98 protein-coding genes and 1 pseudogene (1 of these 99 only partly in view) are annotated in these 112,787 nt (G+C 70.7%); 53 read left to right on the top strand and 46 right to left on the bottom strand.

Translation table 11 applies throughout. The features are described 5' to 3' along the window. The first annotated feature begins 112 nt into the window (after nucleotides 1-112). The 5 genes from ASF49_RS07470 to ASF49_RS07450 all read left to right on the top strand — a co-directional run bounded on the left by ASF49_RS07470 (nucleotide 113) and on the right by ASF49_RS07450 (nucleotide 8,205). Nucleotides 113-1,441 (top strand): MFS family transporter, encoded by a 1,329-nt coding sequence (locus tag ASF49_RS07470; protein WP_056470038.1) that lies wholly within the window; start codon nucleotides 113-115, stop codon nucleotides 1,439-1,441. Nucleotides 1,442-1,651: 210 nt separating this feature from the next. Continuing rightward, a complete protein-coding gene (locus tag ASF49_RS07465; protein WP_056470035.1) occupies nucleotides 1,652-3,310 on the top strand; it encodes an acetolactate synthase large subunit in 1,659 nt (552 codons plus the stop codon). Between the two features lie 60 nt (nucleotides 3,311-3,370). Continuing rightward, nucleotides 3,371-4,843, top strand: a complete 1,473-nt coding sequence (locus ASF49_RS07460) for an NAD-dependent succinate-semialdehyde dehydrogenase (RefSeq protein ID WP_056470033.1) — start codon at nucleotides 3,371-3,373, stop codon at nucleotides 4,841-4,843. Nucleotides 4,844-5,005: 162 nt separating this feature from the next. Continuing rightward, nucleotides 5,006-6,856, top strand: coding sequence for an ATP-binding protein (locus ASF49_RS07455; protein WP_056470030.1), 1,851 nt, complete (start codon nucleotides 5,006-5,008; stop codon nucleotides 6,854-6,856). Continuing rightward, nucleotides 6,853-8,205: a sigma-54-dependent transcriptional regulator gene (locus ASF49_RS07450; RefSeq protein WP_335338454.1), complete on the top strand. Its 1,353-nt coding sequence runs from the start codon at nucleotides 6,853-6,855 to the stop codon at nucleotides 8,203-8,205. Before ASF49_RS07455 ends, ASF49_RS07450 begins: the two co-directional genes overlap by 4 nt. A 176-nt stretch (nucleotides 8,206-8,381) precedes the next feature. On the opposite strand, the gene ssb is transcribed toward ASF49_RS07450, so the two are convergent. Continuing rightward, a complete protein-coding gene (gene ssb, locus ASF49_RS07445; protein ID WP_056470026.1) occupies nucleotides 8,382-8,960 on the bottom strand; it encodes a single-stranded DNA-binding protein in 579 nt (192 codons plus the stop codon). A 206-nt stretch (nucleotides 8,961-9,166) separates the two neighbouring features. Next, a complete protein-coding gene (locus tag ASF49_RS07440) occupies nucleotides 9,167-10,183 on the bottom strand; it encodes an NADP-dependent oxidoreductase (RefSeq protein ID WP_056470025.1) in 1,017 nt (338 codons plus the stop codon). Between the two features lie 168 nt (nucleotides 10,184-10,351). Between ASF49_RS07440 and ASF49_RS07435 the strand changes: the two genes are divergently transcribed. After that, nucleotides 10,352-10,750 carry a DUF4174 domain-containing protein gene (locus tag ASF49_RS07435; protein ID WP_056470020.1) on the top strand — a complete coding sequence of 133 codons (399 nt, stop codon included), beginning with the start codon at nucleotides 10,352-10,354 and terminating at the stop codon, nucleotides 10,748-10,750. Nucleotides 10,751-10,882: 132 nt separating this feature from the next. On the opposite strand, the gene ASF49_RS07430 is transcribed toward ASF49_RS07435, so the two are convergent. Further along, nucleotides 10,883-11,383, bottom strand: coding sequence for a hypothetical protein (locus ASF49_RS07430; protein WP_056470018.1), 501 nt, complete (start codon nucleotides 11,381-11,383; stop codon nucleotides 10,883-10,885). 224 nt (nucleotides 11,384-11,607) lie between these two features. Here ASF49_RS07430 and ASF49_RS07425 point away from each other — a divergent pair, with 224 nt between their 5' ends. Beyond that, nucleotides 11,608-12,402 carry a phosphodiester glycosidase family protein gene (locus ASF49_RS07425; RefSeq protein ID WP_082510973.1) on the top strand — a complete coding sequence of 265 codons (795 nt, stop codon included), beginning with the start codon at nucleotides 11,608-11,610 and terminating at the stop codon, nucleotides 12,400-12,402. A 12-nt stretch (nucleotides 12,403-12,414) separates the two neighbouring features. Here the strand turns inward: ASF49_RS07425 and ASF49_RS07420 are convergent, their stop codons facing one another. From ASF49_RS07420 to ASF49_RS07400, 6 genes are all read right to left on the bottom strand, one after another. Continuing rightward, nucleotides 12,415-12,711, bottom strand: a complete 297-nt coding sequence (locus ASF49_RS07420) for a hypothetical protein (protein ID WP_056470015.1) — start codon at nucleotides 12,709-12,711, stop codon at nucleotides 12,415-12,417. A 29-nt stretch (nucleotides 12,712-12,740) separates the two neighbouring features. Next, on the bottom strand, nucleotides 12,741-12,908 hold the full coding sequence (locus tag ASF49_RS24155; protein WP_200930020.1) for a hypothetical protein: 168 nt from the start codon (nucleotides 12,906-12,908) through the stop codon (nucleotides 12,741-12,743). 60 nt (nucleotides 12,909-12,968) lie between these two features. Further along, complete coding sequence (locus ASF49_RS07415) at nucleotides 12,969-13,328, bottom strand: hypothetical protein (RefSeq protein WP_056470012.1); 360 nt, start codon at nucleotides 13,326-13,328, stop codon at nucleotides 12,969-12,971. 82 nt (nucleotides 13,329-13,410) lie between these two features. Continuing rightward, complete coding sequence (locus tag ASF49_RS07410; RefSeq protein ID WP_056470008.1) at nucleotides 13,411-14,529, bottom strand: NADH:flavin oxidoreductase/NADH oxidase; 1,119 nt, start codon at nucleotides 14,527-14,529, stop codon at nucleotides 13,411-13,413. A 68-nt stretch (nucleotides 14,530-14,597) separates the two neighbouring features. Next, nucleotides 14,598-16,538, bottom strand: coding sequence for a propionyl-CoA synthetase (locus ASF49_RS07405; protein ID WP_056470005.1), 1,941 nt, complete (start codon nucleotides 16,536-16,538; stop codon nucleotides 14,598-14,600). A gap of 262 nt (nucleotides 16,539-16,800) precedes the next feature. After that, complete coding sequence (locus ASF49_RS07400; protein WP_056470003.1) at nucleotides 16,801-16,983, bottom strand: YdcH family protein; 183 nt, start codon at nucleotides 16,981-16,983, stop codon at nucleotides 16,801-16,803. Nucleotides 16,984-17,177: 194 nt separating this feature from the next. Between ASF49_RS07400 and ASF49_RS07395 the strand changes: the two genes are divergently transcribed. The 4 genes from ASF49_RS07395 to ASF49_RS07380 all read left to right on the top strand — a co-directional run bounded on the left by ASF49_RS07395 (nucleotide 17,178) and on the right by ASF49_RS07380 (nucleotide 20,281). Further along, nucleotides 17,178-17,396 carry a YdcH family protein gene (locus ASF49_RS07395; protein ID WP_055949968.1) on the top strand — a complete coding sequence of 73 codons (219 nt, stop codon included), beginning with the start codon at nucleotides 17,178-17,180 and terminating at the stop codon, nucleotides 17,394-17,396. A 125-nt stretch (nucleotides 17,397-17,521) separates the two neighbouring features. After that, on the top strand, nucleotides 17,522-18,019 hold the full coding sequence (gene purE / locus ASF49_RS07390; protein ID WP_056470000.1) for a 5-(carboxyamino)imidazole ribonucleotide mutase: 498 nt from the start codon (nucleotides 17,522-17,524) through the stop codon (nucleotides 18,017-18,019). Between the two features lie 13 nt (nucleotides 18,020-18,032). Further along, nucleotides 18,033-19,142: a 5-(carboxyamino)imidazole ribonucleotide synthase gene (locus ASF49_RS07385; RefSeq protein WP_056469997.1), complete on the top strand. Its 1,110-nt coding sequence runs from the start codon at nucleotides 18,033-18,035 to the stop codon at nucleotides 19,140-19,142. 263 nt (nucleotides 19,143-19,405) lie between these two features. Continuing rightward, nucleotides 19,406-20,281, top strand: a complete 876-nt coding sequence (locus ASF49_RS07380) for a tetratricopeptide repeat protein (protein WP_056469993.1) — start codon at nucleotides 19,406-19,408, stop codon at nucleotides 20,279-20,281. A 121-nt stretch (nucleotides 20,282-20,402) separates the two neighbouring features. Here ASF49_RS07380 and ASF49_RS07375 read toward each other — a convergent pair whose 3' ends face one another. The 4 genes from ASF49_RS07375 to ASF49_RS07360 form a co-directional block, all read right to left on the bottom strand. After that, nucleotides 20,403-21,452, bottom strand: a complete 1,050-nt coding sequence (locus tag ASF49_RS07375) for a DUF2778 domain-containing protein (protein WP_082510964.1) — start codon at nucleotides 21,450-21,452, stop codon at nucleotides 20,403-20,405. Between the two features lie 327 nt (nucleotides 21,453-21,779). Then, complete coding sequence (gene glpX / locus ASF49_RS07370) at nucleotides 21,780-22,766, bottom strand: class II fructose-bisphosphatase (RefSeq protein WP_056469990.1); 987 nt, start codon at nucleotides 22,764-22,766, stop codon at nucleotides 21,780-21,782. Nucleotides 22,767-22,900: 134 nt separating this feature from the next. Next, entirely contained in the window at nucleotides 22,901-24,223 is a 1,323-nt protein-coding gene (locus tag ASF49_RS07365; RefSeq protein ID WP_056469987.1) for a homoserine dehydrogenase, read from the bottom strand. A gap of 167 nt (nucleotides 24,224-24,390) precedes the next feature. Next, nucleotides 24,391-25,095 (bottom strand): ceramidase domain-containing protein, encoded by a 705-nt coding sequence (locus ASF49_RS07360; RefSeq protein ID WP_056469985.1) that lies wholly within the window; start codon nucleotides 25,093-25,095, stop codon nucleotides 24,391-24,393. A gap of 106 nt (nucleotides 25,096-25,201) precedes the next feature. Here ASF49_RS07360 and xth point away from each other — a divergent pair, with 106 nt between their 5' ends. Beyond that, the gene (xth, locus tag ASF49_RS07355) at nucleotides 25,202-25,996 is read left to right on the top strand and encodes an exodeoxyribonuclease III (RefSeq protein ID WP_056469982.1); all 795 of its coding nucleotides are present in this window, start codon (nucleotides 25,202-25,204) and stop codon (nucleotides 25,994-25,996) included. A 64-nt stretch (nucleotides 25,997-26,060) separates the two neighbouring features. Then, nucleotides 26,061-26,690 carry a glutathione S-transferase family protein gene (locus tag ASF49_RS07350; RefSeq protein ID WP_056469980.1) on the top strand — a complete coding sequence of 210 codons (630 nt, stop codon included), beginning with the start codon at nucleotides 26,061-26,063 and terminating at the stop codon, nucleotides 26,688-26,690. Nucleotides 26,691-26,721: 31 nt separating this feature from the next. Here the strand turns inward: ASF49_RS07350 and ASF49_RS07345 are convergent, their stop codons facing one another. From ASF49_RS07345 to ASF49_RS07295, 11 genes are all read right to left on the bottom strand, one after another. After that, on the bottom strand, nucleotides 26,722-27,621 hold the full coding sequence (locus ASF49_RS07345; protein WP_056469978.1) for a tetratricopeptide repeat protein: 900 nt from the start codon (nucleotides 27,619-27,621) through the stop codon (nucleotides 26,722-26,724). Next, nucleotides 27,608-29,338 carry a dihydroxy-acid dehydratase gene (gene ilvD / locus ASF49_RS07340; protein ID WP_056469976.1) on the bottom strand — a complete coding sequence of 577 codons (1,731 nt, stop codon included), beginning with the start codon at nucleotides 29,336-29,338 and terminating at the stop codon, nucleotides 27,608-27,610. Before ilvD ends, ASF49_RS07345 begins: the two co-directional genes overlap by 14 nt. A 346-nt stretch (nucleotides 29,339-29,684) precedes the next feature. Continuing rightward, the gene (gene eutC / locus ASF49_RS07335; RefSeq protein WP_056469972.1) at nucleotides 29,685-30,503 is read right to left on the bottom strand and encodes an ethanolamine ammonia-lyase subunit EutC; all 819 of its coding nucleotides are present in this window, start codon (nucleotides 30,501-30,503) and stop codon (nucleotides 29,685-29,687) included. Then, the gene (locus ASF49_RS07330) at nucleotides 30,500-31,897 is read right to left on the bottom strand and encodes an ethanolamine ammonia-lyase subunit EutB (RefSeq protein ID WP_056470108.1); all 1,398 of its coding nucleotides are present in this window, start codon (nucleotides 31,895-31,897) and stop codon (nucleotides 30,500-30,502) included. Before ASF49_RS07330 ends, eutC begins: the two co-directional genes overlap by 4 nt. A gap of 130 nt (nucleotides 31,898-32,027) precedes the next feature. Continuing rightward, the gene (locus ASF49_RS07325) at nucleotides 32,028-32,888 is read right to left on the bottom strand and encodes a transglutaminase-like domain-containing protein (protein ID WP_056470106.1); all 861 of its coding nucleotides are present in this window, start codon (nucleotides 32,886-32,888) and stop codon (nucleotides 32,028-32,030) included. A gap of 93 nt (nucleotides 32,889-32,981) precedes the next feature. After that, nucleotides 32,982-33,575, bottom strand: a complete 594-nt coding sequence (locus tag ASF49_RS07320) for a LutC/YkgG family protein (protein WP_056469969.1) — start codon at nucleotides 33,573-33,575, stop codon at nucleotides 32,982-32,984. After that, a complete protein-coding gene (locus ASF49_RS07315; protein WP_243214608.1) occupies nucleotides 33,572-35,281 on the bottom strand; it encodes a lactate utilization protein B in 1,710 nt (569 codons plus the stop codon). The genes ASF49_RS07320 and ASF49_RS07315 overlap by 4 nt, the downstream gene beginning before the upstream one ends. After that, nucleotides 35,278-36,021, bottom strand: a complete 744-nt coding sequence (locus tag ASF49_RS07310) for a (Fe-S)-binding protein (RefSeq protein ID WP_056469966.1) — start codon at nucleotides 36,019-36,021, stop codon at nucleotides 35,278-35,280. The genes ASF49_RS07315 and ASF49_RS07310 overlap by 4 nt, the downstream gene beginning before the upstream one ends. 968 nt (nucleotides 36,022-36,989) lie before the next feature. Continuing rightward, nucleotides 36,990-37,463: a hypothetical protein gene (locus ASF49_RS07305; protein ID WP_056469963.1), complete on the bottom strand. Its 474-nt coding sequence runs from the start codon at nucleotides 37,461-37,463 to the stop codon at nucleotides 36,990-36,992. Nucleotides 37,464-37,615: 152 nt separating this feature from the next. Beyond that, nucleotides 37,616-38,290: a LysE family translocator gene (locus tag ASF49_RS07300; protein ID WP_056469959.1), complete on the bottom strand. Its 675-nt coding sequence runs from the start codon at nucleotides 38,288-38,290 to the stop codon at nucleotides 37,616-37,618. Nucleotides 38,291-38,308: 18 nt separating this feature from the next. Beyond that, nucleotides 38,309-38,518, bottom strand: coding sequence for a hypothetical protein (locus tag ASF49_RS07295; RefSeq protein WP_156652910.1), 210 nt, complete (start codon nucleotides 38,516-38,518; stop codon nucleotides 38,309-38,311). Nucleotides 38,519-38,846: 328 nt separating this feature from the next. Here ASF49_RS07295 and ASF49_RS07290 point away from each other — a divergent pair, with 328 nt between their 5' ends. Beyond that, nucleotides 38,847-39,926 (top strand): helix-turn-helix transcriptional regulator, encoded by a 1,080-nt coding sequence (locus tag ASF49_RS07290; RefSeq protein ID WP_056469953.1) that lies wholly within the window; start codon nucleotides 38,847-38,849, stop codon nucleotides 39,924-39,926. Here ASF49_RS07290 and ASF49_RS07285 read toward each other — a convergent pair. Further along, nucleotides 39,901-40,869 (bottom strand): PfkB family carbohydrate kinase, encoded by a 969-nt coding sequence (locus ASF49_RS07285; RefSeq protein WP_056469950.1) that lies wholly within the window; start codon nucleotides 40,867-40,869, stop codon nucleotides 39,901-39,903. The two genes, ASF49_RS07290 and ASF49_RS07285, sit on opposite strands and share 26 nt — an antisense overlap. 74 nt (nucleotides 40,870-40,943) lie before the next feature. Here ASF49_RS07285 and ASF49_RS07280 point away from each other — a divergent pair, with 74 nt between their 5' ends. The 3 genes from ASF49_RS07280 (at nucleotide 40,944) to ASF49_RS07270 (ending at nucleotide 44,399) form a co-directional block, all read left to right on the top strand. Beyond that, on the top strand, nucleotides 40,944-41,732 hold the full coding sequence (locus ASF49_RS07280) for a GntR family transcriptional regulator (RefSeq protein WP_056469947.1): 789 nt from the start codon (nucleotides 40,944-40,946) through the stop codon (nucleotides 41,730-41,732). 721 nt (nucleotides 41,733-42,453) lie between these two features. Then, nucleotides 42,454-43,317 (top strand): outer membrane protein, encoded by an 864-nt coding sequence (locus ASF49_RS07275; RefSeq protein WP_056469944.1) that lies wholly within the window; start codon nucleotides 42,454-42,456, stop codon nucleotides 43,315-43,317. Between the two features lie 89 nt (nucleotides 43,318-43,406). After that, nucleotides 43,407-44,399: a catalase family peroxidase gene (locus ASF49_RS07270; protein ID WP_056469940.1), complete on the top strand. Its 993-nt coding sequence runs from the start codon at nucleotides 43,407-43,409 to the stop codon at nucleotides 44,397-44,399. A gap of 91 nt (nucleotides 44,400-44,490) precedes the next feature. Here the strand turns inward: ASF49_RS07270 and poxB are convergent, their stop codons facing one another. Continuing rightward, nucleotides 44,491-46,251 carry a ubiquinone-dependent pyruvate dehydrogenase gene (gene poxB, locus ASF49_RS07265; protein ID WP_056469937.1) on the bottom strand — a complete coding sequence of 587 codons (1,761 nt, stop codon included), beginning with the start codon at nucleotides 46,249-46,251 and terminating at the stop codon, nucleotides 44,491-44,493. Nucleotides 46,252-46,506: 255 nt separating this feature from the next. On the opposite strand from poxB, the gene ASF49_RS07260 reads away from it, so the two are divergent. Continuing rightward, on the top strand, nucleotides 46,507-46,773 hold the full coding sequence (locus ASF49_RS07260) for a PilZ domain-containing protein (RefSeq protein WP_156652908.1): 267 nt from the start codon (nucleotides 46,507-46,509) through the stop codon (nucleotides 46,771-46,773). Nucleotides 46,774-46,857: 84 nt separating this feature from the next. Then, nucleotides 46,858-47,115 carry a PilZ domain-containing protein gene (locus tag ASF49_RS07255; protein WP_056469934.1) on the top strand — a complete coding sequence of 86 codons (258 nt, stop codon included), beginning with the start codon at nucleotides 46,858-46,860 and terminating at the stop codon, nucleotides 47,113-47,115. 6 nt (nucleotides 47,116-47,121) lie between these two features. Here the strand turns inward: ASF49_RS07255 and ASF49_RS07250 are convergent, their stop codons facing one another. The 7 genes from ASF49_RS07250 to ASF49_RS07220 are packed head-to-tail and all read right to left on the bottom strand — an operon-like array spanning nucleotide 47,122 to nucleotide 55,994. After that, on the bottom strand, nucleotides 47,122-48,405 hold the full coding sequence (locus tag ASF49_RS07250; protein ID WP_056469932.1) for a hypothetical protein: 1,284 nt from the start codon (nucleotides 48,403-48,405) through the stop codon (nucleotides 47,122-47,124). Next, on the bottom strand, nucleotides 48,402-50,177 hold the full coding sequence (locus tag ASF49_RS07245; RefSeq protein WP_056469929.1) for an alpha/beta fold hydrolase: 1,776 nt from the start codon (nucleotides 50,175-50,177) through the stop codon (nucleotides 48,402-48,404). The genes ASF49_RS07250 and ASF49_RS07245 overlap by 4 nt, the downstream gene beginning before the upstream one ends. A gap of 10 nt (nucleotides 50,178-50,187) precedes the next feature. Next, complete coding sequence (locus ASF49_RS07240) at nucleotides 50,188-52,623, bottom strand: glycosyl hydrolase 2 galactose-binding domain-containing protein (protein WP_056469923.1); 2,436 nt, start codon at nucleotides 52,621-52,623, stop codon at nucleotides 50,188-50,190. Nucleotides 52,624-52,632: 9 nt separating this feature from the next. Beyond that, the gene (locus tag ASF49_RS07235; RefSeq protein WP_279292633.1) at nucleotides 52,633-53,610 is read right to left on the bottom strand and encodes a DUF1839 family protein; all 978 of its coding nucleotides are present in this window, start codon (nucleotides 53,608-53,610) and stop codon (nucleotides 52,633-52,635) included. A 1-nt stretch (nucleotide 53,611) separates the two neighbouring features. Next, the gene (locus ASF49_RS07230) at nucleotides 53,612-54,580 is read right to left on the bottom strand and encodes an amino acid--[acyl-carrier-protein] ligase (protein ID WP_082510961.1); all 969 of its coding nucleotides are present in this window, start codon (nucleotides 54,578-54,580) and stop codon (nucleotides 53,612-53,614) included. Further along, the gene (locus ASF49_RS07225) at nucleotides 54,580-55,743 is read right to left on the bottom strand and encodes an acyl-CoA dehydrogenase family protein (RefSeq protein ID WP_056469917.1); all 1,164 of its coding nucleotides are present in this window, start codon (nucleotides 55,741-55,743) and stop codon (nucleotides 54,580-54,582) included. The genes ASF49_RS07230 and ASF49_RS07225 overlap by 1 nt, the downstream gene beginning before the upstream one ends. Further along, the gene (locus tag ASF49_RS07220; protein WP_056469913.1) at nucleotides 55,740-55,994 is read right to left on the bottom strand and encodes an acyl carrier protein; all 255 of its coding nucleotides are present in this window, start codon (nucleotides 55,992-55,994) and stop codon (nucleotides 55,740-55,742) included. The genes ASF49_RS07225 and ASF49_RS07220 overlap by 4 nt, the downstream gene beginning before the upstream one ends. A 421-nt stretch (nucleotides 55,995-56,415) precedes the next feature. Between ASF49_RS07220 and ASF49_RS07215 the strand changes: the two genes are divergently transcribed. The 13 genes from ASF49_RS07215 (at nucleotide 56,416) to ASF49_RS07155 (ending at nucleotide 76,511) form a co-directional block, all read left to right on the top strand. Then, nucleotides 56,416-57,504, top strand: coding sequence for an acyltransferase family protein (locus ASF49_RS07215; protein ID WP_056469910.1), 1,089 nt, complete (start codon nucleotides 56,416-56,418; stop codon nucleotides 57,502-57,504). A gap of 260 nt (nucleotides 57,505-57,764) precedes the next feature. Continuing rightward, nucleotides 57,765-58,952 (top strand): glycosyltransferase, encoded by a 1,188-nt coding sequence (locus ASF49_RS07210; RefSeq protein WP_056469907.1) that lies wholly within the window; start codon nucleotides 57,765-57,767, stop codon nucleotides 58,950-58,952. 12 nt (nucleotides 58,953-58,964) lie between these two features. Continuing rightward, nucleotides 58,965-61,163 (top strand): GumC family protein, encoded by a 2,199-nt coding sequence (locus tag ASF49_RS07205; RefSeq protein ID WP_056469904.1) that lies wholly within the window; start codon nucleotides 58,965-58,967, stop codon nucleotides 61,161-61,163. Continuing rightward, on the top strand, nucleotides 61,163-62,380 hold the full coding sequence (locus ASF49_RS07200; RefSeq protein WP_082510959.1) for a glycosyltransferase: 1,218 nt from the start codon (nucleotides 61,163-61,165) through the stop codon (nucleotides 62,378-62,380). Before ASF49_RS07205 ends, ASF49_RS07200 begins: the two co-directional genes overlap by 1 nt. 41 nt (nucleotides 62,381-62,421) lie before the next feature. Then, complete coding sequence (locus tag ASF49_RS07195) at nucleotides 62,422-63,564, top strand: glycosyltransferase family 4 protein (RefSeq protein ID WP_056469902.1); 1,143 nt, start codon at nucleotides 62,422-62,424, stop codon at nucleotides 63,562-63,564. Next, entirely contained in the window at nucleotides 63,545-64,804 is a 1,260-nt protein-coding gene (locus ASF49_RS07190) for a glycosyltransferase family 4 protein (protein WP_056469899.1), read from the top strand. The genes ASF49_RS07195 and ASF49_RS07190 overlap by 20 nt, the downstream gene beginning before the upstream one ends. Nucleotides 64,805-64,935: 131 nt before the next feature. Continuing rightward, nucleotides 64,936-66,159: a glycosyltransferase family 4 protein gene (locus ASF49_RS07185; protein ID WP_056470093.1), complete on the top strand. Its 1,224-nt coding sequence runs from the start codon at nucleotides 64,936-64,938 to the stop codon at nucleotides 66,157-66,159. Beyond that, a complete protein-coding gene (locus ASF49_RS07180; protein WP_056469896.1) occupies nucleotides 66,156-67,667 on the top strand; it encodes a lipopolysaccharide biosynthesis protein in 1,512 nt (503 codons plus the stop codon). Before ASF49_RS07185 ends, ASF49_RS07180 begins: the two co-directional genes overlap by 4 nt. Nucleotides 67,668-67,778: 111 nt before the next feature. Then, nucleotides 67,779-69,035 carry an O-antigen ligase family protein gene (locus ASF49_RS07175; protein WP_056469891.1) on the top strand — a complete coding sequence of 419 codons (1,257 nt, stop codon included), beginning with the start codon at nucleotides 67,779-67,781 and terminating at the stop codon, nucleotides 69,033-69,035. Between the two features lie 168 nt (nucleotides 69,036-69,203). Beyond that, a complete protein-coding gene (locus ASF49_RS07170) occupies nucleotides 69,204-70,289 on the top strand; it encodes an efflux RND transporter periplasmic adaptor subunit (RefSeq protein ID WP_056469889.1) in 1,086 nt (361 codons plus the stop codon). Further along, on the top strand, nucleotides 70,286-73,393 hold the full coding sequence (locus ASF49_RS07165) for an efflux RND transporter permease subunit (RefSeq protein ID WP_056469886.1): 3,108 nt from the start codon (nucleotides 70,286-70,288) through the stop codon (nucleotides 73,391-73,393). The genes ASF49_RS07170 and ASF49_RS07165 overlap by 4 nt, the downstream gene beginning before the upstream one ends. 76 nt (nucleotides 73,394-73,469) lie before the next feature. Beyond that, a complete protein-coding gene (locus ASF49_RS07160) occupies nucleotides 73,470-74,039 on the top strand; it encodes a TetR/AcrR family transcriptional regulator (protein WP_056469883.1) in 570 nt (189 codons plus the stop codon). A gap of 450 nt (nucleotides 74,040-74,489) precedes the next feature. Further along, complete coding sequence (locus ASF49_RS07155) at nucleotides 74,490-76,511, top strand: acyltransferase family protein (RefSeq protein WP_082510957.1); 2,022 nt, start codon at nucleotides 74,490-74,492, stop codon at nucleotides 76,509-76,511. A 71-nt stretch (nucleotides 76,512-76,582) separates the two neighbouring features. Here the strand turns inward: ASF49_RS07155 and ASF49_RS07150 are convergent, their stop codons facing one another. Both ASF49_RS07150 and ASF49_RS07145 read right to left on the bottom strand, forming a co-directional pair. Beyond that, nucleotides 76,583-76,816 (bottom strand): Flp family type IVb pilin, encoded by a 234-nt coding sequence (locus ASF49_RS07150; RefSeq protein WP_082510955.1) that lies wholly within the window; start codon nucleotides 76,814-76,816, stop codon nucleotides 76,583-76,585. Between the two features lie 149 nt (nucleotides 76,817-76,965). Then, nucleotides 76,966-77,232 carry a DUF3072 domain-containing protein gene (locus ASF49_RS07145; RefSeq protein ID WP_056469879.1) on the bottom strand — a complete coding sequence of 89 codons (267 nt, stop codon included), beginning with the start codon at nucleotides 77,230-77,232 and terminating at the stop codon, nucleotides 76,966-76,968. Nucleotides 77,233-77,525: 293 nt separating this feature from the next. Between ASF49_RS07145 and ASF49_RS07140 the strand changes: the two genes are divergently transcribed. The 4 genes from ASF49_RS07140 (at nucleotide 77,526) to ASF49_RS07125 (ending at nucleotide 80,490) form a co-directional block, all read left to right on the top strand. Then, nucleotides 77,526-78,032, top strand: a complete 507-nt coding sequence (locus ASF49_RS07140) for a MarR family winged helix-turn-helix transcriptional regulator (RefSeq protein ID WP_056469878.1) — start codon at nucleotides 77,526-77,528, stop codon at nucleotides 78,030-78,032. 5 nt (nucleotides 78,033-78,037) lie between these two features. Further along, entirely contained in the window at nucleotides 78,038-78,757 is a 720-nt protein-coding gene (locus ASF49_RS07135; protein WP_056470086.1) for a response regulator, read from the top strand. A gap of 70 nt (nucleotides 78,758-78,827) precedes the next feature. Continuing rightward, nucleotides 78,828-80,153 carry an ATP-binding protein gene (locus ASF49_RS07130; RefSeq protein ID WP_243214642.1) on the top strand — a complete coding sequence of 442 codons (1,326 nt, stop codon included), beginning with the start codon at nucleotides 78,828-78,830 and terminating at the stop codon, nucleotides 80,151-80,153. Nucleotides 80,154-80,295: 142 nt separating this feature from the next. After that, the gene (locus ASF49_RS07125; protein WP_056469866.1) at nucleotides 80,296-80,490 is read left to right on the top strand and encodes a hypothetical protein; all 195 of its coding nucleotides are present in this window, start codon (nucleotides 80,296-80,298) and stop codon (nucleotides 80,488-80,490) included. 84 nt (nucleotides 80,491-80,574) lie between these two features. On the opposite strand, the gene ASF49_RS07120 is transcribed toward ASF49_RS07125, so the two are convergent. Both ASF49_RS07120 and ASF49_RS07115 read right to left on the bottom strand, forming a co-directional pair. Then, a complete protein-coding gene (locus ASF49_RS07120) occupies nucleotides 80,575-83,718 on the bottom strand; it encodes an efflux RND transporter permease subunit (RefSeq protein ID WP_056469861.1) in 3,144 nt (1,047 codons plus the stop codon). A gap of 12 nt (nucleotides 83,719-83,730) precedes the next feature. Next, nucleotides 83,731-84,909 (bottom strand): efflux RND transporter periplasmic adaptor subunit, encoded by a 1,179-nt coding sequence (locus ASF49_RS07115; RefSeq protein ID WP_056470083.1) that lies wholly within the window; start codon nucleotides 84,907-84,909, stop codon nucleotides 83,731-83,733. A gap of 254 nt (nucleotides 84,910-85,163) precedes the next feature. Here ASF49_RS07115 and ASF49_RS24150 point away from each other — a divergent pair, with 254 nt between their 5' ends. After that, a complete protein-coding gene (locus ASF49_RS24150) occupies nucleotides 85,164-85,337 on the top strand; it encodes a hypothetical protein (protein WP_200930019.1) in 174 nt (57 codons plus the stop codon). 69 nt (nucleotides 85,338-85,406) lie between these two features. Here the strand turns inward: ASF49_RS24150 and ASF49_RS07110 are convergent, their stop codons facing one another. Next, nucleotides 85,407-86,192, bottom strand: a complete 786-nt coding sequence (locus tag ASF49_RS07110) for a Crp/Fnr family transcriptional regulator (RefSeq protein WP_243214613.1) — start codon at nucleotides 86,190-86,192, stop codon at nucleotides 85,407-85,409. Nucleotides 86,193-86,630: 438 nt separating this feature from the next. Here ASF49_RS07110 and ASF49_RS07105 point away from each other — a divergent pair, with 438 nt between their 5' ends. Together ASF49_RS07105 and ASF49_RS07100 are read left to right on the top strand one after the other, a co-directional pair. Beyond that, complete coding sequence (locus ASF49_RS07105; RefSeq protein ID WP_056469858.1) at nucleotides 86,631-87,341, top strand: Crp/Fnr family transcriptional regulator; 711 nt, start codon at nucleotides 86,631-86,633, stop codon at nucleotides 87,339-87,341. A gap of 439 nt (nucleotides 87,342-87,780) precedes the next feature. Then, nucleotides 87,781-88,515 carry a sigma-70 family RNA polymerase sigma factor gene (locus tag ASF49_RS07100; protein ID WP_056469855.1) on the top strand — a complete coding sequence of 245 codons (735 nt, stop codon included), beginning with the start codon at nucleotides 87,781-87,783 and terminating at the stop codon, nucleotides 88,513-88,515. Between the two features lie 6 nt (nucleotides 88,516-88,521). Here ASF49_RS07100 and mgtE read toward each other — a convergent pair whose 3' ends face one another. Next, nucleotides 88,522-89,892 carry a magnesium transporter gene (gene mgtE / locus ASF49_RS07095; RefSeq protein ID WP_056469852.1) on the bottom strand — a complete coding sequence of 457 codons (1,371 nt, stop codon included), beginning with the start codon at nucleotides 89,890-89,892 and terminating at the stop codon, nucleotides 88,522-88,524. A gap of 510 nt (nucleotides 89,893-90,402) precedes the next feature. On the opposite strand from mgtE, the gene pqqA (ASF49_RS07090) reads away from it, so the two are divergent. Beyond that, nucleotides 90,403-90,492 carry a pyrroloquinoline quinone precursor peptide PqqA gene (pqqA, locus tag ASF49_RS07090; RefSeq protein WP_019902976.1) on the top strand — a complete coding sequence of 30 codons (90 nt, stop codon included), beginning with the start codon at nucleotides 90,403-90,405 and terminating at the stop codon, nucleotides 90,490-90,492. A gap of 93 nt (nucleotides 90,493-90,585) precedes the next feature. Next, entirely contained in the window at nucleotides 90,586-90,675 is a 90-nt protein-coding gene (gene pqqA, locus ASF49_RS07085) for a pyrroloquinoline quinone precursor peptide PqqA (protein ID WP_056213663.1), read from the top strand. Here pqqA (ASF49_RS07085) and ASF49_RS07080 read toward each other — a convergent pair. Further along, nucleotides 90,668-91,684: a LysR family transcriptional regulator gene (locus ASF49_RS07080; RefSeq protein WP_082510951.1), complete on the bottom strand. Its 1,017-nt coding sequence runs from the start codon at nucleotides 91,682-91,684 to the stop codon at nucleotides 90,668-90,670. The genes pqqA (ASF49_RS07085) and ASF49_RS07080 overlap by 8 nt on opposite strands. A 101-nt stretch (nucleotides 91,685-91,785) precedes the next feature. Between ASF49_RS07080 and ASF49_RS07075 the strand changes: the two are divergent. Beyond that, a pseudogene (locus ASF49_RS07075) lies at nucleotides 91,786-92,948 on the top strand (MFS transporter). 16 nt (nucleotides 92,949-92,964) lie between these two features. Here the strand turns inward: ASF49_RS07075 and dinB are convergent. Continuing rightward, nucleotides 92,965-94,053, bottom strand: a complete 1,089-nt coding sequence (dinB, locus tag ASF49_RS07070) for a DNA polymerase IV (RefSeq protein ID WP_056469851.1) — start codon at nucleotides 94,051-94,053, stop codon at nucleotides 92,965-92,967. A gap of 232 nt (nucleotides 94,054-94,285) precedes the next feature. On the opposite strand from dinB, the gene ASF49_RS07065 reads away from it, so the two are divergent. The 4 genes from ASF49_RS07065 (at nucleotide 94,286) to ASF49_RS07050 (ending at nucleotide 99,491) form a co-directional block, all read left to right on the top strand. Next, entirely contained in the window at nucleotides 94,286-95,440 is a 1,155-nt protein-coding gene (locus tag ASF49_RS07065) for a hypothetical protein (RefSeq protein ID WP_056469847.1), read from the top strand. Nucleotides 95,441-95,496: 56 nt separating this feature from the next. Then, complete coding sequence (locus ASF49_RS07060; RefSeq protein ID WP_056469842.1) at nucleotides 95,497-96,420, top strand: alpha/beta fold hydrolase; 924 nt, start codon at nucleotides 95,497-95,499, stop codon at nucleotides 96,418-96,420. An 86-nt stretch (nucleotides 96,421-96,506) separates the two neighbouring features. Further along, nucleotides 96,507-98,798, top strand: coding sequence for a xanthine dehydrogenase family protein molybdopterin-binding subunit (locus tag ASF49_RS07055; protein ID WP_056469840.1), 2,292 nt, complete (start codon nucleotides 96,507-96,509; stop codon nucleotides 98,796-98,798). Nucleotides 98,799-98,960: 162 nt separating this feature from the next. Beyond that, nucleotides 98,961-99,491, top strand: a complete 531-nt coding sequence (locus tag ASF49_RS07050) for a phosphate-starvation-inducible PsiE family protein (RefSeq protein WP_056469838.1) — start codon at nucleotides 98,961-98,963, stop codon at nucleotides 99,489-99,491. Between the two features lie 151 nt (nucleotides 99,492-99,642). Here ASF49_RS07050 and ldtR read toward each other — a convergent pair whose 3' ends face one another. From ldtR to ASF49_RS07035, 3 genes are all read right to left on the bottom strand, one after another. Next, nucleotides 99,643-100,155, bottom strand: a complete 513-nt coding sequence (gene ldtR, locus ASF49_RS07045) for a transcriptional regulator LdtR (protein WP_056470078.1) — start codon at nucleotides 100,153-100,155, stop codon at nucleotides 99,643-99,645. Between the two features lie 165 nt (nucleotides 100,156-100,320). Further along, the gene (locus tag ASF49_RS07040) at nucleotides 100,321-100,788 is read right to left on the bottom strand and encodes a DUF6163 family protein (RefSeq protein ID WP_056469836.1); all 468 of its coding nucleotides are present in this window, start codon (nucleotides 100,786-100,788) and stop codon (nucleotides 100,321-100,323) included. Between the two features lie 13 nt (nucleotides 100,789-100,801). After that, on the bottom strand, nucleotides 100,802-101,869 hold the full coding sequence (locus ASF49_RS07035; protein ID WP_056469835.1) for an enoyl-CoA hydratase/isomerase family protein: 1,068 nt from the start codon (nucleotides 101,867-101,869) through the stop codon (nucleotides 100,802-100,804). 232 nt (nucleotides 101,870-102,101) lie between these two features. On the opposite strand from ASF49_RS07035, the gene hemB reads away from it, so the two are divergent. From hemB to ASF49_RS07015, 4 genes are all read left to right on the top strand, one after another. Beyond that, nucleotides 102,102-103,160 carry a porphobilinogen synthase gene (gene hemB, locus ASF49_RS07030; protein WP_056469833.1) on the top strand — a complete coding sequence of 353 codons (1,059 nt, stop codon included), beginning with the start codon at nucleotides 102,102-102,104 and terminating at the stop codon, nucleotides 103,158-103,160. 26 nt (nucleotides 103,161-103,186) lie between these two features. Continuing rightward, nucleotides 103,187-103,585, top strand: coding sequence for a hypothetical protein (locus tag ASF49_RS07025; RefSeq protein WP_056470075.1), 399 nt, complete (start codon nucleotides 103,187-103,189; stop codon nucleotides 103,583-103,585). 108 nt (nucleotides 103,586-103,693) lie between these two features. Further along, nucleotides 103,694-104,182, top strand: a complete 489-nt coding sequence (locus ASF49_RS07020; RefSeq protein WP_056469827.1) for an RDD family protein — start codon at nucleotides 103,694-103,696, stop codon at nucleotides 104,180-104,182. Between the two features lie 207 nt (nucleotides 104,183-104,389). After that, nucleotides 104,390-105,136, top strand: a complete 747-nt coding sequence (locus tag ASF49_RS07015; RefSeq protein WP_056469824.1) for an arginyltransferase — start codon at nucleotides 104,390-104,392, stop codon at nucleotides 105,134-105,136. Nucleotides 105,137-105,163: 27 nt separating this feature from the next. Here the strand turns inward: ASF49_RS07015 and ASF49_RS07010 are convergent, their stop codons facing one another. Beyond that, on the bottom strand, nucleotides 105,164-107,305 hold the full coding sequence (locus tag ASF49_RS07010; RefSeq protein ID WP_056469821.1) for a TonB-dependent receptor: 2,142 nt from the start codon (nucleotides 107,303-107,305) through the stop codon (nucleotides 105,164-105,166). Nucleotides 107,306-107,626: 321 nt separating this feature from the next. Next, nucleotides 107,627-109,777: a TonB-dependent receptor gene (locus ASF49_RS07005; RefSeq protein WP_056469818.1), complete on the bottom strand. Its 2,151-nt coding sequence runs from the start codon at nucleotides 109,775-109,777 to the stop codon at nucleotides 107,627-107,629. 370 nt (nucleotides 109,778-110,147) lie between these two features. On the opposite strand from ASF49_RS07005, the gene purB reads away from it, so the two are divergent. The 3 genes from purB to ASF49_RS06990 all read left to right on the top strand — a co-directional run. Beyond that, nucleotides 110,148-111,455, top strand: coding sequence for an adenylosuccinate lyase (gene purB, locus ASF49_RS07000; protein ID WP_056469815.1), 1,308 nt, complete (start codon nucleotides 110,148-110,150; stop codon nucleotides 111,453-111,455). 58 nt (nucleotides 111,456-111,513) lie between these two features. After that, a complete protein-coding gene (locus ASF49_RS06995) occupies nucleotides 111,514-112,374 on the top strand; it encodes a D-amino-acid transaminase (RefSeq protein ID WP_056469813.1) in 861 nt (286 codons plus the stop codon). A 138-nt stretch (nucleotides 112,375-112,512) separates the two neighbouring features. Continuing rightward, a protein-coding gene (locus ASF49_RS06990; RefSeq protein WP_056469811.1) for a hypothetical protein crosses the window boundary here: on the top strand, nucleotides 112,513-112,787 show its 5' portion. 76 nt of this gene lie beyond the right edge of the window; the window shows 275 of its 351 coding nt (coding positions 1-275); the start codon lies at nucleotides 112,513-112,515; its stop codon lies off the right edge, out of view.

The raw sequence follows: 112,787 nt of genomic DNA, 5'->3' as shown, positions 1-112,787 counted from the left end.
TGCGCATCTTGATGCCGCTGCCCGCAAGAGGCCGAAGGTCCGGGGACGGTGAAGGTGCGTCGATCCCGCTCCGCAGCGGCGCGGGATGAAATCCAGAGACGGGAGAACGCACATGAATACGGCTGCAACCGCGATGCTGGGGGCTGTCCCAGCCGCCGAGACGTCGGACCGCCAGAAGATCAAGGCCATCTTCGCCGCCTCCTCCGGCAATCTCGTCGAATGGTATGATTTCTACGCCTACGCCTTCACCTCGATCTACTTTGCCTCTGCATTCTTCCCGAGCAGCAGCCCGACCGGACAGCTCCTGGCCACCGCTGGGATCTTCGCGGTCGGGTTCTTCATGCGTCCCCTGGGCGGATGGATCTTCGGCCGCATCGCCGACCGCCGGGGCCGCAAGTCGTCGATGGTCTTCTCGGTCCTGTTGATGTGCGCCGGCTCGCTGATGATCGGCCTGCTGCCGACCTACGAGAGCATCGGCGTGCTGGCCCCGGTGCTGCTCCTGGTGGCGCGCCTGGCACAGGGGCTCTCCGTCGGCGGCGAGTACGGCACGGCCGCGACCTACATGAGCGAGATCGCCGGAAACGGCCGCCGGGGCTTCCTGTCCTCGTTCCAGTACGTCACCCTGATCGGCGGGCAGCTGCTGGCGGTCCTGGTGGTGTTCGCACTCCAGCACGCCCTGACCGGCGAGGAGATGCGGGCCTGGGGCTGGCGCATCCCGTTCCTGATCGGCGCCGCGGCCGCCATCGTCGCGATGATGCTGCGCGGTTCCCTGAAGGAATCGATCTCCCACGAAACGATGAAGAGCAAGGAGGCGGGCTCGCTGCGGGCGCTCCTCCAGCACAAGAGGGCGCTGCTCATCACGTTCGCCTTCACCATGGGCGGGTCGCTCTACTTCTACACGATGACGACCTACATGCAGAAGTTCCTGGTCAACACGGTGAAGCTGGACCTCAAGACGGTCTCGACCGTGATGACCCTGGCGCTGGTCGTGTTCATGCTGCTCCAGCCTCTGTTCGGCATCCTCTCGGACCGGATCGGGCGGCGCAACAACATGATCCTGTTCAGCGGGCTGGCCACGCTCGGCGCGGTCCCGCTGCTCTCCTCCCTGTCGCTGGTCACCAACCCCTATGCGGCCTTCGCCCTCATCCTGGTCGGCCTCGTGATCGCGACCTTCTACACCTCGATCAGTGGCGTGGTGAAAGCGGAGCTGTTCCCGGCCGAGGTGCGCGCGCTCGGCGTGGGCCTGCCCTACGCCATCGCCAATGCCATGTTCGGCGGGACGGCGGAGTACGTGGCCCTGTCCTTCAAGTCCTACGGCAACGAGACCCTGTTCTTCTGGTACGTCGCCGCCATGGCGGCCGTGGCCTTCGCCGCCTCGCTCTGGATGCCCGACACGCGCAAGTACGGCTACCTCGACGGCAACGGCCGGATGAGCGGCTGAGCGCCACCGCGCCGGTCCGACGACGCGCCGGTGCCGGGCCCACCCGAGGCGGGTGGGCCCAGGAAGGCCGTCGCGCCAAGGTCTGAGAAAACCGGCCGGCGAGGGTTCAGGCGCATCGCCGGCTCGTGCCACGGCCGTCACCGGGCATCGTCGCACCGATCCCGGCCGTGCAATCTTCGAAATCGACACAGCTCTGAACTGGAGAAACCCATGCCGAAAGGCTCCGATCTGCTGGTCCAAGCCCTGGAGAACGAGGGGGTCGAGCGCATCTTCGGCATCCCCGGCGAGGAGAACCTCGACATCGTCGAGAGCCTGCGCAACTCCAAGATCGCGTTGATCCTGACCCGGCACGAGCAGGCCGCCGCGTTCATGGCCGCGACCTACGGGCGCCTCACCGGCAAGCCCGGCGTCTGCCTCGCGACGCTCGGGCCGGGCGCGCTGAACTTCTCCACGGGCGCCGCCTACGCGTATCTCGGCGCCATGCCGATGCTCATCATCACCGGCCAGAAGGGCATCCTGAAGGCCCGCCAGGCCCGCTTCCAGATCGTCGACGTCATCGCCTCGATGAAGCCGATCACCAAGATGGCCCGCCAGATCGTCTCGGCCGCCTCCATTCCCACCATCGTGCGCGACGCCTTCCGCGTCGCCATGGAGGAGCGGCCCGGGCCGGTCCTCCTGGAACTGCCCGAGGACATCGCGGCGGAGGAGGCCGAGCCCTACACGGTGCCGCGCCACCCGATCGACATCCCGGTCGCGCACCCCTCGGCGATCGAGCGGGCCGCCGAGATGATCGTCGCCGCCAGGCGGCCCCTCGTCATGCTGGGGGCCGCCGCCAGCCGCCCGCGCTCCACGAGCGACCTCGGCGGCTTCGTGCAGCGCACCGGCATCCCGTTCTTCACGACGCAGATGGGCAAGGGCACGGTCGCGCACGGGACCGAACTCTACATGGGGACCGCCGCCCTGTCGGAGCGCGACTACGTGCACGAGGCGATCGACGCGGCCGACCTCATCATCGCCATCGGCCACGACACGGTCGAGAAGCCGCCCTTCTTCATGGGGCAGGCCGACCAGAAGGTGCTGCACGTCAGCTACACCTCGGCCAATGTCGAGGAGGTCTACTACCCCGATGCCGAGGTGGTGGGCGACCTCGGCCCGACCCTCAAGCTCCTGGCGGACCGGATCGAGGGCCGGCTGCCGAATGCGGGCGCGCTGCTGCCCCTGCGGGAGCACATCCTCGGGCGGATCGCCGACCGGGCAGACGAGGACCGCTTCCCCGTGACCCCGCAGCGGCTGGTGCGCGACGTGCGCCGGGTCATCCCGGAGGACGGCATCGTCTGCCTCGACAACGGGATGTACAAGATCTGGTTCGCGCGCAACTACCGCACCTACGTGGCCAACACGCTGCTCCTCGACAACGCCCTGGCCACGATGGGCGCGGGCCTGCCCTCCGCCATGATGGCCGCCCTGCTCCATCCGGAGCGCCGCGTCATGGCGGTGTGCGGCGACGGCGGGTTCATGATGAACAGCCAGGAGATGGAGACCGCCGTCCGGCTGAAGCTCAACCTCGTCGTCCTGATCATCGACGATTCCGCCTACGGCATGATCCGCTGGAAGCAGGCGGTCGACCGGTTCGCCGATTACGGCATGACCTTCGGCAATCCGGATTTCGTGACCTATGCCGCGTCCTACGGCGCGACCGGGCACCGGGTCGAAGCGGTCGAGGACCTGGAGCCGACCCTGGAGAAGGCCTTCCAGGCCGGGGGCGTCCACCTCGTGGCCGTGCCGATCGACTACTCGGAGAACACCCGCGTCCTCGTCGAGGAACTGCGCGCCAAGGTGAAGAACCCGCACGCCGCCCCCGCCGGCTGACTCCGCCGCCCGAATCCCTCGCCTCCCGCTTCGCGACCTTCCTGCGAAAGGCCTTCCGTGATGCCCGACACCGAGACCCTCGCCCTGAACGACCCGAGCCTGCTCGTCGATGCCTGCCCGATCGGCGCGGACTGGTCGCGCGCCGGCCCGGACCCGATCGCCGTGACGAACCCGGCGACTGGGGGCCTCCTCGCCCACGTGCCGAACCTCGGCGCGGAGGAGACGCGACGGGCGATCGAGGCCGCGCACGCGGCCTTTCCGGGCTGGCGGGCGAGGACCGCGGGCGAGCGCGCCGCCATCCTGCGCCGGCTCGCCGCGCTGGTGAGCGAGAACGCGGAGGACCTCGCCCGCATCCTCACCGCCGAGCAGGGCAAGTCCCTCGCCGAGGCGCGGGGCGAGATCGCGATGTCGGCGGCCTACGTCCTGTGGTTCGCCGAGGAGGCCCGCCGCGTCTACGGCGACGTGGTCCCCTCGCCCTGGCCCGACCGGCGGATCCTCGTCACCAAGGAACCGGTTGGCGTGGTGGCGGCGATCACGCCCTGGAACTTCCCGTCCTCCATGATCGCCCGCAAGCTCGCCCCGGCCCTGGCCGCCGGCTGTCCGATCGTGATCAAGCCCGCCGCCCAGACGCCCCTGTCCGGCCTCGTCTGGGGCCTCCTCTGCGAGCGGGCCGGGGTGCCCGCCGGCCTCGTCTCGATCCTGACCGGGTCGGCGACGGGGATCGGCGGGGCGATGACGGGCAACCCGCTGGTCAAGAAGATCACCTTCACGGGCTCGACCGGGATCGGCAAGCTGCTGATGGGGCAGGCCGCCGGTACGGTGAAGAAGGTCTCGATGGAACTCGGGGGCAACGCGCCCTTCATCGTCTTCGACGACGCCGACCTCGACCGCGCGGTGGCGGGCGCCATGGCGTCCAAGTTCCGCAATTCGGGCCAGACCTGCATCTGCACCAACCGCTTCCTGGTTCAGGACGGCATCCACGACGCCTTCGCCGCGCGGCTCGCGCGGGCGGCCTCGGCGCTCAAGGTCGGAAACGGCATGGAGGACGGGGTGGAGCAGGGGCCGGTCATCGACGACGCCTCCGTCCGGAAGGTCGAGGCGCATATCCGGGACGCGACGGAAAAGGGCGCGCGCGTCCTGGCGGGCGGCCGGCGCCATGCGCTCGGCGGCACGTTCTTCGAGCCCACGGTGCTGGTCGACGTGGTGCCGGGCATGGACGTCGCCAAGGAGGAGACCTTCGGACCCCTGGCGCCCATCTTCCGGTTCCGGGACGAAGCGGAGGCCGTGCGGATGGCCAACGACACCGAGTTCGGCCTCGCCTGCTACTTCTACACCCGGGATCTCGGCCGGGCCTTCCGGGTCTCGGAGGCGCTCGAGTACGGCATGGTCGGGGTGAACGAGGGCATCATCACCACCGAGGTGGCTCCCTTCGGCGGCGTGAAGGAATCGGGCGTCGGCCGCGAGGGCGGCCATCAGGGGATCGAGGACCACCTGCACACCAAGTATGTCTGCGTCGGTGGCCTCGGCGATTGAACCCGACCCCGGCCGCCTCGCGCCACGACGGCGGCCGGGGGCTGGATCGATCGCGATCCGCGACGCTATATCGATGCCGCAGCCCCCGCCGGACGGCGCGGGTTCGACGCGGTGCCCGCCATGTCCGACGACGTCCGCTCGGTCCGGTCAGGAGCCCGACCGATGAAACGCATCACCAGCCTCGCCGGGGCGGTCCCGCGCCGAATGACCCGGGCGGGTTCGGTGCTCAAGTCGATCTGGCTGTGGCGATGGATCCTGGCGGCCGTCACGCTGGCCGCCACCCTCGTGGTCTTCGGCCTCTCCCTCGAATCCGGTCTCGACCTGGCACGCCGGCAGGCCCGTCAGCGCCTCGTGATCGCCGAGGCCGTGCTGCGCGCGGCGATCGCCCGGTACGAGTACCTCCCGACGGTCCTCGCCCTCGACACGCAGGTGCAGGCGCTCCTCGCCGACGTCGACGCGCCGGACCGCGTCGCCGCCGTCAACGCCAAGTTCGCGGCGATCGCGACGGCCTCCAACGTGGCCGCCATCTACCTGATGGACCCGGACGGCCTGACGCGCGGCGCGAGCAACTGGAACCAGCCGCTCAGCTTCGTCGGGACGTCCTACGCGTACCGGCCCTACTTCACCGCGGCTAAGGCCACGGGGGTCTCGCACTACTTCGGCATCGGCACCACCACCGGCGTCCCCGGCCTGTTCATCGGCAAGGCGGTTCCGGGCGCGGACGGACGGGTCGCGGGCGTGGTCGTGCTCAAGGTCGACCTGGAGGGCCTGCCGAACGAATGGCGCGAGGCCGGCGAACAGGTCCTGGTCTCGGATGCCGCCGGCGTCGTCTTCCTGGCCAGCGAGCCGGCCTGGAAGTACCGCCCGCTCCATCGCGTCGGCGCGGCCGAGGCGGCTCGCATCCGTGTCGAGCGGCAATACGGCGACAGTGCTCTCACGCCGCTCCTGGATCAGGATCGGGATCCCGCCGGCATGATCGACCTGCCGACCGGCGACGGGACCGTCGGCGGGCTCGTGGAGCGCACCGCGCTGCCCGAGTTCGACTGGACGATCTGGTACGTCGCGCCGACCGGCGCCACCCTCCGTCAAGCTGGGCTCGCGGCGCTGGCCGCCGGGATCACCTGCCTCGCGCTCGCCTTCGCCCTCGCCGCGCGGAGCCAGCGGCGGCGGCGGCTGCGCAGCGAACAGGCCATGCGCCTAGCCCTGGAGCAGCGCGTCACGGAACGCACCCGGGAGCTGAGCGCCGCCAACGACCGCCTGCGCAGCGAGATCGCGGAGCGGGAGCGCACCACCGCCGCCCTGCGGTCGACCCAGGACGAACTGATCCATGCCGGGCGCCTCGCCGCCCTGGGACAGATCTCCACGGCCATCAACCACGAGATCAACCAGCCGCTGGCGGCCCTGCGCACCTTCCTCGCCAGCACCGCGGTGTTCCTGGAGCGCGGCGACGGCGCGACGGTGCGGCGGAACCTGGAGCGGATGACCCAGGTGACGCAGCGCATCGCCGAGATCATTCGGCACCTGAAGGCCTTCGCGCGCAAGACCGGGACGGAACACCGCGAGGCGGTCAAGCTTCGCGCGGCGTCGGAGGCCGCCCTCGACCTGCTCCAGGCCCGCATCCGGGCGGAGGCCGTCACGGTCACCTGTACGATTCCGCCCGAAGCCCTGGTATGGGCCGAGCCGATTCGCCTGGAGCAGGTCCTGCTAAACCTGATCGTCAACGCCCTCGACGCGATGCAGGACGCGCCCGAGCGTCGGCTCGATTTGACCGCGGCGCGCGAAGCGGGTTCCTGTTGGCGCCTCGCGGTCGCCGACAGCGGCGGCGGGATCGCCGAGGAGCACATGGGGCAGGTCTTCGATCCCTTCTTCACGACGAAGTCGGCCGGCGAGGGGCTCGGCCTCGGCCTGTCGCTGTCCTCGCTGATCGTCCGCGACCTGGGCGGCAGCATCGCCGCCGCGAACGGCGCGCGCGGCGCGGTGCTCGCCATCGTCCTGCCCGCGGCGGACGCATGAACGCGATGGCGGGCCGGGCGACGCGGGTCCTCTTCGTCGACGACGAGGAGACGGTGCGCGAAGCCCTGCACCAGTGGCTCTCGCTCGCCGGTTTCAAGGTCTCGACCTTCGCGGAACCGCGGGCCGCGCTCGGCCTGATCGATGCGGGCTTTCCGGGCATCCTCGTCAGCGACGTGCGGATGCCGGGGACCGACGGCCTCGACGTGCTCGAACGGGCGCTGGCCCGCGATCCGGACCTGCCGGTCCTCCTCGTGACCGGGCACGGGGACGTGCCGATGGCGGTCGAGGCGATGCGGCGCGGCGCCTACGACTTCATCGAGAAGCCCTTCGTCCCGGAGCGCCTCGTCGACGCCATCGGCCGCGCCTGCGAGAAGCGACACCTGACGCTGCGCCTGCGCAGCCTCCACGTCGTCGACGACGCGCAGGGCATCGAGAGCCGCCTCATCGGCACGTCGCGCGTGATGGAGACCCTGCGGCGCGAGGTGCTCGACCTCGCCGCGACGCCCGTCAACGTCGTCGTCAACGGGGAGACCGGCTCCGGCAAGGAATTGGTGGCGCAATGCCTCCACGCCTTCTCCGGCCGGCGGGACGGCCGCTTCGTGGCCGTCAATTGCGGGGCGATTCCCGACACGATGATGGAGAGCGAGCTGTTCGGCTTCGAGGCCGGCGCCTTCACGGGAGCGCTGAAGCGCCGGATCGGCAAGCTCGAATACGCTCATCGCGGCACGCTCTTCCTCGACGAGATCGAGGCGATGCCCCTGGCGGGCCAGGTCAAGCTCCTGCGGGTGCTGCAGGAACGCAGCCTGGAGCGTCTCGGCTCGAACACGGCGGTGCCCGCCGACCTGCGCACGCTCTGCGCCAGCAAGGTCGACCTGCGCGCGCAGGCCGCGACCGGGCAGTTCAGGGCCGACCTCTATTATCGTCTCGGCGTCGCCGAGCTGCGGATCCCGCCCCTGCGGGAGAGGCGGGAGGACATCCCGCTCCTGTTCGAGGTCTTCGCCGCCCGCGCCGCCGAGGCGCACGGGCGGACGATGCGTCCCCTGAGCGCCCGGCTCCTGCAGGAGATCGTGGCGCGCCCCTGGCCCGGCAACGTGCGGGAGTTGCGCAACGCGGCCGAGCGCCACGCCTTCGGCCTCGATCAGCAGGACGGGCCGCTGGACGCGACGGCAGCCGGGCCGCAGTCGCTGGCGACGCGGGTCGAGGCCTACGAGCGGGACCTGATCCGGCAAGCCCTGCAGCAGGCGCAGGGAAACATCACCGAGATCATGCGGCTGCTCGATCTTCCCCGGCGTACGCTCAACGAAAAGATGCAGCGCTACGGGCTGAGCCGCGCCGACTTCACCGAGTAGACGGTATCCGGCGGGCGTATCGGAGCCGTGAACGCGCATCGGCGGGCCGCCCGCGAAGCGCGCCCGAATTCGCCCCCGTCCTGATCCCGCGCCACGATCCGTAAAGAAGGTCAGGGTGACGACCCTGACCTCAATGGGCATTGCGATCCGGGTGATCGTTCCGGTTCGGCCCAATCCTAGAACGGGATGTCGTCGTCGAGGTCGAAGTTCGGCTTGGAGCCGCCACCGCCACCGCCGCCCGAGGACGGCCGGCGCTCGCCGCCGCCACCCGAGGAACGGCCGCCGCCGTAATCCCCGCCGCGGTCGCCGCCGCGTCCGCCACCACCGCCACCGCCGCCGAAATCGCCGCCCCGGCTGATCTGGCCGCCGCCCTCCTCGTCCATGCCCATCTCACCGCCGCCGCTGCGGCCGTCGAGGAGGGTCAGCTCGCCGCGGAAGCGCTGGAGCACCACCTCGGTGGTGTACTTCTCGACGCCGGACTGGTCCGCCCATTTGCGGGTCTGGAGCTGGCCCTCGATATAGACCTTCGAGCCCTTGCGCAGGTACTGCTCCGCCACGCGGGCGAGGTTCTCGTTGTAGATCACCACCGAGTGCCACTCGGTCTTCTCCTTGCGCTCGCCCGACATCTTGTCCTTCCAGGACTCCGATGTGGCGATGCGCAGGTTGACCACAGGATCACCGGAGGCGAGGCGCCGTGTCTCGGGGTCGCGCCCGAGATTGCCCACCAGGATCACCTTGTTCACGCTGCCGGCCATGCCGCTCTCTCCTACCGATCGATCTCACTGCGCGCTGCGGCCCCGAACGACCGGGACGCCGCCCTGTCATGGGCCTCTCGGGCCCCGGCGGCAATCGCGGTCGGCGGGCTGTCCCCGTGACTCTCAGGGAATCGGGGGGACTCGCATGTTCTATCTTTGTTCTGTTCTGGGGGCAAGGCGCCCCGGAGGCGCGCCCTGCCCTTCGCTCAGCGGATGCGGACGATGAGCTTGCCGAAGTTCCGGCCCTGCAGCAGGCCCGCGAAGGCCTCCGGCGCGTTCTCCAGCCCGCCGACGATGTCCTCGCGATGGACCACGAGGCCGTCGCGCAGCCACGCTCCGACCTCGCGCAGGAACTCGGCCTCCTGGGCGGCGAAGTCCCAGACGATGAAGCCTTGGACATGCAGGCGCTTCGACAGGATCGCGCGCATCAGCACCGGCACCCGGTCCGGTCCGGGCGGCAGCTCGGTGGCGTTGTAGCCGGAGACGAGGCCGCAGACCGGCATCCGGGCGAAGTTGTTGAGGAGCGGCAGCACCGCGTCGAAGACCGCGCCGCCGACATTCTCGAAATAGACGTCGATCCCCTCCGGGCAGGCGGCGGCCAGCGCGTCCGGAAAATCCTCGGCGCGGTGGTCGATGGCCGCGTCGAAGCCGAGCGTGTCGCGCAGGAAGGCGCATTTCTCCGGGCCGCCCGCGATGCCCACCGCCCGGGCGCCCTTCCGCCTGGCGATCTGGCCGACGAGGGAGCCCACCGGGCCGGTGGCCGCGGCCACCACCACGGTCTCGCCGGGTTTCGGCTGGCCGATGTTGAGGAGGCCCGTATAGGCCGTCATGCCGGGCATGCCGAGGATGCCGAGGGCGGTGGTGACGGGGGCGGCCTCCGGATCGAGGCGGCGCAGGCCGCGCCCGTCCGAGACGGCGAAGTCCTGCCAGCCGCCGAAGCCCACCACGGTCTCGCCGACCCGAAAGTCGGGATGGCGGGACTCGATCACCTCCGCCACGGTGGCGCCCACCATGGTGTCGCCGATCGCGACCGGCTCGGCATAGGATTTCGCCGCGCTCATGCGCCCGCGCATGTAGGGGTCGAGAGAGAGGTAGCGGTTGGCCAGGAGCACCTCGCCCTCCTTCGCCACCGGGACCCGGCCCTCCTCCAGCCGGAAGTGGGAGGCGTTCGGCTCGCCGTGCGGACGGGCGGCGAGGACGATGCGGCGGTTCACGTGGGTCATGGCGAATTCCGGAGTGTTCGCGAGGTGCGAGGGGCGTGCGGCGGGCAGGCGCCCGGTCGGGAGGTTCCCCGACAGATGGGACGGCCGCGGCCGATGACAATTCCGCGCGGGACCGCGTGCCGCTCCGGCGCGTTGTCCCGGATCGGTGAACGGCACGGGAGTTCGGCGATGGCGCGCGGTTGGCGGATGGTCGGGGCGATGCTCGCCGGCGTCACGGCGGCTCAGGCGGCGGAGAACCCGCTCGCACGCGACCGCTGGTCGTCGCGCGTGCTGGTGATCTCCGCCCCCGAGCCCGGCGATCCGCGGGTGGTGGCCCAGCGTGCCGAACTCGACAGGGCCCGTGCCGGGGCGACGGAGCGCGACCTCGTCATCCGCGAGGCCTTCGGCGACACCGCGGAGGCGCGGCGCCTGCGCGCCGCCCTCGGCCTTCCGGCGGACGGCTTTCGCGTGGTGCTCGTCGGCAAGGACGGCGAGGCCAAGCGGACCGGGACCGCGCCGATTCCGGCCGATGCGCTGTTCGAGACCATCGACGCGATGCCGATGCGTCGGGGCGAGCGAGGGCGCTGAGCGCCGGGCGGTCCGGCCACCGAGGCGTGGCGCATCGACCGGCATAGGACGCCGACCGGCATCGGAATCGACCGACATGAAAAAGGGGCCGCACGCGGCGGCCCCCGGCGCTTTCCGAACCGGTGGATCCGGTCAGTAGCAGCGCTCGACCAGCACCCGGCGATAGCCGTACGGCGTCCAGCGCACGCGCGGGACGGTGTAGCAGCCGCCGCCGTAGCCGTAATCGTAGGCGCCGTAGCCGACCGGGGCGTAGCCGTAGCCGTAGCCGTAACCCGGGCCGTAGCCGCCGTAGAGGCCGCCCGCCGCCAGGCCGAGGCCGACGCCGAGACCCAGGCCGCCGAGACCGTAGCCGTATCCGCGCCCGTAGCCGCGGCCGTAATACCCGCCGCGATAACCGCCGAAGCCACCGCGATAGCCACCGAAGCCGGCATGGCGGAAGCCGCCGCCGCCGAAGCCGCCGCGGAACCCACCGCCACCGAAGCCCCCGCGGAATCCACCGCCGCCGAAGCCGCCGCCGTGGAAGCCACCACCGTGGAAACCACCGCCGCCGAAGCCACCGCGCGCTTCTGCGGTGGCGGGAATCATCGCGAGCGCGCCGATCATGGCCGCGGAGGCCAGAACAACTCGTTTCATCACATCGTCTCCGAAAGAAGCCGAAACGTCCCCTTGACCCTCAAACGCGGAGGCACCCGGAAGGGTTCATGCACCTTTTGCCTCTCCCGTCATCGTGAAGCGCGAAGGCCGCCCGCCCCGCCCCCGCGCACCCGCCCTTGAAATCGCCGCGGGTTTCGGGCGAGGAAGCGGACCCGGCCGCCACGATCCTCCGGCGAGCGGGCTCAAGGGCGATGCGGGTGATCATGGTGCAGGTTGTCGTGCGGGCTCGCGTTCAGGCGGGTCGTTCCCCGGTCACCGCCCTCCTGCGTGCCGCCTGCCTCGGCCTCGCCCTCGCCGGAACGGCGGTGGCCGCGCCGGCCGCGCCCGGCCCCGCCCCCTGCCGTGCCGTCCAGGCGGAGGGCGAGGCCTACACGGTCTGCACCGTGGACCTGCGCCGCGAGCGGGTCCGGGTGTTCTGGCTCGGCGCCGACGGGCTGCCCTACTCCTCCCTCTCGACGCTCGCCGAGAAGCAGGGGACGGGGCTGCGCTTCGCGATGAATGCCGGCATGTACGACAAGGGCCAGGCCCCGGTGGGGCTCTACATCGAGGACGGGCGCGAGCTGAAGGGCGTCTCCACCGCCAACGGGCCGGGCAACTTCCACCTCAAGCCCAACGGCATCTTCTGGGTGAAGGGCGAGCGCGCCGGCGTGATGGAGACCGGCCGCTACCTGCGCAGCCCTCCGAAGCCGGACTTCGCCACGCAGTCGGGGCCGATGCTGGTGGTGGACGGGCACATCCACCCCAAGATCTCCGCCGACGGCCCCAGCCAGAAGATCCGCAACGGGGTCGGCGTCCGCGACGACGGCCGCACCGCCGTGTTCGCGATCTCGGAGCGCCCGGTCAGCTTCGGCGCCTTCGCGCGGCTGTTCAAGGACACCCTCGGCTGCCGCAACGCGCTGTTCCTCGACGGCAGCGTGTCGAGCCTCTACGCCCCGTCGATGAACCGCTCGGACATCAGCCGGCCCCTCGGCCCGATGGTCGGGGCGGTGGCGCGCTGAGGGCGCGGCCGCTCAGGCATCGTCCTCGCGGCCGAAGACCTCGCCCTCCGCCGCCAGCCTCGCGTCGGCCTCGTCGCTCCGGAGGATCTGCAGGGCCTGGTACTGCTGGAGCAGGCCGCGCAGGCGGATATTGGCCTCGGTGCAGTCGGCGGGCTCCGGGCTGTTCGCCGCGCAGCCCGCGATGGTCTCGTCGGTCTGCCGGTCCACCACCGCCCGGTCGGCCGCGCTCAGCGCCTCGAGGTCGCCGAGGCCGAGCTCCAGCGCGATCAGCTCGGCGATCTCGCGCCGCTTCTCCTCGATCTCGGACATGTCCCCTCCGGCTCTGTGCGCAGCCCCGCCTACAGAACGGTCAGCGCCGTCAGGTCGATCCAGGCCTCCTGCTCGTCGCCGTCGACGTCGCCGTCGACGAACCAGCGGCAGAGCGCCCGGTCCCCCTCCAGGGCCACCACCGTCATGGTGGCCTCGTTGTCGTCGGATGCGACGAAGTCGCCGACCTTGATCGCCACGGAATGCCTCTTCGCCTCGATGATGGTGGGTCGCGTGCGCGCTTCGCGCTCGCTCGGGTCTCAGGCCCGCTTCGCGCGTTTGCCGAAGGCCACGGACAGGCGGGCGCGCACGCCCTCCGGGATCTCCGTGCGGGACTCGATGCGCACCGAGGGCATCTCGGCCCCGATGGTGCTGCGCGGGTCGAAGGCGAATTGCAGGTGGCGCAGGCCGAGTTCGAGGTGGGTGACGCCGTCCGACTGGGTCAGGTCCTCGCCGAAGACCTCGATCAACGGCCCGTCGGGATCGCCCTTCTCGATCTGAATGATGAAGTAGCCCGCCGGCTCCTCCTCGTCGTCGGCGCCCGAGATCAGGGTGATGCCGTTCTCGATGTCCAGGCGGACCCGCTCCACCGCGAAGGTCGTGACGTCGTCGTCGTCCATGCTGCGTGTCTCTTAACGATACGCCCGCCGGGGCGGGCTGAGAAGGAAAGCGGGCGGTGCCCGGGCGTCCCGCGCCGCAGGCTCAGCGCTGTCCGTGCTGTGTGTCGGCGAAGAGGTCCTTGAACTGGCGCGGCTGCGAACGCCAGTACTGGCGGGGCGCGCGCACCTGCGCGCCGAGCTCGGCCGCCGCGTGCCAGGGCCAGCGGGGATCGTAGAGCAGGGCGCGCGCCAGGGAGACCGCGTCGGCCTGGCCCTGGGCCAGGATCGATTCCGCGTGGGCGGCCTCGGTGATGAGCCCGACCGCGATCGTGGTGAGCCCGGTCTCGGCCTTGATCCGCTCGGCGAACGGCACCTGGTAGCCCGCCGAGAGCGGGATCTGCTGGCGGGTGGAGAGGCCGCCGGTGGAGACGTGGATCGCGGCCGAACCCCGGCGCTTCAGGGCATGGGCGAGCTCCACCGTCTCCTCCAGGGTCCAGCCCGCCTCGACCCAGTCGGTGGCCGAGACCCGCATCCAGACCGGCTTGCCCGCCGGGACGGCGTCCCGCACCGCCTCGAAGCATTCCAGCGGGAACCGCATCCGGTTGGCGAGCGCGCCGCCATACTGGTCGGTGCGCCGGTTGGAGAGGGGCGAGAGGAACTGGTGCAGCAGGTAGCCGTGCGCCCCGTGCAGCTCGAATCCGTCGATGCCGAGGTTCAGGGCGCGCTTGGCCGTGGCGACGAAGCCGTCGCGGATGCGCTTCAGCCCCTCCGAGTCGAGGGCGTGGGGTGCGACCTCGCCCTCCCCGTGCGCCAGCGCCGAGGGCGCTTCCGTGCGCCAGCCGTCCGGCGCCTCGGGGTCGATCTGGGCGCCGCCGTCCCAGGGCGCGCGGCTGGAGGCCTTGCGGCCCGCATGGTTGATCTGGATCGCGATCGGCACCGGCGCGTAGCCGCGCACCGCGTCGAGGACCCGGCCCAGCGCCCGCTCGGTCTCGTCGGAATAGAGCCCGAGATCGGTGGGCGAGATCCGCGCCTCGGGCGAGATCGCGGTCGCCTCCAGGGTGAGGAGCCCCGCCCCCGACATCGCCATCTGCCCGAGATGCATGAGGTGCCAGTCGCCGGCCTGGCCCGCATGGGCCGAGTACTGGCACATCGGCGCGACGATGATGCGGTTCTCGAGGGTGAGGTTGTCGAGGCGCAGGGGCTCGAACAGGCGGGCGGTCATGCGGGGCTCCGGCTTGGCTGCATCCCGCATAGGTGGCGCGCCGGCGCGCGCTTGGCTAGCCGCCGCGCCTAGCCGGCGCCGATCCCGCGCTCCTTGAGGCTGGCGCCGATCTCGTCGAGGACGCCGGCATCGTCGATGGTCGGCGGGGTGGTCCAGGGCTCGCCGTCGGCGATGCGCTTCATGGTCCCGCGCAGGATCTTCCCCGACCGGGTCTTGGGCAGCCGCTGCACGGTCAGCGCCAGCTTGAAGGCCGCGACGGGGCCGATCTGCTCGCGGACCAGGGCCACGAGCTCGCCCTCGATCGCCTGGGTCGGGCGGTCCACCCCCGATTTCAGCACGACGAAGCCGCAGGGCTGCTCGCCCTTGAGGGCGTCGCGGATGCCGATGACCGCGCATTCGGCGACATCCGGATGGCTCGCCAGCACCGCCTCCATGCCGCCGGTGGAGAGCCGGTGCCCGGCGACGTTGATGATGTCGTCGGTGCGGCCGAGGACGGTGACGTAGCCGTCGGCATCGACGAGGCCGGCATCCGAGGTGTCGTACCAGCCCGGATAGGTGGCGAGGTAGCTCGACCGGAAGCGCTCGTCGGAGCCCCACAGGGTCGGCAGGCAGCCGGGCGGCAGGGGCAGCCGCAGGGCGATGGTGCCCATCGTGCCGGCGGGCACCGGCTTGCCCGCCTCGTCGAGGACGGCGAGGTCGTAACCCGGCATCGGCACGCAGGCGCTGCCGTGCTTGACCGGCAGCTGGCCGAGGCCGACCGGGTTGCCCGCGATGGCCCAGCCGGTCTCGGTCTGCCACCAATGGTCGATGACCGGCCGGCCGAGGGCCCGCTCGGCCCAGGCCACCGAATCGGGGTCGGCCCGCTCGCCGGCCAGGAACAGGGACCGGAAGGCCGAGAGGTCGTAGGCGCCGGCGCGCTCGGCGCGCGGGTCCTCCTTCTTGATGGCGCGGAGCGCCGTGGGCGCCGTGAACAGGCAGGCGGCGCCGTACTCGGACACCACCCGCCAGAGGGCTCCGGCATCGGGCGTGCCCACCGGCTTGCCCTCGTAGAGCACCGTGGTGCAGCCGTGCAGGAGCGGCGCGTAGACGATGTAGGAATGCCCCACCACCCAGCCGATATCGGAGGCGCAGAAGTAGGTCTCGCCCGGGGCCACGTCGTAGAGGTTGGGCATCGACCAGGCCAGCGCCACGCAGTAGCCGCCGGTGTCGCGCACCACGCCCTTGGGCTTCCCCGTCGTGCCGGAGGTGTAGAGGATGTAGAGCGGGTCGGTGGCCGCCACGCTCACGCATTCGGCGCGCCGGCCCTCGGCCCTCGCCCGCGCCACCCTGTCGGCCCAGTCGTGGTCGCGCCCCGGCACGAGGTCGGCCGCGGCCTGCGGGCGCTGCAGGATCAGGCAGGCCGCCGGCTTGTGTGCGGAGGCCGCGAGGGCGGCGTCGAGGAGGGGCTTGTAGGCGACGACCCGGCTCGGCTCGATGCCGCAGGAGGCGGCGAGCACCACCTTGGGCGCGGCATCCTCGATGCGGATCGCGAGCTCGTTGGCGGCGAACCCGCCGAACACCACGGAATGGACCGCGCCGAGGCGGGCACAGGCCAGCATGCCGAACAGGGCCTCGGGCACCATCGGCATGTAGATCACCACCCGGTCGCCCCGGCCGACCCCGAGGTCGCGGAGCACCCCGGCGAGCGCGGCCACCGAATCGCGCAGGTCCGCATAGGTGATCCGCCGCTTCGTGCCGGTGACGGGCGAATCGTAGAGGATCGCGGCCTGGTCGCCGCGGCCGCCCTCCGCGTGCCGGTCCACGGCGTTGTGGCAGGCGTTCAGGGTGGCGTCGGGGAACCAGCGGCCATAGGCCCCGGCCGCCCCGTCGAAGGCGCGGTTCGGCTGGCTCGTCCAGTCGATCGCCCGGGCCGCAGCGAGCCAGAACGCCTCGGGATCGCGCAGGGAGGCCGCATGGACCTCGGCGTAGGAGCCGGGCAGCGGATTCGGGGCGGGGGGCGTGGCGTCCATGGCGTCTCCTGCGCGGACCGGTCGTGGATGCCGGTTTCTCCGCACTCTACCGGAATTTACGCCGCCGGACTGCTTCGCCATCCTGCCGGGACCGGTGGACAACAAAGCCGCCGCCCTGGAGACCGGCGGCGCGAGACAGTGGAAACGAAAACCGCCGCCCTGGAGACCAGCGGCGCGAGGCAGCGAAACGAGAACCGCCGCCCTGGAGACCAGCGGCGGCGGCGAACGCTCTAGAGACTACGAGGTGGGGCCGGAACGGCCGCTAATGCAGCTGGTCGGATTCGCTTCGCAGGCGGTTCATCACATCCTTGAGGTGGAGCTTGCGTCTCTTGAGTTCTGCGATTTGCAGATCGTTCGCCGATGGGCGGAGGGTGGCGTCGTGGATTTCCCGCTCGAGGGCTTCGTGCTTCCGGGCGAGCTGGGTCAGGTGCGTCTGCAGTGACATGAGCTGTGTCTCCTGTCTCGTTTCGACGGGGCCAGACTGCCATATGATCAGCCGGCTGTCGAAGCCTATCGACGGCTAGGCTTGACGGATGTTTGTGCAGGCGGATGTTTGTGCAGGAGGGGCGGCGGGTTCTTGCCCAGGCCGGCCGGCTGTCGCATGGTCTGCCGCGAAAGCGTCCCGGGACATCAGGTGCGATGGCGGTCCAGTTCGACAACGATGCATCGGTGGAACCGGCCGACGAGCTGGCGCGGCTGAAGCAGGAACACCGCGACCTCGACGGCGCGATCGACGCTCTCGAGGTCGGCGTGGTGGCCGACCAGCTGCAGATCCAGCGCCTGAAGAAGCGCAAGCTCTCCCTGCGCGACCGGATCTCGTATCTCGAGGACCAGATCACCCCCGACATCATCGCCTGACCGGGCGCGGCGCGGCGCCGGCCCCGCCTTGCGGGCGCGCCACCGCTTTTGTATTCGGCGTTCCAGGGGCCGCGGCGCGTCGCACGGCCCGTCTCAACACCGCTTCGCGAAGGGATCTGACGGCCATGGCGGGAGCCTCCCCGGTCGCGATCATCATGGGCAGCCAGTCGGACTGGGCGACCATGCGGCATGCCGCCGAGACGCTGGATGCGCTCGGCGTCGCCCATGACGACCGCATCGTCTCGGCCCATCGCACCCCCGACCGCCTCGTGGCCTTCGCCAAGGGCGCCAAGGCCGAGGGATTCCAGGTGGTGATCGCGGGCGCCGGCGGCGCCGCCCACCTGCCCGGCATGACGGCGGCGATGACCCCCCTCCCCGTCCTCGGCGTTCCGGTGGAATCGAAGGCCCTGTCGGGCCAGGACAGCCTGCTCTCCATCGTGCAGATGCCCGCCGGCATCCCGGTGGGCACCCTGGCCATCGGCCGGGCGGGCGCGGTCAACGCCGCGCTGCTCGCCGCCGCCATCCTCGCCCTCACCGATCCGGCCCTCGCCGCGCGGCTCGAGGCCTGGCGCACCGCGCAGACCGCGGGCGTCGCCGAGACTCCGCAAAGCGACCTACCGTGAAAAGCACCTTGCCTTGACCCCGATCCCCTCCCTTCGCCCCGGCGCGACCCTCGGCATCGTGGGCGGCGGCCAGCTCGGCCGCATGATCGCCCTCGCGGCCGCGAATTACGGCCTGCGGGTCCACGTCTTCGCCCCCGACGCGGACAGTCCGGCCTTCGACGTGTCGGCCGAGGCCACCGTCGCGGCCTATGACGACGTCGAGGCCCTGGCGCGCTTCGCGGCGAGCGTCGACGTGGTCACCTACGAGTTCGAGAACATCCCGGCGCGGGCCGCCGAGGCCCTGGCCGCGAAGGCGCCCCTGCACCCGAACGCCGCCGCGCTCGCCACGACCCAGGACCGGCTGACCGAGAAGCGCTTCATCAACGAACTCGGCATCGAGACCGCGCCCTTCCGCGCCGTCGACACGGCCGAGGACCTCGCCCGGGCGCTGGCCGAGATCGGCCGCCCGGCGGTGCTGAAGACCCGCCGCTTCGGCTACGACGGCAAGGGCCAGCGCATGATCCGCGCGCAGGGCGAGGCCGATCCCGCCGCGATCCTGGCCGACTTCGACGGCGCGCCCTGCATCCTCGAAGGGTTCGTGCCGTTCGAGGCGGAGGTGTCGGTGGTCGCCGCCCGCGGAGCCGACGGGGCCTTCGCGGCCTACGATCCCTGCGCCAACGAGCACCGCGACCACATCCTCGCCGTCACCCGCGTGCCCGCTCCCGGCATCGCGCCGCAGACCGAGGCCGCCGCCATCGGCATCGCGCGCCGCATCGCCGAGGCGCTCGACTATGTCGGCGTGCTCGCCGTCGAGATGTTCCTGGTGCCCCAGGCGGACGGTCCCGCCCGCGTCGTGGTCAACGAGATCGCCCCGCGGGTCCACAATTCCGGGCACTGGACCCTCGAGGGCGCGACGACCTCGCAATTCGCCCAGCATGTCCGGGCGGTCTGCGGCTGGCCGCTGGGCGATTCGGCCCGGGTCGGCGGCATGGCGGTGGAGATGCACAACCTCATCGGCGACGACGTCGACGAGTGGGCCGCGATCCTGGGCCAGCCGGGGGCGCAGCTCCACCTCTACGGCAAGGGCGAGGCCCGGCCCGGCCGCAAGATGGGCCACGTCACCCGGCTGCTGCCGAAGCCCTGAGGGGCCTTCCGAAAACCGCGGCCCGATTGCGACACGGGTCCGGCAACCGACGGCTCCGCCGGCCGTTTCGGGCCGGTGCGCGCGGCGGGCCATACCTTCGCCACATCCAACCGCTTGAGCGGAACCCGTCGCCCACTTTAAGCGCCCATTCACCGCGATGCGGGATGGTGCCGGCGCGATCGGCCCCGACCATGCGGGCGCCGGCGAGGGATACGATCGATTCGGGGGCGGTGTCGCGCGCGGCGCCGGGGGGAGCGAGGACCATGACGGTTTTGAAGCTGCGGGCATCGAAGGCGGGGCTGATCGGGGCCACGGCGCTCGTGGCGGCCGCCCTGGCCGGCTGCGAGACCTATGGCGGCGGCGCCACCGCATCGCGCCAGTTCGCCGTGCTCGAATCGGACCAGACGGGGGCCACCACGGTCAACATCGCGTCGCTCAGCGAGGTGATCCAGCGCAACCCCAACGACGCGGCGGCCTACGTCACGCGCGGCGCGGCCTATGCCCGGTCCGGCCAGTTCAACGACGCCATCGGCGACTTCACCAAGGCGGTGCAGATCGATCCGAACTCGGCCTCCGCCTACAACAACCGCGCCCTGGCCAACCGCCAGATCGGCCGCAACGACGCCGCGCTGCAGGATTTCTCGAAGTCCATCGCCGCCGACCCGAACTATGCGCCCGCCTATATCGGCCGCGCCAACGTGCTGCGCGCCCATGGCGACCTCGAGGGCGCCACCTCCGACCTGAACCAGGCGATCCGCCTCGCGCCGGAATCGGCCGAGGCCTATCACGCCCGCGGCCTCGTTCGTCAGAAGCAGGGCCAGAACACCCAGGCCATCGCGGATTTCGACGCCGCCATCGACCGCAATCCCTTCGTGGCGGCCCCCTACGCCGCCCGCGGCCAGAGCCTGATCGCCACCAACCAGTACGACAAGGCGATCGAGGACTACAACGCGGCGCTCAACGTCAACAACAAGGACGCCACCTCCTGGGCCTATCGTGGCCTCGCCTACGAGAAGTCCAACCGCAAGAAGGAGGCGGTGGAGAGCTACCAGCGCGCCGCGCAGATCGAGCCCGGCAATCCGGTCGCCAAGCAGGGCCTCGGCCGCGTCCAGGGCGGCGTCGGCTCGCTGTTCAACTAGGCCTTCGTCGTAAAGCCGGGAGATCCGGCCGGAGGATCCGGCGCGCCGGCCCGGGTCCTGGAAGGATCGGGGGGGCGCGGGCGGAGGCCGAGGTTTCCGCGAACGTGAGCGTCCGGCGGCGCTAGCCGCCGGCGACCACGACCAGGCGCTGAACCTCGCCGCGCAGGTAGGCCTGGAGGAACTTCTCGTAGTTCTTGAACGAGACGCAGCCGTTCGAGGCGCCGCTCGCCCCGAGCATGTAGGTGTGCGCCAGGAGGCCGACCCGGCCGTGCACCGCCTCCGGCCCCCCGACGGGATTGAGGCGCAGGGCGCGCACGCCGTGGAAGGGCTGCTCGCGCTCGGTGATGTCGTAGGTGCCGACCGGGGTCGGTCCCTTCATGCGGACATGCACGTGCGCGGGATCGTCCATGCTCTCGCCGAGCCCCGAATGCGCCTCGAGCTTCTCGCCGTTCGGGAGCGTCACCACCTTGGCGCGGATGTCGTAGACCGCGACGCCGCCGGTGCCGCTGCGCGGCACCAGGTTCAGCGCCCTGCGGAAGACGTCGTCGGCGGGCTTCGTCTCCAGGGCCGCGTAGGCGAGCCGCGGCGGCTCCGGGTTCTCGATGCCGAACAGCTTCTCGACGAAGGAGCGGGTGTCCTCCGGCGGGGCCGCGGCGGCGGGCGGGGCCTGGCGCGCCGCGGAGCGCGCCGGGCGGGACGAGGCCCGGCCCGAACGGAATTCGGGGGGGCGCGGCACGGGAAGCGGGACCAGCCGCGGTGCCAGGGGTTCGGCGACGGCGGCGAGGGTGGATGGCGCCGGACCGGCGTCCGGCGGCGAAGGCTCGGGGATCGCCGCCAGGGCGGTCTCCTTCGCGGCGGCGGGCGCCTCGCCCTGCTGCGCGAGGCCGGCGGGTTCGCCCTCCGCCTGCGTCGCGGGTCCTGGCCCGCCGGCGACCCCCGCCGCGTCCGGCGGCGCCGTCGTCGCCGGGCCGGCCACCACGGCATCGTCCCGGACCGGGGCCGGTTGACGGGACCAGTGGGCCAGGCCGCCGCCGAGGAGGACCGCCAGGGCCAGCGTCCCGCCGACGGCGATGCCCGACCGCCGCGCGGAGGCCCCGGCCTCGCCGGTGCTCGGATCGCGGCGCGCGGTGACGTGACCGGTCGTGGCGTCAATCTTGGCAAGGTCGATCATGATCAGCGCGATCCGCCGTTCCGGGCCGGCGCCGATGCCGGTCCCTCCATCCGCGCCAATTCGGGCGCGGGCGACGAACTCGGAAGTATTCGGCCGTCACGATGGCCATCTCAGTCGGCCGAATCGGCAATTTGATGGCGGCATTGCGCCGACTTTGGGCGCCTATACAGGCCGAGACGGCGTCGATCTGGCCGATAGTGCGGCCGCTCGCGCCCCGGCAGGCGGCCGAATGCAGTCGATCCGGCCTCGAGGACATCGAATCCGGCCGAGTTCGGGCTGCGCGCATCGCGCCGCCCGCGCGCTGACCCTCAGCCGGCTCTGCCCGCCTCAGGCCTCCCCGAGCAGGCGGTGCTCGCAGAGCATGCGCCGGACCGTGCCGCTGGCGGAGCGGTAGACCACGGTCTCGGTCTCGATCAGGGCGGGCCGGAACCGCACGCCCCTGAGCAGGGCGCCGTCGGTGACGCCGGTGGCGGCGACGATGACGTCGCCGCGGGCCATGTCGTGCAGCTCGTACTTCCGGTTGGGATCGCTGATGCCCATCCGGGCGGCGCGCTCGCGCTTGTCGTGGCTGTCGAGGATCAGGCGGCCCTGCATGTGGCCGCCGATGCAGCGGAGCACGCCGGCGGCGATGACGCCCTCGGGGGCCGCGCCGATGCCGAGATAGATGTCGGCTCCGGTCGCATCGGCATTGGCGGTGTGGATGATGCCGGCGATGTCGCCGTCCGAGATCAGGCGGATGCCGGCCCCCGTCGCGCGCACGGCGGCGACGAGCTGCATGTGGCGCGGGCGGTCGAGGATGATCGCGGTGATCTGGGCCGGGTCGACGCCCTTGTGCCGGGCGAGCGCGCCGATGTTGTCCGCCGGGCTGGCGTCGAGGTCGACGAGGCCGGCCGGGTAGCCGGGGCCGATGGCGATCTTCTGCATGTAGACGTCGGGGGCGGCGAGCAGGGAGCCGGCCTCCGCCAGGGCCGTCACCGCGATGGCGCCGGGCATGTCCTTGGCGCAGAGGGTGGTGCCCTCCAGGGGATCGACGGCGATGTCGACCTTCGGGCCGTCGCCGGTGCCGAGGCGCTCTCCGATGTAGAGCATCGGGGCGTTGTCGCGCTCGCCCTCGCCGATCACCACGGTGCCGTCGATGGGCAGGAGGTTGAGTTCGAGGCGCATCGCGTCGACGGCGGCCTGGTCGGCCTCCTTCTCGCGGCCCTGCCCGCGCAGGCGCGCGGCGGCGATGGCCGCACGCTCCGTGACGCGCGCCAGTTCGAGGGTCAGGGACCGCGCCACCGGCGCGCGCGATTCCAAGTTGCCACCGGACATGTGAGCCTCGCGCCCCTGCGCCTCTATCGGGCGCTCCTTATGAACTAAAATGCGAGTGAGGCATTAAGTTTCGCCAATCGCGCGCACTTTTCTTCTGTCGTCCACCGAATGTACGCTGCCCGACGGAGGGGGCGCTACTCGCGCTCGATCCGGATCAGCTGGGGCGCCTCGGCGAGCAGGCCGTCGCCCGCGATGGCGTCGAGGGCGTCCCGGATCGTGCCCTCGGTGGCCGCGTAGGTGATGAGGACCAGGGGGACCGGCTGGCCCGAGCGGCCGTGCGGGTCCTTCGAGGCCGCGCTCTCGGACCGGCGCTGCAGGATGCTCTCGATGGAGATGTCGCGCTCGGCCATCCGGGTGGCCACGCCCGCGGCGACGCCGGGGCGATCGTGCACGGTGAGGCGGATGTAGTAGCCGCCCTCGTGCCGCTGCATGGCGACGCGCTGGGACGGGCTCAGGGCGGCCGCGGCTCGCCCGAAGGTCGGGCGACGGGTGCCGGCGGCGATGTCGGTGATGTCGGAGACCACGGCCGAGGCGGTGGCCTCGCCGCCGGCGCCGGGGCCGATCAGGGTGAGTTCGCCCACCGCGTCCGCGTCGATGGTGACCGCGTTGGTCACGCCCATGACCTGGGCGATGGCGGAGGATTTCGGCACCATGGTCGGGTGCACCCGCTGCTCGATGCCCCCGGCCGCGACCTGCGCGACGCCCAGCAGCTTGATCCGGTAGCCGAGCTCCTCGGCCATGGTCAGGTCGAGGGGCTGGATCGCCGAGATGCCCTCCACGGAGACGCCCTCGGCATCGACCTCGGTGCCGAAGGCGAGGCTCGTCAGGATCGCGAGCTTGTGGGCGGTGTCGAAGCCCTCGACGTCGAAGGTCGGGTCGGCCTCGGCATAGCCGAGCGCCTGGGCGTCCTTGAGGCAGGCCTCGAAGGTCAGGCCCTCGCGCTCCATCCGGGTGAGGATGTAGTTGCAGGTGCCGTTCATGATCCCGTAGACGCGCGAGACGGCGTTGCCGGTCAGGCCCTCGCGCAGGACCTTGATCACCGGGATGCCGCCGGCGACGGAGGCCTCGTAGGCCAGCGCCACCCCCGCCGCCTCGGCCTGCCGGGCGAGCGCCGCGCCGTGCTTGGCCAGCAGGGCCTTGTTGGCGGTGACCACGTGCTTGCCGGCGGCCAGGGCCGCCTCCACCGTCGCCCGGGCCGGCCCCTCGGCGCCGCCGATGAGCTCGACCACGCAATCGACCTCACCCGAGCGCGCCAGGGCGACGGGATCGTCGAACCAGGCCACGCCGGCGAGGTCGAGACCGCGGTCGCGGCTGCGGTCGCGCGACGAGACGGCGGTGACCCGAATCGTCCGACCGCTGGTCTGGCCGAGGGCCTCGGCCCGGCGGGCGACCATCCGGACGACGGCGGCGCCGACGGTGCCGAGGCCGGCAACGCCGAGGCGAAGGCTCTGTGTCATGGGTGTGTTCCGTCACTCTGTCGCGCCGTGGACCTGCCGCGTCCGGCGGCGGCGCGGGGCCCGGCGTCGATCGGCGGAGGCGATTGCCGCGCTCGACGCGGCCCGATCTTCTGCAACGATTTGCCGGGGGGCGCAACAAAACGGCCGGCCGTCGCGGACCCGCGGCGTTACGATCGGCGTTCGCGGTAGCGGGCCGCGACGGCGATCAGCCCGTAGAGCACCCCGGCGTTGAGGACGTGCCAGAGGGCGTGCGTGCCCAGCGGCCAGACCGGACAGACCGCCCGGTCGAGGGTGCGGAAGGCGAGCGAGACGGCGAACAGCGCGGCGATTCCGAGGAGCGCCCGTCCGGCCTCGCGCCGGGCCGGGCCGAGGGAGCGGCCCTGCGGCGCCAGCAGGCCGGCGGCGACGCCCGCCAGGGCCAGGATGGCCGGCGCGTAGCCGATCGAGCCGTTGGTGAGCGCGTCCATCGACCGGCCCGTCAGCCCGTCGAGGGCCGGCTCCAGGCCGATGCCGAAGGCGGCGAAGGCCAGGGTGGCGGCCAGCGCCGCCGCGGGGCCGAGGCCGAGGAAGCGGCGCATCGCCAGGAGGAAGTAGGCGTAGATGAACAGCGCGATCGGGATGACGTCGGCCAGCAGCGCCCACTGCACCGCCAGGGTGTGGAACAGGAACGAGCCGAGGCCCACCACCGCCACCAGGGCGCCGAGCAGGAGGGCCGGGGCATCCGCCGTCCCGGCCCGGCGCACGCGCCACGCCGCCAGGCCGGCGGCGACCAGGAAGGCGCCGTTGGACAGGGCGTTGACCGGCTCCGCCCAGAAGCCGGGATCGCTGCGCTCGCAATAGGCGTAGATCGGTGTCAGCCAGTGCCCGGCCATCCGGCCCCCATCCATCCGTCCCCGCGAACCGGGACGCCTTGCCAGCCCGAGGCGAAGGCCCGATGACGGACACCCTCGCGCAAAGACCCTCAGAGATTCCCAGCCCATGCGGATCGCCACCTGGAACGTCAATTCGATCAAGCAGCGCGTCGGCCACCTCGTCGGCTTCCTCGACGAGGCCAAGCCCGACGTGGTCTGCCTGCAGGAGCTGAAATGCCAGGACGAAGGCTTTCCCCGGGCGGAGATCGAAGCGGCGGGCTACGCCGTCGAGACCCTGGGCCAGAAGGCCTATAACGGCGTCGCCCTGCTGGTGCGCGCGCCCCTGGCGATGTCCGAGATCCGCCGCGGGCTGCCCGGAGACGACGGCGACGAGCAGGCCCGCTACATCGAGGCGCTGATCTCCGGCGACGATGTGCGTCCCGTGCGCGTCGCCTCGATCTACCTGCCCAACGGCAATCCGGTCGACAGCCCGAAATACCCCTACAAGCTCGGCTTCCTGGAGCGGCTGCGGCGCCACGCGCAGGGCCTGCGCGAGGCCGAGGAGGCGGTGGTGCTGGCCGGCGACTACAACGTCATCCCCGAGCCGGAGGATGTCGCCGACCCCGAGGCCTGGCGCGCGGACGCCCTGTTCCTGCCCCGGAGCCGGGCGGCGTTCCGCGCGCTCCTGGCCGAGGGCTACACCGACGCCCTGCGGGCCTGCGACCCGCGGCCGGGCCTCTACACCTTCTGGGACTACCAGGCGGGGGCCTGGAACCGGAATGCGGGCATCCGGATCGACCACCTCCTGCTCTCGCCCCAGGCCGCCGACCGCCTGGTCTCGGCCTCGGTGCAGAAGCACCTGCGCGGCCTGGAGAAGCCCTCCGACCACGTGCCGGTGACGGCGGAACTCACCGACGCGTGAGCGAACGATCCCGCCTCCCGCGGGTTGGGCCAGCACCGATCCCCCCACATGGAGGCAGTCCCGCGTGAAACTCTACGGCACCGGCTATTCGCCCTACGTCCGCAAGGTCCTCGTCGCCCTGGCCGAGAAGGGCCGGGAGGCGGAGCACATCCCGCTCTTCTTCCACGCCAAGGACCCGGCGTTCCAGGCGGCGAGCCCGCTCGGCAAGATCCCGGCCCTCGACGACGACGGCTTCCTGCTCGCCGATTCCTCGGCGATCCTGACCTATCTCGAGGCGAAGTTTCCGAGCCCGGCGCTGTTTCCGTCCGAGGCCAAGGCGCGCGGCCGCGCGATCTGGTTCGACAAGTACGGCGACACCGAGATGTTCGACGTCATCATCGTCCCCTTCGCCAACCGGGTCGTGAAGCCGAAGATGTTCGGCAAGCCCGGGGACGAGGCGGCCGTCGCCAAGGCCCTGAGCGAGGACCTGCCGAAGATCTACGACTACCTCGAGGGGCAGATCGACGGAGCCTACCTCGTGGGCGACGCCTTCAGCATCGCGGACATCTCGGTGGCGACCGGTTTCCACAACCTGCATCTGGCCGGCGAATCCGTCGATGCCGGGCGCTGGCCGAAGCTCGCCGGCTACGTCGCCGCCACCCTGGCCCGGCCGTCCTTCGCGACGGCGCTCGCGGCCCGGACGTCCCCGAACTGAGCGCCCGCAGGGGCGGCGCCTTTTCGCGGGGTCAGCGCCGCCGGCGCGCCGACCCGGTGACCTGGGCGGACGTCTGGGAGGCCTGCGCCATCGCGGCGGCGCGGTCCTCCTCGCTGGCCGAGGCCCAGGTCTTCTCGTAGAGGGCGACGATCCAGTCGTCCTTGCGGCCCTGCGCGGCGTCCCGGGCCATGGAGAGCCACATCAGCCCGCGGGCCCGTTGGGCCGGCACGCCCTGGCCGTTGACGAGAAGCTGGCCGAGCAGGGCCTGGGCCGGGGCGTGGCCCTTCTCGGCGGCGAGGTTGAACCAGCGCGCGGCCTGGCGCGCATCGGTGTCGACGCCGGTGCCGTCGAGGTAGAGCCGGCCGAGGTTGTACTGGGCGTTCGGGTCGCCGAAATACGAGGCCGCGTAATTGAACATGTCGTAGGCGCGCTCGGGATTTGGGCGCACGTAGGTGCCCTTGATCCCGTCAAGGAAGTAGGCGCCGAGCGCCGTGAAGGCGCTCGCCACCACGCCCGAGTTCTGGGCGTCCGGACCCTCGTCCGTGGTGTCGTCGGCGATGCGGGAGAAGAACTCGAACGCCTTGAGGTCGTCGTGGGGCACGCCGTCGCCCTCGGCATACATGCGCCCGAGCTTCCACAGCGCCAGGGCATGGCCCTGGTCGGCAGCGTATTCGAGGGCGCGGGCGGCGCCTTCCTTGTCGCCCGCATTGTAGTCGCGCACGCCCATGCGCAGGGCCTCGCGGGCGCTGCGGTAGCTGCCGCTCGGAACGGGCGTCCGGGCGGTGGCGTCCAGCGCCGCCGCCGGAGCCAGGCCGAGGAGCACGAGCCCCGCCGCCGCGGCGAGGCGCCGGCCCATGCGTGCCAGCGGCCGATCCCGGGCGGCCCGCGCCGGCCGCATGGCGCGGCCGTGGGCTGTCCTAGATGTCCGCATAGGTGTGCGTCTCCTCGGCGCCGCCCGGATGGGTCACCGCGCCGTTCACCGCCGGACCCACGGTCTGCTGGTACTTCCACAGGTAGCCGGAGGTGGCCGAGTTGGTGCGCGGGGTCCAGGCGGCCCGGCGCTGTGCGAACTCTTCGTCCGAGACCGCCACGTCGAGGGTGCCCTTGATGGCGTCGAGGGTGATCACGTCGCCGTCGCGGATCAGGCCGATCGGGCCGCCGATGGCGGCTTCGGGCCCGACATGGCCGACGCAGAAGCCGCGGGTGGCGCCCGAGAAGCGTCCGTCTGTGATCAGCGCGACCTTGTCGCCCATGCCCTGGCCGTAGAGGGCCGCGGTGGTGGAGAGCATCTCGCGCATGCCGGGGCCGCCCTTCGGACCCTCGTAGCGGATGACGAGCACCTCGCCCTCCTTGTAGGTGCGCTTCTGGACGGCCTCGAAGCAGGCCTCCTCGCCGTCGAAGACGCGGGCCGGGCCGGTGAAGACCTGCTTCTCCTCCGACATGCCCGCCACCTTCACGATGGCGCCCTCCGGCGCGAGGTTGCCGCGCAGGCCGACGACGCCGCCGGTGGGGGTCAGGGGCGTACCGGCGGAGCGGACGACGTCCTGGTCCGGGTTCCAGTGCACCTTCTCCATGTTCTCCGCCATGGTGCGGCCGGTGACCGTCATGCAGTCGCCGTGCAGGAAGCCGTGGTCGAGGAGCGTCTTCAGCAGCAGCGGGATGCCGCCGACCTCGAACATGTCCTTGGCCACGTAGCGTCCGCCCGGCTTCAGGTCGGCGATGTAGGGCGTCCGCTTGAACACCTCGGCCACGTCGAACAGGTCGAACTTGATGCCGCATTCGTGGGCGATCGCCGGCAGGTGCAGGGCCGCGTTGGTGGAGCCGCCCGAGGCCGCGACGGCGGCCGCCGCGTTCTCCAGGCTCTTGCGGGTGACGATGTCGCGCGGACGGATGTTCTTGGCGATGAGCTCCATCACCTTCTCGCCCGCCGTCATGCAGAATCTGTCGCGGATCTCGTAGGGCGCCGGGGCGCCGGCCGAGTAGGGCAGCGCCAGGCCGATGGCCTCGGAGACGGTGGCCATGGTGTTGGCGGTGAACTGCGCGCCGCAGGCGCCGGCCGACGGACAGGCGACCTGCTCCAGCTCGTCGAGATCGTCGAGGGACATGTCGCCGACCGCGACCTTGCCGACGGCCTCGAACAGGTCCTGCACCGTCACCGGGCGGCCGCGGAACGAGCCGGGCAGGATCGAGCCGCCATAGATGAAGATCGCCGGCACGTTGAGGCGCACCATCGACATCATCATGCCGGGCAGGGACTTGTCGCAGCCGGCCAGACCCACGAGGGCGTCGTAGGCGTGGCCGCGCATGGTCAGCTCGACCGAATCGGCGATGACCTCGCGGGAGGGCAGCGAGGCGCGCATGCCGGCATGGCCCATGGCGATGCCGTCCGTCACCGTGATGGTGCAGAACTCGCGCGGGGTGCCGTTGGCGGCCGAGACGCCCTTCTTCACCGCCTGCGCCTGGCGCATCAGCGAGATGTTGCAGGGGGCGGCCTCGTTCCAGCAGGAGGCGACGCCCACCAGCGGCTGGTGAATCTGCTCGCGGGTCAGGCCCATGGCATAGAGGTACGAGCGGTGGGGAGCGCGCTCGGGCCCCTCCGTGACGTGGCGGCTGGGAAGCTTCGACTTGTCGGTTTTACGCGCGTCCATCGTTCGTCTCACCACCCCGGCCTGATACGCATGTGTGGGTTCGGAGCGACCGCGAACAGATGGGTGCGCTCCGTGGACAGCCACGGCGCGCGGCCCCACCGGACCGTTTCTCGGAAAGCGTCTGAACTCCGCGGTAAAGCGTTGGGGGAACTATCGTTTACCGCGCTTGCTGAGGTGGTCCCGGTTTATGGCGGGATCGCGGCGGCGAGAGGGGTCTCCCAAGGCAAAGTCGGGATGCTTTCGGGGTGTTGCGACCCCGCCACAGCCACGCTTCGGCGCGGCAGATCTTCCGAGCGAGCCGATGCGATGGCGGGAGCGGGGGGCCCGCGGGCGACGGATCGCCGCCTCAGGCCGGGTCCGCCTCCGCCGGCGATCCGTCGCCGAGCCGGGGCAGGCCGGGGGCCGCGTCCAGGGCCGGCCCGCTGCCGTCCTTCAGGTTCACGCCGGAGAGGCCGAGGGCGAAGGCCTGGGTCAGGAGCCAGTCGAGCTTGAACGCCGCGAGATCGTGCGAGAGCCCGGCCGGGCGCACGTTCGAGATGCAGTTGCGCTCGGCGTCCGAGCGCCCCACCCGCGGGCCGAAGGTGAGGTAGAGCCCGAGGCTGTCCGGCGAGGACAGGCCGGGCCGCTCGCCGATGATCATCACCACGGCGCGGGCCTTGAGCGCCGCGCCGATGCCGTCGCCCAGGGCCACCCGCCCCTGCGTCGCCACCACCACCGGTGCGAGGCGCCAGCCGGCGCGGTCGATGTGCGGCTTGAAGGCGGCGAGGAAGCCCGCCGCCCCCTCGTGCACGGCCCGGGCCGAGAGCCCGTCGGCGACCACGAGGGCGAGGTCGACCGGGCCGTCGCCGCGGGCGGCCAGCGCCGCGGCGCCCGCCTCCGTCAGGGCGCGGCCGAGGTCGGGCCGGCGCAGGTAGGTCGCCCGGTCCGGGGCGGCGGAGGCCACGGGAATCGTCTCGAACCCGAGGGCGGCGATGCCGGCGGCCACCGCCTCGGCGTCGAGGGGCGTGTGCACCGCGTCCCGCGCCTGGGCGTGGGCGAGGCCGAAGCGCAGCACCTCCCGGGTCGGCAGGCCGGAGCCCACCCGGCCGAGGCCGATGCGGGCGGGCGTCAAGCGGGCGAGCCGCGCCCAGGGATCGGGTGCCGCCCCGGGGCGGTCGGCGCTCATGCGGCGAGGCCCGACCGGGCGAGGCCCGGCGCGGCGGCGATGAGCCGGGCGCTCGGCCCCTCCGGCAGCAGGGCGCCGTCGGCGTCGGTGAGCCCGATCCGCGCCAGCCAGGCCTCGAATTCCGGGGCGCGCTTCAGGCCGAGCACCTCGCGCAGGTAGAGGGAGTCGTGGAACGAGGTGGACTGGTAGTTCAGCATCACGTCGTCGGCGCCGGGGACGCCCATGATGAAGTTGCAGCCGGCCGCCCCCAGCAGGGTCAGCAGGGTGTCCATGTCGTTCTGGTCGGCCTCGGCGTGGTTGGTGTAGCAGACGTCCACCCCGAGCGGCACGCCCATCAGCTTGCCGCAGAAGTGGTCCTCCAGCCCGGCCCGGATGATCTCCTTGCCGTCGTAGAGGTATTCCGGCCCGATGAAGCCCACCACCGTGTTGACCAGGAGGGGCCGGAACGGCCGCGCCACCGCGTAGGCCCGGGCCTCCAGGGTCTGCTGGTCGATGCCGTGGTGCTGGCCGGCCGAGAGGGCCGAGCCCTGCCCGGTCTCGAAATACATGCAGTTGTCGCCCACCGTGCCGCGCTTCAGGGCGAGGGCCGCCTCGTGCGCCTCCTTGAGGATCGGCAGGGTGACGCCGAAGCCGGCATTGGCGCCTTGCGTGCCGGCGATCGACTGGAACACCAGGTCGACGGGCAGGCCCCGGTTCATGGCCTCGATCGTCGTGGTGACGTGGGTGAGGATGCAGCCCTGCGTCGGGATCTCCAGGCGCCGGATCAGGTCGTCGAAGAGGTGGAGCAGGCCGCTCAGGGTCGAGACGGAATCGGAGGCCGGGTTGAGGCCGATCACCGCGTCGCCGCAGCCGTAGGACAGGCCGTCGAGGATCGAGGCCGTGATGCCGGCGGCGTCGTCGGTGGGGTGGTTGGGCTGCAGCCGCACGGCCAGGCGCCCGGGGAGCCCGATGGTGTTGCGAAAGCGCGTGACCACCCGGCACTTGCGGGCCACCAGGATCAGGTCCTGGTTGCGCATGAGCTTGCAGACCGCCGCCGCGATCTCGGGCGTGACGCCGGGGGCGATGCGGGCCAGGGTCTCCGACGGGGCGGTGAGCAGGAACTCGCGGAAGTCGCCCACGGTGAGCGGGGCGATCTCCGCGAAGGCCGCCGCGTCGTGGGTGTCGAGGACGAGCCGGGTGACGTCGTCGGCCTCGTAGGGAATCAGGGGTCTCGCCAGGATCTCGCGCAAGGGGACCTCGGCGAGGCACCAGCGCGCGGCCACCTCCTCCTCGGCGGATTCGGCGGCGATGCCCGCGAGCCGGTCGCCGGACCGCACCGGCGTCGCCTTGGCCATCAGGGTCGCGAGATCGGCGAAGACGTGGGTCCGCGGACCGACGACGTGACGATAGGCCATGGCGCGATGCCCTCCCTGAACGATCCACATCGCGCCCGGGGCCGCTTCGGCAAGGCCGCGGAGCTTCTTCGGCAAGGCCGCGGAGCTTTTGCGAGGCCGCGGCAGCCTCCGAGGAAGCCGCCTCTTTCCGTCAGGCCGCGCCCGCGTGCGGGGCCGGCTCCTCGGTGGAGATCGCGTCGACGGTGCGCTGCGCCGGGCTGCCCTGCCCGTCCGCCCGCACGATGCGGATCTGCTGGTTGACGGGCTGCATGTTGCCCCAGGGCGTCGAGAAGGCGATCTCGGCGGCGTCGCGGCCGACGCCGATCCGCACGAGGCCGTCGAGGTCGGCCTGGCGCGTCGCGTCGAACAGCCACCAGCGCCCGTCGAGATAGGCCTCGAACACCGCGTGGAAGTCGCTCGGGACGAGGCCGTGGGCGTAGCAGCTGACGAAGCGGGCGGGGATGCCCAAGGCCCGGCAGAAGGCGGTGCCGATATGCGCGAAGTCGCGGCAGACGCCGGCCCGCTTCAGCAGGCTCTCGTCGGCGGTGGTCTCGCCGTCGCTGGTGCCCGGCTGGTAGGTCAGGTGGTCGTGGATCCAGTTGCAGATCGCGTTGACGCGCTGGTGGCCCTTCGGCAGGGCGCCGAACTCGGCCAGCGCGAAGGGCGTCAGCCGGTCGGAGGAGACGAAGCGGCTCGGCAGCAGGAAGGGCAGGATGTCGAGGGGGAGCTGCGCGATCGGGGTCTCGTCGATGGTCGCCGGGTCGGCCCGGTGCACGGTGAGCTCGACCTCGGCATTGTATTCCAGCGCGAACTGCCCCACCGGCACGTTGACGCCGAGATAGCGGTTCTGGAGATCGGGCGTGACGTAGATGTCGCGCTTCAGGTTCGGCGACAGGACCAGGCTTTCACTGAGGATCTCGACGCTGCGCAGGCGCGCGACCTCGAGGTTGAAGATGAAGGTCGTGTCCGAGAGGATGTTGTAGGATAGATTGCAGCCTAGTTGATAGCGCACCATCCGCTCCTTGCTGTCGGGTCCTGGCCGTCGGGTATGGCCGTCAGCATAGCAAGGATCGCGCCTGTGGGGGCAACGTCGCGAAGCGGATCCTCAGCCCCGCGGGGCCAGGATCACGGTGAGCGAGCGCACCCCCTGCGCGCCGTGGATCAGCACGCCCTCGATGTCGGCGGTGGCCGAGGGGCCGGTGTGGAGCACGGCGTAGGCGGCGCGGGCGAAATCCGGGCGGCGATAGGCCGCCTGGATGTTCACCAGGATGTCGGCCGGGTCGAGGAGCACCACGAGGTGCTGGGCGAGGTAGGCGACCGCGTTCACCCGCAGCTCGGCCTGCGTGAACAGCACCGAGCCGGTCTCGGCCACCCCGAACACCGCCCGCACGATGGCGACGTCGACGTCGGCGAGGTCCTGCGGCCTGGCGACGGCGCCGAGGTCGCGGTTGCCCGCGATCTCCGGCACGGCGGAGGCGATGACCGTCGCGCCGTCCAGGCGCTCGCGCACGCTGGCGAAGAGGTCCCCGCCCGGGTTCGCCTCGGCGAGCGTGCCGCCCATGCGCTTGAGGCGTTCGCCGAACTCCGCGACGTGGTCGTCGCCGACGAGGGGCGCGAAGAGCGGCACCTCCGGCAGCGGGTGCTCGCCGGCCGGGCGGTTCCGGCGGATGCGCGCCAGGGTGGCTTCGCGGACGCTCACTTGGTTCCCTCGGTGTTCCTGCTGGCCGCGGTCTTGCCACCCGTCGCCTTGCCGCCCGTCGTCTTGGCGCCCGTCGCCTTGCCGCCCGTCGTCCTGCCGCCCGCCTTCGCCATGCGGTTCTGCTTGTACCAGGCGTGGAAGGTCTGGCGCGGGGCCTCGGGCATCTCGCGGCCCTTCCCCCAGGTGTTGAGCGGGTTGTAGACGGCGAAGCGCGGCAGCACCTTGAGCGCGGAATCGGCGGCGCCGATGGCCGCGCGGTAGGTCGCCGGGCGGCTCAGCACCTGACCCGCCGCCTTCATCATGCCCTGCTTCAGGAGCGGGATCTGGTGCTCCTCGGCCAGCACCTTGCGCCAGGCGAAGATCTGCTCGTGGATGTTGATCTTCACCGGGCAGACGTTGGTGCAGCTCCCGTTCATGGTCGAGGAGAACGGCAGGGTCGAATACTTCCGCTTGTTGAAGGTCGGGTCGATGATCAGCCCGATCGGCCCCGAATAGGTGGCGCCGTAGGAGAGGCCCCCCGAGCGCCGGTAGACCGGGCAGGTGTTCATGCAGGCGCCGCAGCGGATGCATTTCAGCGAGGTCCAGAACTCCTCCATGCCGAGGCGCTCGGAGCGGCCGTTGTCCACCAGCACGTAGTGCATGGCCGAGCCAGTCCGCGGTTTGCGGAAATGCGAGGTGTACTGGGTGATGGGCGAGCCGAGCGCCGAGCGCGAGAGCAGGCGCAGGAACACGCCGAGATGCTCGATGCGCGGGATCAGCTTCTCGATGCCGATGGAGTGGATCTGGAGCTTGGGCACGTTGCCCGAGAGGTCGGCGTTGCCCTCGTTGGTGCAGGTCACCACCGTGCCGGTCTCGGCGATGGCGAAGTTGCAGCCGGTCAGCCCCGCATCCGCCTCCAGGATGAGCGGGCGCGTGTGCATGCGCTGGCTCTCGGCGAGGTAGTGGGCGTCGTCGTTCTCCGGGTCGGTCCCCATGGTGCGGGAGAAGACCTCGGCCACGTCGAAGCGGGTCTTGTGCACGGCCGGCACCACCACGTGGCTCGGCTCCTCGTTGTCGAGCTGCTGGATGCGCTCGCCGAGATCCGTCTCGATCACCTCGATGCCGGTGCCGGCCATGTAGTGCCGGAAGCCGCATTCCTCGGTGAGCATCGACTTCGACTTGATCAGCGACTTCGCGCCGTGATCCTTGAGGAGCCCCAAGACGATGCGGTTGTGCTCGGCCCCGTCGGCGGCCCAGTGCACCTGGACGCCGTTGGCCTTGGCCTGCGCCTCGAACTCCTCGAGGTAGCGGTCGAGATTGGCCAGGGTATGCGTCTTGATCTGCGAGGCGAGCTCGCGCAGCTCCTCCCATTCGGGGATGCCGAAGGCGGCGGTGTCGCGCTTCGAGCGCAGGTCCCAGAGCCGGGCGTCGTGCGCCTTCTGGTGCATCGGCGCGGCGAGGAAGCGCTCGGCGGCCTCGCCCTGGTCGATGGGGCGGTCGCCGCGGATCTTGGCGCCGCGCGGCTGCGGCTCCCGGGGGGCCTTCGGGGAGATGGCTCCGGCCGAGATCGGCCGCGAGGCGCCCTCGGCATGCTGCAGGCGCCGGCCGTCCTGGCCGCGCTCGCTCTCGTCGGTCGGGGCCAGCACCTCGGGATGGATCACGCCGTCGCGGCGGGACGCGTCGCCCGGCCGACGGTCGTCCGGGCGTAGTTCGTCGGAGGCGCTCATGCGATCGCTCCATTGAGGATGCGGGCGATGTGGATGAACTTGAGGGGCACGCCGATCCGGTCGGCGCAGCCCTTCTGGTGCATCATGCAGGAGGAATCGGCCGAGACGACGTATTCGGCCCCCGCCTGGGCGTGGTCGGAGACCTTGTCGTAGCCCATCTTGGCCGAGACGGCGGGCTCGAACACCGAGAAGGTGCCGCCGAAGCCGCAGCATTCGTCGGGCCGGGCCGGCGCCACGATCTCGATGCCCTTCACCTTCTTGAGGAGGTCGAGGGGCTTGGAGAAGAATGGCGCGTTGAGTTCGGAGGGCCGGGCATGGTGGATGCCGCGCAGCGCGTTGCAATTGCCGTGGTAGCCGACCTTGTGGGGAAACTCCGCCCAGGGGAATTCCTCGACCTTGAGGATGTCGTGCAGGAACTCGACGAGCTCGAAGGTCTTGGCCCGCACGGCCTTGACCTCGTCCGTCTGCGGGATCGCCGTGAGGTGCTCGCGCACCTGGTGCACGCAGGAGCCGGACGGGGCCACGACGTAGTCGAACGGGGCGAAGTTCCGGACGAACAGCGCCTCGGTGGCGGCGGCTTCCGCGTGGCAGCCGGTGTTCGTCATCGGCTGGCCGCAGCAGGTCTGGTCGAAGGGGTAGTCCACGTCGAGGCCGAAGCGCTCGAGCAACTCCAGCGTGGCGATCCCCACCTCGGGCTCGAAGGCATCGACGTAGCACGGCACGAACAGTCCGATGCGCATGGCGTTCCCTGGTCCCGCGCCCACCGGGACGCCCCGCCGGCCGCTTTGGAAATGTTCTACTCTTGGCCCGGGTTTAGAGCATCGGGTGGGAAAGGGGAAACCGGATTCGCGTGCGCGGACCCGTGGGATGGTGTCCCGGCGGCCGCCGGAGCGGGCCGCCGGGTCTTCGTCCTCGGCTCCGCGCGCATCGTCTGAAATGCGTCGCGCCGGTTGCTTGCCGCCGGGCTCCGCCGACCTGCCCGGACCCGGGTGCACGATCGGAATCTTGGCAGGCTGCCGATGGGCTCGTCCGACATCGGACGAGCCGTCCGCGCTGGCTCGCCGGAAGGCCTCGCCATCGGGGAAGACGATCGAGGCGAGGACGGCTCCCGCGCCTTCGATCCGACGCGCGCCGGGGGCGACCGCCATCCTTCGATCCTCGGATCCGCGCTCTCCAAGTCGATCCGTCGAGAGCGATTGCACCTCGGCCGCAATTCGGAGACGTTGACAGCATCGATCGGGAATCGCCGACAGATCGCCAGGAATCTCGGGACCTGCGGTGAAAACAGGTGATGTTTCCATGCCGCAGATACGTGGTCCGCTGGCGTTCGCGGCGCCAGCTTTTCTGTCCATAATTGCTGTACTTGTCGTCTGTGATGGCGCCGCGGCGCAAGGTCTTCAGCCCAATGTCAGGGCTCTATGCACGGAATCACAAACCCGGGAATGTGGCGCGAGCGTCATCGCGTGCCAGAGGAAATCCTGCGCGAACATACCGAGTCAGAACCAGGCGCAAGCCGAGAACTGCCAGGCCGAGTGCTTCCGGTATTACGCCAATTGCCTCAGCAACCAGGGCTGCAAGCGGTGAGAACCCGCAGGCGCGCCCCGGCCGCCGCCTGCCGTCGCGGCTGCGCGGGATGGGCCGCGTCGGCGATCCCGCCGAACGCCGTCTCCGAGAGCCCGGGTTCCGTTCGCCGGAGCGCCTGCTTCCCTCACGACCGCGCCCGGAAGCCGAGGTCCTTCTGCCCATCCACGTCGAAGGCGCCCAGGGGCGTCGGGCACGGGTCCGTGGCGGCGGGCTCCGGCGTCAGGGTGGGGCGCGTCGGGCCGGGGGCCAGGGCGTAGGTCGCCCAGGCATCGTGGACGAGGAGCGTGCCGGTTCCGGTCCGGCAGACCGTGACGCGGGTCAGGCCGCCCGTGTCCATCCCGAGGTCGATCCGGGTCGCGCCGCCCTGATCCTGCGTCGCGGTCAGGCTGCGGTGGTACTCGGCCAGGAACGGGTGGGCGAAGCGGCGCTCCAGGGTGAGGCGCAGGCCGGGCAGATCCGCCGTCGCCGCATCCCGGACGGTGCCGATCCGGTCCTCGCCGGCGGTCATGATCCCCAGGAGGAGGACGAACGGCAGGGCCGCGAGGACGAGGACGAGCGCGCCGGCGGCCAGCAGCGCGTAGGTCAGGCGGCGCGACACGGGACCCTCCTCCGGCCGTGGGGACCGGGCCGAGGCGTTTCGGGTCGCACGATCCCGGCACGGGCTCCATGAGCGGGGCTCCATGGGCGGGGCGCCATGGGCGGGGCGCCCGTCCGCCGCCCTCCCCTCCGACCGCCGGTGGCGCGCGCGGCTCAGCCGGGGATCGGGCCCGCGGTCGGGACGCTCGGACCCGGGCCTGGGAGCGGCCGGTCCAGGCTGCCGGCCAGACCCCGGGCGAGCAGGCTCAGGGCCAGGGCGGCGAGGAGGAGGCCGGCGGCCTTGTTCATCCGGTTCAGGACCCGGCTGGTCACGCAGCCCCGGAACAGCGAGACCGCGGTGTTGAGGGTGACCCACCAGCCGAACGACCCCAGGAACACGCCGGCCACCAGCACCGGGAGCGGCGCCGCCCCGTGGGCGAGGAGGCTCGGCATGGCGGCCAGGAACAGCACGGGGGTGACCGGGTTCGCCAGGGCCAACCCGACGGCGCTGGCATAGCTCGCCGCCAGGGTGCGGCGGCCCTCGCCCGTCGCGCCCAGGACCGAGACGCTGCGCAGCACCCGGACCGCGAGGGCGAGCAGCACCGCCCCCGAGACGAGGGAGAACAGGGCGAGATTCGACCAGGCCGTGACCAGGTCTGTGCCCCAGCCCACCACCACGGTGCCGTAGGTCAGGTGCACGGTGGCGACCCCGAGGCCGGTGGCGAGGCCGGTGGGCAGGCCGGCCGCCAGGGTGCGCTGGACGCAGAGCAGGCTCGTCGGGCCGATCGGCGCCGCGATGGACAGGCCGAGCCCCGCGCCGGCGAACAGGGCCGTGGCGATGACGCTCATGGCGCCCCGCACGCGCGCTCAGTCGTCCTCGGCCCGGTCGAGGGGCGATGCGGGGCGCCCGCCGCGCGGTTCCGCGGTCGCGTGATTCGCGTCCGGGCACCCGATCTGCGCGCGCTCCACGGCCGACGAGGCCTGCGCGCAGGCGAGGTCCGGCAGGTCGTTCAATTCGTCGGCCCGCGCGACGGTGCAGGACAGGGCGACGATGACGCTGGCGACGAGCATTCTCATGATTGTTTCCTCCCGAATGCGCGCAGTCTCGGGGGCGGCCGGAAGGCGGGCATCATCCATCCGGCGGAGGGCGCCCCCGGTGCCCCGGCAGCCGCTCCGGTCGGCAGGGAAAAACGCCGTGCCCCCAGGGCTTTGCCCGGGCGCGCCCGGTCCCCCGGAGGCCGGGCCGGCCCGCCCCGTCCCGGCCCGCCGCCGCGTCGGGACCGCGAGGGCCGGACCCGGCCGACCCCTTCCCGCCCACGGCATCCCCCATTTGGAGGATACCGTCGCAGGTTTTGGACTGATATTGGTCTTATCGCGATCAGCCAGATCAGCGTGGAGCGAGCCGGTGCGGGAAGCTCTTATCGACCGGATCTACGAGGCCGCGGGCACGCCCGACCTCTGGCCGGACGTCCTCCAGTGCCTCGGCGACACGGCGAACTCGGATGGCGGCGTGCTGATGGTGCTGCCGCCCGTCGGCATGCCCCGCTGGATCGCCTCCCCGGCCCTGGAGCAGCGCCTGCGTCACCGCACGGCGGCGGCCTCCTGGCGCGGCAGCGGGCGCACGGCGCAGTGGCGCACCCTCGCCCATGCGGGCTTCGTGCGCGACGTCGACCTGGTGCCGGGCTCCTATGACGGACGGCCCTGCCGGGTCGACGAGCCGTTCTGGCAGGCGGGGACGACGATCCCCCTGCCCACCGGCGACGTGGCCATCGTCACGGTCGAGCGCCGGGCCGAGACGGGACCGCACGAGCCCGCCATCCTGCCCCGGCTCGACGCCCTGCGTCCGCACCTGGTGCGCGCCTGCCAGCTCAGCGCCCAGTTCGGCTCCGAGCGGGCTCGCGTCACCACCCGGGCGCTCAACCGGATCGGGCTGCCCGCCGCGATCCTGTCGGCCTCGGGGCGGGTCCTGACCATGAATGCCCGCCTGCAGGAGCGGGAGGAGGTGCTGACCTCGGGCCAGCACGGCGGCCACGTCTTCAAGAGCCTGATCAACAGCAAGCTGCTGCAGGACGCGATCGCCAACGTCGTCGGCGGCCGGCGCGCGGTGCAGACCATGCCGGTGCGCAGCTATTCCGAGAACCGCGCCCACATCGCCCACATCCTGCGCTTCGACCGGCACCCGGGCGACGTCTTCGACGCCTCGGCGGTGCTGCTCATCCTGGTGCAGGTGGGGGCGCGGGCGGCCCCGGACGACGGCCTCCTGAACCTCCTGTTCGACCTCACCCCGGCGGAGGCGCGCCTGCTCCAGGCGCTCGCCGGCGGCCTGCGCCTGCAGACCTACGCGGAGAGCGTGGGCGTCCAGACCAGCACGGTCCGCACCCAGCTCACCTCGATCTTCATCAAGACGGGCACCAAGCGGCAGGCGGAACTCCTGAGCATCGTCGCCTCGCTCTCGATGTTCAGCGGGCAGCCCGCGCAGTGCTGAGGGCCGGCGCGGGCCGCTGCCCGGCACCGCCCAGGAAGGCGGTCATCGCCCCGGCGGTCGGGAAGGCGTCGAAGGCCCCGAACTGACCGGTGGCGAGCGCTCCGCAGGCCGCGGCCTGCCGCAGGGCCTCCTCGACGGGCGCTTCCGCCAGGAGGGCCGCCATCAGGCCGGCCGCGAAGGCGTCGCCCGCCCCGACCGTGTCGACGGCCGCCACCGCGAAGGCCGGCCGGCGCAGGGGCGGCGCCCCGGGGCGGAAGGCGATCGCGCCGCGCGCGCCCAGCGTCACCACCAGAAGTTCGAGGCCCCCCGCGAGGAGCGCGGCGATGGCCGGCGTCGCGGTGCCGGCCGCGGCGATGGCCTCGGGCGGCCCGAGGCCGAGCGCGGCCGCCTCGACGGCGTTGACGACGAGGATCGCGGTGTCGGCCAGGATCGCCGGGTCGAGGGCGCGCACCGGCGAGGGGTTGAGCAGGGTGCGGATGCCCCGCGCCCGGGCCAGGGCGAAGCCCTCGCGGATGGGGGCGTCGGGGGATTCGAAGGTCGCCGCCACGAGGTCCGCGCTCCGGATGCGGGCGACGGCGGCCCGGACGTCCTCTGCCGTGAGGGCGAGGTTGGCGCCGAGGCAGACCGCGAGGCAGTTCTCGCCGGCCGGATCCACGAAGGCGACGCCGGCGCCCGTCGAGCCCTCGTGCGGCACGAGCATGTCGGCCGGGAAACCGACCCGCGCGAAGGTCGAACGGACCACGGGGGAGAACACGTCCTCGCCGACCGCGAAGAGCCCGTCCACCGCGACGCCGAGCCGGTGCGCGGCCAGCGCGAGGTTGAAGCCCTTGCCGCCGGGCTCCGCCAGGAAGGCCGAGCCGCCGAGGGATTCGCCCGCCTGCGGCAGCCGCGGGACCTTGACCGAGCAGGCGATCACGAAGCTGCCGATGACGAAGACCCGCATGGAGCACCCCGAGCTGATCCGGTATAAGCATCACGACCGGAGGTCGATTGGAAGTGCGCCCCAGGAATCGGACGATGGACGGCGCGGACGGGCCGGATGCCGCCGGCGGCGACCGCCCCTCGGTGCTGTCCCTCCTGCGGCTGCGCGGCGACACCGCGATGCCCCTGTACCGGCAGATCGAGGAGCAGCTGCGCGAGCTGATCCTGTCGGGCTCGCTGCCGCCGGGGGTCATCCTGCCGGCCGAGCGCCAGCTCGCCGACAGCCTCGGCGTCAGCCGCGTCACGGTCCAGCGCGCCTATGCCGAGCTCAGCGACGACGAGCTCCTGGTGCCGCGCGGGCGCTCGGGCTTCCTGGTGCGGCGCCGCCCCGAGCCGGTGCGCCCGGGCATGGACCGCCTCAAGGGCTTCACCGAGGAGATGCGGGAACTGGGGAAGATCCCCTCCTCGCGCATCCTGGAGCGGGTGGTCACCGAGGACCGCTCGATCGCCTCGATCTTCGGCCTGCCCTCCACGGCCCCGTTCCTGCGCCTGACCCGCGTGCGCGCCGGCGACGGGGTGCCGATGTCGCGCGAGGTCGCCTGGTACAACATCCGCGCCGTGCCGGCCCTGGAGACCGGCGACCTCTCCGGCTCGGTCTACGCCTTCCTGGCCGGGCACCCGGGCGGCCGCCTCGTGCGCTGCGAGCAGACGGTGGAGGCGACCCTGCCGACGGCGGCCGAGTGCGAGATCTTCGCCTTCGCGCAGCCCCTCCCCTGCCTGCTCATCAAGCGCCACAGCTACAACCAGGACTCGGTGATGATCGAGTATGTCGAGGGCCTGTTCCGGGGCGACGCCTATCGCTACCGGCTCAACCTGAGCACGTAGGGGAACGGCCTCCGGCGCTCGGTGCCCCGCACGACGTCTGCTTCAGCGCCGAGCGAACGAGCGGGGTGAGCGGACGCTGGCCCGTCGTGTCAGAGCGCCTGCACCAGGATCGGAACCTCCGGCCGGTCGCCCTGTCAGGCAGGGCTGGGGCCGCGCCTTCGCGCCTGAAGCTTGCAGAGACCGAACGCGGCGACGGTCTCGCCGCCGGTTCGCAGCAGTCTGGCTCGTGAGAGGAGATCGGGATGGCAGGCTTCGGGGCGCGCTTCATCCTCGCGGCCGCTGCGGCCGGTGCTGCCAGGGCCGCTCGGCGAACCGGCGCGGGCACGGTCGCCCTCCTGCCGTGCCGCGCTCGGCGGGCCGTCGCGAGGGCGGCGTCCGGGCGCGGCGCGCGAAGGCCGCTTCGCTTCCGGTTCCGGCAAGCCGATCCCTCACCAATGCGTGCTGTGCGGTCTGAAGTGATCCACAAGCTGACGATCGCGCAGAATTGGTGAGAATCAGGATTTGGATTTAATCCCACATCACGTAAATTTCATGGACGATTGAATTACTCGCTGTTTATGTTGCATCGAAGGCACGAACGCGCCTGAAATCAGAGCATTTTCTTTCAGAACAGAGATAAAATCACAGCAAGATCTATGCAGGGCTTCATGGGAGGGGCATGCCGAGTTCAGGCGGGCGCCGTTTCGCCACCCCAGAAGTCCTGAACACGAAAGCCCCTCAGATGCTCAAGACGCTGCTCCTTGCCGGCAGTGCTGCTGCGCTTCTCACGAGCGCTGCCGCGGCCGCCGATCTGCCTCGTCGCCAGGCTCCGCCGCCGGTGTTCACGCCCATTCCGGTGTTCACCTGGACGGGCGCCTACTTCGGTATCAACGCCGGCTATGCCTTCTCGGACGATCAGACCATCCGCACGGTGGGCAACAACGGTCCCGGCGCCGCAGCCGTCGTGGCGCCCTTCAACACCAGCACCGTCGGCAACGTAGCCACCCTCCGGCGCACGCCGGCAATCCGCTCGGAACAGGAAGGTTTCACGGGCGGTGGCCAGGTCGGCTACAATTTCCAGCTCACGCCCGGTTCCGGCATCGTGATCGGTCTCGAGGCGGATGCGGCCTACACCGATCTGGCTCGCACCCGCTCCTACCTGAGCGCCCTGAACGATCCCTCGACCTTCCGGCAGAGCCTCGACTTCCTCGGCACCGTGCGCGGTCGCGTCGGCTACGCCTTCGACCGGTTCATGATCTACGGAACCGGCGGCTTCGCCTACGGCAATGTAGGCTACGACGCGCAGTTCTTCGGCAACGCGGCGGCCCGTCCGCTGGCCTATGCCGGCACCTTCAGCGGCATCGAGACCGGCTACACCTACGGTGGCGGCATCGAGTACGCCCTCGCCACGGACAGCGTCTTCAACTTCTTCAAGTCGAGCGCCGTGACGATGAAGGTCGAATACCTTCACTACGACCTCGGCTCGCGCAACGTGCTCGTCAACTTCACCGGCGCAGCGCCCGTCAACGGCTCCTACACCAGTCGCTTCACGACGGAGGGCAACATCGTCCGCGCCGGCTTGAACTACAAGTTCGGAGGCTTCTGAGCCCTGTTCGGCCTGCACCCTGGGTCTAGCCCAGGGTGCTCGCCCAGATATCCTCTGACACCGACCGTTTCCGTGGGGCTGGCGATACGATGAAACCGAACCTTGTTCTTCTCGGCTGTGTTGCCGGCCTCGTTTGGGCAACGAACGCGGTCGCCGAGCCCGAGACGCAGGCCATCGTTGACGCGCTGTTCAAGGCCGGCGGCAATCAGCCGAACGTGCGGGGAAGCGGGGCCAAGGGCGTCTGCGTCAAGGGCAGCTTCACGCCCTCGGCCGAGGCGGCCGGCCTGTCGAAGGCACCGCATTTCAGCAAGGAGGGAGCCGGAAAACCCCTGCCGGTGACGGCGCGCTTCTCCATGGGCGGCAGCAATCCGAAGGTCTCCGACAAGGCCAAGCCCGTCACGCGCGGCTTTTCCATGCGGATCGCCGACCCCAGCGGAGACATGGTCTTCGTGTTCATCTCGGCGCCGGTTTTCGGAACGCGCACGCCTCAGCAACTGCTCGATTTCGCCACCGTGCGGGCGCCCGGACCCGACGGGAAGCCGGATGCCGAGAAGATCAAGGCGTTCTCGGCCGCCAACCCGGAGACGACGCGCCAGGCCGCCTGGCTCAACGCACGCCCGATCCCGGCGAGCTACGCGGGCGTCGATTACTGGGGCGTCCACGCCTACACTCTCACGGATGCGAAGGGGACGGCAACGGTGGCCAAGCTGAAGACCGTTGCGGCGGCGGGTCAGCTCGGGCTCAGCGACGAGGAGGCCAAGGCCAAGCCCGACACCTTCTACGCCGACGAGTTGAAGGAGCGCCTCGCCCAAGGCCCGGCCCGCTTCGACCTCGTCGCCATCCTCGGCGAAGCCGGGGACCCGACCGCTGATCCGACCGCGCCATGGCCGGAGGCAGACCGCAAGTCGGTCACGCTCGGCACCCTGTCGATTGCCGCCCTCGAGCCGGCGGCCACCTGCGACGCCGCCACCTTCGACCCCGTCGTCGACCTGCCGAACGGCGTCGCCGGGCCGGCCGACGACCCGATGTTCGCCATCCGCTCGCCGGCCTACGCGATCTCGCTGTCGCGACGCGCGAACTGAGAGCCAGCGCCCGGCCGCGACGCGGGACCCGTGGCTCGGGCCGGCTGCCTCCGGACGGGCCTGCCGAAGCCGGACCGTCCGGGGCCTCCCCTCACCGCAGCAGGTTCGTCTTGGCGAGGTCGAGCACGGAATCGCCCCGGCCGCTCATCACCGCGCGCAGGACGTAGAGGCTGAAGCCCTTCACCTGCTTGCCGTCGATCTTCGGGGGCATCGAGAGTTCCTGGCGGGCCACCACGCAGTCGAGGAGGGCGGGGCCGGGATGGGCCATCACCTCGCGGACCGCCGCCTCCAGCTCGGCCGGGTCCTCGACCCGGACGGCGTGGATGCCGGCGCCGCGGGCCATGGCGGCGAAGTCCGGGTTGTCGAGGGACACCCCGGTCTCGAGGTAGCCGGCGGCCTTCATCTCGAGCTCGACGAAGCCGAGGGTGCCGTTGTTGTAGACCACGATCTTGAGGGGCAGCGTCTGCTGGCGCAGGGTGAGGAGGTCCCCCATCAGCATGGCGAAGCCGCCGTCGCCGGAGAGGGACACCACCTGCCGGTTGGGATAGGCCGATTGCGCGCCGATGCCCTGCGCCATGGCGTTGGCCATCGAGCCGTGGACCCAGGAGCCGATCAGCCGGCGCCGGCCGTTCATCTTGAGGTAGCGCGCCGCCCAGATCGTCGGGGTGCCGACATCGGCCGTGAACACCGCGTCGTCGGCGGCCGCCTCGCTGACGAGCTTCGTCAGGTATTGCGGGTGGATCGGCTGCTTGGCCGACTTGCGGCCGAACCAGCCCGTCGCCGGCGCGCCCGTGGCGAGGTCGTCGAGGTCCTCCCGCGCCTTGGCGTAGTGCTTCAGGGCCGCGTCGAGATGCTTGCGCTCGGCCTTGTGGGTGAGCTTGGGCAGCAGCGCCCGGATGGTGTCGTCGACGTGGCCGACGAGGCCGAGATCGAGCCTGCACCGGCGCCCGAGCTGCTCCGGGCGGATGTCGACCTGGGCGATCTTGGCGTCCTGCGGGTAGAACTGCCGGTAGGGAAAGTCGGTGCCCAGCATCAGCAGGGTGTCGCAGGACATCATCGCGGCATAGCCCGACGGGAAGCCGATCAGCCCGGTCATGCCGACATCGTAGGGGTTGTCGTACTCGACCACGTCCTTGCCGCCCAGCGCATGGACGATCGGGCTCTTGAGGGCCTCGGCGAGCCGGAGCAGCTCGGCATGGGCGCCTGCGCAGCCGCGCCCGCACAGGAGGGTGATCCGCTCCGAGCCGTTGAGCAGTTCGGCGAGGGCGTCGAGCTCGGTCTCGGCCGGGCGCACCACGGGCCTGGGCGGGATCAGCCCGGCATTGGGGGCGACCCCGCGGGTCGGCGCATCCATCAGGGCGACGTCGCCCGGGATGATCACCACGGCGACCCCGGAGAGGCCGATCGCCGCCCGCATGGCGTTCTCCAGCACCTGCGGCAGCTGGGAGGCGTCGCCCACCATCTCGCAATAGTGGCTGCATTCGCGGAACAGCTCGCCCGGATGCGTCTCCTGGAAGTAGCCCGAGCCGATCTCGGAGGAGGGGATATGCGCCGCGATGGCCAGCACCGGGGTGCGGGTGCGGTGGCAATCGTAGAGGCCGTTGATGAGGTGGACGTGCCCCGGCCCGCAGGACCCGGCGCAGACCGCGAGCTTGCCCGACAGCTGGCTGTCGGCCCCCGCCGCGAAGGCCGCCACCTCCTCGTGCCGGACATGGACCCAGTCGATGGTGCCCCGCGCCCGCAGCGACTCGGTCAGCGCGTTCAGGCTGTCGCCGACGATGCCGTAGATCCGCTGGACGCCGGCCTGGTCGAGGGTGTCGACGATGAGGTCCGCGACGGTGACGATCTTCATGGCGTTCGGCTCCGGTTGTCCCCCTGCCGAACCGGTCGTCCTGCGGCCCGGTTCCAGCCGAGGGTTGTGCTCCGCGCGCATCTGTCATCCGGCAGTACGGGCACGGCGCGACCTCGACGCGACCCTGTCGTATACGCCGCCTCCGCCGATCCCGGACTTTTTCGTGGGTGCCGACAATTTGAGCAACCGGGTTAGGCGGTCCTTGCTGCGCGCCAGCGGATCCTGCCTCGTCAGACCCGCCTCGGGACCCATTCCATGCAAGCATCCCTGCAAGCGCCCCCCTCGGAGCGCCGTGCCGAACCCCGTTTCCGATCCGATGAGACCGGCAGCATCACCGTCGACGAGCACACCGAGATCGCCTGCCTGGTGCATGATTTCTCGCTCGGCGGCGTCAAGATCACCCTGCCGGATGCCGCTCTCGTGCCGACCACCTTCCTGCTCACGGCCCCTCCCCTCGATGGCGTGAAGGTTTGCAGCATCGTCTGGCGCACCGATGAGATGATCGGCGCACAATTCCGATGATGTCCCATGGTCCGGTCCGCGATACCGAGTCGTAACCACTTCGACCCTACGAACGGCCGACCCGAAACATCACGGCGCCGAGCGATGGAAGAGAGACGATCCGAGCCCCGCGCCCGCACGTTGCTGGCGGGCAAGATCGCGTTGGACGGCGGCGGCGTCATCGACTGCACGCTGCGCAACCGCTCGCCCTCCGGCGCCCGCCTGCGGGTCGCGAGCGTCGTCGGGATCCCGGACCGCTTCACCCTGCTGCTGGAGCCACAGGGCGAGCGGCACCCGGCCCGGGTCGCCTGGCGCAAGCTCGGCGAGATCGGTGTCCGGTTCGTGGACGAGACGGCGCCCTGAGGGCCCCTACCAGACCTCCAGGACGGCGAGCCGGTCGCTGGCCGCCACGGTGGGAATCTGCGTCGGCGGCAGCGGGCTGACGCGGACGCTGCCGTCGTCGCCGAAGCGGTGCAGGCGCAACCTCCGGGGCGGGCTCGAGAGGCGGACCTCCACGGACCGCGGTGCGATGTCCGGCCGGGGCGCCCGGGCGCTGCGGTCCCAGCCGTCGATGCCGAGCCAGATCGGAACCAGCAGGGCGCCGTCCGCGCGCCGGAAGCTCGCCGCCACGAGGTCGGGCACCCCCGCCGGAAGCGCGACGTCGATCCGGTCCCGGGCGCTGCCCGCCTCCTCCGCCCTCCCGCCGAACAGGCGCATCAGGCCGCGCACGGCGGCGAAGGACGGGCTCGCCGTGCCATCGTGGGCGAGGAGTCCGAACCGGCTTTCCGGGTCGGTGTCGCCCCGTTCGAAGGACGCGATCAGCTCGTAGAGGTAGGTCCGCCGCACGCCCTGGAGATAGCTCCACAGCAGCATGCGCGGCAGGTAGCGGGCGCGCATGCCCTCCGAGACCGGCAGATGCGCGCTCGTGGACGCCAGGGCGGTGTGATAGCCGTTCTCGGTGACGATCGCGCGGGCGGTGCCGAAGACCGGCCGCACCGCCGCGAGGAAGCCTCCGAGGCTGCCCGCTCCCCGGGTTTCGGGGTGCTCCGACCCCGGATAGGCATGGACGTTGGCGAGATCAACCGAGCCGGACAGGTTCTCCGCGGCCGCGATGTTCGCCTGGATGTAGCTCGGGCCGGCGACCTGGACGGAGCGGTGGCGCAGGTCGCTCCGCACCGCGCGGAACAGGGCCGCCTGATGCTCGGCGGAGAGGCGGGCGAGGCCGGGCCTCGCGGCCACCGGCGGCTCGTTGCCGCCCTCCGCCACCACGAGCCCATCCTCCGCCCAGTCGGCGATCTCGGCGAAGCGCTCCGGCGACACCCGCGGACCGGGCGTCAGGCCGTCATAGAACACCAGGCTGAAGCGGTAGCCCCGGCGGGCGAGCTCCGCGATCCGCGCGAACTGCCCGGCCGGTTCCGTGCCCATGAGGACGATGTCGTCGCGCAGGTGGCGCACGCCGAGGTCGTCGAGCGCGGCGGCGCAGGCGGAAAAGCGCTCTACATAGGGCGAGCCCCCATGGCCGAAATGCACGTTGATGCCGACGGCGTCGATCAGATCCTCACAGCGGTGCACCGGCGAGGCTGCGGCCTCGGCCCGCGCGGCGAAGATCCCGGCCGTCAGGGCCAGGGCCGCCCGCCGGGTGAGGCCGCTCACGCGAGGCCCGCGACGGCGGCGGTCCGGGAGCGGGCGTCGGCGGGTGTCCGGGCCTCGGTCCGGGAGGCCCGGGCTTCCTGAACCGCGCGCAGCAGGTCACGCAGGTGGGTTCCGAGCATCGCCTGCGCCGCGGCCGAGCTGAAGTTGTGGTCCACATCCGGCACGATCGCCACCGGCGTGCCGAGGCGCCGGTCGGCTCGGCCGGGCGAGCGGCCGAGATGGCGGCGCAGGGCCGCAAGCCCGGGATCGTCGGCGCTGTAGACGAGGCGGATCTCGGCGCCGCGCCGCCGCAGCCGGGCCACCCGCCGGGCGACGGAGCCGCCGGGAGAGATCGGGTTCATCAGCCGCCGCAGCCGCCGCATGGCCGTCTCGAGCCCCCGCCTGGCGAGGGTCCCGCCGATCGCCCGCACGTGGATCTCGCCGCGCAGGAGCCGCCGCCACGTCGCGCCCCGCTTCAGGAGCGACGCGTAGGTGCCGGTGCTGCCGACGGTCTGGCGGATCACGGCGTCGACATCCTCGTTCGGGTCCCAGTCGAAGCAGTAGAGGTTGACGAGAAGTGCGCCGTCGACGCGCGCATCGCGGCAAAGGGCCTGGAACGCCGCGTAGGCGCCGCTGCAATTGCCCACGAGGACGATGGGGCCTCGGGCCTCGGCGAGGTGATCGAGGGCCCGGCTCACATCCGCGAAGCCGTCGGGAGCGTAGGGGGGCTTGCGTGCATCCGGCCGGCGACCGCTGTCGCCGATGCCGGCGAGGTCGAAGCGCAAGGAGGGAACGCCCTCCCCGGCGAGCCTGCGGGCGAGGTCCGTGGTCTGGCGGCCCCAGCCGGAATGCACGGTCATGCCGGTGGAGACGAACACCACCGTCGGTGCGCCGGGGTCCTGCCGCCGGGGCAGGCAGCGGATGCCGAACAGGTCCGGCTCGAACCGGGCGGGCGTCTCGGACCAGCCGGCGCCGTCCAGGCGCGCCGGGGAAATGCGGCGCGGCGCGGCGGTGCCCGCGATCGTGAGGCCGTCCGTCGCAAAGGCGGTGATGCGTTCGAAATCCGCCTCCGGAACCTCGGCGAAGATCGGGTCGCCGACGAGGAGCGAAAGTCCGGGAAGCGGCCCGGTCTCCACGATGCCGCCGAGGGCGGTCAGCCTGCCCGTCAGCGTCCGCGTCTCGGGCGCGAGGAGCAGTGTCCGCGGCGCCGGTGCGTGTCCGATCGCGCCGGCGTCCAGGGCGGTGAGATCGGCCAGGAAGGCCGAGCCCATGCGGAAGCCGCCGACGGACAGGTCGTGGGCATCCGCCTTCGGGGTCGCGCCCTCCGCGACCCCGCCGACCGTCCGGGCACGCAGCCGCATCTCGCGGAGATAGGCCCGCCCCGTCGCCGCCGGCGCCAGCAGGACCAAGCGGTCGACCGCCTCCTCCTGGGCCGACAGCAGGGCCAGGTTGGCGCCGAGCCGCAGGCCGACGAGGACGATCTCTTCGACGCCGGTCGTCTCGCGCAGGTAGCGCACCGCCCGGCGGATCGCCGCGACGTGGTCGGAGAGCCGTGCCTCGCCGGCATCGCCCGAATTGCCCTCCCCCGGATAGTCGAACCGCAGGGTCGGACAGCCGGCCGCGGCGATCCGTTCCGCTAGGGCGCGCCAAGGCCGGTGGGCGGCCATCTGCTCGAAGCCACCGGCGCCGCACAGGACCACGCCGCGCCGGCCCGCGGCCGGGTGGATCCAGCCGAACAGGTCGTCGAAGGTCACGGGCACGGCGGCCTGGGGCGCCGTATCCGGGGCGGTCATGGAACGGACGTCAGGCATCATGACCGAATCTCACGATCTCTCGGCTGTTGAGGGCCCCGACCACGCCTTGCGGAACCTGGTGGTGACCGGGGAAGCTGACGAGCCTCTCCGTGCCCGGCGCCAGGTGGAAGCCGCTGTCGCAAGGCCGCGCCTCCGGGCTCCGCACGCTCACTGCGAGGGCGAGGTGGTCGGTGGCGATGCGCAGGGTCGGCACGGGTGCGTCGGCCACGGGCGCGACCTGCAGGCCGATCGCGTCCGGGGCGACCGGCCGGAGGCCGGGAAAGTGGAAGCTCTCGGCGATGACCGTCCCCTGCGCGTCCGCGAGGCGGGCATGCGCGACGTCGTGGATGCGTGGGCCGAAGCGGTAGCTGTCGGTGGCATCGAAGAAGCGGCCGAGCATCTCGGCGGAGGACAGGGTCAGGGACGCCCGCGGACCGATTGTCAGGTCGCGCTCGGCCCGTGCCGCGACCTTGCCGGTGCGGTCCGCGAAGGTCAGTCCCAAGCGGAGATCCAGCCCCGCGGCGGTCTCGTTGTGGACGTGGAGGTGCAGCCCGCCCAGGCCTTCGTCCGACAGGGTCACCTGCACCGGGCGGAAGGCGCGCTTCAGGGCGTACCAGCCGGATTTCGGGGCCTGGGTTGAATCGATCACCCCCCAGCCGGTGCCCGGCCCGAGGTCGCGCAGGAACCAGACGAGCCCGCCGGCCGTGGGCGAGCGCGCCCTTCGCCACTCGGCGAAGGTGGCTTCCATCACCTCGGCGACGGCGGCGCGGCCGAGTTCGAGGTAGCGCTCCGGATCGTCGATGCGCACGGCTGCGGGATCGACGCCGTAGAGCAGGCCGACATAGTGGTCGCGCACCTGCTCGAAATCCCAGTCGGCGCCGCGGTCGCGAGGAATACCCCGGTCCCACAGCGGGTCGGCCGGGCTCGTCCGTCCGAGGGTCGCCGGCTCCGGCAGGTTGGCGAAGGCCAGGCATTCGCTCGCGAAGCCCACCTCGGCGCGGCGCGCATCCTCCAGGGGGCGGCGATAGGCGCCGACGCCGTAATAGTGGGTGCAGCCCGCGCTCGGAGAGAACGGCAGGTCGCCGCCCGACGGCGAGTTCGGCACGACCACGAGGTCGGGCCGGGTCTCGCCGACGAGCCCCGGCAGGGTCTCGGCACAGAACGGGTCGGCCCAGACGCTGCGCGGCGCTCCGAGCATGGCGGCCTGCTGCCAGACCTCGCTGCCGCCGCAGATCACGGCGAGAGAGGGGGCGAGCTGCGCCTGCTGGAGGACGCCCGTCACCTCGCGGGCGAGCGTGGCGGCGAAGCCGGCCGCATCGTGCGGATAATCGAAATTCGCCAGCATCAGGTCCTGCCAGACCAGGATGCCGGCGGCGTCGCAGAGGTCGTAGAATCCGGGCGCCGGGTAGAGCGTGGTGCCCGAGACCCGCAGCATGTTCATGCCGGCCTCGCTCGCGAGGCCGACGAGGGCGGCGCAATCCTCGGCTCCGAGGCCGACGAGGTCCGAGGGTGTCCAGTTGGCACCGCGGCAGAAGATCGGCACGCCGTTGACGGCCAGGGCCAGGCCCTCCTCGAAGGGCCGCGCCAGCGATAGGGTGCGAAAGCCCGTCCGGCCGAGATCGACCGTCACGCCGTCGACCTCGACGCTGACCGGGTGCAGATGGGGCGTGCCGTGGGTGTGCGGCCACCAGGGCGCGACGCCGGGCAGCGCGAGCGTGCCGATGAAGAGGCCGGTCTCGGATTTCGCGAGGGCCACGGCGCGGCCGTCGCAGCGGAGGGTGACGGAGGTGGGTTGGCCGGAGATCCGCAGACGCGCGAGGAGGCGGCCGGTCTCGCCATCGTACGTGGCCCGCAGGTCTGCCTCCGTCACGCCGGGGCGCAGGGGCTCCACGGTCACCGGGCGGTAGGGACCCACGAGGTCGATTTCCGGGCACCAGCCCGGCATGAAGCCGAGGAGGCTCGTGCGGACGTGCCGCAGGGAGCCCGGCGTGATCATCCGGGGGCGCCAGCGCCCGCGTTTGCCCGGGCGATCGAGTTCCGCCTGGAGCGACCGGAAGCAGAGGACGATCTCGGCGCCCGGCCGGAAATTGACCTCGAGGGCGTGCGCCTCGAACATCGAGTGGGAGACCAGCACGGACACGCCATCGAGCCAGACCTCGGCGAGGGTCGCGAGGCCTTCGAAGCGCAGGCGCAGGGAGCCGCCCTGGATCAGCCGGGTTCGGTACCACACGTCCCGGTCATGGATCGGCGTCGGCGCCGCCTCGGACCAGCGGCCCGCGTCGCGCAGGGCGGCGGCACCGGTGCCGGGCACCGGTGCCGGGATCCAGTCAGCGGCCTCCGACAGGTCGCCCGGTCCGGCCCAGGCGCCCGGCGGCGTGAGGGCAAGCCGCCAAGGGCCGTCCACGGCCTGCGGAGCCACACCGTCGATGGACCGGATCCGGGCCATGTTCCGCCCCTATCGGCCGAGGGCGCGGTCGAGAGCCGCGAACACGTCCGCGTAGGTGGCTGCGAGCCGGTCCAGGCGCGGCGCGAGTCCCTCGGCGCTGCGGCGATGGAAGGCCCGGGCGAGCTGGAACTGGAAGGCCTTGGCCTCGACGGCGAGCCGAACGGCCGTGTCCGAAGCGGAGGCGAAGGGGCCGGCGCCCGCTGCGTCGAGCCAGGCGAGATGGCTCGCGAGCATCTCGAAATTCGCGCCGAGCTGGCGGGTGGTGTTGAAGGCATAGGCGTGGAAGACGCCGAGGGGCCGCTGCACCAGGGCCGGTGCGGTCCGCGCGAGGGTGTCGCGGAAAGCCAGCACCGGATTGTGCCCGGGCGCCCGGGCGCGGTGGCGTCGCAGCAGCTCGAGCGCGGCGCCCGGCAGCTCGGCCGCGTTCATGGGCGGTGCGACCGCCTTCACGAACTCCGCATAGGGGGGCAGCACGGCTTGCCCGAAGATGCCGTGGTAATCGCCGCCGGAGAGGTGGAAGCGACCGGCATTGTGCAGGTAGTCGAGCTCCTCCGTCTCTGGGTCCAGGGCCAGGATGCCGATCGTGGTCTTGCCGTGCTCCCGGCCGTAGGTGGTGCCGTGGGTGTCGGGCAGATGGATCGCGTCGACCTCCACCAGCACCGGCCGGCCCCGAGGCACCTGGACCAGGGCCTGCGCTTCGAGGCTGTCGTAGACCGCGAGCTCCAGCACCTCGAGCCCGTAGAGCCGCTCGATATCGGCCGCCGGCGGCTTGAAGAAGGTGAATTGGTCGCCCTCGAAATCCTGCCTCAGGGTGAAGCCCAGCATCGCCTCGGGCACGAGGCCGCGCCCGTGCAGAAGCTCGATCCAGAGATCGACGTAGCAGTTCGTCTCCGGCCAGTTGCGGTCGGCCGCGTGGAGCGGGTGCGGCACGTAGGGCGTCGCGGGGCCGAGGCCCGGTGCCGGCCGGAGAAGTGCGGTGGTCACCAGCTCAGCCCCACAGGGTGGCGCGCACGGCGTCCGGCCAGGCGGCGAGGTCCAGGCCGTGATGGCGCAGCAGCGCCAGGGTGATCCGCTCCAGGCCGAAGCCGACGCAGGCGGTGTGAGCGACGCTGCCGTCGGCCTGGCGCAGGTCCCAGGTCGTTCCGAAGTGATCCTGGTGGTAGTTGAAGCTGAGGCAGGCGGTGGGCTTCTCGACGCTGTTCACCGGCACGTTCAGCTCAAACTTCAGGTTCTGCTGGCGCTGGTTGTTGGCGAGCATCCGCCCGGCCCGGCCGAAGAACGGGTCGTTCGCCACGTCGATGGCCAGCGGAAGGTCGAGGCTGCGGATCATCTCGGTGCCGCGGGCGAGCCAGGATTCGCGGAAGGCGAGCACCTGCTCGGGGCTGCCCATGCGGACGTATTCGCGCATCCGGAAGAGTTGCATCCGGGTCGGCTCAAGGCTGGGCTCGCGCCGGAAGCAGTAGGATTGCAGGTCGAACAGGCCGCCCCCTTCGGGCAGCCGGCCGCGCGCGGCGGCGGCCGGATACAGCGGGTAGCAGGCCGCGGGCGTGAGAACGATGTCCGTCGCCTGCTGGTGACCGGTCCAGTCGCTCCGGGCCTCGACGCAGGCGAGGAGCTCGGCATGCTCCGCCTCGTTGCCACAGAAGCTGTGCACCGTGCCGGCGAGGTTCGGGAAGCCCTTGAGGTAGCCGCTGCGCTCGAAGGCCGGCCGGCTCATGCCGGGAGGAAAGCGCATCACCTCGGCCCCGTCGGCCGCGCCGAGGCGGCTGATCAGGCGCTCGAGGGCGTCGACGACGCTCTCGAAGGCACCGCTGCGGCCATAGAGACCGTCTACGCCGGTGCGCACCAGGAGACCCTGGTCGAACAAACGGTCGAGGAAGCTCGGGACGGCGTCCGCGGCCTCGTCGAAGATCTCGGTGGCGCGGGCATCCGCCGGGGTGGAGAAGGTCGAGTCCATCACGCGCTCATGAGCTGGCCGCCGCCCTTCTGCACGAGCAGAAGCTTGGCGGTGTTGGCGAGGATGCGGTCGTTTCCGATCATCAGCGGCGCCGAGAGGACGTCGCGCAACGGGCGGCCGAGGCTGAAGGGCGTGCCGTTCTTGTAGCCGGCGAGGCCGACGATCGAGAGGGCGCGCTGCACGATGTCGACGGCCATCTCGGAGGCGGTCGTCTTCAGGTTGTTGAGCATGACCGAGAAGCCGATCGACCCGATGGTATCGGCGTCCCCGTGCGCGTCCTCGTAGCGGCGGAGCGCCGAGACGATGGCGGCCCGCATCGCCTGGAGCGCGTTGGAGACCTCCGCGAGGCGCAGGGCGGTGGGGGGCACCTGTCCCGGCTGGCGCCGGGCCTCGGCCTGCACGAAGGTGCGGGCGCGGTCGACGGCGGAATTGGCGATGCCGTACCAGACGCTGCTCCACAGGAGATGCGAGGAGGCCAGCATCGACTGGGCCGCGATCTCCGCGAAGGGCTTAGGCAGGATCTGCGCGACGGGAATATCCCGAGCCTCCAGGCGGAAGCCGTCGCTGCAGGTGCCGCGCATGCCCAGTGTGTCCCACACGGTCTTGCGCTCCAGGGAGATCTGATCGGCGAACAGGGCCACCAGCACCTGGTCGGAGCCCACGGCCTCCGGGTGGCGCCGGGCTGTGGCGAGGATCAGGTCGGCCTGGGTCCCGTAGGAGATCACCGAGGCGTCCTTGCCCAGGGCGAAGACAGTCCCGGTGGTCTCGACGGCACAGAAGCTGGTGCGCAGGTCGCCGCCGATCCCGGCCTCCGTGGTCGAGGAGGCGACGAGAAGCTGTTCCTGGGCGATCCGCTCCATCAGGTGGCAGTGCCAAGTGCTGTCGAGGCCGTGCGCCACCAGGCTCGCGACCTTGATGTGGTGCATGGCGAAGACCATCGCCGCGCTGCTGCAGGCCTGCCCGAGGGTGCTGCACACGTCCGCGATCTCGCGCAGCCCTGCGCCCTCGCCGCCGAACTGGCTCGGGATCTGAAGGCCCAGCAGGCGCTCCGCCTTGAGGGCCGTGACCGCTTCCAGGGGGAAGCGGCCCTCGCGGTCGACGACGTCGGCATGGAGCGCCGCGACCGCCGCCGCACGCTGCGCGCGCTGGGCCAGGGTGCTCATGCGGCCTGCGGACGGATCACGGCGGCGACGGTCTCGCGGATCGCACCGATCGTGGCGAAGGACTTGCGGCTCAGGAACTCGTCCGGGAACTCGATGCCGAACCGCTCCTCGAGCGCGAGCATGAGCTGGACCGATCCGAACGAGTCGAGGCCGCGATCGAACAGGCTCTCGTCGTCCGAAATCTGATCGGCGATCGGCGCCAGCGCCTCGTTCGAGGCGAGGATCTGACGAATGTCTTGGGAAGTGACCAAGGTGCGGCTCCTTTCTAGGATCAGGCCATGTATTGGCCGAAAGCGGAGATTGTCAAATGGCAAGATTGACGATGGTAAATTCCGATCTGTGTTGCGAAAGGTGGGGGTTATCGACTCCGGATCAATCTTCGGCCTTCGGGTGGCGGCATCGTTCTTGTGACGATCGCGGCGCGCAGCTTTACAGGCGCTTTCCGTAAAGGCCCGAAACTGCGAAATTCACTACGATTCGGTCGGTCAGCAGCGAGAGCTTCCGTCGTGATGAACAAAGTCTGACGAGAATTGTAGAAAAGCCGGATGATTCAGGATAATGGCTGGAATAGCGTGACTTTAGGGCCGGCGGTGCGTTCAGGTCCTGCGATCGGGCGTTGAACGGACGCCCTCCCAGTCCGGCGGGCGGCGACATGCGATCCTTCGGCGAGAGATGATCTACAATCTGCAGATCCTGCGCGCCCTGGCGGCCTATGCGGTCTTCCTGACGCATTTCGGCCTCTACGCCGGCCCCATCCTGCCGCTGCCCGACGCCCTCGCGTTCGGCGCGGCGGGCGTGGACGCCTTCTTCGTCCTGTCCGGCTTCATCATGTTCGTGAGCACGGCGGGGCGGGGCGAGACCCCCGGCTCCTTCCTGCTGCGCCGGGCAATCCGAGTCGTGCCGCTGTACTGGCTCGTGACCCTCGCACTGGCGCTTGTGGCGCTCGCTGGCCTGAAGCCGATCGGCATCGTCGAACTGCGACCCGACTATGTGGTGCAGTCGCTGCTGTTCCTGCCGTTCTCGCGCGGCGGCTATGTCGAACCCCTGAATTCCGTCGGCTGGACGCTCAATTACGAGATGTTCTTCTATGCCGTCTTCGCCGCCCTGCTGCTAGTGACGAGCCTGCGGGCGCGGATGACCGGTCTCGCCCTGGCCTTCGGCGCCCTGGTCGTTCTCGGCCTCGCGCCAGTGCCGGGACTGTACTGGGCCTATTACACCAAGCCGATCGTGCTCGAATTCGTCGCCGGTGCAGGCCTCGGCTACGCCTATCACCACCTCGGCGTGCCGCCGCCTGGCTTCCCGGTTCGGCGCACCGCCGGGGTGGCCCTCGCGGCCGCGGCGTCGATCGTCCTCGCAGGACAGGCCGCGGCGATCACCCTCGGCGCCGACCTGGAGATGACGGGGTTCCTGCGCCCCTTGGTCTGGGGGACCGCCGCTTTCTTGGCGGTCGGCGCGCTGGTGCTGCTGGAGCGGGGCGGCGTCGTCCTGCGGTGGCGCTGGCTCCTCTCCCAGGGGAATGCCAGCTATGCATTCTACCTTATCCACAACTTGATGTTGCATGTCGGTGGCAAGGTGGCGGCCGTCCTGGTGGCGCCCGGCCCGTTGCGGGTCGCCTTGGTCTTCGTCCTGGCGCTATCGGCGTCGATCGCTCTCGGCGAGTGGCTGCACCGCGTCGTCGAAGTGCCCCTCGGCGCAGCACTGCGGCGCTGGTGCGACCGGGGAACCGGCCCCGCGCCGCTGGCCGGCGCCGTCGTACCGTGAACGACTCGCACCGTCCCGGACGGCCAGGATGGTTTTTTAGGCCCGATCGTTAATGAGGCCCTACAGTCTGTCAAACAATTTTCGACAAAGCGGACGCTAGACCATTATCTCTAAGTACTAGTCTCTCGAGATACTGCTTTTACCTCCGGGTTGGTCGTAGTATTTTGCCTTTCGGGAGTAGCGCTCCGGCCGGTCGGCGTTCGGGCCGACAGTCAGCGGAAATTCACCTCGTGTCCGGCGTGCCGGCAAGGATGGTTCGGATGCGTGTCGCGATCGTTCACGACTGGCTGTATGTGGTCGGAGGCGCCGAGCAGGTGCTGCGTCAGCTGCTCAAGATCTATCCCCAGGCGCACGTCTATACGCTGTTCGACTTCCTGCCCGAAGCTTCGCGAGCGCATCTCGGCTACGATCATGCGCGAACGAGCTTCATCCAGCACCTGCCCTTCGCGCGCACGCGACACCGGCACTACCTGCCGCTGATGCCCCTCGCGATCGAGCAGTTCGACCTGTCGAGCTACGATCTGGTCATTTCCAGCAGTTACGCTGTCGCCAAGGGCGTGCTCACCGGGCCCGACCAGCTTCACGTGTCCTACGTCCACTCGCCGATGCGCTACGCCTGGGACCTCCAGCACACCTATCTGCGCGAGAGCAACTGCGAGAGGGGCCTCAAGGGCCTCCTCGCGCGCCTCGTCCTTCACCGCATGCGCCTGTGGGACTACCGTACGGCGGCCGGGCCGAACGCGATCATCGCGAATTCCGGCTTCGTGGCCCGGCGCATCCACAAGGTGTACGGACGCAGCGCCGAGGTGATCCCGCCGCCCGTCACCCTGTCGAGCCAGCGCTACGACGGGCCGCGGGCGAACCACTTCCTCGTGGCGAGCCGCCTCGTTCCCTACAAGAACGTCGAGGCGGTGGTGCGCGCCTTCGCGCAACTGCCCGGGCTCGACCTCGTGGTCGCGGGCACCGGTCCAGAGGCCGATCGGCTGAAGGCGATCGCGACCGCGAACGTCTCCTTCTCGGGCTTCGTGTCCGACGAGGAGCTGCGCCGCCTCATGGCCACCGCCCGCGCCTTCGTCTTCGCGGCCGAGGAGGATTTCGGAATCATCGTGGTGGAGGCCCAGTCGGAGGGGACGCCGGTCCTCGCCCTCGGCCGCGGCGGTGCCCGCGAGACCGTCCAGGTCCGCGGACCGAACCGCACGGGCCTGTTCTTCGACACCCCCGAGCCCGGCGCCATCGCGTCCTGCGTCTGCGACTTCATCCGGCAGGAAGAGAGTTTCACCCGCGAGGCCTGCTGGAATCAGGCGGAGCCGTTCTCCGCCGACCTGTTCCGCATCCGGTTCTCGCGATTCGTCGACGAGCAGCTCTCGATGCACCGCGCCGCTTGCGAGCCGCGCCTACGCCCCTTCTCCCGGCTCGAGCCCGTTCCGCGCTTCGAAGCCGTGTCCTGACGAGCGGCGCGCATGTCCCTCCTCACCCTCGACATGCCCGAAAGGGTTCCGGCCGCCGGGCGCGCGTCCGAGCAGGACCGTGAGCGCGGCGGCGCATTGATGGCGCTGCTCCTGAAGATCTGGCGGCGGCGCATCCTGTTCGCGAGCGTCCTCGTCGCCGTCCTCGGGCTCGCGGTGGCCTTTCTGATCCGTACGCCCGCCCAGTACGTCGCCAGTGGCTCCGTCATCGTGGCCGAGCCCGAGCCCGGCGCGAACAACGCCTCCATGGCCTGGATCCAGAAGCTCGGCGACCCTGCCGATCTCGAGAGCCAGATCCTGGTGATCCGGTCGCCCCGCCTCATGCGCCTGGCCGCCGAGAGCGGCCTCGCCGAGGCGGTGATGGCCGAGTGCCGCCATGCCATGACCCGCGGACGGCCCGACCGGATCACCGAGAAGAACGACGCCGTCTGCGCCAAGCTCGGCAGCGATCGCGACGCCCTCGTGGAGTACCTCCAGAAGCGCTACATGGTCGGCAGCGCCGGTCGCTCGCGCGTCATCGCCATCGGCTACAAGTCGCCGCTGCCCGAGGTGGCGCAGACGATGGCCAACGCTCTGATCAACGCCTTCCTTGAGGACCAGCGCAACGCGCAGGCCTCGAGCCGCAAGGCCGCCACCGATTGGCTGTTCACCGAGATCAAGCAGCTCGATGCCTCGATCCGCGACGACGAGGCGCGCATCCAGGCCTTCCGCCGCCGCAAGGGTCTCGTGAAGGGCGCGACCGGGCCGATCAGCGCCGAGCGCCTCACCGGCATCAGCCAGCAGCTCGCGGCGGCCGAGGGCGCCAAGGCGGATGCGGCCGCGCGCCTCAAGGAGATCGAGGCCGACCGGCGCCGCGGATCCGACAGCGCCCCGGCCGCGCTCGCCAGCCGCGCGGTGGGCGACCTCAAGCAGCAGATCAGCGGCGTCAGCGCCCAGCTCGCCAACCAGAGCACCCTGCTCGGTCCGAACCACCCCACCGTGCGCGCCCTCCAGACCGAGCAGGCCAGCCTGCGCGCCCGCATCGACCGGGAACTCGCCAACGTCGCCGACGGCCTGCGCAAGACCTACGAGGCCTCCAGCACCCTGGCCCGGTCCCTGCGGGCCCAGATGGAGAGCGCCAAGTCCGAGGCCGCGGCCGCCATGGACGACGAGGCTTCGATCGAGGGCATGGTTCGCAACGCCGAGATCAAGCGCGCCCGCTACGCCGACCTCGTGAAGCGGGCGAGCGAACTCGAAACCGAGCGGCGGATCCTCACCGGCAGCACCCGCCTCGTCAGTCTGGCCGAGGTGCCGCAGGAGGCGTTCTCGCCCAAGCCCGTCCCGTTCCTCGCCGGTGCCTTCGTGCTGGCGACCGTGCTGGCCGCAGGCGCCGCCCTCCTGCGCGACCTCGCGGACCGTCGGGTCCGCACCCCCGCCCAACTCGTGGCCGGCACCGGCGCCCCGGTCTTCGCCCAGCTGCCCTGCCTCACGCCCGGCGGCCTGATGGGTCGCCTGTCCGACCGGCGCCGCGAACTGCCCCTGGCCGAGGCCCTGCAGCGGGCGCAGGCCGACCCGGGCATGCGCAACGTTCTGCGCACCCTGCACGCCCACCTGTTCCTGGCGGGCGGCGACGGCTCGCGCACGGTCCTGGTGACTTCGGGCAAACCCCGTGAAGGCAAGTCGTTCACGACCTTCGCCATCGCCGGCCTCAGCGCCGCAAGCGGCCGCCGGGTCCTGGTGATCGAGTGCGACCTGCGCCGGCCGAACTTCGAGGCCTCCCTCGGCCTCGGCCGCTGCGCGGGCCTCACCGGCATCCTGCGCGGGGAGATCGATGCACCCGGGGCCATCATCGCCAAGGACGGCTTCGACGTCATCCCGGCCGGCATGCCGACGCCGGACTCGACCGAGCTCCTGATGAGCCAGCGCATGGCGCACCTCCTGCGCTGGAGCCGCCGCTACGACCTCGTGCTCCTCGACAGCCCGCCGAGCAGCCTGCTGATGGATGCTTGCATGCTCGCCCGCCACGTCGACGGCGTGCTCTGCTGCACCCGCTACGGCCGCTCGCAGCTCTCCGACACCATCGAGACCGTCGCGAGCCTGCGCAGGGCCGGCGGCGCCGTCCTCGGCATCGCCATGACGATGGTGAAGCCCGGCGGCCAGCCGACCTACGACGCGATGCCCCGGTCCCTGCCGAACCGCGTGGAAGCCGCCTGATGGCCGGAACGCTCGCCACTGCCGCCGGCCTCGACCCGGCGCGCGCCACGGTTCCGGTCGAGACGCGCGGCACCCGCCCGCGGGTGCTGTTCGTCAGCCACACCGGCACGATGTCGGGGGCCGAACTCGTCCTGCGCGACGTCGTGCGGGCTTGGCCAGGGTCCGCGGCCTTCCTGTTCGAGCGCGGCCCCCTCGCCGAGGCCCTGCGGGAGGCCGGCCTGAGCGTCCAGCTCGCCGTGCCCGGCGCCGACCTCTCGGGCCTGCGCCGGGACGTCTCCCCCTTGCGTGCCCTTCCGGTGCTCGGGCGCCTCGCCCGGCTCGGGCTCGACCTCGCCCGGGCGGCGCGGACCTGCGACGTCGTCTACGCCAACTCGCAGAAGGCCTTCCTCCTCGCGGCGCTGCCCGCCCGCCTCGTCGGCCGTCCCCTCATCTGGCACCTGCACGACATCCTCGACGGCGCCCATTTCGGCCGGGCGCAGCGGATCGTCCAGGCACGGCTCGCGAATGCCTGCGCGGCGCGGGTGATCGTCCCCTCGCAGGCCGCCGCCGGGGCCTTCGTGCGGGCCGGCGGGCGCCGGGACCGCGTGACGGTGGTGCCGAACGGCCTCGACCTGACCCTCGACCCACGCCCCGCGGCGGCCTTGCGGGCGGAGCTCGGCCTGCCCGGCGGACCCCTCGTCGGCGTGTTCAGCCGTCTCGCGCCCTGGAAGGGGCAGGATGTCGTGATCGAGGCGCTGGCGCGGGTGCCGGGCTTGCGCTGCGTGGTGGTGGGCTCGGCCCTGTTCGGCGAGGATGCCTACGCGGCGGGGCTGCGCGACCTCGCGGCGGCCCGGGGTGTCGCCGACCGCGTGCTGTTCCTCGGCCAGCGCAGCGACGTGCCCCGCCTGATGCAGGCCGTCGACGCCGTGGTCCATCCCTCCGTCGATCCCGAGCCGTTCGGCCGGACCCTCGTGGAGGCGATGCTGGCGGGCGTGCCGGTGGTCGCCACCGATGCCGGCGCCTCCAGCGAGATCCTCGACGGCGGCGCCCTCGGCACCCTTGTGCCGCCGCGCCGGCCCGACCGCATCGCCGCCGCCCTCGCCGAGATCCTGGCGCGCCCGGCGGCCTTCGCCGGACGCACCCGCCTCGCCCGCGAGCGCGCCCTCGCCCGCTACGGGGCCGCCCGGATGCAGGACGATCTCGCCGCTCTGGTCCGCCAGGTCGCAGCCCGCGCGTGACGCGGACAGGCACCCCTCTCCTCCGGAGCCGCCGAGCCACGATGACCCGCGTCCTCGTCAACATGCCGAGCCAGCACGGCGGCCGCCCGTCCGGCGTGGCGCTGGTCGCCTTCCGGGTGATCGCGGGGCTGCTCGGCCGGGGCAACGTTTCGGTCGTCCTGCGCTCGCCCTGGACGCGCGCACAACTGCCCGAGACGATCCGCGACCGGGTCGAGGTCGTCACCGTGCCGCGCCCGCGCCTGATGATCCTCGACGTCCTGCGCCAGGCATTCACCGTTCCTGCCCTGTGCCGGGCGCAAGCGATCGACGTGGTGCTGAACGCTGACCCCTACGGCGCGGCCTTCGGCGGACGCTCCCGGGTCAGCGTCGTGCACGACCTCTATTTCCGCACGATCCCCGAGAGCACCGGACGGCGCGAAGCCGTGACGACCGACCTGATCTTCCGGCTGGTTCTCGGCAACAGCGCCCGGGTGGTCGCGGTCTCGGACGCCACCCGGAGGAGTCTCGAGCGGTTCTACCCGTCCCTGCGCGGCCGGGTCAGGACCGTTCCCTCGGCGGCGATGCTCGACGCGTCGGCGGCGGGCGCCGCGCCGGAGACCGCCCTCGGCGCCTACGTCCTGGCAGTGGGCAACGCCACCCACAACAAGAACTTCGCCACCCTGGCGCAGGCCGTCGCGGCCCTTGCGCAGACCCATCCCGACCTCGCCATCGTGCATGTCGGCGATGATGAACGGGAGACCATCGCGGCCGCCCTGGCCGGGGCACCGGTGCAGCTGACACGGCTCGCGCGCATCGGCGAGGACCGCCTTGCCGCCCTCTACCGCGGCGCCCTGTGCCTGTGCGTGCCGTCCTTCGCCGAGGGGTTCTGCCTGCCGGTCCTGGAGGCGCAGGCGCTGGGCTGCCCGGTGCTGTGCTCGGACCGCTCGGCGACGCCCGAGATCGCGGGCGCCGGGGCGCTGACCTTCGACCCCGCCGACCCCGGTGCCCTCGCGGCGGCCCTGCGCCGCCTCCTCCGCGAGCCCGGCCTGCGCGCCGCGCTGATCGCCCGCGGCCAGGCCAATGTGCGCCGCTACGACTGGGCCGAGACCGCGAGGCGCTACGAGGGCGTGCTCCTCGACGCGGTGCGGGACGCCACCCGCCCGATCTCCGCCGGGGAGGCCGCCGATGCGCATCCTGCACCTTAGCTCCCTCTACGCGCCCGAGCAGGTCGGCGGCGCAGAACTCATGGTCGAGACCCTCGCCCGGACCCAGGCCGGCCTCGGCCACGCCGTGGCGGTGGCCTGCGCCTCGCGCCGTGTGGAAGCGCCGGCCCTCCAGGACGGGGTCACCGTCTACCGGACCGGATACGGCACCCCCTTCCACCGCCTCGACTGGCCGCAGCACGGGCGCCTCGACCGCCTCCGCTACAAGCTCGCGACCCAGTGGAACCGGCACACCCTCGACGGGCTGCAGGCGGCGGTCCGCGACTTCGCACCCGAGGTGGTGAACACCCATTCGATCTCGGAGATCCCTCCGGCCATCTGGCCGATGCTCCGGCGGCTCGGACTTCCGGTGGTCCACACGCTCCACGACTTCACCAGCCTGTGCACCAACGGCGCGATGTCCCGGCACGGACGGGCCTGCGCCGGCCAGCACCTGAAATGCCGTTTCTACGCGACGCCCCATCGCCACTGTCAGCAGGCCGTCTCGGCCGTCGCGGCGGTCGGCACCGACATCCTGGACCGACACCTGGCGGCCGGGTTCTTCGCGGACGTTCCCGAGCGGCTCCGCCGGGTGATCTGGAACCCGATCGCCGCCGGCGGCCCCTCGGTCCGGCAGCCGCGCCGGCCGGGTGCCCCGGTCGTGTTCGGCTGCCTCGGACGCATCGAGCCCTCCAAGGGCACCGACATCCTGCTGGAGGCCTGCCGCCGCCTGCCGGCGGAGGGCTGGCGCCTCGTCGTCGCCGGCCAAGCTGCGGACGGCCTCGACCGCTACCGCGCCCTGGCCGAGGGGTTGCCGGTAACGTTTGTCGGGTATGCCGACAAGGATGCCTTCCTCGATGCCATCGACTGCCTCGTCGTCCCGCCGGTCTGGCCGGAGGCGTTCGGCCGGACGGTGGCCGAGGCCTATGGCCGGGCCGTGCCGGTGATCGGCACGGCGGTGGGCGGGATCGGCGAGCAGGTCGGCCCCGGCCCCTGGCTCGTGCCCCCCGGCGACGCTCCGGCCCTCGCCGCCGCGATGGCGCGGCTCGTCGACGAGCCGGGCCGCCTTCCCGAGGGCCTGGCCCGCGCCGGAGCCGTTCGGGACGGCACCGACCCGGCTGCCGTCGCCGACGCCTATCTCGATCTCTACGCCGCCGTTCGCGCCCGCGGCGCGGCGCGTTCCCATCCTCTCCCGCCGGCGGCCTTCCCCGAGCCCCCGCGTCTCGACGAGTGCCGTCCATGACCGCTTCCCCCATGACCCCGTCGGCGATGGCGACCCCGGGCCTCGCCCGCGCCCTGCTGGAGCCCTCGCCCGCATCCACCTCCGAGATGCGAGGCGCAGGAAGCGCCGCCCGGACCGCCGCGACCGGCCCCTTGCGCATCCTGCATCTCAGTGCGCTCTATCCACCCTACATCGTCGGCGGCGCCGAACGCTCGGTGGAGCATCTCGCCGAGGAGCTGGTGGCGGCCGGCCACACGGTGGCGGCGGCCTGCATCGCCCGGGAGCCCGAGCCCAAGACCGTGCGCAACGGCGTCACCGTCTACCGCATGGCCCACAACAACGACTTCTGGCTGGAGGACTGGCCGAAGGCGACGCGGGTCGGTCGCACCTGGGCGAAGCTGAAGCAGCAGTGGAACTTCGCCATCGCCGCCGAGTTCGGCCGCGTCCTCGACGATTTCCGGCCCGACATCGTCAACACGCACTCGCTCCTCGACGTCTCGACCCTGGTCTGGCGCGAGGCGGCCAAGCGCGGCATCCCGATCGTCCACACGGTCTGCGAGTACGACTTGATCTGCGGCAATGCCGCGATGTTCCGGCACGGCAAGCCCTGCACGCACTGGCACCTGGGCTGCAAGGTGGTGAACGCCACCAAGCAGATCACCAACCGAGCGGTGGGCGCCGTGGTCAGCGTCGGGACGGAGATCCTGAAGACCCACGTGAACCACGGCCTGTTCCGTCACCTCGCGCCGGAGCGCCGGCGGGTGATCTACTATTCCTGCACGGTGCCGGACGGCGACCCCGAGGCGCGGCGGCGGATCGACCGCACCGGCCGGCCGATGACCTTCGGCTATCTCGGCCGCATCAACGTCGAGAAGGGCGTCGGCACCCTCGTCGACGCGTTCCGCGCGGTCGGGCCCGGGGATTGGCGCTGCCTCGTGGCCGGCCAGGCGATGGACGACTCGATCGACCGGTTCAAGGCGCGGGCCGAGGGCCTGCCCATCGAGTTCGTGGGCTGGGCCAAGCCCGCCGACTTCCTCAGCGAGATCGACGTGCTCATCGTGCCCTCGTTCTGGGCCGAGCCCTCGCCGCGGACGATCTACGAGGCCTACGTCATGGGCGTGCCGGTGATCGGCGCGGCCTCGGGCGGCATCCCCGAACTGATCGGCGAGGACAACGCCGAGTGGCTCTTCACGCCCGGCGACGAGGCCGAACTCGCCGAGCGCCTCCGGGCCGTGATCGCCCGTGGCCGCGTCGGCCTGCCGGACGAACGCAGCTTCCAGCACGTCATTCGCGAATCGACCTCGGAGCGCGTCGCCGAGAAGTACCTGGACCTCTACGCCGAGCTTGTGGACGAGCGCCGGGCCGACCGCGCGTGAGCGCCACCGCACTGCTTCCGGGACAGGCTGCGTCCGCGCCGGCCTCCCTCGGCGTCACCGACGAGCCGGACGTCTCGGGCCGCTCCTTCGCGGCGGCACGCTGGGTGGCGCTGGCCTCCGTGGGCAACGTCATCCTCAGCTTCGGGGTGTTTCTGGTCCTGGCCCGACTGATCGAGCCCGCCGAATTCGGCCTCGTCGCCGTCGCGGCGGTCTTCATCGACATCCTGCAGATCGTCGCCCGCGGCGGCCTGCCCGACGCGGTGGTCCAGCGGGCGGACCTCGACGAGGACTTCGCCGCCACGGCCTTCTGGGTGACGCTGGGCTCCAGCGTCGTCTACGCGGCGGCCCTGGTCGGGCTGTCCTGGCCGATCGCCTGGCTGCTGGACCTGCCCGAGCTGCGACCGGCCCTCTGCGCCCTCTCCGCCTGCTTCGTGATCTCGGCCTTCGGCGCGATTCACGAGGCGCGCCTCCAGCGCAGCTTCGGCTTCCGCAAGCTCGCCCTCCGGGCGCTCGGCGCCAACCTCCTCGGGGGCGCCGCCGCCCTGGCGCTGGCGCTGGCGGATTACGGAGTCTGGAGTCTCGTGGTCCAGCGCCTCGTCGCCACCGGCGCGACCACGCTCCTGACCTGGGCGGCGATGCCCTGGATCCCGGCCCGGCGCCTGGACATCCCGGCGGCGCGTCGACAGATCGCCTTCGGCTCCCGGGTCTTCTCCACGAACCTGCTGCTGGTCTTCTCGATTCGCAGCCAGGAGGTGATCGCCGCCTACTTCCTGTCGACCGCCGATGTCGGGCACCTGCGCCTCGCCTGGCGCTGCATCGACCTCGTGAGCCAGGTCGCGGTCATCCCGTTCTCGGCCGTGGGGCTCACCACCTATGCCCGCCTGCAGGACCGCCCGTCCGACCTCGCCGCCGCCTTCCACGACTTCACCCGGACCTCCGCCTTCCTGGCGCTGCCGGCCTTCTTCGGCATGGCCGCGGTGGCCCCGACGCTGATCCCGTTCCTGTTCGGCGACCAGTGGCACGACGCGGCGCCGGTGCTGCGCATCCTCTCCCTGCTGGCGCCGGAATTCGTCGTCACCTCCATGCTGTGGATGATCTTCACGGCCTTGGGGCGCAGCGGAACGGCCCTGAAGCTCGCCGGGGCCCAGTTCGGCCTCGGCGCCGTGGCGGCGATCCTCACCGGACCCTTCGGGCTCCCGGCCCTCGTGATCGGCCACGTGGTGCGGGCCTACCTGTTCTCGCCCCTGATCGTCCTGCGGGCCGGACGCTTCGTGCCGGTGAGCAACGGTCGCCTCGTCGGGGTGCTGATGCCGGCCACCGCCTGCGCCGGCGCCATGGCGGCCCTGGTGCTGCTGGTGCAGGCGCCGATCCACGACGCTCTGGGCGACCGCCTCGGGCTCTTCGGCTGCGTGACCCTCGGCATGCTGGCCTATGGCGCCCTCGCCCTGATCTTCCTGCGCCCGACCGTCCGTTCGGCCCTCGGGTTCTTCGTCCGCCGGGGCGGCTGAGCCGCCCGTGCCCGGGCGCCTGCACGCTTCACAAACCTTTGCGCGCGAGACTGCGCGCGGCGGAGCCCAGGCGCCCGGCCGGGTGGCGGACAGGCGAGAGGGTCCGGGACGATGACGGGATCAGCGGGGCCGGCCACGGCGGGCAGGGCGGGAGCGCGGGCCGTACCGGTCGCGGCCGACCGCGCGGCCGTGTTCCTGTTCGGCGTCGCCCTGCAGCTCAACGTGCTCACCTCGAGCTTCGGGCTGCCGTTCCAGCGCCTGTCCGACCTCCTGCCCTTCCTCCTCATCCCCTGGTTCGGCCTGCGGCGCGCGGTGATCGCCGAGGGCCTGCGCCAAGCCGTGCCGATGGGCGCCGTCGGCATCCTGATCGCCCTCTCGCTGGTGCTGAAGGCCGAGATCCAGGCGGGCGACGTCTACCTGACCCTCGTCCTGCTGCTCTACTTCGTCCTGGCGATGATCTTGCTCGTGATGTTCCGCGACCGGAGCCTGGAGAACGCCTTCTGCTGGGGCCTTCTCGCGGGCCTCGGCGGCTCTCTCGTCGTCCTGCTGCTCTCGTCCTCCGGACTGCCGCTGGACCGCTTCGGCCTCGGCGTCCCGACCGACGGCCTGGACGAGGAACTCAAGCTCTTCGTCGAGGACAAGCAGGGCGGCCTCTGGGCCTCCGGCAACGAGACCGGCCATGTCTTCGCCCTCGGGGGAGTCGCGGCCCTCCTGCTCAGCCTGCGCTATCGCCTGAACCTGATCTACCTCGCCTATTTCGTGGCCCTGCTGGCGAGCTTCCCCCTGACCAACAACCGTTCCGGCCTGTTCATGCCGGTGCTGATCCTGCTGGTGCTGATGCGCCGCAACGTCCGTCTGCAGGTGGTGCTGCCCGTGCTCGGCGTGGTCGGCATCCTGCTCATCGCCTTCTCGATGACGGGCGAGATTCCCCTGCCGCAGAAGCTGGCGCAGACGATCGAGGCGCGCTTTGCCGGCGACGGGAACGTCTCGGGCAATGCCGATGAGCGCTTCATCTCCGGCTTCACGGCGCTGCAGCTCGTGGCCGAGTATCCGTTCGGCGTCGGGGAGACGACCCGGCGCGAGGAACTCCGTGCCCTCACCGGTCTGGTGACGCCGCATAACGGCTTCATCTCCCTCGCGCTCCAGAGCGGCGTCGCGGCCGCCCTGCTCCTGCTCGCCGCGCTGGTGCGCATCGCCCGCGCGCCCGCCGCCGTCGGCCCCCTTGTCGCCTACAGCGCCCTGTTCCTGGTGCCCTCGATGATGTTCGAGGAACTCTCGGTCAACCAGTACTTCCTCTTCTTCACGGCGATGGTGCTGGCCTCGCTGGTGGTCCGGCCGGCGCCCGCAGGAGCGGCCGGGCACCCGTAGGAACGCGGGCCGCGCGACGGCGCAGCGGACGGAAGCGCTCCGGTTCGTCCCCTGCCCGCGTGTCGATCCGCACCTGCGGCATCCGACGGCCCTTGACCCCTGCTTCCGTTCAAATAGATTACGATCATAATTTTAAGGCGGCGGCGGTTCGGCTGCGGAGTATCGGTCATGCAGAAGTGGTTCGCGCCCGGATTCGCCGCGTTCGCCCTGGCGGCCTGCTCGCCGGCGGAGACGGCGGTGACGCCGGAGCCGCCCCTCGTCCAAGTCGCCGAGGTCGCGGCGGGACCCGGCGCGGTCTCGCGCTACACCGGCGTGATCCGGGCTCGTACCGAGAGCAATCTCGGCTTCCGGGTCGGCGGCAAGATCTTCGAGCGCCTCGTCGATCCGGGCGACCGCGTGCGTCTCGGCCAGCCCCTGATGCGCCTCGACCGCACCGACTTCACCCTCGCCCTCAACGCCGCCCGCGCCTCCGTCGAGGCCGCCCGCGCCCAGATGATCAAGGCCAAGGCCGACGAGGAGCGCAGCCGCAAGCTCGTGGCCGACGGCTGGACCTCCCGGCAGACCTACGACCAGAACAAGGGCGCGGCCGATGCCGCGATCGCCCAGTTCGCCAATGCCGAGGCCCAGGCGAGCCAGATCCAGAACCAGGCGGGCTATGCCGAGCTCCAGGCCGATGCCGACGGCGTCGTCATGGAGGTGCCCTCCGAGCCCGGCCAGGTGGTCGCGGCCGGCCAGACCGTGGTCAAGCTCGCCCGGGACGGCGCGCGCGAGGCCGAGGTGTTCCTGCCCGAGGGCAGCCGCCGCACCGCCGAGGGCGAGGCGTCCGCGACCCTCTACGCCGAGGGGGCGGCGACCTATCCGGCACGCCTGCGCGAATTGTCCGCCACCGCCGATCCGGCCACGCGCACCTACCGCGCGCGCTACATCCTCTCGGGTGGCGGCGAGGCCGCGCCGCTGGGCGCCACCGTCACCCTGCAGCTCAAGGAGCGCGCGACGACCCGCACCGCCAGCGTGGAGGTCCCCCTCGGCGCCCTCTTCGACCAGGGGCGCGGCACCGCGGTCTGGCGCTACGACGCCGCCAGCGAGACCGTGCGCCCGCAGGCCGTGCAGGTCGCCCGCATGGGCGAGGAGCGCGCCGAGATCGTCGCCGGCCTGAGCCCCGGCGACCGGATCGTGGCGCTCGGCGCCCATCTCCTCAAGGCCGATCAGAAGGTGCGCCGGGCGCCCACCAGCATGACGGGGGTGGTGCGATGAGCGGCTTCAATCTCTCGGCCCTGGCCGTCCGCGAGCGGGCCGTCACGCTGTTCCTGCTGATCGCGCTGACGGGCGCGGGTTTCTTCGCCTTCGAGAAGCTCGGGCGGGCGGAGGACCCGGCCTTCACCGTCAAGGTCATGACCGTCTCGGCCGCCTGGCCCGGCGCCACCGCCGAGGAGATGCAGCGACAGGTCGCCGATCCCCTGGAGAAGCGTCTGCAGGAACTCGTCTACTACGACCGCGCCGAGACCACGGTGCGCCCCGGCCTGATGGTGACCAAAGTCATCTTCAAGGATTCGATGCCCCCGGCCAAGCTCCAGTCGGAGTTCTACCAGACCCGCAAGAAGCTCTCCGACCAGGCCTCCAGCCTGCCGCGCGGGGTGCTGGGGCCGCTCTTCAACGACGAGTTCTCGGACATCTACTTCGCCCTCTACGCCGTACAGGCCAAGGATCTGCCGCATCGCCAGCTCGTGCTGCGCGCCGAGGACCTACGCCAGCGCCTGCTGCGGGTGCCGGGTGTCGAGAAGATCAACATCCTGGGCGAGCAGGCCCAGAAGATCTTCGTCGAGATCTCCTATCAGCGCCTCGCCACCCTCGGCATCACCGGCCAGCAGCTCCTCGCCGCTTTGGCCAACCAGAACGACGTGACCCCGGCCGGCTTCGTCGAGGCGGCGGGCCCGCGCGTGTACCTGCGCCTCGACGGGGCCATCGACGGGCTCGACGCCATCCGCGACCTGCCCGTGGCCGCCGGCGACCGCAGCCTGAAGCTCGGCGACATCGCCGAGGTCAAGCGCGGCTACGAGGACCCCAGGACCTTCGCGATCCGCAACGACGGCGAGCCGGGCCTGATGCTCGGCCTCGTGATGAAGCCCGGCTTCAACGGCCTGAAGCTCGGCGAGGCGCTCAACGCCGAGGAGGTGGCGATCCATCACGAGACGCCGGTCGGCATCGGCTTCACCAAGATCACGGACCAGGCCAGGGTCATCGACGACGCCATTCACGAGTTCATGGTCAAGTTCTTCACCGCACTCGGCGTGGTGATCTTCGTCTCCCTGGTGGCGCTCGGCTTCCGGGTCGGCATCGTGGTGGCGCTGGCCGTGCCGCTCACCCTGTCGGCGGTGTTCGTGGTGATGATGGTCACGGGGCGCGACTTCGACCGCATCACGCTGGGCGCCCTGATCATCTCGCTCGGACTCCTCGTCGACGACGCCATCATCGCCATCGAGATGATGGTGGTGCGCATGGAGGAAGGCGCCGACCGCATCGAGGCGGCGACCTATGCCTGGAGCGCCACGGCCGCGCCGATGCTCACCGGCACCCTGGTGACCATCGCGGGCTTCCTGCCGGTGGGCTTCGCCGCCTCCACGGCGGGCGAGTACGCTGGCAACATCTTCTGGGTGGTGGCCTTCTCGCTGATCATCTCCTGGATCGTGGCCGTGACCTTCACGCCCTATCTCGGCGTCAAGCTCCTGCCGAACATCAAGAAGGTGGAGGGCGGGCACGAGGCGATCTACGCCACGAAGAACTACGAGCGCCTGCGCCGCGTCGTGCGGATGTCCGTCGACCACAAGTGGCTGGCCGCCGGCATCACCGTGGGGCTGTTCGCGCTGGCCGTGGTGGCGATGGGCCGTGTCGAGCAGCAGTTCTTCCCCAATTCCGAGCGTCCGGAGCTCATCGTCGAGGTGACCTTGCCGGCGGGCTCGGCCTTCGCCACCACGGAGGCCAGCGTCAAGCGGATCGAGGCGGCCGTCCGCGATCTGCCCGAGGCCGGGGAGATCACGAGCTACATCGGCCAGGGCATGCCCCGCTTCGTGCTCTCCTTCGACCCCGAGTTGCCCGATCCGGCCTTCGCGCAGATCGTGGTGCAGACCGCCGATGCCCCGGCCCGCGACGCCTTGCGGGGCAAGGTGCGCAAGCTCGTCGAGGACGGCCGCTTTCCGGAAGCCCGCGTGCGCGTGCTCCAGATCGTGTTCGGCCCGCCGATCCGTTTCCCGGTCGCCTTCCGGGTGGTGGGACCCGATCTCGACGTCATCCGCGGCATCGCCGCCGAAGTCCGGGAGGTCATGGCGGCCAATCCCAACATGCGCCTCGTCCACCTGGACTGGGGCGACAGGACCCCGAGCCTGCACCTCGCCTTCGACCAAGAGCGCCTGCGCCTGATCGGGCTGACCCCGAAGGAGGCCGGCCAGCAGCTGCAGGCCTACCTCAACGGCACGCCCGCCACCCAGGTGCGCGAGAACCTGCGCTCGGTCGACGTCGTCCTGCACAGCCCGGGCCCCGAGCGGCGCTCGCTCGGCGAGATCGGCGACCTGACGCTGACGACGAAGGACGGGCGCCAGGTGCCGGTCTCGCAGGTGGCACGCCTGGAGAGCCGCACCGAGGACGCGGTGCTCAAGCGCTACAACCGGGAGACCTACATCCGCGTTCAGGGCGACGTGCTCGACGGCCGCCAGCCGCCCGACATCCACGCCCAGGTCTTCCCGCTGCTGGCGCCGATCAAGGCCAAGCTTCCGCCGGGTTACCGCATCGACACGGCGGGCGCGGTGGAGGAGAGCGAGAAGGCGATGATGTCCCTGGTGGCGGTGTTTCCGATCATGCTGATCGTGACGCTGACGGTGATCATGATCCAGGTGCGCTCGTTCGCCACCATGTTCATGGTCTTCGCCACCGCGCCGCTGGGCCTCGTGGGTGCCGCACCGACCCTGCTGCTCTTCCATCAGCCCTTCGGCTTCAACGCGATCCTCGGGCTGATCGCCCTGTCGGGCATCCTGATGCGCAACACCCTGATCCTGGTGGACCAGATCCACCACGACCAGACGGCGGGTCTGGGCGATTACGACGCCATCGTGGAATCCACCGTGCGTCGGGCGCGCCCCGTGATCCTGACGGCGGCCGCCGCCATGCTGGCCTTCATTCCCCTCACCCACTCGGTGTTCTGGGGGGCGCTGGCCTACGTGCTGATCGGCGGCGTCGGCGTCGGCACGCTCCTGACCCTGCTGTTCCTGCCCGCCCTCTACGCCCTCTGGTTCCGCGTCGGGCGGGCCTCCCGCGGCCCGGAGGGCGCGGTCGGGGTCGCGGCGACGCCGCACGCGAGCGGAACCTGACGGCGATGCCGGGTCGGATCTGTTTTGATGACGGTCCGCATCTATATAAGGCTGCTCAGGCGGCAGGAGGGCCACGATGCCGAGAGTTTCGCAGGAGCAGGCCCGGCTCAACCGCCAACGGGTCGTCGAGGTCGCCGCGGCCCTGTTCCGGGAGCGCGGCCTGAACGGGGTCGGGGTGGCCGACATCATGGCCTCGGCCGGGCTGACCCATGGCGGATTCTACGGCCAGTTCGCCAGCAAGGATGCCCTCGCGATCGAGGCGTTCGACGCCGCCCTGGGTGAGGAGAGGCGCGGAACGGTGGACGCTCTGATCGGCAACTACCTGTCCCTCGGGCACGTCCAGGCGCCCGGCATGGGCTGTCCCCTCGCCGCGCTGGCGAACGACGTCGCGCGCGAGCCGGCGGACAGCCTCCTGCGCGGGCGCTTCACCCAGGGTGTCCGCAACCTCCTCACCCTCCTGACCGAACTCTCCCCCCAGGGCGCGAAGGAGCGGCGCCGGCAGCGGGCCCTGGCCAAGCTCGCGACGCTCGTCGGCGCCGTCATCCTGGCCCGGGCGGTGGATGACACGAGCCTGGCCGAGGACCTCCTCCAGGCCGCGCGGGCCGCCACCGCCGAGCGCGGCGAACCGGCCGTGCCGACCCTTTAGGACCGCGCGCTCCGAGGCCTTCGGGCAAGCCTTCCGATCTCGGAAGGTGCGCGCGGACCTCGATCGACCTCGCTCCGGGGGAGCCGGGCTTCCGCACGCGTGCGACCGAGCGAAGCGGTTCGATGCGGCGGGCACGGGCATCGATGTCCCTCGAAGCGCACCGATCGTCGGCGCTCGTTTTCAAGGCAGAGACCCGGACCTACCCTGTCAGAAGTCAGAAAAGGACGGACGAAAAGGATCTTTCGTTTCTTGCAAAGAAAGAAACCTTTCCGTGTCGTTGGAACACTGAATGCGACCCGCAAATTTATTGCGTAATAGTAACAATAGATATAATCATTTGATATGTGAATGTATTCGTGGGTTTTGAAAATTACCAAATGTGATTGACATGGCATTCTATGATTTTGAAGAAAGGATTTATCGATAAAATTTGCTTAGGGCGACGGACATTTGATCGATAAACAGGCCTTCGATGGTGGTCGCATAGCCGCTTCGGGCGTGAAAGTTCCCAGTTTTCGTAAAGACATCAACTTCATCCGTGCGACCGCCGTCGTTGCTGTCGTATTGTTTCATTATAAAGTTTTTGGATTTGCGGGAGGATATGTCGGGGTCGACATCTTCTTCGTGATCTCCGGCTTCCTGATGACGCGGATCATCGTCGGACGCCTGCAGGAGCACCGGTTCGGATTCCTGCGGTTTTACGCGGCGCGCTTCGATCGTATCGTACCGGCACTGTTCGGCCTGTGCGTGGCCTTGCTCGTATTCGGGATCGTCCTCCTCGATCCGCTCGCGCTCAAGCAATTGTGCCGACATATCATCGGCTCGCTCGGCTTCTACTCCAACGTCCAATACTACCAGGAAGCCGGGTACTTCGATCGGCAGAGCGATCTGAAATGGCTGCTGCACACGTGGTCGCTTTCGGTCGAGTGGCAGTTCTACATCCTCTACCCGGTGGTTCTCGCGGCCGCATGGAAAGTCGCACCGAGCCTGCGCCTGTTGCGGATGTTGATCTGGCTTGGTTGCGGAGTGTCGCTGGCCCTGTGCATCGTGACGCCGTTGGCCTACCAATCGGCGGCCTTCTACCTCTTGCCGACCCGTGCCTGGGAAATGCTCGCCGGCGGTCTCGTCGCGCTGCACCCGGTCGTCTGGTCGCGCGAGGGGACATCGCGGGCGCTCCAAGTCGCGAGCCTCGCCGTCCTGCTGTTCTGCATCGTCGGCTTCGATGCCTTCATGCCCTGGCCCTCCTATCGGGCCACGCTGCCCGTGGCGGCGACCTGCCTGTTCCTGCTGGCGAACCGGTCATCTTCGCAGCTGGTCGCGTTTCCGGCCGCCCAGCTTCTCGGAGACTGGTCCTACGCGATCTACCTGTGGCACTGGCCCATCGCGGTCGCGATCCATTACTTCTCGCTGCCGGTCCCGCCCGTCGCGGCAATCGGTCTCCTCGCCCTGATGGTCCTGATGGGCCGGTTCGTGCAACGGACGCGGTTCTCCGACATGTCCTGGCAGGGCAGCGGTCGCCTCGGTCTGATCGTCATGATCGGGGCGGTTGCCGGTTTGTCAGGCTACGCCGTCCGCAACCAGGGTCTTCAGGAGCGTCGGCCGGACCGCGTCGCGGTCTTCGCGGATCTCGCCGTGGCCAGTTCGGACTGGGCATTCCCCGCACATTGCGAGCGGCTGGAGCAGGATCGGGTGCTGCGGGGCTGCCAGCAGCCGGGCGGGACGCGGGGTGACATCCTCTTCCTCGGCGACTCGATCGCCGAAGCGATCTATGGCCGTTGGGCTGGGCGCGCGGGAATCGCCCGCCCGAACCTGACCTTCGTGACTCAGGGCGGTTGTCCGATCCTGCCCGGCGCCAAGCGCCGCGGGCCGGGGGAGGTGTGCGGAACCTTCCTCGATCATGCCCTGTCCCTGGCGGAGATGGGGGCGTATCGGCGCGTGGTCGTCACCTCCCTGTGGTCGGGCTATTTCCGCCCGGGAGAGACCGTCTGCTTCGTCGAGGGAAACCGCTGCGCGGATTGGACGGCGGAGACCCTGCCCGGTCAGCTCGATGCGTCGATGGGGCGCCTGAAAGAGCGGCTGGAGCGGGTGCGGCGATCCGGGGCGGAGGTCGTCATCCTCCTCACCTATCCGTTCAGTAGCGTCGACGTTCCTCAGGAATTGGCCAAGCGCCTGTACCTGGGCCAGGATACGACGGACGTGCAATCCATCGATCTGGGAGCTTTCCGGCGACTCAGCCAGCCCATCCACGATCGGCTGAGAGCCGTGGCGCAGGAGATCGGTGCGGAGGTGCTCGACCCGGCACCGTGGATGTGTGAGGGCGACGTCTGCCCGGCGGCGACCGCCGCGATGCGACCGCTCTATCGTGATCAGGTCCACCTTCGGTGGAGCGTCATCCAGGGCCGGCAATTCGACTTCCTGGATCGCCTCGTGCGCCCCTTCCCGCAGGAAATGGCCCGTCCGCGCGGCGAGTGAGAGATGCCGCCGGGGACCCGTTCGGCGCACCGGGGACCCGTTCGGCGCACCGGGTAACCGGTCGTACGCCGTCAGGATCCCTTGTTGAGGCCCGCGCTGATGTAGTTGTACATCGCGCCCGTCTGATCCGAGAAGTACCGCATCGCCGTCACGATCGCCAGGAAGATCATGGCCATGATCAGACCGTACTCGATCACCGTCGAGCCGGACGTGTCATCGAAGAAGCGCCGGGTCAGGTCCTGGAGACCATGTCGCGTCCGAGAGTTCCGCCGACTCCTGGAGTGTTCGATGTCCAGTTCGGTCATGGCCCCGTGACGTCTTTCGCCGAATTCGCTTCGGGGAGAGGATACGAGACCTTCGTTGCGGAGGACTTAAGCGGATCGTCGAAGGTTCGGCTCGCTGGAGTGAAACGCCTTCGGGCCGCCGGACGGTGCCGGCGGCCCGAACGGCCCGATCAGGCCTTGCCGGATTCCTTGCGCAGGGCGTCGATGCGCTGGGAGGCTTCGGCCTTGTCGAGATCGGGGTCGAAGGCCTCCGGGTCCTTGGCCTCCTCGGACAGGGTCTTCAGGTAGGAGGCCTGCGCGCCGGTCATCGGCTCGCCGCCGGTGGTCCACTGGCTCGGGTCCTTGATCTGGTTCGACACGTCCTTCGGATCGGTCTTCGGGTTCTCGTCCGCCTTCGACTCGGAAGCCTTGGACTTGGATGCCTGGGGGCTGGCCATGATGTGGTTCTCCGGTTCACGAAATGTTCTGGTGAACGCGGAGCCCGCGCACCGGTTCCTGATGCCGGTTCGCGGCGGGAGCCTTGTCCCGCGGTCCGTTGTCTCACGGAGCCGGCGGCGCGCCCGGCCGCGGTTCGGACCGCGACGGTCGTGCGGGGACGGGACCGCCCGGATCGATGGTTCCGGGCCGCGGTATCGGGCCAGTCGCGAGACTTGACGGGTCGCGACGAGGCTGGAACATGTCAACAACGCTGACGTAAATCGAGGTCGCCCCAGACGTGACTGCCCACGCGATGCGAGATGCCGAGGCCGACGCGCCGCCCGCCTCCGGCTCCGGCGACGACCTCATCGAACTGCTGTTCTTCGCCTACCGGGATTTCGTCGGCGACCCCGACCGCATCCTGGCCCAGTACGGCTTCGGCCGGGCGCATCACCGGGTGCTGCACTTCGTCGACCGCTATCCGGGTCTTACGATCGCCGAACTCCTGGATATCCTGCGCATCACCAAGCAGAGCCTCAACCGGGTGCTGAAGGATTTGATCGAGCAGGGCTACATCGCGCAGAAGACCGGCACCAGCGACCGGCGCCAGCGGCTGTTGTTCTGCACCGCCGCCGGGGCGGACCTGGCCGGCGACCTCATGCGGGTCCAGAGCCGGCGGGTGGCGCGCGCCCTCGCGGCGTCCGAGCGCGGTGGCGAGACGCCCCTCTCCGCCGAGAGTTTCCTGTTCGGCATGATCGAGCCGGACGCCCGCGCGGCCGTGCAGCGCCTGATGTCCCGGCGTGCCCGGAGTGCCGCCTGATGGCCATGGCCGGAGCCCGCGCGAACGCCGACCTGCCCGACCACGCGCCGCACATCCTCGTGGTCGACGACGACCGCCGGGTGCGGGAACTCCTGTCGCGCTTCCTCTACGAGCAGGGGTTTCGCGTGACCGCCGCCGGCAATGTGCCGGAGGCCCGCACCAAGGCGCAGTGCTTCGTCTTCGACGCCCTGGTACTCGACGTGATGATGCCGGGCGAGAGCGGCTTCGACTACGCCCGTGAGGTGCGCCAGACCTCGCGCGTTCCGATCCTGATGCTGACCGCCCGCTCGAATCCCAACGACCGGGTGATGGGCCTGGAGATCGGCGCCGACGACTACCTGCCCAAACCCTTCGAGCCGCGGGAGCTGATCCTGCGCCTGTCGAACATCATCAAGCGCCGCAGCGAGCCGGGCAGCGGGCGTGCTCACACCCACGACACCGTGACCTTCGGACCCTTCGCCTACCGCATCGACCGCGGCGAACTGCGCCGCGAGGACGAGGTCATCCGAATTACCGAGCGCGAGCGCGAGATCCTCACCATCCTGGCCCAGGCCGGCGGCGCCAACGTCGAGCGCGAGGCTCTTGCGGGGAGCGGCGGCCTCGCAGCCGAGCGCAGCATCGACGTGCAGATCAACCGCCTCCGCCGCAAGACCGAAGTCGATCCGGCCAATCCCCTGTTCCTGCAGACGGTGCGGGGCGTCGGTTACCGCCTCGCGGTGGATTGAATCCATGGCCGCCACCGGCCTCCTCCAGCGCACGGCGACGCGCCTCGCCGCCCTGCCCCGGCCCGGACGGATGTGGCGGCTGGTCAGCCGCGCCATCGGCGACGTCCTGCCCAAGGGGCTCTATGCGCGCTCGCTGATCATCATCATCGCGCCGGTGGTTCTGCTCCAGTCGGTGATCGCCTACACCTTCATGGAGCGCCACTGGCAACTCGTGACGCGCCGGCTCTCCTCGGCCGTCACCGCCGACGTCGCCGCGCTGATCGACATCTACGAGAGCTATCCCCAGGACAAGGATTCCGAGACCCTGACCCGGATCGCCAACGACCGGCTCAACCTCGACGTCGACATCCTGAAGGGAGCCAAACTGCCGCCGGCGGGACCGCGGCCGTTCTTCTCAATCCTCGACGAGGCGCTCTCCGACGAGATCCGGCGCCAGATCCGGCGTCCCTACTGGATCGATACCGTGGGCCGCTCCAGCCTGATCGAGATCCGGGTCTCGATTCCCGATGGGGTGATGCGCGTCACCGCCCGGCGCAGCATGGCCTACGCCTCGAACTCGCACATCTTCCTGCTCTGGATGAGCGGCTCGTCCCTGGTGCTGCTCGGCGTCGCCATCCTGTTCCTGCGCAACCAGATCAAGCCGATCCTTCGGCTGGCCGCCGTCGCGGAGAGCTTCGGCAAGGGCCGCGAGATCGAGTTCCGGCCGCGCGGCGCCCGCGAGGTCCGCCAGGCCGGCCACGCCTTCATCGAGATGAAGCGGCGCATCGAGCGGGCGATGGAGCAGCGCACGACGATGCTCAACGGGGTCAGCCACGACCTGCGCACCATCATCACGCGGTTCAAGCTCTCCCTCGCCCTGGTCGAGCAGACCCCCGAGGTCGAGGACCTGCAGCGCGACGTCGACGAGATGAGCCGGATGCTGGAGGCCTATCTCGCCTTCGCCCGCGGCGATTCGGGTGAGGTGGCGGTGCCCACCGACATGCGGGCGCTCCTCGAGGATCTGCGCACCGACGTCGAGCGCCTCGGCGCCCATGTCGAGGCCGTGGAGATGGAGGACCATCCGCAGCTGACCCTGCGGCCGGATGCCATGCGGCGCTGCCTCTTCAACCTCGCGGCCAATGCCGCCCGCTACGGTGAGACCGTCGCCATCACCGGCCGGCGCGAGGCCCGCGCCTTCCTGGTCTCCATCGACGACGACGGACCCGGCATCGCGCCAGAGCAGCGGGAGGAGGTGTTCAAGCCCTTCGTGCGCCTCGACGACGCGCGCCAGGATGCCGGCGGTTCCGGCCTCGGGCTCTCCATCGCCCGCGACATCGCCCGGGCGCATGGCGGCGACGTCAGCCTGCACGACAGCCCGCTCGGGGGCTTGCGCGCCACGGTCCGGATCCCGGCCTGATCCGGGCTCATCGACCGCAGGCAAGCGTGGCCGATCCGTCTTCGATCCGTCTTGGCGCCGGGTGCGGGGCGATGCTATGAGGGGCGCACAAACGCCACAGGGGCCGGTGAGCCGGGTCCGACAGAGGTTGAGAGACCCGCCGATGAACAGCCCGCTGACCCCCCTCCTGATCCTGCTGCTCCTGCCGATCACCGCCATCGGCGCCGTGCTCTACACGGATGCGGGCATCGAGCCGGCGCTGTTCTACGCCACCGTGAAGACCTTCGTGGTGCTCTTCATCGTCGCCGGCGGCCTCTGCTTCGCCGCGAGCCGCCTGGCCGCCCGCAGCGAGGGCTGATCGCACCCTCGAACAGTCGCGTGCGGACGAGAAGGCCCGGACCGAAAGGTCCGGGCCTTCTCGTTTCGTGCGTCCGCCGCCGGCCTACTCGGCGGCGATGCGCGACGGCGGGAGCGGCTTCGGGTCGTTGGCCGTGTGGGTCGGCGGCAAGGCGAACGCGCCCTCCGTCGGCTCGTCGACCGCGCCGACGAAGCGGCCGAAGGCGCGCACGAACAGCCGCGAGAGGTCGTCGACCAGGATGAAGATCGCCGGCACGAAGACGAGCGACAGGCCGGTGGAGACGATGAGGCCGCCGATCACCGCGATGGCCATGGGGGCCCGGAACTCGCCGCCGATGCCGAGCGCCATGGCCGAGGGCACCATGCCGGCCGCCATGGCGATGGTGGTCATCACGATGGGCCGCGCCCGCTTGCGGCCCGCATCCACGATGGCGGTGACCCGGTCGACGCCGCGGGCCATCTCCTCGACGGCGAAGTCCACCAGCATGATGGCGTTCTTCGTGACCACGCCCATCAGCATCAGGATGCCGATCACCACCGGCATCGAGATGGGCTTGCTGAAGATGAGCAGGCCGAGGATCGCGCCGCCGATGGAGAGCGGCAGCGAGAACAGGATGGTGAGCGGCTGCAGGAACGAGCCGAACAGCAGCACGAGCACGCCGAAGACCATCATCAGGCCGGCGCCCATGGCGAGGGCGAAGCCCTCGAACACCTCGCCCATCACCTCGGCATCGCCCGTCTGCCGGATGGTGACGCCGGGCGGGAGGTCCTGGGCGGTGGGCAGGGCGAGCACCGCGCTGATGAGCGCCCCGAGCGCGTCCGAGCCCTCCATGTCGGCCTCCAGGGCGACGCGAACGGCGCGGTCGTAGCGGTCGATGGCGGTCGGGCCGCGCCCGAGGCTGAGATCGGCCACGGTGGAGAGCGGAACCGCCGTGCCGCCCTTCACCGGAACCTTGAGGGTCTCGATCTGCGAGAGGTCGCCGCGCAGGCGCTCGGGCAGCTGCACCCGGATCGGCACCTGCCGGTCGATGGTGTTGAACTTGGCCAGATTCGCCCCGATGTCGCCGATCGTGCCGACTCGGACCGTCTCGGCGATGAGGTCGGTGGAGACCCCGAGATCGGCCGCGACCCCGGCCTTCGGCCGGATGCGGATCTCGGTGCGGTCCAGGGGCGCCGTCGAGAGCACGTTGACGAGATGCGGCACCCCCGCCGCCTCGCGCTGGAGCCGGGCCGCCGTCTCGGCCACCACCGCCTTGTCCGGGCCGGAGACGATCAGGGTGACGTCGCGCTGGCCGCCCTCGCGCAGGGCCCAGAACCGGATGTCGGGCACGGCGTGCAGGATCGACCGGATCGCGATGTCGACCTGCTTCTGGGTCCGGTGACGGGTGTTCTTCGGGGTGAGGTTGATGGTGAAGGTCGCGAGGCGGACCTCCTTCTTGGCGGGCAACTGGCGGCCGCCATCGACGAAGACGCTGCGCACCTCCGGCAGGGCGCGGATGCGCTCCACGAGGCCGTCGGTCACCTGCGTGGTGTCGGACAGGCGCGCGCCCGGCGGCAGCTCGACCACGAAGATGGTGCGGGCGGCGTCCTCCGCCGGCAGGAAGCCGGCCGGCAGCAGGCCGGTGGACAGGATCGAGCCGGCGAAGCAGGCGAGCCCCAGCACCAGGGTGATGAACTTGTGGCGCACGGACCAGGCGACCACGCGGGTGTAGCCCCGCATCACCGGGCCTTCGCGGCTGTGGTCGGGGCCGTGGTCGCGCAGGAAGTAGGCGGCCAGCAGCGGCGTGATCAGGCGGGCGACGAGGAGCGACATGAACACCGCCGCCGCGATGGTGAGGCCGAACTGCTTGAAGTACTGGCCCGCGATGCCGCTCATGAAGGAGACGGGGGCGAAGATCGCCATGATCGTCGCCGTGATGGCGATGACGGCGAGCCCGATCTCGTCGGCGGCCTCCAGGGCGGCGCGGTAGGGCGACTTGCCCATGCGCATGTGCCGGACGATGTTCTCGATCTCCACGATGGCGTCGTCGACCAGGATGCCGGTAACGAGCGTGATCGCCAGCAGGCTGACGGCGTTCAGGGAGAAGCCGAGGCTGCTCATCACCCAGAAGGTCGGCAGCACCGAGAGCGGCAGGGCGATCGAGGCGATCAGGGTGGCGCGCCAGTCGCGCAGGAACAGGAATACCACGATGACCGCCAGGGTCGCGCCCTCGACGAGGCTCAGCATCGCCGAGTGGTAGTTGCCGACCGTGTTGGTGACCGAGGTGTCGATCAGGTCGAAGCGCACGCCCGGATGACGGGTGCCGAGTTCCGCGATGCGCTTGGCGACGCCGACCGCGACCTCCGCGTCGCTGGCCCCGGTGGAGCGCGAGATCGCGAAGGCCACCACGGGCTCGCCGTTGAAGCGCGCGAAGGTCCGGGGCTCCTCCGAGCCGTCCACGAGGCTGGCGAGTTCGTCGAGGCGGACCTTGCGGCCGCCCGGCACGACGATCGAGGTCTCGGCCAGGGTGTCGAGGCTGGCCGCCCCCGCCAGGGTCCGGATGGATTGCTCTTGCCCGCCGAGCTCGCCGCGCCCGCCGGCCATGTCGGCGGCGGTGAGGCGGAGTTGCCGGTTCACGTCGGCGGCCGTGATCCCGAGCGCCAGCAGGCGGTCGGGCTTCAGGGTCACGCGGACCTCGCGGGCGACGCCGCCGAGGCGCTCGACGCCGCCGACGCCCTTCACGCTCTGCACCTGCCGGGCGATGACGTCGTCGATGAGCCAGGACAGGTCCTCCGGCGTCATCGCGGGCGCCGAGGCGCCGTAGATCATGATCGGCAGACCCGCGATCTCGACGCGGTTGATGATCGGCTCCTCGATGGTGCGCGGCAGGTTCACCCGCACCTTCGAGATGGCGTCCTTGACGTCGTTGACCGCCCGGTCGCTGTTCACCTCCAGGCGGAACTCGATGGTGGTGCTGGAGACGCCCTCCGAGATCGTCGAGATGACGTGCTTGACGCCCTTCACCCCCGCCACCGCATCCTCGACCACCTTGGTCACCTGGGTCTGCAGTTCGGAGGGCGCGGCGCCCGATTGCAGCACCTGGACGGAGACGATGGGGATGTCGATGTTCGGAAAGCGCGTGATCGGCAGCGCGCGGAAGCTGACGAGCCCGAGGACCACCAGCACCAGGAAGAGGACGAGGGACGGGATGGGCTTGCGGATCGCCCAGGCCGAGATGTTCAGGCGCATGGGATCATCCGATCAGCGGGGAGCGGCATCGGCCGCCGTCACGGGCGGGATGACGGGCCGGACGCGGTCGCCGTCGCGCAGGAAGCTGCTGGCCCGCGCCACCACCACCTCGTCGGCCTTCACGCCGGAGCGGATCTCCAGGACGCCGTCGGCCGCGAGGCCGGGGACGATCCGGCGGGCTTCGACGCGGTCCCCGGCGACGATGAAGACGCTCGCGCCGCCATCGGCCCCGTAGAGCACGGCCGAGAGCGGCACCGCGACGCCGGTGCGGCGCGCGACCTCGACCTTGCCGCGGGCGAAAGCGCCGATGCGCAGGCCCGGATCGGGGTCGAGGCCGATGCGGATGCGCCCGAGGCGGGTCGTGCGGTCGATCTCAGGATCGATGCGCCGCACCCGCCCCTTCAGGGTCCGTCCTTCGTCCCAGTCGAGGCGGGCCGGATCACCGACATGAAGCCGCGGCATCCAGACTTCCGGCACCTCTCCTTCGAGTTCGATCTCGCCGCGGGCGATCAGGCGGAACATCGGCTCGCCGGCGGCGGTCGCCGTGGCGCCGACCCGGGCGGTGCGACGGCTGACGATCCCGGCCTCCGGGGCGCGGATCTCGGTCCGGGCGCGCCGCAGGGCGATCTCGGCGCCCTGCGCCCGCGCGGTGGCGAGATCGGCCTCGGCGAGCTGGAGCCCGCCGCGGGCGGCCGCGAGGCGGCCCTCGTTGCCCTGCGCCGCGGAGACGCGCTGCTCCAGGGTCACGGCGGTGGCGTTGCCGGTGCGGATGAGGCTGCGCGTCCGTTCGAGGGCGAGGTTGGCCTCGACCTGCGCGGCCTCGGCCTGCACGATCTGGCTGCGTGCCTGGATGATCGCGGCCTGCGCCTTGGCGATGGCGGCGGCATTGGCGGCCTCCTGGGTCACGATCATCTCGAGGGAGAGCCGCGCCAGGGGCTGGCCACGGGCGACCTGGGCCCCCTCCTCCACCAGGAGCTCGGTGATGCGGGTCCCCTCGATCTCGGGCGCCACCAGGATCTCGTCGCGGGGCACGAGCGTCCCGGTCACGACCGCGAGCTCCACGACCTCGCGCTGGACCGCCGGGACCACCGTGACCGCCGGTGCGACGGCAGCCGGGTCCGGTACGGCCGCCGGCTCGGCCGCATGGGACTTCGGAGCTCCCAAGGCAAGCATCCCGAGGGCGGCCAGCATCCCGAGGGCGAGCAAGGGTGCGCCGGCGAACGACGCGGGCCGAAGGGATCGCAGGAGGGATCGCATGGCGGGTCGCTCGTCGACGTCGGAAATCCGGGGCATGCAGCGCGAGACCGGCGTTTTCATGGCGCACCTCGTGGGCGGCGTCCGCGACGCGCCCAAAGCGATCCCGTTCGGTGCTGCCGCCGGCAACTTTCGGCGCGTCGTCACGTTAGAGTGACTATAGACCTTTCGCCTTAGAGGGTTAACGAATCATGAGTATCTTCGAGGTTCGCCAGCAGACGAATGGGGCCGTCCTCTGGACCGGCAGCGCGTGCGACGCGGCGTCCGCCCTCGACGCGATGGCCCGCGAGGCCGGCTACACCGATTTCCAGGCCCTCCCGGAGGACATCCGCGCGGCGCACCCCGTGGCCCGTCCAATCCCGTAATCGGCCCGGCCATCGCACCTGCCACGTCTTCGCGACCGGGCGGCCCATCGATCCCATAGGGGCGGCCGGTCAGCGACCGACCGTCGGTCCCGGCGCGAGGTAGCGCGGGTCGAAGCCGCTCAGGCTCGTCAGGCCCGGGACGTTCCGGATCTGCAGGATGCGGGAACGCATCTCGATCAGGCCCCGGCGCTTCAGCTCCTGCAGCGTGCGGTTGACGTGAACAGTCGAGAGGCCGGTCGAGTCGGCGAGATCGACCTGGGAGGCCGGTAGGTCGTATCCGTCGGCCCGCGCCAGTCCCACCGCCCGCAGTCGCATCAGCAATTCGAGGAACAGGTGTGCGATCCGCTCGATCGCCGAGCGGGAGCCGAGATTGATCAGCCATTCGCGCAGGATCGCGTCGTCGACCAGGGACGCCCGGCGCATCAGGGGGATCAGGGCGCTCCGCGCAGCGGTCAGGTCCCGGATCGCATCGAACCCGATGCGCGCGACGCGACAGGACGAGAGGGCGGCGATCGCATGGTCGCGGCGGTCGAGCAGGGCGCCGTCCAGGTCGCAGAAATCACCCGGCACCAGATAGGCGAGGATCTGGCGGGTTCCGTCCGCCCGGAGCTTGGAGCGGCAGGCCATGCCGTCGAGGAGGACGAACGCACCGGTCGGCCGCGCGCCGTCCTGAGCGATCTCCGTGCGGGCGCCGACCGCGAACGGATCGGCGCAGAACTCCGACAGGATGGCGCGATCCTCGGCCGTCAGGGCACCGAAATGCTCCAACCTGCGGATCAGCGGGTTCGTCCCATTCCCGTCACGCGGATCGTGGATGCCCGACCCCTGTCCTGGATTGCTGAAGGGCGCCCTCACCGCGCGCGCTCCGGCGCCCGCGGCAGGGCACGATCCCCGCCATCCGGCCTCGGCTTCACAACATCCGTCACAGCACCCCTAATCCTCGATCCGACCGATCACCGGGCACGCAATTCGGTGCGTGATCCGCCCATGCACCGGGATGTGCGATCTCCTCGCCGTCACGGCCGGAACCTTGTGCCGCCGCCCCTCGGGTCGTGGTCCCGCTCCCGTATTCCCTGAACCGCGCGTTTTATAAATCCCCAATCGATGGCTCCGGCAGCGCGTCGGGCCTTTGGTGCGGTGCCCGACATTCGGGGAGTGTCGACTACCCGACAGATGCCCGGCCAGGCTTGCCTTTGTCTCGCATCGTACAGATAGTCGAGAAATCGCTTGTATATATTCCTGATTGTGGGTCCGTGAGAGACTATTTATGCTCTTGCCCCAAGGGACAGGGCCGTGTCGCTGTTAGAGCAATCTGTCGTTCGCAACCGTTTGCTCAAACGTCTCTCGCCGGGCGATTACAGCTTGCTTCAGCCGCACCTGCGGTCGATGCCGACGGAGTTGCGTCAGGGGCTGATCTATCCGCACCAGCCGATCCAGGACCTTTACTTTCCTGAGGCCGGCTACGCGTCGATCACCACGGCCGGGACGAGCAAGGTCGAGGTCGGCATCATCGGGCCCGAGGGGGTGGTCGGGGCCGCCCCGGTGCTTCTCGGGAGCGATCGCACGCCCTACGACCACTTCGTCCAGAACGCGGGCGAAATGCTGGCGATCGAGGCCGCCGCGCTGCTGGCGGCCGCCGAGCACAGCCCGACCCTGCGCAACCTGCTGCTGCGCTTCGTCCAGACCCTGCTGGTCCAGACCGCACAGACGGCCTTCGCCAATGCGAGCTACAACATCGAGGTGCGCCTCGCCCGCTGGCTGCTGATGTGCCACGACCGCGTCCTCGGCGACGAACTCACCGTGACCCACGACTTCCTGTCGTACATGCTCGGTGTGCAGCGCACCACCGTGACGCTGGCCCTGCAGATGCTGGAAGGCAATCGCCTGATCAAGGCGCGGCGCGGCCGCATCGAGGTCCTCGACCGGGTTGGGCTCCTGTCCGTGGCGGGGGACAGTTACGGCGTGCCGGAGGCCGAGTATCGCCGGCTGATCGAGACCGCCTGATCCGGGCAGCGTCTTCCGCTCCCCTTCGCGCGGAGGCGGCTCGCAGGTGCGTCGCGCGAGGAGGGCTCGGGGCGGCACGATCGGATCGGCCGCTCTCCGCCATGGGGTTGGCCCTGGCCGCCGGATCTTCGCCTCCCGCCCACATTGAACACTCTTCGGTCCGGCGGGTTGAAGGATTACGCACCATGCGTTCCTCCCTGGACTCGGCCCGCCCGGCTATGGCCGCGGCGGGCTCTTTGTCGTATTCCGATAATAAATTCTAAGAATAAGCTTTGCAGTATCGTTGTCGTATGCAGGCTTGACTGTACGAAAGCGCGCAAAGACCTTTGAATGTCTTCCCATTAACCTGTGTTGATGCGAGTGTGTTCCTTGTTTTGCACACTCTCTCGGACTGAAGGGGTGGGCCAGTGCCCGCCTCGATAGGCTGAGAAGACACTGGATGACATCGCAATCAGGATCTGCCGCCCCGACCCAGACCGCGCCCCTGCTGGAGCCGGCGGTTCGACGATCCCTCGGGCAGCACCTGCGCGATGCCTACGCGTCCCTCGACGACGACCAGCCCGATCGCTTCGCCGTCCTGCTGGCCCGGCTCGAAGCGGCACTCGCGGCCCGGGGCGAGACCCTCACGGCGGAGGTCCGGCAGGGCCTGCAGGACCATGCGGCGGGCCTGCGCAAGTACGCGCTGTCCCTGACCCGCGACGCCGCCCGCGCCGACGACCTCGTTCAGGACACGATGCTGCGGGCCTGGATGTACCGCGAGAGCTTCACCCCTGGGACAAACGTGTGCGGATGGTTGACCATCATCATGCGCAACACCTTCTATTCCGGCAAGCGCAAGCGCGTGCACGAGGTGGAGGACAGCGACGGCAGCTACGCGGCACAGCTGGTGACCCTGCCGGCACAGGGGTCCGTCCTCGACCTCGAGGACGTCAACGCCGCCATCGGACGGCTGTCGACGACCCTGCGCCAGGCCCTGACGCTCGTGGCTATCGACAACATGACCTACGACGAGGCCGCCACCGTGATGGGCTGCAAGATCGGCACGGTGAAGAGCCGCGTCTGGCGCGCCCGCGAGAGCCTGGCCGCCCTCGTCGGCTACTCCGCGAATGAGATCGGGCCGGACCGCCTCGCCAACTCGGTGCTCAGCGACACGAGCCTCCGGCCCCGGATCTGAGGCCGCCTACAGCAGCGTCCCGCGCAGGATCAGCATCGCCACCGAGAAGTAGATCACGAGGCCGGTGACGTCGACGAGGGTGGCGACGAAGGGGGCCGAGGCGGTGGCGGGGTCGAAGCCGAGGCGCTGCAGCAGGAAGGGCAGCATCGAGCCGGTGAGCGAGCCGAAGGTGACGATGCCCACCAGCGCCGCCCCGACCGTGGCCGCCACCAGGGGCCAGTGCACGCCGTAATCGTAGAGCCCGGTTTTCTGCCAGACCACGATCCGGACGATGCCGATCGCGCCCAGGATCGTGCCGAGCACGAGGCCGGTGGGGAGTTCGCGCAGGGCCACCCGCCACCAGTCGCGCAGGCGCACTTCGTGCAGGGCGAGGGCACGGATGAGGAGCGAGGTGGCCTGGCTGCCGGAATTGCCGCCCGAACTCATGATCAGCGGGATGAACAGGGTCAGGACGATGGCCTTCTCGAGCTCGCCCTCGAAGCCCTGCATGGCGGTGGCGGTCATCATCTCGCCTAGGAACAGCGCGCAGAGCCAGCCCGCCCGCTTCCGGATCATCGTGGGGAAGCGGATGTCCATGTAGGGCTCGGGCAGCGCCTCCATGCCGCCGAAGCGCTGCACGTCCTGGGTCTGCTTCTCCACCATGGCGTCGATCATGTCGTCCACCGTGACGATGCCGATGAGATGGCCGACCGCGTCGATGACGGGCAGGGCGAGGAGGTCGTATTTCGAGATGAGGCGGGCCGCCTCCTCGCGGCTCGCAGTGGGCGAGACCGCCAGGGGACGGCGGTTGGGCGCCACCGAGAGCACGTTGTCGTCCGGCCCGCCGGTGATCAGCCGGCGCAGGGGCACGGCCTTGGTGAGGGCGCGGGTGCGGGGGTCGAGGACGAAGATCGCGTAGATGGTCTCGCGCGTCTTCTCCACCTGCCGGACGTGATCGAGGGTCTGCTGCACCGTCCAGCTGCCCGGCACGGCGACGAACTCCGTCGTCATCAGCGAACCGACGGTCTCCTCGCCGTAGGTGCTCAGCCGGTCGACGGCGCCGCGGGTCTCGGCGTCGAGGCGGGCGCGCAGGTCCGAGCGGCCCGGCTCCTCGATCTCGCGGAAGAGGTCGGTGATGCGGTCGGCCGACATGCCCGACAGGAAGGAGGCGACCCGGTCGCGCGGCAGCATCTCGATGATGTCGGCGGCGCAGTCGAGTTCGGGCTGGTCGAGCACCTCGATCGCTCGCTCCACCGGCAGGCCCAGCAGGATGGCGGCGGCGACCTCGGGCGCCTCCTCGTTCAACGCCTCGACGATGTCGGGCGCGCGCTCGTCCGACAGGCGGGCGGCGAGCACCGCCGGATCAATGCCGGTCGGGAAGGAAGCGATCTCGTTCATGGGCTCACCTCGCAGGGCGCGCGATCCGGCCGTGTGGGGCCGTCCCGCGCCGGGCCGCCGGAGCCCGGTCAGCGGGGCGTCAGGCGGAAGGAGCGGAGGCGGCCGCGCACGGCGCGGGCGATCGGTCTGGATTGGCGCTGGGCATCGGAATCGTCGAGAGGGAGCCGAGGCGTGCCGCCCGGTGAGTCGTGACCCCCGCGCGGGCCCGCTCGGCGGCGCGTCAGTGCGCCTCCCCTCCCTGGGGCGTCAAGCCGAAACCGGCGCCGGCCGGATCTTTCCTTTGCACCCGTGCCGTCGCCCCCTCATCGCGGCTGCCGCCATTGCCCTCATCGAGCCGAGTCGCCGGCATCATATCACTGGTTTTCCGGTCCGAGGACGGCGCACGGACTGGGCAGCGGGGTCGGGGCCGGCACTTTCTCGCGATCCTATGAGAAATATAAGTGTAGTGCCCGCTTGTATTGTGCCCAACACAACGGCATATCGAGGGTGTCGAACACGAAGGAGTTTCCCATGAAGTGGTCCGCCCCCGTCGTCCAGGAAGTCTGCGTCGGCATGGAAGTCACCAGCTACGAGTCCGCCGAGATCGATCCCTTTAACTAAGGTGCGGCCTTTCGAGGCCTGTCCTTAGCCGTAAGGCGGATCGAACCCGACCGGGTTCGGCTTTCACCCCCAAAACCAACCAGGAGAGACGTCATGAAGTGGTCTGCCCCCATCGTCCAGGAAGTCTGCGTCGGCATGGAAGTGACGAGCTACGAGTCCGCCGAGATCGATCCCTTCAACTAAGGGAGATCGCGGGTCCCGCCCGCGGGACCGGCTGATCCGAAGGGGCGTTATCCGAGAGGGTAGCGCCCCTTTCGTTTGCCTGCGGCGTGCCGGCTGCCGGTGATCCGTTCGGCCCGCGCAGGGCCTCCGCCAGGAAGTCGATGAGCACCCGGACGCGCGCCGGCATCGCCGCGCCGCCGACGAAGACCGCGTGGATGGCCTCCCGATCCTGCGGATTGAAGCACTCCAGCAGGGGCACCAGGCGCCCGCTCGCGAGTTCGTCGGCGATGTGGAAATTTCCGACGCGGGTGATGCCGACCCCGCCGAGGGCGAGCTGGACCAGCGTTTCGCCGTTGTTGGCGGTCATGTTGCCGGAGACCGCCAGCAGGTGGTCCCGTCCGTCCGCGCGGAATGGCCAGCCGGGCTCGGCGCGTCGAAAGTTGAAGTCGAGGCAGTTGTGCCGGGCGAGATCCGCCGGGATCTCCGGTGTCCCGGCCCGCGCCAGGTAGGCGGGCGAGGCCACGACGGTGCGGCCGGTATCGCCGAGCCGGCGCGCCGTGAGCGGGCTGTCGGGCAGGGTCCCGAACCGGATCGCGACGTCGGCCCGGCCGCCGAGAATGTCGGCGACCTGATCACTGAGGTCGATGTCGACGCTGATGCCGGGATGGCGGGCCACGAACGCCGCCAGCAGCGGCACGATCACCAGCCGGCCATGGGCGGAGGCGGTGCTGATCCGGACCCGTCCGCGCGGGCAGGCCTGATCGGCGATCGCGCTCTCGCTCTCCTCGATGTCGGCGAGGATGCGGCGCGCGGCCCGGGCGTAGGCCGCGCCCTCGGCGGTGAGGCGCAGCGTGCGGGTGGTCCGCACGATCAGCCGGACGCCGAGTCGGGATTCGAGGCGGGTGACGATGCGGCTGACGGCGGAGGCCGTCAGCCTCAGGCCGCGGGCCGCCGCGGACAGGCTGCCCTCCCGCGCCACGGCCAGGAACGCCGCCATCTCCCTCGTCCGGTCGATCCGATCGCGCTGCATTCGTGCTCCTCATGCACAGATGTCGGTCCGAAAGATCGGCTACCGACCTGTGTCGCGCTGCATCATGTGCCTGTCGGGAACGATTACCGAGAGGCCTCCCCATGACAATCCATCCACCCCTGCTGGCCCTGGCCATCGGCGCCTTCGGGATCGGCGTCACCGAATTCTCGCCGATGGGCATGCTGCCGCTGATCGCCAGCGATCTCGGCGTGTCGATCCCGGCCGCCGGCCTGCTGGTCAGCGCCTATGCGCTCGGCGTCCTGATCGGGGCCCCGCTGATGACCCTCGCCTTCGCGCGGGCGCCGCGCCGGGCCCTGCTGGTGGGCCTCATGGGCATCTTCACGGCGGGCAGCGTGATCTCGGCCCTCGCCGACGGCTACGCGATGCTGCTCGCGGCCCGGATCGTCACGGCCTTCAACCACGGCGCCTTCTTCGGGATCGGATCGGTGGTGGCTGCCGGACTGGTGCCGCCCGAGCGGCGCGCGGCCGCGGTGGCCGCGATGTTCTCGGGCCTGACCGTCGCGACGATCGGCGGCGTGCCCGTCGCCGCCTGGGTCGGGGAGGCGCTGGGCTGGCGCGCCGCCTTCTGGGGCATCGCCGGCATCGGCGCCGTCGCGATGCTGTCGCTGCGGCTCGCCCTGCCGCCCCTGCCCGTGGACGGCGCCCCCGATATCCGCGCGGAGCTGCGGGTCGTGGCGCGGCCGGCCGTCCTCGGTGCCCTCGCCCTCACGGTCCTCGGGTCGAGCGCGATGTTCACGGTCTTCACCTACATCGTCCCGATCCTGCGCATCGAGGCGGGGGCGGACACGTCCTTCGTCACGGCCATGCTGGTGACCTACGGCGTCGGCCTGACCCTGGGCAACTGGGCGGGCGGACGCCTGGCCGACCGCACGGTGGACGGAACGATCATCGCGTCCCTGGTGGCGCTGGTGGTGCTGCTCGGGGTGTTCGCCGTCGGGATGGAATCGCGCTGGGTCGCCGCTCCGCTCGTCCTGCTCTGGGGCGTCGCGAGCTTCGCCCGCCCCTGCAGATGCGGGTGATGGCGGAGGCCGACGCGGCGCCCAACCTCGCCTCGGCACTGAATATCGGCGCCTTCAACCTCGGCAACGCCATCGGTGCGGCTCTCGGCGGCCTCGTGATCGATCTCGGCGGCGGCTATCCGGCGGTCTCGGTGGCCGGGGCCGCGATGGCGGCGTTCGGCCTCGCCTTCATCCTGATCCTGCGGCGCGGCCAGCGCATCGTCGCCGCGCCGGCCTGTCCCTGAGCCGGGCGGATCCGGATCACAGGCCGAGGCCGAGCTGGCGCGGTTCGGGGGCCGGGCCGTGCTCCAGGGCGGAGAGGGAGACTCCGAGGAGGCGGACGCTGCGCCGCAGGGGGAACAGGTCGCGCAGGAGGGTGAGCACGGCCTCTTCCAGGGCGGAGCGGTCCGGCACGAAGCCGGGCAGCGAGCGGGCCCGGGTGATCTGCTCGAAATCCGCGAACTTCACCTTCAGCGTCACCGTGCGGGCCCGGACCTCCTTGGCGGCGGCGGCCCCCCAGACCTTGTCGAGGATCGGCGTCAGGCGCCCGGCGAGCACCGCGTAATCGGCCGAATCCTCCGAGAAGGTATTCTCGGCGCCGATGGACTTCCGGATCCGGTTCACCCGGACCGGGCGCACGTCGATCCCACGCGACACCCCGTGATAGTAGGGCGCCGAGGCGCCGAACCGCGCCGTCAGGGTCTCGAGGCTGAGGGCGCGCAGGTCGCGCCCGGTCAGGATGCCGAGCGCCTTCATGCGGGCCTCGGTGACGGGCCCGATGCCGTGGAAGCGCCCGATCGGCAGGTCCTCGACGAAGGCCGGCCCCATGGTGGGCGTGATCACGAACAGGGCGTCGGGCTTGCGGAAGTCGGAGGCGACCTTGGCCAGGAACTTGTTGTAGGAGACGCCCGCCGAGGCCACGAGCCCGGTCTGCGCGCGGATCGAGGCCCGGATCGCGCGGGCCACCGCGGTGGCGGTCGGCAGCCCCTGCCGGTTCTCCGTCACGTCGAGATAGGCCTCGTCGAGGGCGACGGGCTCGATCAGGTCGGTGTGCTCGGCGAAGACCGCCCGGATCTGCTCGGAGATCGCCCGGTAGACCTCGAAGCGCGGCTTGACGAAGACGAGGTCGGGGCAGAGCCGGCGCGCCGTCACCGAGGGCATGGCCGAGCGCACGCCGAAGGCCCGCGCCTCGTAGCTCGCCGCCGCCACGACCCCGCGCTCGCGCGATCCGCCCACCGCCACCGGCCGGCCCCGCAGGGCGGGATCGTCGCGCTGCTCCACGGAGGCGTAGAAGGCGTCCATGTCGATGTGGATGATCTTGCGGATCGCGCCCGCGTCGTCCGGGTCCATCGCGGACGCCCCTCCCGATCGGTTGTCGGCCCGTGTTCGTGTTCTGTTCGCAGAATCCCGGTTCGAGCGCGGGAATCAAGCCCGGCCTTCCCACGATCCACCGCGGAACCGACGCAGGCGCGGCAGGGCTCGCCCCGGAGGCGGGCGTGGCCCATAAGGGCGCCGAGACCACGCGACGGACGCCGCACGACACGCGGCGCCCCCGCTTCGCGACCCGCCCGAGGACAGGCACGTGCACATCACCCAGCTCACCCACCACGACCTCGACGGCTACGGCGCCTCCACGGTGGTCGGCCAGTTCGCCGACGTCGCCCGGATCGTGCACGTGCCGCGCTATTCCGATGTCGGGCCGGTGGTCGAGACCGAGCTGAAGCGCCTCGGCAAGACCGCGGCACCCGAGATGATCCTGATGACCGATCTCGGCCTCGAGGCGGTCGCGGTGACGTTCATCCGCAACTTCGCCGCCCTCAACCGCCGGCGCGAGCCGGAGGCGCGCCACCGCCTCGTCGTGCTCGACCACCACGCCTCGTCGGTGGACCAGCTGCGCGACCAGGGACTGGCGCCGCAGGCCGATCCGGACGTGCCGGGCCTCCTGCGCTTCGATCTCGAGGACCCGAACATCGTCGTGCTCATCGACGAGGCCCGCTGCGCCACCCGCATGGCCTACGAGCACCGGACGCTCTACGCGACCCGCGCGGCCGGCGAGGACCCGATCCTCGGCGCCCTGGTGACGGCGGTGGATGCGGTCGACCTCTGGCGCAAGGACCGCCCGGAATTCCGCAGCGGCCTCAGCCTCGACGAGATGTTCTGGGACAACGTCTCCAACCTCGTGCCGATCGGCCATCCCTGGCACGACCGCTTCGTCGGCGACCTCCTGCTCGGGGTCGCGCGCCTGCTCGGCGACGGCGCGTCCCCGGCCGTGATCGAGGGCCAGGTGCCGGCCCTGCGCAAGGCCATCCTCGACGCCTACCTCGCCGACGACGATGGCGACGACCGCACGCTCACCACCCGCATGCGCATCGCCCGGGTGCTCGCCCGCTCCGACCTGTTCCATCCCCTCTCGGACGGGACGCTGATGTCCTTCGGCCTCGATTCGGGCACCTTCCAGCGAGTCTCGGACCTGATCATGGAGAGCGGTCGCGCCAAGCGGGTCCTCAACGTGCAGCGGGCCGGCACGATGTCCTTCCGCTCCAACAACGAGACCGCCCTCGACGGCGCGCGGCGCTTCCGCGGCGGTGGGCACAAGGACGCCGCCGGCGGGAAGCTGACCAGCGGCTCGGCCTTCTCCCTGGCGGACGCCATCGCGCAGGTCGAGCCGGTGCTCAACCCGCCGGCGGCCGACCCGGCGCTGAGCCCGTTCGCGGCCCTGAAGAACTGGAAGGGTTGAGGCGGAACGCGACCGCCTGAACCGCCGAAACCTCCCTGCGCTGCCTCCGGAACGCCATGCCGCCGATCGACATCACCCGCCGCGGGCCGTGCCCGTTCCTGTCCGGCTTCGACCTCGCCGACGTGGCGCTGCCCGATATCCGGCTCCGGGTCGCCCGGTCCCCCGACGGTCACCGGCTGCCGGTGCTGCTCCTGCACGGCCATCCCCAGACCCACGCCACCTGGCACGCGGTGGCGCCCCGGCTGCGGGAGGCCGGCCATCCGGTGGTCGCCCCCGACCTGCGCGGCTACGGCGATTCGGATCGCCCGGCCTCGGCGGCCGATCACGCGCCCTATGCCAAGCGGGCCATGGCGGCCGACGCCGTCGCGCTGATGCGCGCCTGCGGCCACGAGCGCTTCGCCGTGGTCGGGCATGATCGCGGCGGGCGCGTCGCACACCGCATGGCCCTCGACCATGCCGCCGCAGTGGACCGCCTCGCCGTCCTCGACATCGCGCCGACGCAGACGATGTACGCCCGCACCGACCGCGCCTTCGCGACCCGGTATTTCTGGTGGTTCTTCCTGATCCAGCCGGCGCCTCTGCCCGAGCGGATGATCGGCGCCGATCCGGAGGCGTACCTGCGTCACCACCTCGCCGGCCAGAGCCGGACGCCCGGCATCCCGAGCGAGGCGCTGATCCGGGAATACCTGCGCTGCTACCGCGCCCCCGGCGGCATCCACGCGATCTGCGAGGATTATCGCGCCGCGGCCGGCATCGACCTCGAACACGATGCCGCCGACGAGGCGGCCGGGCGCCGGGTCACCGCGCCGCTCCTCGCCCTCTGGGGTGCGCAGGGCACGGTCGGGCAGCTCTACGACGTCGCCGCGACCTGGCGCGAGAAGGCCGACCGGGTGGACGGACATGCCCTGCCCTGCGGGCACCTGCTCCAGGAGGAGGCGCCCGAGATCGTGCTCGACCACCTGCTGCCCTTCCTCGCCTGAGGGCCGGCGTCGAGCGACTCGGGGTCGCGCCCGGATCGGGCGGGCCGGTCCTGCGGTTACTCCTGCGGTGAGGCGAGGAGAGGCCGATGGCGATACCGACCGACGCGCTCGACCATCCGGCCTGGCTCGGGCATCCGCATCCCCGCGTCGAGGGCGCCGCCAAGGTCACGGGCCGTGCGACCTATGCCTCGGACACGCGCCTGGAGGGCCTCGCCCATGCGGCCCTGGTCACCAGCACGATCCCGCGCGGACGGATCATCGGCTTCGACCTCGCCGCCGCGGAGGCGGTCCCAGGCTGCCTGCGCATCTTCACCCACCGGGACCTCGCCGGTGCCATCCGGCCGGTGAAGCACCTGATGGCCGGGGGCTTCGCCAATAGCGGTCACCTGCCGCTGGGCTCGGATGCGGTCGCCTATGCCGGCCAGATCGTCGCCCTCGTGGTGGCGGAGACCATCGAGGCCGCCCGGGAGGCCGCCCGGGAGGCCGCCGCCCGGACGATCGTGCGCTACGCGGCCGAGGATTTCGCCGACGGGTTCGACGCCCCCCTGGCCGAGACCCTGCGGCTCGCCGACCTGAAGCGAGAGCACCACGACCCCCGCACCGGAGACGCCGACGGTGCCCTGGCGCGGGCCGCGGTGACGGTGAGCGCCCGCTACGGGACGCCGATCCAGCATCACAACCCGATCGAGCTGTTCGGCACGACCTGCGCATGGGACGGCTCGCGCCTCACGATCCACGAGCCCTCGCGCTACATCGGCGCGGTCCGGCACGGCCTGGCCGCGCAACTCGGCCTCGACCCGGCCGACATCCGGGTGGTGTCGGGCCTGATCGGCGGCCATTTCGGTGCGAAGCTCGCCCTCGCCCAGTACACGGCGCCGGTCGCCCTGGCGGCCCGCGCCCTCGGGCGGCCGGTTTCCCTGGTGGCGAGCCGCCGGGACGGCTTCACCATCGCCAATTACCGTCCGGAGACCCGGCACGACATCCACCTCGGGGCGACCGGCGACGGGCGCTTCACCGCCCTGGTGCACGAGGCCGAGGTCATCACTTCGCGCTTCGACCCCTTCGCCATGGAGGGCACCGACGTCACCGCGAGCCTCTATGCCTGTCCGGCCGTGCGCACCGACGAGCGCGCCGCGCGGGTCGACCGCAACACGCCGGGGCCGATGCGGGCGCCGCCGGAGGTGCCCTATCTCTTCGCCCTGGAGAGCGCCGTCGACGAGATGGCGGTCGCCCTCGGGCTCGATCCCATCGCCCTGCGCCGGCGCAACGACACGGCCACGGACCCGATCTCGGGCAAGCCGTTCTCCTCCCGCCCGCTGATGGCCTGCTTCGACGCCGGCGCGGAGGCCTTCGGCTGGCCGGAGCGCGATCCGGAACCGGGGCGGATGCGCGACGGCCCCTGGCGGGTGGGCCTCGGCTGCGCCGCATCGGCCCGGCCGGTGAAGATCTCTCCCGCCACCATGCGGATCCGTCTCGGGGCCGATGGCCGCGCCACGGTCGCCAGCGCCCACCACGAGATCGGCAACGGGATCACTACGCTCCTGGCCCTCGGCGCCGCCGAATGGCTCGGGATCGCGCCCGAATCGGTCGACATCCGCCTCGGGGACACCGATCTGCCCGCCGCCGGCCTCTCAGGGGGATCGTCCACGACGACGAGCCTGCTCCACACCCTGGCGCAGGCCTGCGAGACGCTTCGCGCCCGCCTGGCACAGGCCGCCACCGGGGCCGGACCCCTGGCCGGCGCCGATCCCGCCGCTTTGCGTCTGCGGGCGGGCGCGCTCGTCGCGCCGGACGGGCGGACCTGTCCGCTGGGGACCGTCGTCGCGGGGCTCGACCCCGCCGGGATCGAGACCGTGACCGCCTTCACGCCCGAGGGGTCGGGGCCGGAGGCGCTGGCGGCGATCGAATCGGGCAGGATGGCCCTCGGCACCGGGGCCGGCAGCAAGGCGGTGTCCTGGGCCTTCGGCGCCCAGTTCGCGCGCGTGCTCGTCCACGAGGAGACCGGCGAGATTCGGGTTCCGCGCCTCCTCGGCGCCTTCGCGGCCGGACGCGTGCTCAACCCGCTGACGGCGCGCAGCCAGCTCACCGGCGGGATGATCTGGGGTCTCGGCTCGGCGCTCCTGGAGGAGACGATCCTCGACCGTGGCCACTACCGCAACGCGGATCTGGCCGAGTACCTCGTCGCGACGGCGGCCGACGCGCCGGCGGTGGAGGCCCTGCTGGTCCCCGACCCGGACGACGCCGTGAACCCCCTCGGTCTCAAGGGCCTGGGCGAGCTCGGGATCATCGGCGTCAACGCCGCGATCGCCAACGCGGTGTTCCACGCCACCGGCCGCCGCATCCGCACCCTGCCGATCCGGGTCGAGGACATGCTGTGACCCCTGAAGAGCCCCCTCGCCCGCCTTCCGCACGATCCTGACGCGGTCGTGATCCCGCCGGCCGGCCTGCCCGGGCCGGACGGAGGGGTTTCGAAGCCCGCCCACGCTGGACGCCCCGGCGCCGATCCTGTCTGATCGTCGCAACCAAAGGGGGAGAGCGTCATGTCCGACGACCGGGAGGATCAGGGCCGGCTCACGCGCGCGGCGAGCTTCGTCTTTCTGCACACGGAGCACGCGATCTACGCGGCGCTCGGTCTTCTCCTCGCGCTGACCGCCCTCGTCGCGCTGATCGATGCCTCCGCGCTGACCTGGGAAGCCTTGCGCCACCTCGGTGGCGCCGACCAGATCCTCGAGGTGGTGGATCGGCTGTTGTTCCTGCTGATGCTGATCGAGATCCTGCACACGGTGCGGGTGTCGATGCGCTCGGGCAAGCTCACCTGCGAGCCGTTCCTCATCGTCGGGCTCATCGCCTCGATCCGGCGCGTCCTGGTCATCACCCTGCAATCGTCGGAGATCACCCACGCCAAGGACTGGTCGCCGGAGAAGCAGGCGCTGTTCCAGGCCTCGATGATCGAGCTCGGCGTCCTCGCCGGCCTGATCCTCACGATGGTGTTCGCGATCTTCATGCTCCACCGCGCCCGCGACGACGGCAAGCCGGCCGGCGAGGAATCGTCCGAGCACGCCGGCTCCTGACCGGCACGGCACCCGCGGTCCGTCGGGGGCCTCGTACCGGGTCCCGGTGAGCCGGCCCCACGGGTCGGGTCCAGCGTGGTCTGGTCTCGAACGCGAACAAGCCCGGCGAACCGGGCTTGCTGGGTCGTCGGGGTCGCGGGCGCGTCCGTCCTCAGAGGCGGTAGCGGATCTGGTCGGTCCAGAAGCGCTCCAGGCGGCTGAGCGCGGTGTTCAGGCGGCCGAAATCGTCGTCCGAGATGCCGCCGATCGGCTGGATGGTGCGGGCGTGCTTGTCGTAGAGGCTCTGGATGATGTCGTGGACCTGGCGGCCCTTGTCGGTCAGGCTGATGCGGACCGAGCGGCGGTCGGTCTTCGACCGGGCGTGGTGCAGGTAGCCGGCCTCGACGAGCTTCTTGACGTTGTAGGAGACGTTCGAGCCGAGATAGTAGCCCTTCGTGCGCAGCTCGCTCGCGGTGAGCTCCTTGTCGCCGATGTTGTAGAGCAGCAGCGCCTGGACGCTGTTGACGTCTTCGCGGTCGCGCCGCTCGAACTCGTCCTTGATGACGTCGAGGAGTCGGCGGTGCAGGCGCTCGACGAGGTGCAGGGCCTCCAGATACGAGCCGTGCGCCGGAGCGGTCTCGGGAGCGGTGTCGGTCTTGCTAACCTTGGCAGCCTGGGACTTCATCATGGGCCTCTTCAGGTCTCTGGTGTTTCAGGGCCGGTGTTCTTCGCCACCGCTCATGAAGCCAACCTAGGAGTCGCAGATGAAAGACGGTTTAAGCGATAGGATGAATTTGCGATTTACCTCTCTCGGTAAATGCAAGATGAAGCGATTATCGTAACACGCCGTTTACCGGATTTCCCGCGCCGCCAGGAAAGACAAGATAAAATACAACGCAATAATTCCGCCCTGTATTGCGAGGTATACGGGCGCTATTGGCAGGAGCTGCGGCGTTAGGACGGCGAGGGTCAAGGCACTCGTGGCGGCCAGCAGCCAGACCACGCCGCCCCAGGCGCTCGTCAGCCAGAGGCCGACCGCCGCCATCGGGTCGATCACCGCGAAGTAGACGATCACGCTCTGGCGCCCCAGCGTCTCCGATTCGAAGGGGCGGCCGCCCGGCAGGATGTCGAGGATGCCGGCCCAGGTGGCGACGGCCTTGCCCAGCCAGAACAGGGCGATCACCCGCATGAACCAGACCAGCACCACGTCCCAGCCGGTCTGCGGCACCTGAGGCGTGCGTTCGATCCGGTCGCCGCCGCCCTCCTGGTTGCGGCCGCGGATCTCGCGGGGACCCGGGACTTTCGTCAATCCGCGCACGCGTGACCTCTCCTCATCGCTCGGGCGATCCTGCGAAGTCCGGTTCGGGGCCGGCGGACGGCGCGAAGGCCGCGGCGATCCCGGCGGGATCGACGGCATCCAGGGTTGCGGGATTCCAGGCCGGGGCGCCGTCCTTGTCGATGACGGCGGCGCGTACGCCCTCGAAGAAGTCGTGGCCGCGCATCAGGGCGCTGACCATGCGGTATTCCGTCAGCATCGCCTCGGCGAAGCCCAAGCGCGCGCCCCGGCGCATCTGCTCACGCACCAGGGCCAGGCTCGTGGGCGAGCGCGTGCGCATCAGCGCGGCGGTCTCGGCGGCGAAGGCGGACCCGTCCGCATCGAGGCGCGCCAGGATCTCCGCGACGGTGTCGGCGGAAAAGCACGCGTCGATGACGGCCCGCGCCGCGACCAGGGGCCCGGGTTCCGGCACCGGCCGGGCATGCGCGGCGAGCGCCGCGTCGACGGCGTCGCCGGCGGCGAGGGCGTCCACGATCGCGTCGAAGTCGTCCGCCGCCGCGTGGTGTGTGGCGAGGCCCACCGCGTGGGCGTCCCCCGGTCCGATGCGGGCGCCGGTGAGGGCGAGATAGGTCCCCGTGCATCCGGGAAGGCGCGGCAGCACGTAGGTCATGCCGACATCGGGAAACAGGCCGATCCCGACCTCCGGCATCGCGAAGCTGTAGCGCTCTGACGAGACCCGGTGGCTGCCATGGACCGAGATTCCGTTGCCCCCGCCCATGACCAGGCCCTCGATCAGGCTGACCACGGGTTTCGCGAACCGTTTCACGCAGGCGTCGAGTCCGTACTCCGCGCGCCAGAACGCATCGACGGCCGCCTGGTCGCCGGCCTTGGCGAGGGCGTAGATCTGCCGGATGTCGCCCCCGGCGCAGAAGGCGCGCCCGCCCCGGCCCCGCAGCAGCACCCGCGTCACCGCGGCGTCCGCGGCCCAGGCATCCAGCTGCGCCTGCATGGCCTGCAGCATCGCCAGGGACAGGGCGTTGAGGGCGCGCGGCCGGTTCAGCGTCACGAGGCCCACCGCGCCGCGCCTCTCGAACAGGATCTCCGCTTCGCCCGATTCCGCCATGGGTCCTCCCGCCTGGATCGCCCGCTTAGACGAGGTTTTGGCGGGCGGCGTCAATCGGAGCGGCCGCGCCCGGGCCGGTTCCGCTGTGGGCGCGAGACGCGTCCGCCGCGGACGAATCCCCGCCATCCCTGCGTCGGCATCACGGCTTTCGAAGGCTTTTGCCGATGTGTTAGGCCGGTTCCCGCCCGCCCCGGCCCGAGGCACGGGCCGAAAACCATCGAGTCCGAGCACGATGACCCACGAACCCCCGACTCCGCGTCCCCTGGCGGTCGAGACGGCCCAGGAGGCCGCCCGCCCGGTGGCCCTCGGCATCACTCAGCGCCCGCGTCGCAACCGCAAGGCCGAGTGGTCGCGCCGCCTCGTGCGCGAGCATACCCTCACGGTCGACGACCTGATCTGGCCGCTCTTCGTGATCGAGGGATCGGGCCGGCGCGAGCCCATCGCGTCGATGCCCGGCGTCGAGCGCCTCAGCGTGGACGAGATCGTGCGCGACGCCGAGAAGGCCGCCCGCGCCGGCATCCCGGCGATCTCGTTCTTCCCCTACACGGAGCCGTCCCTCCGCGATCCCACCGGCTCGGAATCCCTCAATCGCGAAAACCTCGTCTGCCGGGCGGTGCGCGCGGTGAAGGCGGCGGTGCCGGAACTCGGCATCATGACCGACGTCGCCCTCGATCCCTATACCAGCCACGGCCATGACGGTCTGCTCGAGGACGGCGCGATCCTCAACGACGAGACCGTGGCCCTCCTCGTCGAGCAGAGCCTGATCCAGGCCGAGGCCGGCACCGACATCATCGCGCCCTCGGACATGATGGACGGGCGTGTCGGCGCCATCCGGGCCGGCCTCGACCGGGCGGGCTTTCGCGACGTGCAGATCATGGCCTACGCGGCCAAGTACGCGAGCGCGTTCTACGGCCCGTTCCGGGACGCCATCGGCACCCAGGCGGCCCTGGTCGGCGACAAGCGCACCTACCAGATGGATCCGGGCAATTCCGACGAGGCGATCCGCGAGGTCGCCCTCGACATCGCGGAGGGCGCCGATTCCGTCATGGTGAAGCCGGGCCTGCCCTACCTCGACATCATCCGCCGGGTGAAGGACGAGTTCGCCGTGCCGACCTTCGCCTACCAGGTGTCGGGCGAGTACGCGATGATCGAGGCCGCCGCCCGCAACGGCTGGCTCGACGGCGAGCGGGCCATGGTCGAGAGCCTGCTGGCCTTCAAGCGCGCCGGCGCCGACGGCGTGCTCACCTACTACGCGCTGCGGGTCGCCGAGCGGCTGCGCGCCGGCGCGTGAGCCTCGGACGTGCCGCGCGCGGGCTCATGCCTGCGCTCTTGCCCGCGCTCCTACCCACCCTCCTCGGGCTCGCCGCCTGCGAGAGCTCCGTCGACCGCCAGCGCGCCCTGATCTGCCGGCGCGCGGTGCCGGCGCTGGCGCCCCCCGACACCGCGGTGAGGCTCCTGCGCATCGGCGCGGGCGCGACGCCGGACGACGTCCGGGTCGATTATGCGGTGGCGGGCCGGCCCGGGCAGGCGGCGCGCCAGCGCTGGGTCACCTGCCGCTTCGGTCCCGGGGCCGAACTCCTCGGCCTCGCCACGGAGGGCGGCCCGGTCAACGGCGCCCGCCTGTTCCTCCTGCGCCAGTACTACCTCGACACCCCGGAGGCCGCGGCCGCCGACCCGGGCGCGGAGAAGGCGCCGGCCGATCGCGCCGCACCCTGAGCCGGCGCGATCGTGAGCGTTCCCGATCTTGAGAGTTTCCGGGGCCGCGCCCATCTCTCGCGGGAGAGGTCCGCCGCTCCCTCCCGCGAGCGACCCCAGGAGCGCCCCATGCGCGAGACGCAAAGCCCCTACGCCGATCGCTTCCAGACCGGCTACGCCCCCCAGTTCCCCGTGCCCTACGTGCGGGGCAGCCTCGGCGCGCGCTTCGTCGCCTACCTGCTCGACATCCTGTTCATCTTCGGCTTCACGGCCTTCCTGATGCTGGCGATCACCGTGATCGGCGTCCTCACCTTCGGCCTCGGCTGGACCCTGTTCGCGATCCTGCCGGCGAGCGGCATCCTCTACAGCGCCATCACGGTGGGCGGCTCCGGACAGAGCACCTGGGGCATGCGGATGATGGGCCTGCGCGTGGTCGCGCCGGAGAGCGGCGCCCGGGTGGACTACCTCACGGCCGCGATCCACGCGCTGCTGTTCTACGTGGCGGTCGCCTCCGCCTTCGTGCTCTGGATGCTCGATGTCAGCATCGGCCTCGTGCGCGCCGACCGCCGCCTCGGCCACGACCTGCTCCTCGGCCTCGCGGTGGTGCGCGCCGGCTGAGGCGCCGCTCCGGGTCGTCCTCGGCCGCTCAAGTCTATCCGGGGCGCAAGCCTTGCTGGAGACGCGCCTCGTGCGCGCGGGCTGATCAAGGTTTCGTACGAAATCGTCGCGGAACCCCCCTCAGGGTGTTGAGCCCGCCCGCGTTGCGGATACACTCAAGTCTTGGGGTGCGCGGGGCGCACCCCGCGTGGCGGGCGACAGACAAGCGTGACGAGCCATTCCCGGGACACCCCGCAATTCTACCTCACGGCGCCCTCCCCGTGCCCCTACCTGCCGGGCCAGGAGGAGCGGAAGGTGTTCACCCACCTCGTCGGGCGCCGCGCGCGCGATCTCAACGAGATCCTGACCCAGGGCGGCTTCCGCCGCTCGCAGACCATCGCCTACCGGCCGGCCTGCGAATCCTGCCGCGCCTGCATCTCGGTGCGGGTGGTGGTGTCGGACTTTAGGCCCTCGGGCAGCCAGCGCCGCATCCTCCAGCGCAACGCCGACCTCGTCGGCACCCCCGAGCCCAACCGCCCGGCCTCGGAGCAGTACGCCCTGTTCCGGCGCTACCTCGACGCCCGCCACGGCGACGGCGGCATGGTCGACATGACCGTGCTCGACTACGCCATGATGATCGAGGACAGCCACGTGGACACCCACCTGGTGACCTATCGCCGGCGCGGCCCCGACACCGCGATCAACGGGCGGGGCACCGGGCCGACGGTCGCCCTGTGCCTGACCGACGTCCTCGCGGACGGCCTGTCGATGGTCTACTCGTTCTACGATCCGGTCGAGGCGCACCGCTCGCTCGGCACCTACATGATCGTCGACCATATCCGGCGCGCCGCCGATCTCGGCCTGCCCTACCTCTATCTCGGCTACTGGGTCGAGGGATCGCGCAAGATGGACTACAAGGCCCGCTTCACCCCGCAGGAGCGCCTGATGGGTCCCGGCTGGCAGCGGGTGGAGTAGCCACCCGCCGCCCGCGGCGCCGACGCCTCAGAACTTGGCGATGATCTGCGCCCGGATCGTGCGCGGCGCGCCGGGCGTGATGTTCTGGTTGTTGTCGGCGGTGTAGATGTAGCGCCGGTCGAACAGGTTCTCGATGTTCACCTGCGCCCGGACCGACTCGCTGACCTGATAGAACAGCCCGAGGTCGAAGCGCGTGTAGCTCGGCAGCCGCACCGTGTCGTCGGAGGTGGCGAAGGTGTGGGTCTGGTGGATCACGCCGATGCCGATGCCGAATTCCGGCGTGACGTCGAACTTGTTCCAGAGGGAGACGCTGTTGAACGGCACCAGCCCGACGGTGTTGCCCTTCACGATGGTCGCCGAGGTGTCGCTCGCGATCCTGGCATCGGTGAAGGCGTAGCCGCCGGCGATCTGCCACCAGTCGGTCAGGTAGCCGTTGGCGCCGATCTCGGCACCCTGCGTGTTGGTCTTGCCCGACAGGATGAAGAAGCCGGCATTGTTCGGGTCGGCGAGGCGCTGGTTGGTGCGGTCGAGGTTGTACAGGGCGCCGGTGACCTGGAAGGCCGGCGTGACGTCGTACTTCACGCCCACTTCGAGGTTCTGGAAGCCCTCCGGCTTGGCGATGGCGAGGCCCGGCGAGAACGTGCCGATCTGGTCGCCCGAGGACGGCAGGTACGACACGCTGTAGCTGCCGTAGAAGGCGAGGTTCGCCAGCGGCTTGATGACCAGGCCGGCGCGCGGCGAGACGAGGTTGTCGACACGCGCGTTGACCAGCCCGGTGACGCGGCCCTGCGACGAGAAGTCGAAGTAGTCGTAGCGCAGGCCGCCGACGATCTGGACGTACTCGTTCAGGTCGATCTGGTCCTGGGCATAGGCCGCGGCCAGCCCGAGATCGTAGCGGAAGTTGGCGTCCGTGGTGCCGTTGTTGTGGAAGGTCACCGGTGCCCGGGTGATCGGCGACATCGGGTTCACCACCACGCTGGTGACGAGGCTGTTGCCGGTGTTGAAGAACGCCGTCTGCCGGAAGGCGAGGCCCTCCTGGTAGCCGAGCTCGAAGCCGGCCAGCAGGGTGTGCTTCACGTCGCCGGTGAGGAACTTGTAGGTGAAGTCGTTCTGGCTGAAGTAGTTCGTCCGGTCGGTCTCGTTGCGGTAGCCGGTGATCGGCACCTGCGTGCCGGCGGCGTTGACCGGCGCCCCCGGAAGGGTGTTGGCGTAGAAGCGGTTGTAATCGGCGAAGCGCAGCTGGTTGCGCATCTGCACGCCGGACTCGAATGTGTGGTCGAGGGTCGCCGTGGCGATGTTGGCGTCGACCCGGGTGGTGTTCACGTCCGGGTTGCCGAAGAAGGTGCGGATGTTGTTGCGGTAATTGTACGGCCGCCCGTTCTGCGAGGGGATGCCGCGATCGGGGAAGCGATCGTCGTGGAAGAACTCGTAGGAGAGCTTCAGCGTCGTCGCCGGGCCCAGCAGGAAGGTCATCGTCGGGTTGATGCCGTAGCGCTGCAGGTCGCCGAACTGGCGGTAGGTCTGACTGTCCTCGAACACGCCGTTGAGGCGGAAGAACACGCTGTCGCTGATGCGGTCGCCCACATCGACCGCCACGCGCTTCTGGTTGAACTGCCCGCCACCGGCCGTGATCTGGCGCACCCGCAGCCCGTCGGCCTCCTTCAGGACGCGGTTGATGACGCCACCGCCGCCGCCGCGGCCGAAGATCAGCGAATCGGGACCCTTCAGGACCTCGATCCGCTCGATGTTGTACAGGTCGCGGAAATACTGCACGTCGTCGCGCACGCCGTTGACGAAGAAGTCCGCGTTGGTCTTCTGGCCGCGGATCACGACCTCGTCGCGGTTGCTCTCACCCTGGGCCGGGATCACGCCGGGCACGTAGCGCAGCTGGTCGGTGAGGTTCTGGAAGTTCTGGTCCCGGATCTGTTCCTGGCTGACGACGGTGATCGATTGCGGCGTGTCGAGGAGCGCGGTGTCGGTCTTCGTCGCGCTGCGGGTGGCGCGGGTCAGGTAGCCCACCGTGTTGCCGCGCAGGCCCTCGACGCTGAGCTGATCCAGCGTGACGGCCCTGCCCTCCGGCAAGATGGCGGGCTGTGCCCGGGCGGCCGTCGCCAGCGGCGTTCCGCACAGGAGGGTGGCGAGGAACCGCGATGCTGCTCCAATGTTCATGATCGTACCGTCCGCTCGAGAGACCGTGTCTTTTTGATTTTGCGTCCCCGTATTCAGTTGCGGGGCGTGGCGCCCCCCTTGAAGGCGAGCTAAGACCGGATCAAGCGAGCGCGGCGGTGTTTCCTGACCTTTGTTTTAAAGGGTTTCTAAGAAGCACTCGAAACAGCGAGCCAACGCCCTCGCAACATTCGGCAAAACTGTTTCGGCTTTTAATCCTGGAAATGTTCCAGGGTTGGATGATCTGACAAGGCGTGTTGCGTCGATGCCACACGCCGTCGGCCGTCTCGGAAGCCGCGACGCCGCCGGCGGGCGGCCACCGCCTCAGAAGCGGGCCACCACCTGTGCGCGGATCAGGCGCGGCGCGCCGGGGCTGATGTTGTTGTTGCCGTCGGCGGTGGCGATGTAGCCGCGGTCGAACAGGTTCTCGATGTTGATCTGCGCCCGGATCCCGTCCGTGACCTGGTAGAACAGGCCGAGGTCGAAGCGGGTGTAGCCCGGCAGCCGGACCGTGTTGTCGGCGCTGGCGAAGGTGTGGGTCTGGTGGATCGTGCCGAGGCCGACGGCGAGTTCCGGCGTCAAACTGAACTTGTTCCACACCGTGACGGCGTTGAAGGGGACGACGCCGACCCGGTTGCCCGGAAGGATCAGCGCCGAGCCGAAGCCGTTGACGATGCGCGCATCCGTGAAGGCGTAGCCCCCCGCGACCTGCCACCGGTCGGTGAGGAAGCCGTTCGCGCCGACCTCGACCCCGCGCGCGTTGGTCTGGCCGCTGAGCAGGAAGAAGCCCGGGCGGTTCGGATCGGCGAGGCGCTGGTTGGTGCGGTCGAGGTCGTACAGCGCGCCGGTGAGCTGGAGCGCGGGCGTCACGTCCCACTTCACGCCGACCTCGCGGTTCTCGAACCGCTCCGGCGGTGCGATGGCGAGCCCCTCGGACAGGGCGGTGAACTGGTCTCCGGCCGACGGCAGGTAGGACACGCTGTAATTGGCGTAGAAGGCCAGGGCGTCGAACGGCTTGAGGACCGCGCCGATCCGGGGCGACAGCAGGTTGTCGATTCGAGTGTTGCCGACCCGGGTGCGCCGGTCGGTGGAGTTGAAGTCGAAATGGTCGTAGCGCAGGCCGCCGATGATCTGCAGGTGCGGCCCGATCTCGATCTGGTCCTGGGCGTAGACCGCTGCGAGGCCGAGGTCGTAGCGGCTGTTGGCGGCCGACGACAGGTTGCGGAAGCTCACCGGCACCCGCGAGACGGGCGAGAGCGGGTTGACCACGAGGGTTTGCGTGTCCGTCGTCGCGAAGAACCCGTCCTCGCGGTAGGTGATGCCCGACTGGTGGCCGAGTTCGAAGCCGGCGAGCAGCGTGTGCGCCAGGGGGCCGGTGGTGAAGCGGTAGGTGAAGTCGTTCTGGTTGAAGAGGTTCGTGCGCGGCGTGTCGTTGTTGAAGGCGCTGAGTTCGAGGCGCGTCCCGGCCGCGTTCACGGCGCCCCCCGCCCGGATGCTCGGGTACACGATCTGATAGAACTTGTCGTAATCGGCGAAGCGGACCTGAGACCGCATCTCCACGCCGGACGCGAAGCGATGCTCGAGGCTGGCGGTCGCGATATGCGCGTCGACCCGGGCGGTGCTGAGGTCGGGATTGCCGAAGAAGGTGCGGATGTTCTGGCGGTAGCGGTAGGGCCGCCCACCTTGCGAGGGGATGCCCCGGTCGGCGATGCGCGCGTCGTGGAAGTACTCGTAGGAGAGCCTGAGTGTCGTGTCGGGGCCGAGCAGCACGGTCGCGGTGGGGTTCACGCCCCAGCGCCGCAGATCGACGAAATCGCGGAACGTGCCGCTATCCTCGAACAGGCCGTTGAGGCGGAAGAAGACGCTGTCCGAGACCCGGTCGCCGACATCGAGGGCGAGGCGCTTCGTGCCGAACCGCCCGGTCTGGAGGAAAGCCTCGCGCAGCGGGATGCCGTTGGCCTCCTTGAGCACGCGGTTGACCACGCCGCCGCCGCCGCCGCGCCCGAAGATCATCGCGTTCGGGCCTTTCAGCACCTCGATCCGCTCGACGTTGTAGAGGTCGCGAAAATACTGCGCATCGTCGCGGATGCCGTTGACGTAGAAGTCGGCGCTCGATTGCTGGCCGCGAATCACGATCTCGTCGCGGTTGGCCGCGCCCTGGTGCAGGAACACGCCGGGCACGTAGCGCAGGGCCTCCGTCACGCCCTGGAAGCCCTGATCCTGGATCTGCTCCCGCGTGACGACCGTCACCGCCTGCGGCGTATCGATCAGGGCCGTGTCCGTCTTCGTGGCGCTCCGGGCCCGCGCCGCCCGGTAGCCGGCGCCCGCACCGGCCGGGCCCTCCACGTGGAGCTGGTCCAGGCTGACCTCGGCATGCCCGGCGGGCGCGTCCTGCGCGACCGCGGCGCGGATTTCGACGAGGCCGGTCTCGCCGAGCAGCACCGCGAGAAGGCCGAGGTGACGGTGGCTGAACATGGAACGCCTCATCCGGATAAGCTGAAATATTTCTCTCGCCGGGCCTGTTGTGGCGGGAAATCCGGCGATATATAGTTATATCTCCTTACCTATTCGAGTTAGTCTAGGCTCTCTAGCCTCGATTGGCGTTGATAGTCTTTAATCGTTATAAGTATAAGTCCGGACTGTGCAGCAGGTGCCTGAGCGGCTTCGCGAATCCGGTCGCCGGTCCGCGCCCCCGTATCGATTCGAACGCGCATGGACCGTCGACGGTGGCACCGGAAAGACACACCCGCTCGTCGGGCCGGGCGGTCGCTGCGCGTTGAGCGGCACCCGCACCCGTGCTAGGCGCCAGCCACATCACCATCGTCGCGTTGACCGAGGCGCCCGCATGATCCCCCGCTACAGCCGCCCCGAGATGACCGCGATCTGGTCCCCCGAATCGCGTTTCCGAATCTGGTTCGAGATCGAGGCCCACGCGACGACCGCGCTGGCCGAACTCGGCGTGGTTCCGAAGGAGGCCGCCGACACGATCTGGGCGAAGGGCCGCGACGCGGTCTTCGACGTGGCGCGCATCGACGCCATCGAGGCGGTGACCAAGCACGACGTCATCGCGTTCTTGACGCATCTCGCCGAGATCGTCGGCCCCGAGGCCCGCTTCGTCCACCAGGGCATGACCTCGTCGGACGTGCTCGACACCTGCCTCAACGTCCAGCTCGTGCGCGCCGCCGACCTCCTCATCCGGGACGTCGACGCGCTGCTCGCCGCGATCAAGCGGCGCGCCTTCGAGCACAAGCTGACCCCGACCATCGGCCGCTCGCACGGCATCCACGCCGAGCCCGTCACCTTCGGCCTCAAGCTGGCGCAGGCCTATGCCGAGTTCGAGCGCAACCGCGCCCGCCTCGTGGCCGCGCGGGAAGAGATCGCCACCTGCGCCATCTCGGGCGCGGTCGGCACCTTCGCAAACATCGACCCCCGCGTGGAGGAATACGTCGCCAAGGCCATGGGCCTGACCCCGGAGCCGGTCTCGACCCAGGTCATCCCGCGCGATCGCCACGCCATGTTCTTCGCGATCCTGGGCGTCGTCGCCTCCTCGGTGGAGCGCCTGTCGATCGAGGTCCGCCATCTTCAGCGCACGGAGGTGCTGGAGGCGGAGGAGTTCTTCTCGGAGGGGCAGAAGGGCTCCTCGGCGATGCCGCACAAGCGCAACCCCGTGCTCACCGAGAACCTCACGGGCCTCGCCCGCATGGTGCGCAGCTACGCCCTGCCCGCCATGGAGAACGTCGCCCTCTGGCACGAGCGCGACATCTCGCACTCCTCGGTCGAGCGCATGATCGGCCCCGACGCCACCGTGACCCTCGACTTCGCGCTGGCCCGCCTCACCGGGGTCATCGACAAGCTGCTGATCTATCCCGAGACCATGCAGCGCAACCTCGACAAGCTCGGCGGCCTCGTCCACTCGCAGCGGGTGCTGCTGGCCCTGACCCAGGCCGGGGTCTCGCGCGAGGATTCCTATCGCCTCGTCCAGCGCAACGCGATGCCGGTCTGGCGCGGCGAGGGCGACTTCCTCGCCCTCCTCAAGGCCGATGCCGACGTCACCGCCGCGCTGACCCCGGAGCAGATCGAGGAATGCTTCGATCTCGGCTACCACTTCAAGCACGTGGACACGATCTTCTCGCGGGTGTTCGGCGCAAGCTGAACACCGCACGAATCCCGCCTGTCCCGAACAGCCCCACCCGGACCGAAGAGGTAATTCCGTGTCCCAGGCCCGCATCGTCTACCTGAACGGCGACTTCCTGCCCTTCGCCGAGGCGCGCGTGCCGATCATGGACCGGGGCTTCCTCTTCGCCGACGGGATCTACGAGGTCTCGGCGGTGCTCGATGGCCGCCTCGTCGACAACGAGGCGCACCTGGCCCGCCTCGACCGCTCGCTGGGCGAGATCGACATCGCCAACCCGCACACGATGTCCGAGTGGATCGGCCTTCAGACCGAACTCGTCGCCCGCAATGGCCTCCGCGAGGGGCTGGTCTACATGCAGGTGACGCGGGGCGTGTACGAGCGCGACTTCGCCTATCCGCCGGCCGGCACGGCGCCCACCGTGATGATGTTCACGCAGGCCAAGACCGTCGCGGCCAACCCGTTGGCCCAGACCGGCGCCAGGGTCATCACCGTGCCGGACCTGCGCTGGAAGCGCCGGGATATCAAGTCGGTCGCCCTCCTCGCCCAGGTGCTGGCCAAGCAGCAGGCCGCCGCCGCCGGCGTCGCCGAGGCCTGGATGGTCGAGGACGACGCGGTCACCGAGGGCTCGTCCTCGACGGCCTTCATCGTGACGAAGGAAGGCGCCCTGGTCACCCGGCCCCTGTCCACGGCGCTCCTGCCCGGCATCACCCGCAAGGCGGTCCTGCGTCTGGCCGAGGAGGCCGGGCTCGCCCTGGAGGAGCGGCTGTTCAGCGTCTCGGAGGCCCTCGCGGCGGCGGAGGCCTTCTACACCAGCGCCTCGGCCTTCGTGATGCCGGTGGTCGAGATCGACGGTCACGCCGTCGGCGACGGCCGCCCTGGCCCGCACACCCGGCGCCTGCGCGAGCTCTACCTCGCCATGGCGCGCGAGGGCGCCTGACGTTTCAAACCACGGCACGTGAGAGCGCGTGAGGCGTCGTCCCAGGATCCTGTTCCCATCACGGGACCGACGGGACAGGAACGCTTCGGCCCCGGGTCTGTTCTTCTCCAAACCTCGTATCCGAGACAGGGAGACCCTATGCGCTCGATCCTCACCCTCGCGGTCGGCCTCGGCTTGGTCGCCGGCGCGGCCTTCGCACAGTCCCCCGACGCGCCGCTGAAGGGCCGGGACACCGATCCGGCCCTGCCGCCGCCGAACCAGACCATCCCCGACAAGATCCGCCCCTCCGAGGGGACCGCCGACAAGGGCACTTCCGGCGACACCGGCACCCTCAGCGACAGGCTCGAGAAGAGCGACGGCGTGATCAAGCCACCGGGCAACACCGCCCCCGGCATGGTGGTGACCCCGCCCGA

The organism is Methylobacterium sp. Leaf104 (genome assembly GCF_001422885.1).
Taxonomy (GTDB): Bacteria; Pseudomonadota; Alphaproteobacteria; order Rhizobiales; family Beijerinckiaceae; genus Methylobacterium.
The sequence above is the reverse complement of the archived record's forward strand: the minus strand, read 5'-3'. Positions and strand labels throughout refer to the sequence as shown.

What these genes read in the sequence shown, in the direction of transcription:
- ASF49_RS07470 (WP_056470038.1), top strand. Translation starts at nt 113, where the DNA reads ATGAATACGGCTGCAACCGCGATGCTGGGGGCTGTCCCAGCCGCCGAG.
- ASF49_RS07465 (WP_056470035.1), top strand. Translation starts at nt 1,652, where the DNA reads ATGCCGAAAGGCTCCGATCTGCTGGTCCAAGCCCTGGAGAACGAGGGG.
- ASF49_RS07460 (WP_056470033.1), top strand. Translation starts at nt 3,371, where the DNA reads ATGCCCGACACCGAGACCCTCGCCCTGAACGACCCGAGCCTGCTCGTC.
- ASF49_RS07455 (WP_056470030.1), top strand. Translation starts at nt 5,006, where the DNA reads ATGAAACGCATCACCAGCCTCGCCGGGGCGGTCCCGCGCCGAATGACC.
- ASF49_RS07450 (WP_335338454.1), top strand. Translation starts at nt 6,853, where the DNA reads ATGAACGCGATGGCGGGCCGGGCGACGCGGGTCCTCTTCGTCGACGAC.
- ssb (WP_056470026.1), bottom strand. Translation starts at nt 8,960, where the DNA reads ATGGCCGGCAGCGTGAACAAGGTGATCCTGGTGGGCAATCTCGGGCGC.
- ASF49_RS07440 (WP_056470025.1), bottom strand. Translation starts at nt 10,183, where the DNA reads ATGACCCACGTGAACCGCCGCATCGTCCTCGCCGCCCGTCCGCACGGC.
- ASF49_RS07435 (WP_056470020.1), top strand. Translation starts at nt 10,352, where the DNA reads ATGGCGCGCGGTTGGCGGATGGTCGGGGCGATGCTCGCCGGCGTCACG.
- ASF49_RS07430 (WP_056470018.1), bottom strand. Translation starts at nt 11,383, where the DNA reads ATGAAACGAGTTGTTCTGGCCTCCGCGGCCATGATCGGCGCGCTCGCG.
- ASF49_RS07425 (WP_082510973.1), top strand. Translation starts at nt 11,608, where the DNA reads ATGGTGCAGGTTGTCGTGCGGGCTCGCGTTCAGGCGGGTCGTTCCCCG.
- ASF49_RS07420 (WP_056470015.1), bottom strand. Translation starts at nt 12,711, where the DNA reads ATGTCCGAGATCGAGGAGAAGCGGCGCGAGATCGCCGAGCTGATCGCG.
- ASF49_RS07415 (WP_056470012.1), bottom strand. Translation starts at nt 13,328, where the DNA reads ATGGACGACGACGACGTCACGACCTTCGCGGTGGAGCGGGTCCGCCTG.
- ASF49_RS07410 (WP_056470008.1), bottom strand. Translation starts at nt 14,529, where the DNA reads ATGACCGCCCGCCTGTTCGAGCCCCTGCGCCTCGACAACCTCACCCTC.
- ASF49_RS07405 (WP_056470005.1), bottom strand. Translation starts at nt 16,538, where the DNA reads ATGGACGCCACGCCCCCCGCCCCGAATCCGCTGCCCGGCTCCTACGCC.
- ASF49_RS07400 (WP_056470003.1), bottom strand. Translation starts at nt 16,983, where the DNA reads ATGTCACTGCAGACGCACCTGACCCAGCTCGCCCGGAAGCACGAAGCC.
- ASF49_RS07395 (WP_055949968.1), top strand. Translation starts at nt 17,178, where the DNA reads ATGGCGGTCCAGTTCGACAACGATGCATCGGTGGAACCGGCCGACGAG.
- purE (WP_056470000.1), top strand. Translation starts at nt 17,522, where the DNA reads ATGGCGGGAGCCTCCCCGGTCGCGATCATCATGGGCAGCCAGTCGGAC.
- ASF49_RS07380 (WP_056469993.1), top strand. Translation starts at nt 19,406, where the DNA reads ATGACGGTTTTGAAGCTGCGGGCATCGAAGGCGGGGCTGATCGGGGCC.
- ASF49_RS07375 (WP_082510964.1), bottom strand. Translation starts at nt 21,452, where the DNA reads ATGATCGACCTTGCCAAGATTGACGCCACGACCGGTCACGTCACCGCG.
- glpX (WP_056469990.1), bottom strand. Translation starts at nt 22,766, where the DNA reads ATGTCCGGTGGCAACTTGGAATCGCGCGCGCCGGTGGCGCGGTCCCTG.
- ASF49_RS07365 (WP_056469987.1), bottom strand. Translation starts at nt 24,223, where the DNA reads ATGACACAGAGCCTTCGCCTCGGCGTTGCCGGCCTCGGCACCGTCGGC.
- ASF49_RS07360 (WP_056469985.1), bottom strand. Translation starts at nt 25,095, where the DNA reads ATGGCCGGGCACTGGCTGACACCGATCTACGCCTATTGCGAGCGCAGC.
- xth (WP_056469982.1), top strand. Translation starts at nt 25,202, where the DNA reads ATGCGGATCGCCACCTGGAACGTCAATTCGATCAAGCAGCGCGTCGGC.
- ASF49_RS07345 (WP_056469978.1), bottom strand. Translation starts at nt 27,621, where the DNA reads ATGCGGACATCTAGGACAGCCCACGGCCGCGCCATGCGGCCGGCGCGG.
- ilvD (WP_056469976.1), bottom strand. Translation starts at nt 29,338, where the DNA reads ATGGACGCGCGTAAAACCGACAAGTCGAAGCTTCCCAGCCGCCACGTC.
- eutC (WP_056469972.1), bottom strand. Translation starts at nt 30,503, where the DNA reads ATGAGCGCCGACCGCCCCGGGGCGGCACCCGATCCCTGGGCGCGGCTC.
- ASF49_RS07330 (WP_056470108.1), bottom strand. Translation starts at nt 31,897, where the DNA reads ATGGCCTATCGTCACGTCGTCGGTCCGCGGACCCACGTCTTCGCCGAT.
- ASF49_RS07315 (WP_243214608.1), bottom strand. Translation starts at nt 35,281, where the DNA reads ATGAGCGCCTCCGACGAACTACGCCCGGACGACCGTCGGCCGGGCGAC.
- ASF49_RS07310 (WP_056469966.1), bottom strand. Translation starts at nt 36,021, where the DNA reads ATGCGCATCGGACTGTTCGTGCCGTGCTACGTCGATGCCTTCGAGCCC.
- ASF49_RS07300 (WP_056469959.1), bottom strand. Translation starts at nt 38,290, where the DNA reads ATGAGCGTCATCGCCACGGCCCTGTTCGCCGGCGCGGGGCTCGGCCTG.
- ASF49_RS07295 (WP_156652910.1), bottom strand. Translation starts at nt 38,518, where the DNA reads ATGAGAATGCTCGTCGCCAGCGTCATCGTCGCCCTGTCCTGCACCGTC.
- ASF49_RS07285 (WP_056469950.1), bottom strand. Translation starts at nt 40,869, where the DNA reads ATGCGGGTCTTCGTCATCGGCAGCTTCGTGATCGCCTGCTCGGTCAAG.
- ASF49_RS07280 (WP_056469947.1), top strand. Translation starts at nt 40,944, where the DNA reads ATGGACGGCGCGGACGGGCCGGATGCCGCCGGCGGCGACCGCCCCTCG.
- ASF49_RS07275 (WP_056469944.1), top strand. Translation starts at nt 42,454, where the DNA reads ATGCTCAAGACGCTGCTCCTTGCCGGCAGTGCTGCTGCGCTTCTCACG.
- ASF49_RS07270 (WP_056469940.1), top strand. Translation starts at nt 43,407, where the DNA reads ATGAAACCGAACCTTGTTCTTCTCGGCTGTGTTGCCGGCCTCGTTTGG.
- poxB (WP_056469937.1), bottom strand. Translation starts at nt 46,251, where the DNA reads ATGAAGATCGTCACCGTCGCGGACCTCATCGTCGACACCCTCGACCAG.
- ASF49_RS07260 (WP_156652908.1), top strand. Translation starts at nt 46,507, where the DNA reads ATGCAAGCATCCCTGCAAGCGCCCCCCTCGGAGCGCCGTGCCGAACCC.
- ASF49_RS07255 (WP_056469934.1), top strand. Translation starts at nt 46,858, where the DNA reads ATGGAAGAGAGACGATCCGAGCCCCGCGCCCGCACGTTGCTGGCGGGC.
- ASF49_RS07245 (WP_056469929.1), bottom strand. Translation starts at nt 50,177, where the DNA reads ATGACCGCCCCGGATACGGCGCCCCAGGCCGCCGTGCCCGTGACCTTC.
- ASF49_RS07240 (WP_056469923.1), bottom strand. Translation starts at nt 52,623, where the DNA reads ATGGCCCGGATCCGGTCCATCGACGGTGTGGCTCCGCAGGCCGTGGAC.
- ASF49_RS07230 (WP_082510961.1), bottom strand. Translation starts at nt 54,580, where the DNA reads ATGGACTCGACCTTCTCCACCCCGGCGGATGCCCGCGCCACCGAGATC.
- ASF49_RS07225 (WP_056469917.1), bottom strand. Translation starts at nt 55,743, where the DNA reads ATGAGCACCCTGGCCCAGCGCGCGCAGCGTGCGGCGGCGGTCGCGGCG.
- ASF49_RS07215 (WP_056469910.1), top strand. Translation starts at nt 56,416, where the DNA reads ATGATCTACAATCTGCAGATCCTGCGCGCCCTGGCGGCCTATGCGGTC.
- ASF49_RS07210 (WP_056469907.1), top strand. Translation starts at nt 57,765, where the DNA reads ATGCGTGTCGCGATCGTTCACGACTGGCTGTATGTGGTCGGAGGCGCC.
- ASF49_RS07205 (WP_056469904.1), top strand. Translation starts at nt 58,965, where the DNA reads ATGTCCCTCCTCACCCTCGACATGCCCGAAAGGGTTCCGGCCGCCGGG.
- ASF49_RS07200 (WP_082510959.1), top strand. Translation starts at nt 61,163, where the DNA reads ATGGCCGGAACGCTCGCCACTGCCGCCGGCCTCGACCCGGCGCGCGCC.
- ASF49_RS07195 (WP_056469902.1), top strand. Translation starts at nt 62,422, where the DNA reads ATGACCCGCGTCCTCGTCAACATGCCGAGCCAGCACGGCGGCCGCCCG.
- ASF49_RS07190 (WP_056469899.1), top strand. Translation starts at nt 63,545, where the DNA reads ATGCGCATCCTGCACCTTAGCTCCCTCTACGCGCCCGAGCAGGTCGGC.
- ASF49_RS07175 (WP_056469891.1), top strand. Translation starts at nt 67,779, where the DNA reads ATGACGGGATCAGCGGGGCCGGCCACGGCGGGCAGGGCGGGAGCGCGG.
- ASF49_RS07170 (WP_056469889.1), top strand. Translation starts at nt 69,204, where the DNA reads ATGCAGAAGTGGTTCGCGCCCGGATTCGCCGCGTTCGCCCTGGCGGCC.
- ASF49_RS07165 (WP_056469886.1), top strand. Translation starts at nt 70,286, where the DNA reads ATGAGCGGCTTCAATCTCTCGGCCCTGGCCGTCCGCGAGCGGGCCGTC.
- ASF49_RS07160 (WP_056469883.1), top strand. Translation starts at nt 73,470, where the DNA reads ATGCCGAGAGTTTCGCAGGAGCAGGCCCGGCTCAACCGCCAACGGGTC.
- ASF49_RS07150 (WP_082510955.1), bottom strand. Translation starts at nt 76,816, where the DNA reads ATGACCGAACTGGACATCGAACACTCCAGGAGTCGGCGGAACTCTCGG.
- ASF49_RS07145 (WP_056469879.1), bottom strand. Translation starts at nt 77,232, where the DNA reads ATGGCCAGCCCCCAGGCATCCAAGTCCAAGGCTTCCGAGTCGAAGGCG.
- ASF49_RS07140 (WP_056469878.1), top strand. Translation starts at nt 77,526, where the DNA reads ATGCGAGATGCCGAGGCCGACGCGCCGCCCGCCTCCGGCTCCGGCGAC.
- ASF49_RS07135 (WP_056470086.1), top strand. Translation starts at nt 78,038, where the DNA reads ATGGCCGGAGCCCGCGCGAACGCCGACCTGCCCGACCACGCGCCGCAC.
- ASF49_RS07130 (WP_243214642.1), top strand. Translation starts at nt 78,828, where the DNA reads ATGTGGCGGCTGGTCAGCCGCGCCATCGGCGACGTCCTGCCCAAGGGG.
- ASF49_RS07125 (WP_056469866.1), top strand. Translation starts at nt 80,296, where the DNA reads ATGAACAGCCCGCTGACCCCCCTCCTGATCCTGCTGCTCCTGCCGATC.
- ASF49_RS07120 (WP_056469861.1), bottom strand. Translation starts at nt 83,718, where the DNA reads ATGCGCCTGAACATCTCGGCCTGGGCGATCCGCAAGCCCATCCCGTCC.
- ASF49_RS07115 (WP_056470083.1), bottom strand. Translation starts at nt 84,909, where the DNA reads ATGCTGGCCGCCCTCGGGATGCTTGCCTTGGGAGCTCCGAAGTCCCAT.
- ASF49_RS24150 (WP_200930019.1), top strand. Translation starts at nt 85,164, where the DNA reads ATGAGTATCTTCGAGGTTCGCCAGCAGACGAATGGGGCCGTCCTCTGG.
- ASF49_RS07100 (WP_056469855.1), top strand. Translation starts at nt 87,781, where the DNA reads ATGACATCGCAATCAGGATCTGCCGCCCCGACCCAGACCGCGCCCCTG.
- mgtE (WP_056469852.1), bottom strand. Translation starts at nt 89,892, where the DNA reads ATGAACGAGATCGCTTCCTTCCCGACCGGCATTGATCCGGCGGTGCTC.
- pqqA (WP_019902976.1), top strand. Translation starts at nt 90,403, where the DNA reads ATGAAGTGGTCCGCCCCCGTCGTCCAGGAAGTCTGCGTCGGCATGGAA.
- pqqA (WP_056213663.1), top strand. Translation starts at nt 90,586, where the DNA reads ATGAAGTGGTCTGCCCCCATCGTCCAGGAAGTCTGCGTCGGCATGGAA.
- ASF49_RS07080 (WP_082510951.1), bottom strand. Translation starts at nt 91,684, where the DNA reads ATGCAGCGCGATCGGATCGACCGGACGAGGGAGATGGCGGCGTTCCTG.
- dinB (WP_056469851.1), bottom strand. Translation starts at nt 94,053, where the DNA reads ATGGACCCGGACGACGCGGGCGCGATCCGCAAGATCATCCACATCGAC.
- ASF49_RS07060 (WP_056469842.1), top strand. Translation starts at nt 95,497, where the DNA reads ATGCCGCCGATCGACATCACCCGCCGCGGGCCGTGCCCGTTCCTGTCC.
- ASF49_RS07055 (WP_056469840.1), top strand. Translation starts at nt 96,507, where the DNA reads ATGGCGATACCGACCGACGCGCTCGACCATCCGGCCTGGCTCGGGCAT.
- ASF49_RS07050 (WP_056469838.1), top strand. Translation starts at nt 98,961, where the DNA reads ATGTCCGACGACCGGGAGGATCAGGGCCGGCTCACGCGCGCGGCGAGC.
- ldtR (WP_056470078.1), bottom strand. Translation starts at nt 100,155, where the DNA reads ATGAAGTCCCAGGCTGCCAAGGTTAGCAAGACCGACACCGCTCCCGAG.
- ASF49_RS07035 (WP_056469835.1), bottom strand. Translation starts at nt 101,869, where the DNA reads ATGGCGGAATCGGGCGAAGCGGAGATCCTGTTCGAGAGGCGCGGCGCG.
- hemB (WP_056469833.1), top strand. Translation starts at nt 102,102, where the DNA reads ATGACCCACGAACCCCCGACTCCGCGTCCCCTGGCGGTCGAGACGGCC.
- ASF49_RS07025 (WP_056470075.1), top strand. Translation starts at nt 103,187, where the DNA reads ATGCCTGCGCTCTTGCCCGCGCTCCTACCCACCCTCCTCGGGCTCGCC.
- ASF49_RS07020 (WP_056469827.1), top strand. Translation starts at nt 103,694, where the DNA reads ATGCGCGAGACGCAAAGCCCCTACGCCGATCGCTTCCAGACCGGCTAC.
- ASF49_RS07010 (WP_056469821.1), bottom strand. Translation starts at nt 107,305, where the DNA reads ATGAACATTGGAGCAGCATCGCGGTTCCTCGCCACCCTCCTGTGCGGA.
- ASF49_RS07005 (WP_056469818.1), bottom strand. Translation starts at nt 109,777, where the DNA reads ATGTTCAGCCACCGTCACCTCGGCCTTCTCGCGGTGCTGCTCGGCGAG.
- purB (WP_056469815.1), top strand. Translation starts at nt 110,148, where the DNA reads ATGATCCCCCGCTACAGCCGCCCCGAGATGACCGCGATCTGGTCCCCC.